This is a genomic window from Microbacterium enclense, from assembly GCA_038182865.1.
Classification (GTDB): Bacteria; Actinomycetota; Actinomycetes; order Actinomycetales; family Microbacteriaceae; genus Microbacterium; species Microbacterium enclense_B.
This window is the reverse complement of sequence record CP116226.1, coordinates 4,107,846-4,222,776: the sequence shown is the minus strand read 5'-3', so window position 1 is coordinate 4,222,776 and position 114,931 is coordinate 4,107,846. Positions and strand designations below refer to the sequence as shown.

The window sequence follows — 114,931 nt, the reverse complement described above, 5'->3', positions numbered from 1 at the left end:
GCTGGTCGTCGTGGGCCTGCCCGGCGACCGCGACGTCGACGACAAGCGCGTCGAGGTGGCGTTCGCCCCCGCCGAGGTCGAGGCCGCCACCGAGGCGGACTTCGCGAAGAACCCGCTGCTGGTCAAGGGCTACATCGGTCCCTGGTCGCCCACCGGACCCGTGCTGGGCGAAGAGTCGGCGACGAACATCCGCTACGTGCTCGACCCCCGCGTGGTCGACGGCACAGCGTGGATCACCGGAGCCAACATCGACCAGAAGCACGTGCACTCGCTCGTCGCCGGCCGTGACTTCGTCGGTGACGGCTTCGTCGAGGTCTCGACGGTGCGCGCCGGAGACCCGGCGCCCGACGGGTCCGGTCCCGTGGAACTCGCGCGCGGCATGGAGATCGGCCACGTCTTCCAGCTCGGCCGCAAGTACGCCGAGGCTCTGGGGCTGAAGGTGCTGGATGAGAACGGCAAGCTGGCAACCGTCACGATGGGCTCGTACGGCATCGGCGTCACGCGCATCCTCGCGATCATCGCCGAGCTCAACAACGACGACAAGGGGCTGATCTGGCCGACCTCGGTCGCGCCGTTCGATGTGCATGTCGTGGCGACGGGCCGTGACGCCGCGGCGTTCGAGCTCGCCGAGACCGTCTCCGCCGACCTCGAGGCCGCGGGGCTCGACGTGCTCTACGACGACCGCCCCAAAGTCTCGCCGGGTGTGAAGTTCGGCGACGCCGAGCTCGTCGGCATCCCGCGCATCCTCATCGTGGGCCGCGGCGCCGCCGAGGGGCAGGTCGAGCTGTGGGACCGCCGCACGGGCGAGCGCGAGACGCTGCCCGTGGCCGAGGCGGTGGCCGCGCTCACCCGCTGAACCCTGTCGAAACGGCACCCTCCGACACCGATCGAGGGGTGCCGTTTCGTCGTTCGAGGCTGTCGACGCCGGTAGCGTGGATGCCATGATCTCCGCTCCCCGCGTGTCGCTGTCCGACGGCTCCACCATCCCGCAGCTCGGTGTGGGGACGTACAAGGTCCCGGCCGGGGTCACCGCCGACCTCGTCGCCGGAGCGCTCTCCGCGGGCTACCGCCACGTCGACACCGCTGCCCTGTACGGCAACGAGAAGGAGGTCGGGGAGGGACTCCGGGCATCCGGTCTCGAGCGCGACGAGGTCTTCGTCACGACCAAGGTCTGGAACGACGACCAGGGGTTCGACGAGACGCTGCGCGCCTTCGATGCCAGCGCCGCGCGGCTGGGCGTGGACCGCGTCGACCTCTACCTCATCCACTGGCCGATCCCCAGCGCCGACCGGTACGTCGACACGTGGCGCGCGCTGGTTCGTCTGCAGCAGGAGGGGCGCGCGACCGCGATCGGAGTGAGCAACTTCGCGATCGCGCACCTTGAGCGCCTCCGCGCCGAGACGGGCGTGCTCCCCGCGGTGAACCAGGTCGAGCTGCACCCGCGGTTCCCGCAGAACGAGCTCGTCGACTGGGATGCCGCGAACGGCATCGTCACCGAGTCCTGGGCCCCGCTCGCCCGCGGCGGTCTGCTCGACGAGCCCGTCCTCATGCGGATCGCCGCGCGCTATGGCAAGACGCCGGCCCAGGTCGTCGTGCGCTGGCATCTCGACCGCGGACTCGTCGTCTTCCCGAAGTCCGTGTCGCTCGACCGTCTCCGGGAGAACGGCGACGTCTTCGACTTCACCCTCGACGCGGACGACCACGCCGCGATCGCGACGCTGGAGACGGGGGAGCGTACCGGTCGCGACCCCTCTCTCGACTGAGTCCGCGGGTCGCGCCGCCCCGGGCGCATCGCCGTCGTCACACGTCGAGACGGGCGTAACGGGCGCGGAAGATCGTGAACACGCCGTAGGCGAGGAAGCCGAGGCCGACCAGTGTCGCGAGCACGGGCCCCGCGGGCAGTGCCATGAGTGCCGACACCGCTCCGTCGAGGCCTCCCGCGGTGTCGGGCTCGACGCGGATCGCGGCGACGGTGAGCAGCACGCCGACCACGCCGAGGGCGATGCCCTTCGCGACGAACCCTACGGCGCCCAGGGCGCTGAGCGCGTGCCCCGCCGCGCCGTCGGGGATGCGCACCTTGTCGTGGAACGAACGCCGCACGCCCATCCAGGCGAAACCGACACCCACCCCGGCGACCACCAGCCCCGTCGTCCCGAGGACGAATCCGCCGATGGGCAGGGTGAGAACGCTTTCGCTGAGGTCTTCCGTCGTCTTCTCGGCGCGCGGTCGCGCCCCCAGCGCCACGGCGGCCGAGATCACTCCGATCACCACGAACACCAGGCCCTGCGGCGCCTCGGCGGCGATTCGCGCGATGCGCTTGCGCCCCGAGAGCCCGCGGGGCGCAACGGCCTGCAGCAGGTGCCAGCCGCCCAGGGCCACCAGCCCCGCGGCGAGAGCCCACAGCGCGACGGCGCCGAGCGGAAGGGCGGCCATCGCGCGGAACGCGCCCGTCTGATCCGTGTCTTCCGCGGCGCCGAAGCCGACGGCCAGCACGAGGCCGCCCACGAGCAGGTGCAGGATGCCGTTGGCCACATAGCCTCCTCGGGCGGCGAGGCGGAACGCGGGGTTCGCCTCGGCCTCACGGGCGGCGGAGCGAGCGGACGACGGCACCCCGGAACCGTATTCGTTCGCGAGTCCGGAAGACAGTCGGTTGCGCGCGGCGTCCGAGCGGGCAAGAGCCCGTCGCGAAGGGGCGCGCTGTCTATCATTGCCTGATGCCCGCCTCCCGACGCCCGCGCCCGCGTCGGTGGAACGCCCTCCCCGCGCTCACGCGCAACGCGCCCCCGCGGGTGCTTCTCATCGTCGGTGCGGTGGTGGTGCTGCTCGGAGCGCTGATCGTGTCGCGGCCGCTCACCTCGATCGTGCTGCTGGGCGTTTACGTCGGAGCGAGCGCGGTCGTCATGGGAGTGGTCGAACTCCTCGGCCGCACCGCGAGCTGGTGGGCCCGTTCGGTGGCCGCGGCCTGGATCGTCGCGGGGATCGCGGTTCTCGTCTGGCTCGGACGCAGCCTCGAGCTCTTGCCATCGGTCCTCGCCGTCCTCCTCGTGATCGGTGGCATCGCCTCGATCGGACGCGCCGTCGCGCGCGGCTCCGTGAGCACGCGCGTGTTGTCGCTGTCGTGGGGCGTCGCGCAGGTGGCGTTCGGTCTGCTGTCGTTCACGTGGCCCGATGTCACGGTGCTCGTGCTCGCGGTCGTGTTCGGTGTGCGCACGATCGTGTTCGGCGTCGGGGTCTTCGCACGTGGGGTGAGCGGCATCCGTCGTCCACGTCAGCACGCGACGCCGTTCGACCCGGAACGCGCCGTCCGTCGTCGGCGCCTGCGCGCTCGCTGGACCGCGGCCGGCCGCTTCGCGCTGTCGTTCGTGCTCGTGGCCACCGCCGCGGGCGGCTGGTGGGTCAACGACTGGCTGCACGAGGGTGCCCCGGTCGTCGACGCGTTCTACGACCCACCGGCCGAGGTGCCCAGCGGCCACGGTCGGCTCATCCGCTCGGACGCCTATCACGGGCGCCTCCCTCAGAACGGTGACGTCACGCGCATCCTGTACACGACACGGGATGCCGTGAGCCGTCCGGCCGTGGCCAGCGCGATGATCATCACGCCCAAGGATCCGCCGCCCGGTCCCCGCCCCGTCATCATCTGGAACCACGGCACCACCGGTGTCGCGCAGGGGTGCGCCCCGAGCTTGCGCGACGCGACCGCGACCCGTTGGGCGATCCCGGCTCTCGAGCAGGCGCTGAAGGCCGGCTGGGTGGTCGTCGCCAGCGACTTCTCCGGACAGGGTGCACCGGGCGCCTATCCGTATCTCATCGGCAAGGGCGAAGCCCGGTCGTCCCTGGACGCGGTGCTGGCCGCCGCCGAATTGCGTACCGACCTCGTCCTCTCGCCCGACACGGTCGTCTGGGGGCACTCGCAGGGAGGACACGCGGCACTGTGGACGACCGCGATCGCCGAGGACTACGCGCCGGGAATCGACGTGCTCGGAACCGCCGTGGTCGCCCCGGTGGCCGACCCTCCCGCCCTCGCGAGGGAGCTTCTGTCGGGACCGCCCAACGCCATGCTGTCGGTCATCACGTCATGGGTGCTCGTGCCGTACTCCGAGACGTACCCCGACGTGCACGTGAACGACTACATCGCCGAGGGATCGCGCTCGATCGTGCTCGAGATGACCCAGCGCTGCCCGACGGAGCCGGGCGTCGTCGTCTCCGTCCTCACCGCGCTCGGGGTGTCGGAGGACCGCCCGCTCTACAGCGCCGACCTCACCGACGGGGCGCTCGGTCGTCGACTCGCCGAGAACGCCATGACAGCTCCGTTGGGCACACCGATGCTCGTGGCCTGGGGCGCGGACGACGAGGTCATTCCGCCGAAACTGCAGCGCGACTACGTCCAGAAGCTCTGCGAAGAGGGGCAGCCGGTGCGGTGGGCGACGTACACGGGGTACGACCATCTCCGCCCGATCCTCCCCAAGTCGCGCTTCCTGCCCGTGCTGTACGACTGGACGAAGAACCTCATCGAGCGCAAGCCGCAGGTCGTCGACGGGTGCGGGCTGCGCTGAGCAGGCGGTATCCGGTCGCCGTGCGGCATCCAGGTGAAGATCGTGTGTCGTTCTCGGTCGGTCTTGGCGCGGCGCGGCGGTTCTGATTACGGTCGGAGGGTGCCCGAGAACAGCTCAAAGCTCCGCCCGACCCACCCGCTGGCCGTTGCCCCGGTCGTCGCTCCGGCGGCATCGGTCGATGGCTTCACGAAGCAGTTCCTGCAGAACCTGAACTTCGACCAGGGCGTGACGCTGTCGACGTCCGACGTCAACGATCAGTACCTCGCTCTCGCGTACACGGTGCGCGACTACCTGATGGCGCGCTGGTTCGACGACCGCGCGGCGCAGAAGACGCAGCAGGCCAAAACCGTCTGCTACCTGTCTGCCGAGTACCTCTTGGGTCGCCAGCTCGACAACAACCTCCTCGCCGCGCGCCTCACCGACATCGCCACCGAGGCGCTCGCGCAGTGCGGTATCGACATCGACGATCTCCGTGAGGTCGAGATCGAGCCCGGTCTCGGTAACGGCGGTCTCGGCCGCCTCGCGGCGTGCTTCATCGACTCGTTGGCCACCATGAGCGTGCCGACGATCGGCTACGGCATCCGATACGAGTACGGCATCTTCCGTCAGGCCTTCGCCGACGGGCAGCAGATCGAGCAACCCGACGCGTGGCTGCGGATGGGCTCGCCGTGGGACTTCGCCCACCCCGAGGCCGCGCAGACGATCTCGTTCGCCGGTAGCACCGAGACCTACGACGACGAGGGCGTCGAGCGCACGCGGTGGGTTCCCGAGTGGAACGTGCTCGCCGTGCCGTACAACATGATGGTCCCGGGCTACCACAACGGGCGCGTGAACACCCTGCGCCTGTGGCGCGCGGTGGCCACGAACGCCTTCGACCTGCACACCTTCAACTCCGGCGACTACGTCGAGTCGGTACGCGCACAGACCTTCGCCGAGAACATCTCCAAGGTGCTCTACCCCGAGGACTCCACACCGCAGGGCAAGGAGTTGCGCCTGCAGCAGCAGTACTTCTTCGTCGCGGCCTCCATCGCCGACTTCATCGAGAACGTCCTGCCCTCCGACTTCGACCTCGACAAGCTCCCCGAGCGCGTCATCTTCCAGCTGAACGACACCCACCCGGTCATCGGGGTGCCCGAGCTGATGCGCGTCCTCGTCGATGAGAAGAAGCTCGAGTGGGATGCCGCCTGGGCCATCACGCAGAAGTGCTTCGCCTACACCTGTCACACGCTGCTGCCCGAGGCGCTCGAGGTCTGGCCGGTCGACCTGCTGGGCCGCCTGCTCCCGCGGCACCTGGAGATCATCTACCGCATCAACGACGCCTTCCTGCTCGAGGTGCGCGAGCGCTTCGGCGACGACGAGATGCTCATCCGCAACATGTCGATCATCGGTGAGCATCCCTCCCGCTCGGTGCGGATGGCTTATCTCGCCACGGTCGCCGGCTCCAAGGTCAACGGCGTCGCCGAGCTGCACTCGCAGCTGCTGCGCGACAACGTGCTGAAGGACTTCGCCGCGATGTGGCCCGACAAGTTCACCAACGTCACCAACGGCGTCACGCCCCGCCGCTTCCTGCGCCTGGCGAACCCCGATCTCTCGGCCCTCATCACCGAGGCCCTCGGTGCCGGGTGGACCGTCGATCTCGAGCGCCTCCGCGGGCTCGAGGCCCTGGCCGACGACGCGGACTTCCGCGAGCGCTTCGCCGCGGTGAAGGCGTCGAACAAGCGCCGGCTGAGCCGCGTGCTCGAGGCACGCGGAGAGGACCCCCTCGACGACGGTCACATGCTCGATGTCATGATCAAGCGCCTCCACGAGTACAAGCGGCAGACGCTCAAGGTGCTGCACATCGTCAGCACGTACGAGGGCATCGTCTCGGGGCGCCTGCCCATCGAGAAGGTGCAGCCGCGCACGTTCCTTTTCGGTGCGAAGGCCGCACCCGGCTATGGCATGGCCAAGCGGATCATCCACCTGATCAACGCCGTCGGTGAGGTCGTGAGCGCGGACGAGCGGGTCGGGGGCAAGCTCAAGGTGCTCTACCCGGCCAACTACAACGTCACCCTCGCCGAGAGCATCATCCCCGCCGCCGACCTGTCGGAGCAGATCTCGCTCGCCGGAAAAGAAGCCTCGGGCACGGGCAACATGAAGCTCGCCCTCAACGGCGCACTCACGATCGGTACGGACGACGGTGCGAACGTCGAGATCCGCAGACTCGTCGGCGACGACAACTTCTTCCTGTTCGGCATGAGCGAGCCCGAGGTCGAGGCCCTGTGGGCCGAGGGCTACCGGCCCGCCGACTTCTACCAAGAGGACGACGAGCTCCGCCGCGCGATCGACCTCATCGCGTCCGGTGCGTTCTCCGGTGGCGACCGCACGGTGTTCGAGCCGCTCGTGTCGAACCTGCTGTACGACGACAGGTTCATGGCACTCGCTGACTTCCGGTCCTACCTCGACGCGCAGGACCGCGTCGACGCCGCGTACGCCGACCAGGACGGCTGGGTTCGCTCCGCGATCCTCAACGTCGCGCGCAGCGGGTACTTCTCCTCCGACCGTGCGATGCGGGACTACCTCGACCGCATCTGGCACGCGGCTCCCGTCATCTGAGCGGGTCCGGATGCCGCGCCCCGGCGTCGTGGCATCCGGTTCGCCGCAGCGAGGCCGAGGCCTGCGGTCTGCTCGTGCGGGCACAACGCGGGAGTGGCGTGCACGGTCGCGAGGCGAACGGTGCACCAGCGCTGCTGCGCGGGCCGATCTCCTGTGTCGTGCGCGGCTCTGGCAGGAAGACGTCGCCGGCTGACCGTCGTCCCCCTGCCGACGATCGAGCGGTCGCGGCAGAGTGAGGGTCCACCCGACACCGGAGGCCCCGTGCAGATCGCCGACATCCCCGTGCCCGACACTCTCGCCGCGCGCGGTGCCCTCGCCCTTGCCGAGCAGTACCAATCGCCCTCGATCACCGCCCACGCGCTGCGCTCGTGGTTGTGGGCGGAGGCGTTCGCCCGGGTCGACGGCATCGCCGATGTCGATCACGAGCTGCTGTACGTCTCCGCCGTGCTGCACGACATCGGCACCGTGCGCGAGTTCGACAACCACACGATCTCGTACGAGCACGCCGGAGGCCATGTCGGCGTCGCCCTCACCGCCGGAGCCGGGTGGGCCGCCGAGCGCCGACAGCGCGTGCTCGAGGTGATCGTCCGGCACAACTGGCCCCGCGTGGACCCGTCGATGGATACCGAGGGCCACCTGCTCGAGACGGCGACCGCCCTCGACATCTCGGGGGCACGGCCCGACGCCCTCCCGGGCGCGTTCGTGCGCGAGGTGCTCGCCGCCCACCCGCGCGGGTCGCTCGCGGCGGAGTTCGGGGCGTGCGTCGTCGACCAGGCCGCCCGCAAGCCCGACACCGCGGCGAGGCGCCTGGTGGACGGGGGAGTGGTCGCCGCGCTCGCGGCGAACCCGCTCGAGCGCGTGGCGGCTGGTCCGAACTCCTGAGAAATCGAGCGCGCGGGGTGGGGGACGGCCGCGATCCCGCGTCGCGCCCGCGGCGCGACGGCCGTTTCTCAGGAGTTTCGCACGGGGCGGCACACGATCCGGAGGCGCCGTGTCGTGCGCCCGGCGCCGCACCCGGGAAACGGCTGTGCGATGCCGGCCCCGTCTTCGCCCGGGTCGCCAGGGTCGCGGCATCCCGGGTATCGTAGGGGGGTTGTCGGCGCCGGTCGCGTCGACGAGAGCTGAATAACGGAGGGCCTTGTGGACATCGATCTCGCACTTCTGAAGACGATCGAACGCGAGAAGGAGATCCCCTTCGACGAACTCGCGCGCATCATCGAGCAGGCGATCCTCACCGCCTACGCCAAGCACATCTCGCCCAGCGGCGAGATCCCGGCCGGCGCGCGCGCCTCGCTCGACCGCAAGACCGGTCACGTGGGCATCTTCACCCCCGTCACCGACGACGAGGGCGCCGTCATCGGCGAAGAGGAGCAGGTGCCCGACGACTTCGGGCGCATCGCCGCCTTCGCCGCGAAGCAGGTCATCAGCCAGCGCCTGCGCGACATCGCCGACGACGCCGTGCTGGGGGAGTTCAAGGGCAAGGAGGGCGACATCGTCGCCGGTGTCGTGCAGCAGGGTCCGAACCCGCGCATGGTGCATGTCGACCTCGGCACCGTCGAGGCGATCCTCCCGCCCGAGGAGCAGGTGCCCGGCGAGACCTACGCGCACGGTTCGCGCCTGCGCGTGTACGTCACGAGCGTCTCGAAGGGCAACAAGGGCCCGCAGATCACCGTGTCGCGCACCCACCCCGGTCTCGTGCGCAAGCTCTTCGCCCTCGAGGTGCCCGAGATCGCTGCGGGCCTCGTCGAGATCGTCTCGCTGGCGCGTGAGGCCGGGCACCGCTCGAAGATCGCGGTCAAGGCGAACGACCCGACGGTCAACGCCAAGGGCGCGTGCATCGGCGAGCTGGGCCGTCGCGTCCGTGCCGTGACCGAGGAGCTCGCGGGCGAGAAGATCGACATCATCGACTACGACGCCGAGCTGCCGCGCTTCGTCGCGAACGCCCTGTCGCCGGCGAAGGTCACCTCGTCGTTCGTGCTCGATGCGTCGACCAAGGCTGTCCGTGCACTCGTCCCCGACTATCAGCTGTCGCTCGCGATCGGCAAGGAGGGCCAGAACGCCCGCCTGGCCGCCAAGCTCACCGGCGCGAAGATCGACATCCAGCCCGACAGCATCCTCGAAGACAACTGACCGTCCGTCGGTCGGGTGAGCACGAGGTGTAGGATGGATCCTGTACGAACGTGCGTCGGATGCCGCGCACGCGCCCCCCGATCTTCGCTTCTGCGTGTGGTCGCGGACGGGTCGGTCCTCGTCCGAGACGAGAGAGCGGTCCTGCCGGGCAGGGGAGCGTGGGTGCACGAGACGGACGCGTGCGTGGGAAAAGCTCTCGCGCGTCGCGCCTTCGTACGAGCATTGCGTGTGTCAGGCCCGCTTGACACGCAGACCTTCGAATCAACCCTCCAGCGAAAAGGCTGAACGGCTATGGACACGAAGTGAACGGCTCGAAATGAGACCCGTCCGCAACTAACGGTCTGCCCTGTCCGGGGTAGGCCCTCAGACAGGAGAATTGTGGCAAAACCACGCGTGCACGAGATCGCTTCCGAGCTCGGCGTCGACAGCAAGGTCGCGCTTGCGAAGCTGAAGGAGCTCGGCGAGTTCGTCAAGAGCCCCTCATCCACCATCGAGCCCCCCGTGGCTCGTAAGCTCCGCGCCGCCCTGGCGGCCGAGGGCTCTTCCGGTGCCTCGGAGACCAAGGCCGCCGCTCCTGCGGCGCGCCCGGGTTCCGGCGCGCGTCCGGGTCCCGCGCGTCCCGCGGCGACCCCCGGTTCGCGTCCCTCTGGTCCCACGCCCGGTCCCGCGAAGCCCGCTGCCCCGGCGGCGCCCGCGGCGACCCCCGCAGCGTCGGCCCCCGCGGCATCCACTCCCGCGCCGTCGGCGGCAAAGCCCGCCGCGACCCCGTCGTCGCCGCCGAGCCCCGGCTCCCAGGCCCCGACCCCCGGCGCCGGTGCCCCCAAGCCCGGCCCCAGCGCGCCCCCGCGCCCGGGTGGCGCTCGTCCGGGCAACAACCCCTTCGCGTCGTCGCAGGGCATGGGCCAGCGTCCCGCCGGCCCCCGTCCGGGCAACAACCCGTTCGCGTCGGCGCAGGGCATGGGCCAGCGCCCGACGCCCGGCAACATCCCGCGTCCGCAGGCTCCCCGTCCCGGTGCTCCGCGCCCCGGCGCCCCGCGTCCCGGCGGTGCCGGTCGTCCCGGTGGCGGTGGTCGTCCCGGCGCCCCGTTCCAGCAGCGTCCCGGCGGCCCCGGTCGTCCCGGCGGTGCCGGTGGCGGCTTCCAGCGCCCCGGTGGCGGTGCTCCGGCCGGTGGTTTCGCCGGTCGTCCCGGTGGTGGCGGCGGTCGCGGCCGTGGTCCCGGCGGTGGTACCGCCGGTGCCTTCGGTAAGGGCGGCGGCAAGTCGAAGCAGCGTAAGTCGCGTCGGGCGAAGCGGCAGGAATTCGAGATGCGGTCGGCGCCGGTCGTCGGCGGCGTCAACGTCTCGAAGGGCAATGGCGAGATCATCCGCCTGCGTCGCGGTGCCTCCATCGCCGACTTCGCGGACAAGCTCGAGGCTCTGCGCGGGTACACCGTGCAGCCCGGCACGCTCGTGACCATCCTGTTCAACCTGGGCGAGATGGCCACCGCGACCGAGTCGCTCGACGAGGCCACCTTCGAGGTGCTCGGCGAGGAGCTCGGCTACAAGATCCAGATGGTCTCGCCTGAGGACGAAGACAAGGAGCTCCTCGAGGGCTTCGGTCTCGACCTCGATGCCGAGCTCGAGGCCGAGAGCGAGGACGATCTCGAGATCCGTCCTCCTGTGGTCACCGTCATGGGCCACGTCGACCACGGTAAGACGCGACTGCTCGACGCCATCCGCCAGACCAACGTGGTCGCGGGCGAGGCCGGCGGCATCACGCAGCACATCGGTGCGTACCAGATCTGGACCGAGCACGAGGGCATCGAGCGCGCGATCACCTTCATCGACACCCCGGGTCACGAGGCGTTCACCGCCATGCGTGCCCGTGGTGCGCAGGTGACCGACATCGCCATCCTCGTGGTCGCCGCCGACGACGGCATCATGCCCCAGACGGTCGAGGCGCTGAACCACGCCCAGGCGGCGAACGTGCCGATCGTGGTCGCGGTCAACAAGGTCGACAAGCCCGACGCCAACCCGGCCAAGGTGCGCCAGCAGCTCACCGAGTACGGTCTGGTCGCCGAGGAGTACGGCGGCGACGTCATGTTCGTCGACGTGTCGGCTCGCGAGAACCTCAACATCCAGGCCCTCCTGGACGCGGTTCTGCTCACCGCCGACGCCGGTCTCGACCTCACGGCCAACCCGAACAAGGCAGCCCGCGGCGTCGCGATCGAAGCGAAGCTCGACAAGGGTCGCGGTTCGGTTGCCACGGTGCTCATCCAGTCGGGAACGCTCCGCGTCGGCGATGCGATCGTCGCCGGCACGGCGTACGGCCGCGTCCGCGCGATGATGGACGAGAACGGCGAGGCGGTCCTCGAGGCCTACCCGTCGCGTCCGGTCCAGGTGCAGGGTCTCAACTCCGTGCCGCGCGCCGGCGACGTCTTCATCGTCACCGAGGAAGACCGCACCGCGCGTCAGATCGCGGAGAAGCGTGAAGCGGCCGAGCGCAACGCTCAGCTGGCCAAGGCCCGCAAGCGCATCTCGCTCGAGGACTTCACCCGTGCTCTCGAAGAGGGCAAGGTCGAGTCGCTCAACCTCATCATCAAGGGCGACGTGTCCGGTGCCGTCGAGGCGCTCGAAGAGTCGCTGCTCAAGATCGAGGTCGACGACAGCGTCCAGCTGCGCATCATCCACCGCGGTGTGGGTGCGATCACCGAGTCGGACATCAACCTGGCCACGATCGACAACGCGATCGTGATCGGCTTCAACGTCCGTCCCGACACCAAGGCCCGCGAGCGTGCCGCCCGCGAGGGTGTCGACGTGCGGTTCTACTCGGTCATCTACAACGCGATCGACGACGTCGAGCAGTCGCTCAAGGGCCTGCTCAAGCCGGAGTTCGAAGAGGTGCAGTCGGGTGTCGCCGAGATCCGCGAGGTGTTCCGCTCCTCGAAGTTCGGCAACATCGCCGGTGTCATCGTGCGGTCGGGAACGATCACGCGCAACGCCAAGGCCCGCGTCATCCGCGACGGTGTCGTGCTGGCCGACGGCCTGCAGATCGAATCGCTGCGTCGCTTCAAGGACGACGTCACCGAGGTGCGTACGGACTTCGAGGCCGGTATCGGTCTCGGCAAGTTCAACGACATCCAGATCGGTGATGAGATCGAGACCACCGAAATGGTCGAGAAGCCGCGAGGCTGATCGTCGTGCGGGGGTCGTGCCTTCGGGTGCGGCCCCCGCTGCGGCCTGCGGGGTGTGTGCCTTCCCGAGCAGAGCGGGGCCCCTATCCCGATGCTCGGGAAGACACACATCCCTCCGGCCTCCGCTGGGTACGCTCTTTCGTCAGGACCGCCACTCGGCAATGAGCCACGGGGGCACTCGACTCGCGGCGGTATGAAAGAACGAGAAGGAGAAGGACGTGGCAGGGGAACGACAGGCCCGCGTGGCGGACCGAATTCGCGTGGTGCTCGCCGAACGGCTCGAGAAGGGGCTGCGCGACCCGCGGCTCGGTTTCGTGACCATCACCGACGTGCGCGTCACGGGTGACCTCCAGCACGCGTCGGTGTTCTACACCGTCATGGGCGACGAGGCCCACCGCAACGACACGGCGGCGGCGCTGAAATCGGCGACAGGAATGCTGCGCAGCGAGGTCGGCAAGAACCTCAACACGCGCCTCACGCCGACCCTCGAGTTCATCCTCGATGCGATCCCCGAGAACGCCGACCACATCTCGGCCCTCCTGCGCGAGGCACGCGAGCGCGACGAGTCGGTCGCCGGTCTCGCCGCGTCCGCCACCTACGCCGGTGAGGCCGACCCGTACGTCAAGCCGCGCGAGCACGATGACCTCGATGAGGACGACCTCGACGAGGATGCCGCCGAGGACGACGAACGCGCGGGTGACGCGCGCGCCTGAGCTCGCGAGACCATACGGCCGGATGCCGCCCCGAGAGGATGGCATCCGGCCGTCGCTCTCGGGCCGCGGTTCCACCCCAGGGGGGAGGCGCGGCGGCGGGGGACTTCATAGGTTCGAATCATGGATGTGCGCACTCGACCGGACTGGCCCGCCGTGGCCGTCTTCGCCGTGACGTCGCTGGGCCTCGCGTGGCTCGTGGCTCTGCCCCTCTGGCTGCGGGGGCACGGGATCACCGATCCCCTCCTGCCGCTGGTGGCGATGGCGATGATGCTCACCCCCGCCCTCGCGACGTTGGCGGCGTTACTCGTCCAGCGTCGGACGCGGGGGCGCCGGGGAGCACGGGTCGTGCTGCGGGAGGTCGGAATGTGGCCGCTGCGGCCCGCTGCGCGGACCGTGTGGACATGTGTCGCCGTGATCGTCGCGGCGCCGGTGCTGGTGGGGGTCGGCCTCCTCGTGTCGGGCCTGCTGGGCGTGGTGAGCTTCGACCTCGTCGGATTCTCCGGCTTCGCGCAGACGCTGCAGGAGGCGGTTTCGGAGGGCACGCCGCTGCCCCCGATGGGCATGCTGGTGGTGATGCAGCTGGCCACCATTCCTCTCGGTGCCCTGTTCAACGCCCCGCTGGCCTTCGGCGAAGAACTCGGTTGGCGTGGCTGGCTGCTCCCGGCTCTTCGCCCGCTCGGAACCTGGCCCGCGCTGATCGTTTCGGGGGCGTTCTGGGGGCTCTGGCATGCCCCGCTGATCCTTCTCGGCTATAACTTCGCGCAACCGAACGCCTTCGGTGTGCTGCTGATGATCGTCGGGTGCGTGCTGTTCGGCATCCTGCTCGGGTGGACGCGGCTGCGCACGGCGTCGGTCTGGCCTGCGGTGTTCGCGCACGGGGCGTTCAACGCCTCGGCGGGAATGATCGCGCTGTTCATCGCGGCCGGCTCACCGGAGCCGTCGCTCGTCCTCGTCGGTCCGCTCGGGGTCGTCATGTGGGTCGTCTTCGCCCTCGTCATCGGCGCGCTCGTGGTCGCCGGGCAGTTCCGGCCCTCGCGTCTGGCGGCGGAACTGGGTCCCGACCGCCGGCCGGTGGGCGCGGAGGTCCCGTCTGCGGCGTCCTGACTCCGTGGGGGAGCGACGAGCGCTCCGTCGCGCGGAGTCGGGGTGCGACACGCCGCGCCCCGGCCGCCGGGGCCGCGTGTCGGCCTCGGACTCCGCGGGAGGGCACGGTGTCATGCCGCGCACGCGGACGTCGCGGATCGTCGACGCGGCCATCGCCGCGGCGCGGGCCGTCAGCGGGGGAGGTGCAGCACGTCGTCCTCGGCCTCGACGAGTCCGTCGGCGATGAGCGAGTCGATCGCGCGGTCGCGCTGTGCGGCGTCCGGCCAGTCGGGCAGGACGGCGAAGAGGGGAACGGCCGCGGGCGCCGCGTCGCGCAGGGCCTTCAGGACGACCCCTCGCGCCTGGCGGTCGCTGCCCTCATAGGTCGCCTGGCGTCGCCGGCGGTCTTCCGACGCGGGGTAGCCGGCCGCACGCCACGCGCACGAGTCGGCGAGGGGACAGATCTCGCACTTCGGCGACCGGGCCGTGCACACGATCGCGCCGAGCTCCATGGCCGCGGCGTTCACGATCGTCGAGGCGACGATCTCGTCGGGCAGCTCGGCATCCATCCGCTCCAGGTCGCGCCGATGGGGAGGACCCGGCTGGGCGACTCCCTCCACGGCGCGCGCGAGCACGCGCCGGGTGTTCGTGTCGACGACAGGATGCCGATCCCCGTACGCGAAGACCGCGACGGCGCGCGCGGTGTAGTCGCCGATGCCGGTCAGCGCGAGAAGGGCGTCGACGTCGCGCGGGACGATGCCTTCGTGCCGGTCACGGATCTCGACCGCCGCCCGGTGCAGCCAGAGGGCGCGTCTCGGATACCCGAGGTTGGCCCACTGCGTCACGGCGTCTCCCGCGGGGGACGCCGCGAGATCGCTCGGCGTGGGCCAGCGCGCGAGCCACGCCTCGAGATGCGGGATCACGCGCGTCACCGGGGTCTGCTGCAGCATGAACTCGCTCACGAGTGTGCCCCAGGCGCCGAACCCCTCCCGCCGCCAGGGAAGGTCGCGCGCCGCATCGCGGTACCACGCGATGAGCGGGGCGGCGAGACCTGGCATCCGTCCAGCCTACGGTCGTCCGCGCGGGTGGTTCGCACGGGCGGGCGGGGTTCGGGCGGTCCGGTGCGACGGCGAAAGTAGGCTGGAGGCATGTCCCCCGAGAACACCGTCGAGACCCTGCACCGGAGCCTCCGCGACCTGATGCGGCAGAACGCCCGCGCGGGCCGGGTCGTGGTGGCCGTCGACGGGCTGGATGCCGAGAACACGCGGACTTTCGCCGACGGCTTCGCCGCGGTGCTCGCGGGCGACGGCACGGCGGTGCAGCGCGCGAGCGTCGCCGACGCCGGGACCGACGTGCGCGACAGCATCGTCGCGCCGTTCCGGGCGGGGGAAGGCGACGCGGTGCTCGTCGTCGACGGCCGGTTCCTGCACACCACCGAGCGACGCGGTCTGTGGAACTGGTCGGTCTGGCTCGAGAGCAACCCGCCGCTCGGTGCGCCTCGTCCCGAGCGTCCGGATGCCGAGAAGCACTACCTCGCCACGGCTCGGCCGAAAGCGGCCGCCTCCGTCATCGTCGAGAACTCCGACCCCGCCCACCCCGTGCAGGTGTTCGGGGACTTCTGCTGATGGTGCATGCCGGCATCCTCCTGGTCGACAAGCCCGGGGGCATCACCAGCCATGACGTCGTCTCGCGGGCGCGGCGCGCCCTCGGCACCCGCAAGATCGGGCACGCCGGCACCCTCGATCCCATGGCCACGGGTCTGCTCGTGCTCGGCGTCGAGGGGGCGACCCGGCTGCTGACCTACATCGTCGGTGCCGACAAGACCTACGAGGCCACGATCCTCCTCGGCGTCGCCACCGACAGCGACGACGCCGACGGGGTCGAGACCTCGAGGGCGGATGCCACCGCCGTCACCGACGACGCCATCGCCGCGGGCGTCGCCGACCTCACGGGCGAGATCGAGCAGGTGCCGAGCACGGTGTCGGCGATCAAGGTCGCCGGGCGGCGCGCGTACGATCTCGCCCGCGCGGGCGAAGAGGTCGAGTTGAAGGCGCGGCGCGTGACCGTGTCGCGTTTCGACATTCGCGACACGCGCCGCGGCGACGGAGTCGTCGAGCTCGACGTCGTCGTCGACTGCACCAGCGGAACCTACATCCGCGCGCTCGCGCGCGACCTCGGCCGGACCCTCGGCGTGGGCGGGCACCTGACCATGCTCCGCCGCACGCGGATCGGATCCTTCGACGTCGCCGCCGCGGCATCCGTCGACGACATCGCCGAGGAGCGCCTCGTGAACCCGGCGACCGCAGCCTCCGTCGTCGTGGGCGCTCTCGCCGTCGGCGAGGACGAAGCGCGCGACCTGCGTCACGGCAAGCGCATCGACGGCGGTGGGCGCTTGACCGGGGCCGTCGCCGCAGCGATCGATCCTGACGGCCGACTGGTCGGCATCGTCGAGAAGCGCGGAACGCAGCTGAAGAGCGTCATGAACATGCCGGAGGAGGGCGTCCGATGATCCTGTGGTTCACACTCGCGCAGGTGGGCCTCGCCGTGCTCGCAGGGCTCGTCGCCATCGTCGCGGGGCTCGTCGGTCGACGCCCCGGAGATGTGACGGTCGGTTCGCTGGCCCTCATCGAGCTGCTGCTCATCGTGCAGATCGTCGTCGCCGTCATCGCGCCCTTCGCGGGCAACCCGCCGTCGGGGAGCCTGCTGGAGTTCTGGACCTACCTCGTCTCCGCCGCTCTCGTGCCCGTCGCGGGAGTCGCCTGGGCGCTCATCGAGCGCAGCCGCTGGAGCACCGTCATCATGGGGGTCGCCGCCCTCGCCGTCGCCGTGATGGTGTGGCGCATGCACGTGATCTGGACGGTGCAGATCGCCTGACGACTCCGGATGCCGGGGCTCGGTCGGTGAGGAGAACAGGCGATGCGTCGAGAACAGGCCGATACGGCCCGTGACGCCCTGTTCTCGTCCCGCGGCCTGTTCCCGTGACGCACGGCGCTCGCGCGTCCCGGCCGTGCGAGCGAACGCCCCGCGGTGACGGCGCCGGCCAACTAGAATCGACAGGTCATGGCATCCACCACTCCCACCCGCACCCGGGGGATGACCGGCGTCGGCCGTGTCCTCGTCGTCGTCTACGGCATCATGGCGCTCGCCGCCACGGGCCGCTCCTTCGTGCAGATCGTCCGCGAGTTCGACGACGCCCCGCTGGCCTACTCGCTGTCGGCGCTCGCCGCGGTCGTGTACATCCTCGCGACCCTCGCCCTCGTCTTCTCGGCGCGACCGGCCTGGTACCGCATCGCGTGGATCGCGATCGGGTTCGAGCTCGTCGGGGTCCTCGTCGTCGGAACCCTGAGCCTCGTTGACCCCGCGCTGTTCCAGCACCCGACGGTCTGGTCGGTCTACGGCTACGGCTACCTCTTCATCCCGCTCGTCCTGCCCTTCCTCGGGCTCTGGTGGCTGGTGCGCCACCGCCGGGCGGCATCGTGATCGTCTTCCGCGACGCCGCGGAGGTGCCCGCGGGCTTCGGCCCGTCGGTCGTCGCGATCGGCAAGTTCGACGGTGTGCACACGGGGCACCGTGCGGTCATCGACCGCGCGCGCGTCGATGCCTCCGACGGTGCCAAGGTCGTCGCGGTGACCTTCGATCGCAACCCGCTCAGCGTGCTGCGGCCCGACCGGTGCCCGCCCGACGTCATCGGCCCGCACCAGAAACTCGAACTGCTCGAGCGCGCGGGAGTGGATGCCACCCTGCTGCTGACCTTCGACGAGGCCCTCGCCACGCTCCCGGCGGAGGAGTTCGTGCGCCGGTTCCTCGTCGACGCGCTGCACGCACGGACGGTGCTCGTGGGCAGCGACTTCCGGTTCGGAGCCGGGGGAGCCGGCGACCCCGCGCTGCTCCAGCGTCTGGGGGGTGAGCACGGTTTCCGCGTCGACGTCGTGGAGGATGTGCGCGCCGTGCACGCCGATCGCCGCGTGTCGTCGACGTGGATTCGCGAGGCACTGTCCGCGGGGGATGTGACCACCGCGGCACGCCTCCTGGGCCGGGCACCCTCCGTGTGGGGAGAGGTCGTGCACGGACTCAAGCGCGGACGCGAGCTCGGATACCCGACGGCGAACCTCTCGCACGACCTCGAAGGGTTCGTGCCTGCCGACGGTGTGTACGCCGGCTGGCTGGTCGACGTCGAGGGGGGCCGGCGCATCAGCTACCCCGCCGCGATCAGCGTCGGCACGAACCCGACGTTCGACGACGTCCATGCCCGTCAGGTCGAGGCCTACGTGCTGGACGAGACCGACCTCGACCTCTATGGGCACCACGTCGAGCTGCGCTTCGTCGAGCGGGTCCGCGAGATGACGGCATTCGACGGCATCGACGCCCTGCTCGTGCAGATGGCCGACGACGTCGAGCGCACGCGCGCGATCCTGCGCTGAGCCGCGTTCTGTTCGCGCCGGGTGCCCGGGTGCCGTCGCGCGTGAGCGTCAATCGCGACGCGACAGGTGGTTCCGGATGCCGAGGAACGACGCCGCGCCCCCGAGCACCATGAGCACCGCGGTGAACATCGCGGCCCGGTGGAAGCCGTCGAGGTCCAGCGATCCGTCCACCACCGCGGAGACGGCGGCGATGGCGAGGAGTCCGGCGACACGGGAGACCACGTTGTTGACCGCGGAGGCGATCCCCGATCGCTCGGTCTCGATCGCGCCGAGCACGGCCGCGGTGAGGGGTGAGACCGTCGCCGTGAGGCCCAGACCGAAGATGACGATGCCGGGGAGGACCTGCGTCCAGTAATCGAACGCGGGACTCACCCGCAGCAGCAGCAGCGCGCCGCCGGCCATGACGAGCGGGCCGAGGGTCATGAACAGCCGGGGACCCCACCGCCCGGCGAGGGCCCCCATGCGCGAACTCAGCAGGATCATGAGGACCGTGCTCGGCAGCGACGCGAGACCCGCGAGCGTCGCCGACAGCCCCGCGCCCTGCTGCAGGTAGACGCTCACGACGAACCCGTTGAGCGAGAGGGCCGCATAGACGAACACCGTCGCGAGATTTCCCGCCCAGAAGTTCCGTGAGCGAAACAGGCCCAGCGGCATCATCGGCTGCCGGGCGAGGCGCTGGCGCACGAGGAACCCCGCGAACGACAGGATGCCGAGCACGCCCGGCATCCAGATCACCGGCGAAGACCACCCGAGACCGGGCTGCTCGATGAGCGCGAAGACGATCCCGCCCAGCCCTGTGGCGCACAGCACGGCGCCGAGGATGTCGACCCGCGCCCCCGCGCGGCGGTGGTCGGCGTGGCCGAGGCGGAGCAACAACCACAGGGTCACCGCGATCGGGAGGACGTTCACGAGGAACACCAGGCGCCACGATAGGGTGTCGACGAAGAGACCGCCCACGAGCGGGCCGGCCAGCATCGCGATGGTCGTCGCTCCCGTCCAGATCCCGATCGCCCGCGCCTGAGCCGGGCCGCGGAACGTCGAGGTGATGAGGGCGAGCGAGCTGGGCACGAGGAGCGCCCCCGCGACACCCTGCAGAGCTCGCGCGACGATGAGGAACTCCGCCGTCGGCGCGGCGGCGATCGCGACGGAGGTCAGGCCGAAGCCGATCAGGCCGATCCGGAGGACGAGCACGCGGCCCAGGACGTCGCTGAAAGAACCCGCGACCAGGATGAAAGCGCCGAGTGTGACGAGGTAGGCGTCCACGACCCATTGCTGCGTGGTGAGGCCGCCTCCCAGATCCGCCGCGATCGCCGGGAGCGCGACGTTGACGACCGTCCCGTCGAGGAACGAGACGAAGGATGCCAGGACGGCGATCGTCAGGACCACGCGTTGTTCGCGGGTCATCGTGTCGCTCATTGCTCCAGCGTAGGGTCGCGCAGGGCGCGGTCGTCCGATTGCGTCCCCGTCTTCGGAATACCCCCAGGGGGTATGCTGTTCCTGTCGGGGAGAACCCGAGGAGGAGTCATGGACGAGACGAACAAGGCGGGCGCGCCGGGCGACGGTGTCGCCGAAGCGGTCCTCGACATCGAAGGCATGACCTGCGCGAGCTGCGTCGCCCGTGTCGAGAAGCGCCTCGGACGCGTCGAGGGCGTTGCCGCCGCGGTGAATCTCGCGACCGAGACGGCGCGCGTGCGTTACCCGGCGGGACTCGACACCGCGGCGCTCGTCGATGCGGTGCGCGCGGCGGGATACGACGCCACCGTGAGAGAGCGCGGGGGATCTCGCACGGCCCTCGCCGATGCGCCGACATCCGTCGCCTCTGCGGAGCCTGTCGTCGTCGCGGTCCCGGCGCCGGGCGGCGCGATCGACGCGACCACCGGCGGGGGACTCGACTCGCACCCCCAGACGTCCCACCCGGTCGCAGACGCCCCCGAGGCCGACACGCATGACCACGGTGGCCACGTCCACGACACCGCCGACGCGCCCGGGGCGACCTCGCTGCGGACGCGCCTGCTCGTCTCGGCTGCCCTCGCGATCCCGGTGGTCGCGCTCGGCATGGTGCCCGCGTGGCAGTTCCCCGGGTGGCAGTGGGCATCCCTCGTCCTCACGACGCCGGTGATCCTGTGGGGAGGCTGGCCGTTCCACCGCGCGACACTGCGGAACGCCCGCCACGGCGCTGCGACCATGGACACCCTCATCACGCTCGGCACGTTCGCCGCATATCTCTGGAGCGTGTGGGCGCTGTTCTTCGGAAACGCGGGGCGCATCGGCATCCGGCACGAGGTCATGCTCTTCGGCCCCGTCCACGACGCGAGCGCCGTGGTCTATTTCGAGGTCGCGGCCGCGGTGACGGTGCTCCTGCTGCTCGGCCGCTTCATCGAGCAGCGCTCCACTCGACGCGCAGGCGCCGCTCTGCGCTCTCTGCTCGATCTGGGCGCCCGCGACGCGGAACTGGCCGACGGGCGGCGGATCTCCATCGACGACCTCGCGGTGGGTGACGTGTTCGTCGTGCGCCCGGGCAGCGTCATCGCCACCGACGGGGTGGTCGTGGAGGGGCGGGCGTCCGTCGACGAGAGCATGCTCACCGGCGAGTCGGTACCCGTCGATGTGACGGAGGGCTCGGCGGTGACCGGCGGCACGATCGCCGCAGGCGGCCGCCTGACCGTCCGCGCGACCGGCGTCGGGGAGGAAACGCGCCTCGCCCGCATCGCGCGACTCGTCGAAGACGCCCAGCTGGGCAAGAGTCGCGTGCAACGGTTGGCGGACCGCATCTCGGGAGTGTTCGTACCCGTGGTGATCGTGCTCGCCCTGCTCACGCTCGTGGCCTGGATCGTCGCCGGTCAGCCCGTCGCTGCCGGATTCACCGCCGCCGTCGCGGTGCTCATCATCGCGTGCCCGTGTGCCCTGGGGCTCGCGACCCCCATCGCGATCCTCGTCGGCACCGGTCGCGGAGCGCAGCTCGGTGTCCTCGTCACGGGACCCGAAGCCCTCGAGTCCGCGGAGCGCATCGACACGATCGTTCTCGACAAGACCGGCACCCTCACCAGCGGCCGCATGAGCGTCGCGGATACCGTCGCCGCCGCGGGAGAGGATCCCGCGAGCGTGCTCGCTCGCGTCGCCGCGGTCGAGCGTGGCTCGGAGCACCCGGTGGCCGCGGCGATCGTCGCGGCAGCGGGGGAGGGACCGACCGCCTCCGAGGTGCAGGCGATCCCGGGGCGCGGGGTGATCGGTGTCGTGGACGGTGTCCGTGTGTTCGCGGGGCGCCCCGCGTGGATCGCCGACCTGGGCGCCGCGCTGCCGCCCGAGCTGGCCGTGGCCGTCGATGCGGGCGAGGAGCGCGGCACCGTCGTGGTGGCGGGGTGGGCCGACGCGCACGGCACCCCGCGCGCCCGCGCGGTGATCGAGATCGCCGACACCGTGCGACCCGAGAGCGCCGAAGCCGTCGCGCGGCTTCGCGAGATGGGTCTCGAGCCGGTCCTCCTGACCGGCGACAACCCGCGCATCGCGCGGTCCGTCGCGACGGAGCTCGGCATCGAGCGGGTGCGCGCGGGCGTCCTCCCCGAGGGCAAGGTCGACGAGATCGCGGCGCTGCGTGCCGAGGGTCGCACCGTCGCCATGGTCGGCGACGGGGTCAATGACGCCGCCGCTCTGGCATCCGCGGATCTCGGGATCGCCATGGGCGGAGGAACGGATGCCGCGCTTCACGCGAGCGACATCGCGCTGATGCGTGACGACCCCCGCGGGATCGTCACCGCCGTGGCGTTGAGCCGTCGGACGATGCGCATCATCCGCGGGAACCTGTTCTGGGCGTTCGCCTACAACGTCGCGGCGCTGCCGCTCGCGGCGCTGGGCCTGTTGAACCCGATGATCGCGGGGGCCGCGATGGCGTTCTCGAGCGTGTTCGTGGTGCTGAACAGCCTGCGCCTTCGGCGCGCGGCGTGACCCACTCATCGCCCCGGGGCTCGCGTTGAGCAACGGGGGCGGGCATTCCCCGCCCCCGTTGCTCAGCCCCCGAGGCGCCGGGAGCCGCGTTCCGCCCGGCTCGCGAGAAGAGTTCTCCCCACCTCGCACACGACGTCGCGCGGGGCGCTAGAATGGTGGCGATCCCGTCACCCGTTGTCTCGCGAGCCGTTCCGGCGTAGACGCGTCGCGGGTCGCCGGTACCGCCGCTCAGGCGGCGTGCCGAGCGATGTTCTCCGGGGTCACTGATCCACCGGCTTCGGCCGGATGTTCCGGACACCGTCCGGACGACACGCTCAGGAGGAGCATGCCGACCACGGCAACCGCGTCCCGAGGCTCGAGCCAGCGGCGCAGGAAGACCACGTCCTCGCGACGCGACGACGAAGCCCCCGTCATCCCGATCCTCGCCCGTAAGGTGCGCGAGGTCGAAGCCAAAGCCCAACGGGGCAAGCTCGGACCGACCAATCGCGTCAAGTTCCAGGTGATCGCGTTCCTCGTGCGCGAGGAGCGCGCGCGGGTCAAAGCAGACACCGAGATCACCGACGCCGCGCGGTCCGAGCTGCTCAAGAGGCTCGACGGGGTGGCGACGATCCTCGCCAAGACCGCCGCGCGCGACACCTCGCTGATCCAGCTGCTCGAGGTCGACCAGGCCACCTCGCCGGTCGCCCGGCGCATGCGCCGCGACTGGCTGCTCGAGTCCGGTGCCGAACTGCCGCCGGACGAGCTCATCATCACCGACACGGCCCCGCAGATCACCCCCGTCGTGTCGGCGGCGCTCGCAGAGAAGCAGGTCATCCCGCCGTCCATGGAGGCACGCCAGATGGCGAACCCCTTCCTCCCGCCCGACCTCACGCCGCGCACGACCGGCGACGCCCCGCGCCGCCGTCTCGACGGCTGGGAGCTCATGGGGCCGCTGTACAAGGCGTTCGAGACGGGCGCCGGCGGCTCGGCCGCCAGCATGGAGCTTCCGCCCGTCCCCGAGTTCGACCGGCTGTCGCCGCGCGGGCTCGAGGTCATGCCCCACCAGTCGCGTTTCCTCGAGGCCGTGCGCCAGGGGCATCGCTCGTTCCTCCTGGCCGATGAGCCGGGTCTCGGGAAGACGGCGGAGTCGGTGCTCGCCGCGAGCGTCGCCGACGCCTACCCCCTGCTGGTCGTCGTCCCCAACGTCGTCAAGATGAACTGGGCCCGTGAGGTCCAACGCTGGACGCCGCAGCGTCGCGCAACCGTGATCTCCGGCGGCGGCGCCGACATCGACGCGTTCGCCGACGTCTTCATCGTCAACTACGAGATCCTCGACCGGCACCTGTCGTGGCTCTCGTCGATCGGGCTCAAGGGCGTCGTCGTCGACGAGGCGCACTTCATCAAGAATCTGACGTCTCAGCGCTCGCAGAACGTGCTGGCGCTGGCATCCCGCGTCCGTCAGCAGACGCGCGACCCCCTCATGCTCGCGCTGACGGGTACCCCGCTGATCAACGACGTCGAGGACTTCGACGCGATCTGGCGGTTCCTCGGCTGGACCAACGGCGAGAAGCCCGGCCCCGAGTTGATGGAGAAACTGGATGCCACGGGCCTGACGCCCGCGGACAAGGCGTTCTACCCCGAGGCGCGCGAAGCGGTCATCTCGATGGGCATCGTGCGGCGCAAGAAGACGGACGTCGCCGCCGACCTTCCCGACAAGCTCGTGGCAGACCTTCCCGTCGAACTCGACGACGAGTACGGTCGCTCGATCCGCCAGGCCGAGCGTGAGCTCGGAGCGCGACTCGCGGCGAAGTACCGCCGCATCATCGAGGCGCGCGGCGACCGCGGTCTCGCCGCCGGAGAGATCGACGACGACATCGTGCGTCTCGTCGCCCACGGCGAGCTCGAGGAGTCGAAGGCCGCGGGTTCGGGCAGCGAGAACGTCTTCATGATGGTCCGCCGCATCGGCCAGGCCAAGGCTCATCTCGCCGCCGATTACGCCGTGCAGCTGCAGCGCTCGGTCGGCAAGGTGGTGTTCTTCGCCAAGCACATCGACGTGATGGATGCCGCAGAGGCGCACTTCAAGGCATCCGGGCTCAAGGCGGTCTCGGTGCGCGGAGAGCAGACGTCGATCGCGCGCCAGGCCGCGATCGATGCGTTCAACAGCGACCCCGACGTGGGCATCGCCGTGTGTTCGCTCACCGCCGCCGGTGTCGGCCTCAACATGCAGGCCGCCTCCAACGTCGTACTCGCGGAGCTGTCGTGGACGGCCGCGGAGCAGACGCAGGCGATCGACCGCGTGCACCGCATCGGTCAAGAGGAGCCCGTGACCGCGTGGCGCATCATCGCCGCGCACACGATCGACACGAAGATCGCGGAGCTCATCGACTCGAAGGAAGGGCTCGCCCAGCGCGCCCTCGACGGTCAGACGATCGAGCCCGGCTCCAGTGACTCCGTGCAGCTGTCCGCGCTCATGCACCTGCTGCGGCAGGCTCTCGGCGCGGCCTGAGCCATCGCTTCTCGAACGCCCCGGGGTCTCGGCTCCGGGGCGTTCTCGCATTGAGGGACACGTCGGGAAAGATCCCGGTGTGCGGGGGTCCGTACCGAGGTCTGCGAGGTCCTCGCGGCCCTGGCACCTCCGAGCGCGTCCGACGCCGACGCTAGGGTCGGGGCATGTCCCTCACCCCCGATGGCCTGCTCGCGGGGCCGCGCGGCCGCCGGTTGTGCCTCGAGATCCTGCTGCTGTCGACCGAGGACCCCGAGGTGCAGGACGCCGCGTGGGCGGTCTCGTGGGCTGCGCATGCCCTCGCGGAGAACCCCGGAACGGTGCTCACGTTCGGCGACGGCGCCGCCTCGTTCACCGAGCCGGATGTGTCGCCGGCCGACGCCGCTGCTGCGCTGTCACGCGTCGCGATCCCCGACCTGACCGAAGCGGTCCTCGACGAGACGCTCGCGATCGCCGTCGACCGCGCCGCCTACTGGCAGCCCCCGCACGGCGAAGACGTCCTGGCGGCGACCGCCGAGCTGCGGCCGGTGCTCGCGCCGGTGGCAGCCGCGATCGTCGACTCGCCGCACACCGGGTGGTGGGGGAGCCCGGTCGCCCGAGACGCGCAGGCGAGGGTGTTCTGGGAAGACGAGCGGGCGTCGACGGACGCTCCCGAGCGAATCGTCGCGCGATGGCGCGAGTCGCAAGTGGCGGAGGAACGCCGCTTCGCCCAGGAGAGCAGGGACTCTCGGTTGTCGGGCTCGTGGTGGTCGACACCCGCGGTCGGTCTCGCGCGCTCGACGCGCAGGCGCGGTGCCGCGGGACCGGTCGGCCTGAGGCTGGTCGAGGATTCCTTCGGATGGACCTCCGCCCGGGTTCAGCCTCTGACGGCGCCGGCGGGGGAGGTCATCGAGATCGACGGCCCTGAGGCGTGGGCGGCGCTGTGCCGGCGGCACCCGTTCCCCCTGACCGCCAGTCGCCGCACCGTATGGGGATGGACGACGGGGCGCGAGGGCGCGTGGGTGCAACCCGACTGGGCGGAGGTGGCACGCGAGGCGTCGGGGGTCCATCTGAGCGTCGCCGGATATCTCGCCACGGCGGGGCGGGTCATCGACCTCGGTGACCTCGGCGCGACCCTCGTGGCGGGGTGGGGTCCCGATGAGACGTTCTGGTTCTCCGACCCCGGCTCGACAGGACCGGAGCAGCGATGGGTGGTCGATGGTGCGGGTGGCGCGCGCCGGTGGCGTCGGGACTGAGGTCGACCGCCCGCTCGCGGAGGGTGCGCTCGCGGGGGCATCCGGGGCGCTCTCGTCGGGGCGTGTGCAGGGCGCCGGGTGCGTGGCATCCCGGGCTCGGCATCCGGGGACTGAGCCGGTCGTCGTGTGGCACCGCTCCCGCCCGCGGCGATAGGGTCGAAGACGGCAACGGCGCCGTCCCCTCCACCCGAATCACAGCACTTGAGGACTCTGCCCATGAAGATCGGCATCCTGACCAGCGGCGGCGACTGCCCCGGGCTGAACGCGGTCATCCGTGGCGTCGTGCTGAAGGGCACGACCAACTACGACATCGAGTTCGTCGGCATCCGTGACGGGTGGCGCGGCGTCGTCGACGGCGACTTCTTCCCCCTCACCCGCCACGAGGTGAAGGGTCTGTCCAAGGTCGGCGGCACGATCCTCGGCACCAGCCGCACCAACCCGTACGAGGGCGCACGCGGCGGTGCGGAGAACATCTCCAAGACCATGTACGGGCACCGGCTCGACGGCATCCTGGCCATCGGTGGCGAGGGGACCCTCGCCGCGGCGGACCGCCTGTCGAAAGACGGCATCAACGTCCTCGGCGTGCCCAAGACGATCGACAACGACCTGCGCGCCACCGATTACTCGTTCGGTTTCGACACCGCCGTGAACATCGCGACGGATGCCATGGACCGCCTGCGCACCACGGGCGACTCCCACCAGCGCTGCATGGTGGCCGAGGTCATGGGTCGTCACGTCGGCTGGATCGCACTGCACGCCGGTATCGCCGCCGGCGCCCACGTCATCTGCATCCCCGAGGTGCCAATGTCGATCGACGAGATCGTGGAGCAGGTGACCCGCGCCCACGATCGCGGCCGCGCGCCGCTCGTGGTCGTCTCGGAGGGCTTCAAGCTCACGGGCATGGACGAAGCGTTCAGCGACAAGGGCCTCGACGCCTTCAACCGTCCCCGCCTCGGCGGCATCGGTGAGCTGCTCGCCCCCGAGATCGAGCGTCTGACCGGTATCGAGACGCGCGCCACGGTCCTCGGCCACATCCAGCGCGGCGGTTCGCCCTCGGCCTTCGACCGCGTGCTGGCCACCCGCCTCGGCCTGCACGCCGCCGACGCCCTGTACGAGGGAGCCTGGGGCCAGATGGTCGCGATGCGCGGCACCGACATCGTGCGCGTCCCCTTCGCCGACGCGCTCGGCGAGCTGAACAGCGTCCCCTTGTACCGCTACGAGGAGGCCGCCGCGCTGTTCGGCTGAGCCGGTCCGCGGCGATCGAGAACAGGCGATCGTTCGAAAACAGGCTGCAGCCCGGGGGTCGCGTCCTGTCTCCGAACGATCGCCTGTTCCGAGTGCATGCCGGGTGTCTCAGCGGGCGGACGGGTCCAGGTGGAGACCCTGTGCCATGGCCGTGAGCACGCGATCGACGACCGTCTCGGGCTCGAGCATGATCTGTGCGTAGTCGAAGCGGAGCACCGTGTATCCGCGCAGCACGAGCCGCGCGTCCTGGGCGAGATCGCGTCGACGGTCGGCGGGAGCGCTGTGGAAAGCGAACCCGTCGAGCTGGACCACGAGCCACCTGCCGATCACACCATCCACGGGATGGCCGTCGATCCACACCTGCTGGCGCAGGGACACTCCGGCGGAAGCCATGAGCGCGACGAAGTGGCTCTCGAGGCCGGAATCCGACAGGGTGCCGGCGACACGAGCGAGCGTTGTCGCGCGGGGGGAGCGCCAGATCACGCGGGCGAGCACCTCGGCGTCGACCGCACCGCGTCGCAGCGCCGACTCCCAGACGGCCAGGGCATCCGCGGGGGAGAGACATGATGCCACGTGGAACAGCACGTTGAGGATGTGCTCCTGGGGCTCGATGCTGGCGAGGGAGACGGGGCCGGTCGCGCGGTGCAGCCGCACGCCAGTGGAATCCACTCGAGACGCCGTCGACGGCACCCAGATATGGGGGTCACCGATCGCCGGCACCCACAGATCGCGTTCCGCCGCGGCGCTGACGCACGTGAGGCGACCGCCACGCGCGGCCGCCTCACGGCGCGGCGGCGTGCAGTCCGGGTGGATCAGCCACGAGCGGCGGACCCGGTGGATTCTCCCGCTCTGCACGGCAGCGACCATCGCGTGCGGGGTGAAGCCGGCGGCTCGTGCGGCGCGCGTGTGCGCGGCACCGCCTCGACGTCGCACGAACTCGACCAGGGCATCGCTCATCCCCCGAGGATGACCGGTGGCCGGCGGACGCGGGGCGACCGCGCGGCAATCGGTGGACAGTCGGGACCATCGCCCCTCTGGGGAGGAACGACGTCCGCACACGCGAGAGCAGGGCATCGTTCCAGAACAGGACGCAGGCAGCCGCCGGGCCCCTGTTCTCGAACGATCGCCAGTCCTGGCTCAGTCGCCTGAAGCCTCCGCCAGGCCCAGCACGTCGAGCAGCCAGGCCAGCTCGAACGCGCGCTCGCGCCAGGCGTTGTAGCGGCCGCTGACGCCGCCGTGACCGGCGACCATCTCGCACTTCAGCAGCGCGTCTGCGCCGATCTCGCGCAGGCGCGCGACCCACTTGGCCGGCTCGACGTAGAGCACGCGTGTGTCGTTGAGCGAGGTCACCGCGAGGATGCGGGGGTACTCGACGCCCGCGCGCACGTTCTCGTACGGCGAGTACGACTTCATGTAGGCGTACACGTCGGCGTCGTGCAGCGGGTCGCCCCACTCGTCCCACTCGATGACCGTGAGGGGCAGCGACGGGTCGAGGATGGTCGTGAGCGCGTCGACGAACGGCACGTCGGCGAGGATTCCGGCGAACAGTTCGGGTGCGAGGTTCGCGACGGCGCCCATGAGCAGCCCGCCGGCGCTGCCGCCCTCCGCGACGATCCGGTCGGGCGTCGTGTAGCCCTCGGCCACGAGGTGGCGGCCGGCGGCGACGAAATCGGTGAAGGTGTTCCGTTTGGCCAGCAGCTTGCCGTCCTCGTACCACTGGCGCCCCATCTCCCCGCCGCCGCGCACGTGCGCGACAGCGAAGACGACGCCCCGGTCGAGGAGCGACAGGCGCGGGACCGAGAAACCGGGCTCGATCGAGTGCTCGTAGGAACCGTAGCCGTAGAGGTGGACCGGACGCGGGGACGTGCCGGGCTCGCCGAACGACCGCTTCCACACCAACGACACCGGCACCTGGGTGCCATCCTCCGCCGGAGCCCAGACGCGTGCCTGGCCGTAGTCCGCCGGGTCGAAATCGCCGAGCACGGGCTGGCGCTTGCGCAGAAGCAACTCGCCGGTCTCGATGACGTAGTCGTACACCGTGCCCGGAGTCACGAACGAGCCGTATCCGAGACGGAGCACTGGGGGAGCCCACTCGGGGTTGCCGCCCGTGCCGACGCTGTACAGCGGCTCGTCGAAGGTGACCTCCTCGACCGCGCCGTCGCCGTACGACAGCATGCCGAGGCGGGCGAGTCCTTCGCGCCGATAGGCCACGACGCCCCAGTCGCGGAAGGTGTCGACCCCGAGCAGACGCTCTCCCGCGCGGTGCGGCACGACGATCTCGCGCGGTCCTTGCGGAGCGGATGCCGAGACCCGCACGAGCTCGAAGTCGAGAGCGCCGTCGTTGTGGAGGATGTAGAGAACGTCCTCGCCGTCGACCACGGCGTGCGAGACGGAGTACTCGACACCTTCGCGGCGCGGCCACACCACGCGCGGCTCGGCGCGAAGGTCGTCGGCGTCGACGAGGAACTCCTCCGACGTGATCGACGAGCCGACCCCGATCGTGAGATAGCGGTCGCTGCGCGTGAAGTCGGCGCCGACCCAGTACCGGTCGTCGGGCTCGTGGAACAACGTCACGTCGGCTTCGACGGGGGTGCCGATCTCGTGCAACCACACGGTGTCGGGGCGCCACGCGTCGTCGACGGTCGTGTAGACGATGAAGCGTCCGTCGGGCGAGAACGTCGCGCCGGAGAAGGTGCCGGGGATCTCGTCGGGCAGGGTCTCCCCGGTGACGAGGTCGCGCACGCGCACGGTGTAGCGCTCGTCGCCCGCGGTGTCGATGCCGTAGAGCATGCGCGTCGCATCGTTCGAGATCTCGAAGCTGCCGAGCGAGAAGAAGTCGGTGCCCTCGGCTTCGACGTTGCCGTCGAACAGCACCTGCTCACCGGGCACGGGCTCGTCGGGGGAGAGGACCGGAGGGGTCCAGTCGTCGGGCGAGCCGAGCGGAGCGCGGCACTGGATGCCGTACTGCGCGCCCGCGACGGTGCGGCCGTAATACCACCAGTCTCCGCGGCGCGTCGGCACCGAGAGGTCGGTCTCGCGCGTGCGGCCCTTGATCTCGTCGAAGATGCGGTCGCGGACGGCGGAGAGGTGTGCGGTGCGCTCCTCGGTGTACGCGTTCTCGGCTTCGAGGTGCGCGATCACGTCGGCGTCGTCCTTCGCGCGCAACCACTCGTAGGGGTCGTCGAATGTGTCACCATGATGCGAGCGGGAGACGGGTCGACGGGCAGCGACGGGCGGAACGGGTGAGGCGTCGATATCGGTCACCCTCCCACGGTAGTCCGCCTCGCCGCGTGCGAGACCGACGCGGGAACACGGGGCCGTGCCGGATCGGTTTGACCACCGTGGCCGCCGATGACATGATTTCCACGCGACCTCGGTGAACGGGTGTCGAACTCCAGGTGAACTCTTCGTTCGTCGCGCCGATTCCGTCGGCATCCCTTCTTCCTTCTCACGGAAAGCGAACGGTGGAGAGCGCAGCCCTCGTCATCGTGCTGGTCATCGGCCTGGCACTGTTCTTCGATTTCACCAACGGATTCCACGACACCGCGAACGCGATGGCGACTCCCATCGCGACCGGCGCCCTGAAGCCCAAGGTGGCCGTTCTGCTCGCGGCCTGTCTGAACCTGGTCGGCGCGTTCCTGTCGACGGAGGTCGCCAAGACCATTTCGGGGGGCATGATCCGCGAGGATCAGCTGTCGCCCGAGATCTTCCCGCCCATCATCTTCGCCGGTCTCATCGGCGCGATCACCTGGAACATGCTCACCTGGCTCCTGGGCCTGCCGTCGAGCTCGTCGCACGCCCTGTTCGGCGGCCTGATCGGCGCGACCCTCGTGGGTGTCGGGGTGTCGGCGATCGACACCGGCGTCGTGCTGAGCAAGGTCATCCTGCCCGCGCTCATCGCGCCGCTGACGGCCGGGATCATCGCGTTCACCGTGACCAAGATCGCCTACGGCGTCACCCGTCGCTACGACACGAAGGCCGACGGCCGGGACGGGTTCCGGTGGGGCCAGATCTTCACGTCGTCGCTCGTCGCACTCGCGCACGGGACGAACGACGCGCAGAAGACGATGGGCGTCATCACCCTCGCCCTCATCACTGTCGGCTGGCAGTCGGCATCCGACCCCGATCCGCACATCTGGGTGGTGTTCGCGTGCGCGATCACGATCGCCCTCGGCACCTACATGGGCGGCTGGCGCATCATCCGCACCCTCGGTAAGGGCCTCACCGACGTCAAGCCCGCGCAGGGGTTCTCGGCCGAGACGTCGACGGCGGCGACGATCCTGGCCTCCAGCGCTCTCGGCTTCGCGCTCTCCACCACGCAGGTCGCCTCGGGCTCCGTCATCGGGTCGGGCCTGGGACGTCGTGGCTCCACGGTGCGCTGGAACACCGTCGGGCGCATCATGATCGGCTGGGTGCTGACCCTTCCCGCGGCCGGTGCCGTCGGGGCGGCCGCCGCCCTCATCGTCGTCTGGCTGGGCGGCTGGGGTGTCGCGGTCGACGCGGTCATCGCTCTCGCGATCATCCTCGGTCTGTTCCTGCGCTCGCGACGTGACTCCGTCACCTCGGCCAACGCGATGAGCGAGGTCGCCGACTCCGGCGCCGCGGTGAAGGTGCCCCGCAAGCCCGGACCCACCCGCCGCCAGCGTCGCCTGGAGAGCACCGGGAAGGACGACAAGTGACGATCAACTGGGAAGCCTTCCTGCACGTCTTCATCGCCGCGATCATCGGCGCCTCGACCGTCGTGACGTTCTACGCCCTGGGCCTGCGACTCCTGGTGCGCGGGGGGCGTCCGCCGTTGGTCGCGCCGGCGGAGTTCACGGATGCCATCACCGTGCTCACCGACAAGCAGCGACGCCGCGCCGAGAAGGCTGCCGCGAAGGCAGCCGCCCGCAACCCGCTGAGCGACGGCCAGAAGCGCCTCGCGCTCGTGGGCGCCTACGCGTGCTTCGCCGTGTGCGCCGCCGCCGTGATCGGCGCGCTCCTGCTCATCCTCTTCAATCACTGACGTCTCACGGCGGGTGTCGGAGCCCTCTTCTAGGCTGAGCCCATGGCATCGGTGCAGTTCGGTCAGCACGCTCCCGCGCGGCGCGTGATCCTTCATCTCAGCGACACCCACGTGCTGGCGGGTGATCGTCTGCTCGGCGAGCGGTACGACACCGCCGCGAACCTGCGACGGACCCTGGATGCCGCCGAGGCGACCGGCGTCCGGCCCGATGCGGTCGTCTTCACCGGCGATCTCACCGACCTCGGCGAACCCGAGGCCTATCGCGCCTTGCGTGCCGCGGTCGAGCCGTGGGCTGCGCGGCTGGGCGCTCCGGTGATCTGGGTCGCCGGCAACCACGACGAACGCCCGGCCCTGCGCGCCGGACTGCTCGACGAGAGCCCCTCGCTCGAACCGGTGACCGGCGTCTGGGACCTCGACGGACTGCGCGTCATCGCGGTGGACTCGACCGTCCCCGGCTGGCACCACGGCGACCTCGACGCCGCGCAGTTGCGCTGGCTGCGAGAGGAGCTCGCGACCCCTGCCCCGCTGGGCACGATCCTCGCGCTGCACCATCCGCCGCTTCCCACGCACATCCCGTTCTTCGACATCCTCGAGCTGCGCGATCAGCCGGGGCTGGCCGCCGCGATCGCGGGGAGCGACGTGCGCGCGATCCTGGCGGGCCACCTGCACTACTCGACGTCGGGCACGTTCGCCGGGGTCCCGGTCAGTGTGGCTGCGGCCTCCTGCTACACGATGGACCTCGCGCGTCCCGCAGACGAGGTCAACGGAATGGATGCCGGGCAGTCGTTCCACCTCGTGCACGTCTGGGACGACACGATCACCCACGCGGTCGTCCCGGTCGTCGACGCCGACACCTCCGGGTACTTCACCCCCGCGTGGGTCGAACAGATGGCCGCGCTCACACCCGAAGAGCGCCTCGAGGCCTTCTCGCGCAAGCGGTGACGGCCTCGGCCGCTGACGACACGCAAGCGACACGGCGGACGGTCCGAGCCTCGCGACAGGCCGCCGCGTCGAGGGGCACCGGTGGCCCCGGTGGTTAGGCTCGTGGCATCCCCTTTCACGTGACCCCACAAGGACGACACATGACTCTGGACGCAACGACGCGTACCCGCACCGAGACCGACTCTCTGGGATCCCTCGAGATCCCCGCCGACGCGTACTGGGGCATCCACACCGCCCGCGCGCTGGAGAACTTCCCGATCGCCAAGCGGCCGATCTCGGTCTACCCCGATCTCGTGCGGGCCCTGGCGATGGTGAAGCAGGCATCGGCCCGTGCGAACCGGGAGATCGGCGTCCTCGACCCCGCCAAGGCCGACCTCATCGACCGCGCCGCGCAGCGGGTCATCGACGGGGAGTTCCACGACGAGTTCGCCGTCGGCGTCATCCAGGGCGGGGCCGGCACCTCGACGAACATGAACGCGAACGAGGTCATCACCAACATCGCGCTCGAGATGGCGGGTCGTGAGAAGGGCGACTACGCCTTCCTGTCGCCCATCGACGACACCAACCGCAGCCAGTCGACGAACGACGTGTACCCCACGGCGATCAAGGTCGGTCTGGCTCTGACGTTGAAGAGCCTCCTCGAGGAGCTCGCGCTGTTGCGCCAGTCGTTCCTGGCGAAGGCCGACGAGTTCCACGACGTCCTGAAGGTCGGGCGCACCCAGCTGCAGGATGCCGTGCCGATGACGCTCGGGCAGGAGTTCCACGGGTTCGCCACGACCCTCGGCGAGGACTACAGCCGTCTCACCGAGAACGCCTACCTGCTCTACGAGATCAACATGGGAGCCACCGCGATCGGCACGGGCATCACGGCCCACGCCGGGTACGGCAAGGCCGTCCTCCGGCACCTCCGCGAGATCACAGGGCTCGATCTCGAGACGGCGACCGACCTCGTGGAGTCCACCAGCGACACCGGCGCGTTCATGTCGTTCTCGTCGTCGTTGAAGCGCAACGCGATCAAGCTGTCGAAGATCTGCAACGATCTGCGCCTTCTCTCCAGCGGTCCCCAGGCGGGGCTCGGCGAGATCAACCTCCCCGCGCGCCAAGCGGGATCGAGCATCATGCCCGGCAAGGTGAACCCCGTCATCCCGGAAGTCGTGAACCAGGTCGCGTTCTCGGTCGTCGGTGCCGACATGACGGTGACGATGGCTGTCGAGGCCGGCCAGCTGCAGCTCAACGCGTTCGAGCCCGTCATCGCCCACTCGATCTATCAGTCCATCACGTGGATGCGGCAGGCGATGTGGACCCTGCGCGTGAACTGCGTCGACGGCATCACCGCGAACCGCGAGCGGCTCGGCGCGATGGTGGGCTCGTCGGTCGGCGTCGTGACGGCCCTGACGCCGTTCATCGGCTACGCCGCGGCCGCGGCCCTCGCCAAGACGGCGCTGCTCACCCACCGCAACGTCGCCGATCTCGTCGTGGAGGCGGGGCTCATGTCGCGCGACGAGGTCACGAAGCAGATCTCGCCTGCACGCCTGTCGGGCCTGCATCCCATCACCCAGGCGATTCCCGTCCAGCGCGCCGCGGACAGCGTCGTCGAGGAGTGACCGACGCGGCGCCGGGGCCTGAGGGCCTCGGCGCCGTGCGCCTCATGGGGACGATCAGTCCAGGATCCGGCAGTGCGTCGTCAGCTCGCCGATGCCGTCGATGCCGACCGTGACGGTCGATCGATCGCGGAGGAAGATCTGCGGATCGCGCGAGTACCCGGCGCCCCCGGGGCTGCCGGTCGAGATGAGCGTGCCGGGCAGCAGGGTCGCCGACTCCGACAGCTTGTGGATGAGCGTGGCCACCGACCGCACCATCTGGCCCGTGCTGGCATCCTGCACCGTGTGGCCGTCGACGATGGTCCAGATGTGCAGGTCCTGCGGGTCGGGGATCTCATCGGCCGTCACCACGAACGGACCCGTCGGTGTGAAGCCGTCGAACGACTTGCACCGCGACCACTGCGCCTCCGAGAACTGGATGTTGCGCGCCGTGATGTCGTTGACGACGGTGTAGCCCCAGACGTGATCGAGGGCGTCCGCTTCGGGCACATCGCGTCCGGGGCGCCCGATGATGACGCCGAGCTCGGCCTCGTAGTCGACGGCCTCGCTGAGCGCGCGCGGCCACGACGTCGTCGCCTCGTGCGCGGTGAGCGAGTTCGGCCACAGCACGAAGACCGTCGGGCCGGCGTCCGTCTTCAGTCCCAGCTCGCCCGAGTGGGCGGCGTAGTTGAGCCCCACGGCGAGGATCGACGGGGGAGTGAGCAGCGCCGACGCGAACCGGACCCCGGCCAAGGGATGCCGTGCGGCCCCGGCCGCGGCCTCGCGGACGCGGTCCAACAGCTCGTCGCCGCCCTCGATGAGGCGTTCGAGGGTACGGGGCGCCCCGGGGAAGAACTCGTCGACGAAGGAGAACTCCTCACCGTGGACGCTGACCAGACGGGGGGACTCCGCTCCTTCCGGGGAACGGACGTGGGCGAAACGCATGCCTCCACGCTACCGGGCGGCTCGCGCTGACCGCCGCCACAACCCTCGAATCGTGCGACCCGACGGCCCTTAGGCTGTGCGCATGAGCTACCCGTCGCCGCTCTCGCAGCCCGCCCCGGGGCAACCGGCCCGAATCTCGACGACTCCTCCGGTCGCGGTCTCCGCCACCCCGCCGCGGGTGCGCGGCGGAGGTGTCGCCCTCTGGATCGTCGCCGCGCTGTTGGTGCCCGTCCTGGCGCTGCTGGTGCTCTACTTCACGCGGTTCCTCGGGCCCGCCGCCTCCTTCATCGGCCTCGTCCTGGCTGTCGTGCCCTTCGTGGTCGTGTGGTTCGTGGTGCGGTACATCGACCGGTGGGAGCCCGAGCCGCGGCGCCTGCTCGTCTTCGCCGCGGCGTGGGGCGCGGTGGCGGCGGTGGCGATCGCCCTCGGCGTCGACCTGGTCGTCTCCCTCGTCACGGGCGGGTTGCCCGATGCGCTGAGCGCTGTCGTGCAGGCGCCGATCGTCGAGGAGATCGCCAAGGGCCTCGGCATCCTGCTCCTCTACGCGTTCGCCCGGCGGTTCTTCGATGGGCCGGTCGACGGGATCGTCTACGGCGCGCTCATCGGCGCGGGCTTCGCGCTGACCGAGAACGTGCAGTACTTCGCGATCAGTTACCTCGAGGGCGGGCCGGGAGAGGTGGCGACGACGTTCTTCCTCCGCGCGGTGCTCTCCCCGTTCGCGCACGTGATGTTCACGAGCCTCACCGGTTTCGCGTTCGGCCTCGCGGCGCGACGATCGCTGCGCACCCGCGCCGCCTTGGGGTACGCCATCCCGGGTCTGATCGCCGCGATCGTGCTGCACGCGTTGTGGAACGGCTCCGCCACGTTCTTCAACTTCTTCGAGGTCTACGCCACCCTGCAGGTGCCCCTGTTCATGGCGTTCATCGTCGGCATCCTGCTGCTGCGTCGCGAGGAGTCACGGCTCACGCGCGCCCGCCTCGGCGAGTACGCCGCGGCCGGGTGGTTCACCCCGCAGGAGGTCGACATGCTGGCCACCGCGCCCGGACGGCGATCGGCGCTCGCCTGGGCACGCACGCTGCCGGGCAACCGTGGGGAGGTGATGAGGGGGTTCATCGTGGATGCCACGGCGCTCGCCGCCGCGCGCCAGCGGGCTCTCTCGGGTCGCGACCCGCACGCGGTCGCGACGGAGCGTCAGCTGCTGGAGCGCACGACGGCGGCGCGGGCCGCGTTGCTCGCGCCGTGACGGCTCGGGGCAGGGCCTTCGGTGGGCTCGGACGTCGGTGTCGATCCACACCTCGACGGAGGTCTTGACACCGCCGCGGGGCGGGGGGAACATCGATGTAGGCCAACTCAGCGCCCGGTAGACACGCAGGCATCGCCGCGGCACCGGGCGCTGAGTCTTTCTCCGGTCCGTGTCCAGGGGCAATTCCCGACGGCCCCGTCGTGCTTGGATGGACGTATGACTGATCGCACCAAGCCGGAGTTCGACGCTCCCAGCGGCCCCGCACCTTCCGACCTCGTCATCCGCGACATCATCGTCGGCGATGGCGACGAGGCCAAGCCCGGCGACACCGTCACCGTGCACTACGCCGGTGTCGAGTACGAATCCGGCGAGGAGTTCGACTCGTCGTGGGGCCGTGGCGAGAGCATCCAGTTCCCCCTCCGTGGCCTCATCCAGGGCTGGCAGGACGGCATCCCGGGCATGAAGGTCGGCGGTCGCCGCGAGCTCGTCATCCCGCCGCACCTGGCCTACGGTCCGGCCGGCGGCCACTTCCTCGGGGGCAAGACGCTCATCTTCATCATCGACCTGCTCAAGGTCGGCTGAGAAGAAACCTGATGTTCACGAACCCGAGGGAGCTGAGGCACCCTCGGGTTCGTCTTTTTCCACGATCGTGGAATACATTCGTGTGAATGGGAGTTTGACTCCCGCAGGACGCCGAATCGGCTCCCCAGACCTCTAGGAGTGACATGACCGACGCAACGACCCTCGACATCCCCGGCTACAAGGCGGGCACCTGGGTGCTCGACCCCTCGCACAGCGAGGTGACCTTCACCGTCCGTCACATGATGATCTCCAAGGTGCGCGGTACCTTCGGCATGAAGAGCGCGACCCTCGTCGCCCCCGAGAACCCGCTCGAGGCCACCGTCGAGGCATCCGTCGACGTCACCTCCGTCGACACCAAGGACGAGGGCCGCGACCAGCACCTCCGCTCGGCCGAGTTCTTCGACGTCGAGACCTACCCGACCATGGACTTCCGCTCGACCGGCGTCCGCGTCGAAGACGGTGACTTCCTCGTCGACGGCGAGCTCACCATCCGCGGCGTCAGCAAGCCCGCCACCTTCTCGATCGATTTCGGCGGCTTCGGCACCGACCCGTGGGGCAACTACAAGGGCGGCGCGACGGCCAAGACGGTCATCAACCGCGAAGACTTCGGCCTCACGTGGAACGCGGCGCTCGAGACCGGCGGCGTCCTCGTCGGCAAGGACGTCACCATCGAGCTCGACCTGCAGTTCGCCCTCCAGGCGTGAGCTTTCCGCAGCTGTCGCTGCGGTGATCTCACGAAGGCCCCGGATGCCACGGCATCCGGGGCCTTCTTTCGTGCTCCTCGCGGGTCCGGGACACGTCGGAATACGGGGGCGGCGTCGTCGCCGAGGGCCGAGGTCAGACGCGGGTGCGGTGCGGCAGACGCAGGCGTTGCTGGACGAGGAGGATCCCGAGGAACACCACGGCCGCGCCGACGGGCTCGTTCCACGAGATCTTCTCCCCGAGGACCAGGATGCCGAGGGCCACCCCCACGACGGGAGTGATGTACGTGACCGTCGACGCGCGGGTGGGGCCCCAGGCGCGCAGCGTGTTCTGGTTCCAGACGTAGGCGATGCCCGTGCCGAGCACACCGAGTGCGAGGATGCTCGCGACGACCGGGAGCGTGAGCTGCATGGGCTCGGCGAGGATCACGGGCGACAGCAGCACCATGAACGCCGCAGCCGGGCCGATGTAGCCGAACGCGAAGGCGATGCCCGAGAGACCGCTGTCGCCGAGGAACCTGCGCATGTACGCGAGGCTGAAGCCGTAGCAGGCCGTCGCACCGAGAAGCGCCACCTGCGCGACGGTGCTGTCGCCCACGTCGGACACGGCGCCGGGGGCGATGATCACGACGACGCCCGCGATGCCGATGACGATCCCGATGAGCTGGCCGACCTTGAGGCTCTCGACGCGGAACACCGCCCACGCCATGACCGCCGTCATGATCGGCGTGGTCGCGTTGAAGATGCTGGCCAGGCCTGACGACACGTGCTGCTCGGCCCACGCGAAGAGCAGGAACGGCACGACGCAGAAGGTCGCGGCGAGCACGCTCAGATGTCCCCAGACGCGCAGGCTGCGGGGGAGCCGCTCGCGGCGGATCGCGACGATGGCCGCGAGGGCGAGCGCACCGAACAGCAGACGCCCACCCGCCACCTGCGCCGGGGTCATGCCGGTCAGCGCGATCGCGATGAACAGGAAGCTCGAGCCCCACACGATGCCCGTGAGCACGAACTGCACGGCGATGGATGCGGAGGAGGGGGAAGGAGCGGATGCCACGATGCCGACGATAGGCCCGGGGTGCGACATCGCGCGCGCCAGGCGACTGCCACGGCGGAAATCCGCCGAGGGATGGCGGTCAGGACCTGCTGGTGGCGGGCCGATCGCGGCCGGCCGCCAACGGCGGCGGCTCGTAGGCGCGAACCGGCGGGAGCGGGCCGTCGTAGCGCGCGATCGAGACGGCCACGCGCGCGCCGCTGGAGGCCTGGGTCAGCGTCGACGTTCCGACGTCCTTCGTGAGCACGTTGACGTTGCCGTTCACGCAGTCGGCGATGTGCGGTGCGCTGGGATCGAACCACGATCCCGTGTGCATCTGGGCGACACCCGGGAGCAGGGCATCGGTGACGACCACCCCGGCGAGCAGGCTGCCCTGCGCGCTGCGGACGATCGCGACGTCACCGTCGCGCACCCCTCGAGCGGCGGCATCCACCGGGTTCAGGCGCACCGGTTCGCGGCCGGCGACTTTCGTGGACTGGCTGGGCGCCGCCATGTCGAGCTGGCTGTGCAGACGGTGGGAGGGCTGGTTGCAGAGGAGCTGCAGGTCGTAGGGGGAGTCCGGCTCCTCCGCGGGATCGATCCACAGGGCGTGTCCCGCCGTGTCGGGCAGGGCGAAGCCGTCGAGGGTCGCCGAGAACAGCTCGATCAGACCGCTGGGTGTGTCGAGCGGGTGCGTCACCGGGTCGGTGCGGAACGCGGAGAAGGCGCCGTCCCGGTACGGGCGCCGGGGGAGCGGCGTGCCGCCGTCGCGCCAGAACTCCGCGAACGGCGGGGTATCGGGGTGCCGCGTGCGCCACTGCTCGTAGATGCGCTCGAGCCACCCGCGGGAGTCGAGTCCCTCGGCGTAGTCCGCACCGAGACGGCTCGCGAGTCGGTCGTAGATCCAGAACTCTTCACGGGCTTCGCCCTCGGGCTCCACGACGCGAGGCATCGCGCGCAACCGCGTGTCCCCGGCTCCGGCGGCGAGGTCTTCGCGCTCGAGCGGTGTCGCCGCCGGCAGGACGATGTCGGCGTGTCGCGCGGTCGGCGTCCAGTGGAACTCGTGCACGACGAGCGTGTCGATCCGCGCGAGCCCGCGGCGCAGACGACGGAGGTCTTGGTGATGGTGAAACGGGTTGCCGCCCGCCCAGTAGACGAGCCGGATGTCGGGCAGGGGGAGCGTTCGACCGTCGTAGGGGATCTCCTCGTCCGGTCGCAGGAGCAGGTCGCCGATGCGCGCGCACGGGATGAAGTCGTCCACCGGGTTCCGGCCCTGGGGGAAGGTGGGGAGCGGCACCTGCTCCACGCCGATGCCGTGGTCGCCCATCGAGCCGTAACCGTGCGAGAACCCGCCGCCGGGAAGTCCGATCTGCCCGAGGAAGGCGGCGAAGGTCAAGGCCGCGAAAACGGCCTGCTCGCCGTGTTCGGCGCGCTGCAGGGAGTAGGTCACGTTGACCAGCGTGCGTCCGGCAGCCGCTCTCCGCGCGAGGTCGCGGATCGTCGTCGCGGGCAGTCCGACGATCTCGGCCGCCCACTCCGCCGTCTTGGGCACACCGTCGGATTCTCCCCGCAGGTAGGCGCGCACGCGATCGGCCCCGACGGTGCACGAGGACAGGAACTCGTCGTCGGCGAGTCCCTCGTCGACGAGAGTGTGCGTGAGGGCGAGCAGGAGCGCCGTGTCGGTGCCCGGCGGGATCCCGATCCATTCAGCGCCGAGGTCGGTGGCGATGTCGTCGCGCTGCGCGGAGACCGTCACGATGCGGGTGCTCCGGGCAGCCTCGCGGGAGAGCCCGCCGACCAGCTGACGGTTGTGGCCGCCGGGGACCACCGAGGTGTTCGACAGGCGGATCCCGCCGAAGCACAGCAGGAGGTCGGTGTGCTCGGCGATCTGGGGCCACGACGGCGGGCGCTTGCGCAGGTGCTCCATGCCGTTCGCGCCGATGAGGTGGGGAAGCAGGACGAGGCTCGCCCCGCGGCTGTAGTCGTTGACGGAGGAGGTGTAGCCGCCGATCACGTTCAGGAACCGGTGGAGCTGACCCTGCGCATGGTGCAGTCGGCCGGCGCTCCCCCATCCGTAGGAGCCGCCGAAGATCGCGCGGTTGCCGTGCGCCGTGCGAACCCGCTCCAGCTCGGCGGCCAGCAGGTCGAGCGCTTCGTCCCACTCGACCTCCACGTACTCGTCGTCGGTCGCGCCTCGCTGATCGTCAGGGCCGGGGCCGCGTTCGAGCCATCGCCGCCGTACCGCCGGACGGGTGACCCGGAGAGGGTGATGCTGCGCCTCCGCCACGCCGGCGATCGCCGGCGACGCATCCTGGTCGTCGTCGTAGGGGTGCGTCCGGAGCACCGTGCGACCGTCGTCCGACACGTCGACCTGGAACGTCCCCCAGTGCGCACTGCTCTCCCGTGTCCGCGTCATCCCCCCATGCTTTCCCGGCCGCCGCCCGTAGCGCTGTCGCCGCGCAACGCGACGTCACAATCGCCGGGGGCCGGGCGCCGTCAGGGGAGAGGATTCAGCGCGTCGTACTGGCGGAAGCGGGGCGAGAACCGGACGAGAGTTCCCACGAGCGCGAGGATCAGGATGCCGCCGAACAGCGGCGGCACCCAGAGCGCGGTCAGCGTGGCGAGCGCGCCCGCATACAGGGCGCCCACGCGGGGACCGCCGGCCACCACGACGACGAAGATGCCCTGCAGGCGCCCGCGCATGGCATCCGGAACCGCCGCCTGCATCATCGTCGACCGGTAGATCGCGCTGACGTTGTCGGCTGCGCCCGACACGGCGAGCACCACCGCCGCGAGGACGATGAGCGCGACCGCGGCGTGCGTCTCGTCGACCACCTCGGGGCGGAGCCACCCGAGCGTCGCCGCCAGCAGGACGAGGCCGAACAGGCCGATCGAGAGGCCGTAGACCTGGATCGCGCGCTCGATGCCGAGGCCCTGACGGCGCACCCGCCCGATCGGACCCGAGAAGAGGCTGGAGAAGAACGCGCCCGCCGCGACGGCCGCGGTGAGCACACCGGTCGTGATCGCGCCGCCGCCCAGCAGCACCGCGCCGATCGCGGGGAAGAGGGTGACGGGCTGCCCGAATGTCATCGCGGTGATGTCGAGGATGTACTGCAGGCGGATGTTGGGGGCTCGCCGGAGGAAGCGGGCGCCGTCGCGCAGCGACTCCAGCCCCGGGCGCACCACCTCGCCCTCGGGTCGCAGTCGCGGGAGCGACCAGAGGCCGAGGAACAGCGACGTCATGAGCAGGACGTCGAGAGAGTACGTCCAGGCGTATCCGGCGACGGCGACGAGGACTCCGGCCAGCGCAGGTCCGGCCATGACCATGATCCCCACGGTGACACCCTGCAACGCGGCGGCTGCCGGGAGCAGTTCTCGGGGGATGAGGCGAGGAGTGATCGCCGACTTCGTCGCCATGACGATCGAGTTCGCCGCGGAGTTCACGACGCTGAGCACGAAGAGCCACCCGACGGTCTCGAGGCCCGTCCAGGCGAGGAGGGCGAGGAGGGCCGTGGAGGCGAAGGTCACGAGCGCGGCGACGAGCGCGACCGTCCGCCGGTCGAAGGCGTCGGCCAGCATTCCGCCATAGAGGCCGGCGAGGACCATCGGCAGGAGCCCGGCGACCGCGATCATCGAGACCGCGAACGTGCTCTGCGTGAGCTCGAACACGTGCAGCATGACAGCCACCACCGTGAGCTGGCCGCCGAGGCCGGCCAGGGTCGACCCGATCCACAGCCGCGCGAAAGCGGGGGAGGTGGTGAGCGGCCGCAGATCGATGAACGCGCTCTGCCGGGTGCTCACGCCTCGACCTCGACGCGCTTGATCCGGGCCGTGTGCCCGCGCAGGATCTCGACATCGCGCGGTGCGACGCCGAAGTGCGCGGCGAGGGCTTTCTCGACCCCGGAATTGGCGCCACCGTCGATCGCGCGTTCGCGCACATGAACGACGAGACCGTCGGCGGTGTCTTCGACGAGGGGACCGCGCCGGCTCCTGGGCTTGACGCGGACCGTGAACTGCACGGATCGAGGCTACGCCAGGCGTCCGACACCGGCGCGCTCGCCGTGGCGGCGGGGGAGGGTCGGCGCGGAGCGGTGCGGTCACGGCATCCGGATGCTGGTAGACTCATGCGGTTGCCGTTCGATCGGCCGCGGATAAAGAGAGCTCGCACATCAGGTGCCGGGCGCCGCGCAATGAGAAGGAAGGGGATCCCATCTATGGCACTCGAAGCAGACGTCAAGAAGGCGATCATCGAAGAGTACGCGACGCACCCCGGTGACACCGGATCCCCCGAGGTGCAGGTCGCGATGATGACGCAGCGCATCAAGGACCTCACCGAGCACCTCAAGATCCACAAGCACGACCACCACTCGCGCCGTGGACTCTTCCTGCTCGTCGGTCAGCGCCGTCGCCTGCTGGGTTACCTGCAGGACGTCGACATCAACCGTTACCGCTCGCTCATCGAGCGTCTCGGTCTGCGTCGCTAATCGCACCAGCGTTCTATCGCGCAAAACATTCTTGGAAGGCCGCCCCACGGTGTGGGGCGGCCTTCGTCATTCCCGGATGCCGTGGGCTCGCGGCGACTGTTCCGCGCGGCCCGGTCGCCAGCGGGGTCCGCACGCATGAACGCCCTCTGAGCGCAGAAACGCGCTGTGCTCGCGTTTATGCGCGTAGAGGGCGTTTATGCGCGATCAGGGGCGGCGGCTCCGGCCTCGCGGGGCGACCGGCGTCGCGGGCTCAGGACGACGCGCGCGCGGCCAGCAGGTCGGCGTGCCAGCGCTCCGCGACATCGGGGTGCGCGCGCAGGCGCGACTTGAGGGCGTTCTCGCCGTAGGTCGCGTGGATCGGGTTCGTCGGGTCGTGGGTCACGCCCGGGACCTCGGATGCCAGCTCCTCGGGCAGCTCGATGATCGGCAGGCGTGCATCGAGGGCGGGGTTGAAGAAGAACGGCACCGAGATGCGCTCGTCGGGGAATCTCGGCGAGATCACGCGGTGGTTGGTCGCGGTGAGGTAGCCCTGGGTGGCGTACTCGAGCAGCTCGCCGATGTTGACGACGAAGGCGCCGGGCACCGGGGGCGCATCGACCCATTCACCGTCGCGCTCGACCTGCAGGCCGCCCTTGCCGGGCTCGACCCACAGCAGTGTGAGGACCCCGGAGTCCTTGTGCGCGCCGACGCCTTGCTGGGGGGTCGGGTCGTCCTTGCCGGGGTAGCGAACGATCTTGATGAGGGTCTGCGGGTCGCCGAAGTGGCGGTCGAAGTACTGTTCCTCGGCGCCGAGGGCGAGAGCCCAGGCGCGCAGCAGCTTGCGGGCCACGCCGGTCAGGTGGTCGTGCCACTCGGTGACGACGTCCTTCAGCTCGGGCTGCGCGGCCGGCCAGAGGTTCGGGCCGATGAGCCGGTTGTATCCCGGGCCGTCGGTGATCGCCTCGCGCTCGGGTCCGATGTCGATCTGCTCGCGCCAGTCGACCCGGCCCTGTGTGCGCTCGCCGCCGACGCGGGTGTACCCGCGGAAGTGCGGGCTCGTGACGTTCTCGATGGCGAGCTTGTCGGCCTCGGGAAGGGCGAAGAAGTCCTTCGCCGCCCGCAGGAGCTTCGCCTCGAGCTCGGGGCTGACGCCCGTTCCGGTCAGGTAGAAGAAGCCGACGTCGTGGGTCGCGGCGCGCAGCTCGTCGCGGAAGCGGGCGGCGGCATCCGGTCCCTGGTCGAGGAGCGAGAGGTCGAGCACGGGGAGGTTCAGGTCGGACATGCGACGAGGCTAGGTCGAACTTCCCGGCGGCGGGCGAATGTTGCCGATGGTTACCGTCGGCACGGATCATCTCCGCGTCAGGAGATCTCGGGATGCCGGGCACCGACACCGCATGCACCGTGCGACGTCTCACCGGCTAAACCCCGCCGATCGGCGGGGTGCGAACCGGCCGCACCGTTGCGTATCGTGGGCAGGTCAGGTGAGGCTGTCCTTACCTTCCCGCAGTGCCGCGGCGCCCACCCCGAAACCCGAAAGTCGGAAACCCGCCCGTGCTCGCCAGCTTCTTCGCCACCTTCCTCATCGGCCTCCGCGAAGGCCTCGAGGCGGCGCTCGTCGTCGGCATCCTCGTCGCCTACCTCACGCGCCTCGGGCGGCGAGACGCGCTCCCGCGTCTATGGGTCGGCGTGGGACTCGCGGTCGCGTTGGCTCTCACCGTGGGCGCGGTCTTCACCTTCGGCGCCTACATGCTCACCTTCGAGGCGCAGGAGCTCCTCGGCGGCGGGCTCTCGCTGCTCGCGGTGGCGATGGTCACCTGGATGATCTTCTGGATGCAGAAGGCCGGGCGCACGATGAAAGCGGGCCTGGAGGGCGGCGTCGACAAAGCTCTGCGCGGGGGAGTGTGGGCCCTCGTGGCGATCGGTTTCGTCTCGGTGGCCCGCGAGGGCGTCGAGACGACGCTGCTGCTGTGGTCGATGGTGCAGTCGTTCGGCGACACGCCCTTCGCCCTGCTCGGCGCGCTCCTGGGACTCGTCGCCGCCGTCGTGCTCGGCTGGCTCATCGCCCGCGGCATGCTCCGTCTCGACCTCGGCCGCTTCTTCACCTGGACCGGGGGCTTTCTCGTCGTGGTCGCGGCCGGTGTCCTCGCGTACGCGCTGCACGACCTGCAAGAGGCCGGCGCCCTCCCCGGCCCCTTCGGAGCGGGCGCTCCGATCGACCCCGCGACGGGGCTCGTCGCGATCGGCTGGGCCGGTCTCCCGTTCGGCTGGGCGTTCGACGTCTCGGGCGTCATCGCTCCCGGTGGCCCGCTCGCCGCTCTCTTGCAGGCCACGGTCGGCTTCATGCCCGCGATGACCTGGCTGCAGGTGATCGCGTGGGTCGTGTACGTCGCTGTCGTCGTGCCCCTCTTCGTCCGCGGCGTGCGAGCGAATCGCCGTCCGACGGCTGCCGCGCCCCCGCAGAGCAGCCCCACCGCTGACACCCCCGGGGCCGCCGCGGCCCCGCGAACCCCCGACGCCGCTCGCGTGCCCGACGCCGCGGCATCCGCCCCTCATCCGAACGGAGCATCATGACCCCGACTCGCCTCCTCGCGGCCACGGCCGTGGCCGGCGCGGCCGCCCTCATCCTCTCCGGCTGCGTCGCCAAGACCGACGCCGCCGCCTCCGGAGCCCTCACGGTCACCTCGACCGACGACGGCTGCGCGGTCTCCGCCGCCTCAGCGCCCAGCGGCACCGTCGCGTTCGACGTGAGCAACAAGAGCGACCAGGTCACCGAGTTCTATCTGCTGGCATCCGATGGTCTGCGGATCGTCGGTGAGGTCGAGAACATCGCCCCCGGCGCGTCGCGCAACCTCACCGTCGTGGCGCAGCCGGGCGACTACTTCACCCTCTGCAAGCCCGGCATGGTCGGCGACGGCGTGGGGAAGGCGAGCTTCTCGGTCACCGGCGACGCCGTCGCGGTCGAGGGGCCGGATGCCGAGCAGAAGCAGCAGGCGGTCGACCTCTACGCCGCGTTCGTGAAGGACCAGGTCGGTCAGCTGCTCCCCGCGGTGCAGACCTTCGCCGCCGCGTACGAGTCGGGCGACGACGCCGCGGCGCGCGAGCAGTTCCCCCGCGTCCGCGCGTACTACGAGCGCATCGAGCCGATCGCCGAGGCCCTCGGAGACCTCGACCCGCGCATCGACTACCGCGAGGTCGACGCCGTGGCCGAGGGCCTGGACTGGACCGGTTTCCACCGCATCGAGAAGGACCTCTGGGTTCCCGCGCAGGACGCGCTGAACGCCGACGGCGAGACCCCGGCGTGGAAGGACTGGGCCCCCTCGACCCCCGCCGAGCGCGCCACGTACGGTGACAAGCTGATCGCCGACACGCAGGAGCTGTACGACTACGTGCACGGCGACCAGTTCATCCAGGCGCTGGACGCCCAGGGCGTCGCGGGCATCTCCAACGGCGCGATCGCCCTGCTCGACGAGGTCGCCACCGGCAAGATCAGCGGCGAGGAGGACTGGTGGTCGGGGACCGACCTCAATGACTTCGCCGCCAACGTCGAGGGGTCGAAGATGGCGTTCTCGCTCGTGCGCGACTTCGCCGAGTCGAAGGGCGACAAGGGTGCCGAGCTCGTCACGCGTATCGACTCTGGCTACGCCGACCTCGAGGCGGCCCTCGCGACCTACGGCTCGCTCGATGCAGGTTTCGCTCCCTACAGCCAGATCACCGAGGCCGACAAGCGTCAGCTGACCGACCTCATCAACGCCCTGGCCGAACCGCTGTCGCAGCTGACGGTCACCGTCCTGGAGTGAGCGTGACGGACGAGCAGCAGACTCCCGGTGCCGCCGGACCCTCGGGTCCGGCGGTCGCCGCGTCTCCCTCCGCGACGGAGCCGACCGCGGGCGTGTCCCGACGCGGTCTCCTCGGCCTCGCGATCGGCGCGAGTGCCACGAGCCTCGTCGTCGGTGCGGGTGCCGGGATCGTCGGGGGAGCCGCCTACGGGCAGGAGCAGGCCCGACGGGTGATGGATGCCGTGGCCCCGGCGTCCGGCATCCATCAGCCGGGGATCACCACGCCGGTGCAGGAGCACCTGCACTTCGCGGCGTACGACATGATGGCGCGGACGACGCGGGACGACCTCGCGGAGTTGCTGTCGGACTGGACGTACGCCGCGACCCGCATGATGCAGGGTCTCGACGTCAGCGCCACGGGTGCCGTCGGCGGCTCTCCCGAGGCTCCGCCGGACGACACCGGCGAGGCCGTCGGGCTGCCGGCGAGCAATCTCACGATCACGTTCGGCTTCGGTCCCTCGCTCTTCGACGCGCGCTTCGGGCTCGAGGGGCAGCGGCCCTCGGGGCTGGAGCGCCTGCCGGCGTTCCTCAACGACGATCTCGACCCGCTGCGCTCGGACGGCGACCTGTGCATCCAGGCATGCGCCGACGACCCGCAGGTCGCGGTGCACGCGATCCGCAATCTCAGCCGCATCGCCTTCGGCCGCGCCACGATCCGGTGGTCGCAGCTCGGCTTCGGCCGGACGTCGAAGACCACCGCCGCTCAGACCACGCCGCGTAACCTCTTCGGCTTCAAGGACGGGACGGCGAACATCCTCGCCGATGACACGGCCGCGCTCGAGGAGAACGTGTGGGTCTCGGCATCCGAGGGTCCGGCGTGGCTCGCGGGTGGGTCGTACCTCGTCGCGCGCCGCATCGCGATGCTCATCGAGACGTGGGATCGCACGCGCCTCGCGGAGCAGGACCGTGTGGTCGGGCGCGACAAGGGCGCGGGCGCTCCGTTGTCGGGCGGAGACGAGTTCACCGCCCCCGATTTCGCCGCGACGGATGCCACCGGCACGCCCCGTATCGATCGGCGGAGCCACGTGAGCCTGGCGCACCCCGACAACAACGCGGGTATCCGGATCCTGCGCCGCGGGTACAACTTCGTCGACGGCACGACCGATCTCGGCCGACTGAACGCGGGGCTGTTCTTCCTGTCGTTCCAGAAGAGCCCCGACCGCTTCATCACACTTCAGAAGGCGCTGTCCACGGATGCCATGGGCGAATACATCCGTCACGTCGGCTCGGGGCTGTGGGCCGTGCCGCCCGCGCCGGCCGCGGGCACCTCGGTGGGGGCGGGTCTGCTCGGCGCGTCGTAGGGCGACGGGGGGTCCGACTCGTCGACGGGCCCAGGATCCTGGGGCACGGGGCGGCTGAGCCTGCCGAAGCCGCAGGCATCGGCGCGAGCCGCGGCTACCCGGACGCGCGACCTGCGCCGAGCTCCCGGTCGCGGAAGAGCCACGGCATCCGGGGCTCCACGAGCGGACGTGTGACGCGCCGTATCGGCCGGCTCGACAGGGCGAGGGCGATCAGGACGCTCGCGACGGCCACCGCCGGAATCCACAACCACATCGGCTCGAGGCCCCGCAGAACGCCCGACTGCCGGAACGGGTAGAGCACGAACGTGTGCAGCAGGTAGACGTACATGGTGTTCCGGCCGAGGTGCGTCCACGTCGTCTCGCGGCGAGGGATCAGCAGCAGGAACGCCGTCATCAGCACGAGCGCCAGGGCGATGATCGCCAGACGCACCCCGCCTGCCCACCACTGCGGGGCGTCGAGATCGGTGTACGCGTCGACGAAGAAGAACCACGTGCCGAGCCGGACGTCGCGCCAGACGTCGACGAACGCGTACGCGAGCACGCCCGCTCCGACCAGAATCGCCGCGGCGATCGCCCGGAGCCACACGGGCCGCGACGCCAGCAATCCGGCGCGGGTGACGACATCGTGCTCCCGCAGCCACCAGCCCAGGGTGAAGAACGGCAGGAGCCCGAGAAAGCGCGACATCGAGAACGTCGAATCGATGCTCGGCAGGTAGCCGGCCGCCACCGAGATCGCCACAGCCCACGCCACCGGTGCATGCAGGAGTGCCAGGTACGGCAGCACGAGCCGGAACAGCGCGAGAGCGAGGAGGAACCACAGCGTCCACGACGGCTGGGCCGGGTCGAGATCGGTCCGCCCCGTGACGAGGAACTGCGTGATCGTCCACAGCGTCTCGAAGATCAGGTACGGCGCGATCAGATCGGTGAACAGGCGCGCCATGCGACGGCGGGTCGGCTCCGCCGCCGACGAGAAGGAGCCGGCGATCAGGGCGAACAGGGGCATGTGGAACGCGTACACGAGCAGGTACAGCGCCTCGGCGGCATCCGAGTCGTAGGTCAATCGTTGGATCGCGTGACCGAACACGACCAGAACGATCGCGGCGAACCGGGCGTTGTCCCAGAACGGCACGCGGGTCTTCGGGGGCGGGGAGGTGGTGGCATCCGTCATCGTCAGCGAGGCTAGACGGACCGCGAGCGGGGGTCCACGGGGGTGGATCGCGGATGCCGATGAGGTACGGCGGAATAAACATCGGCGTCGCGCGTTCCACCATGTATATTCAGATGCATACAAACTAAGGGGCACTGATTCAGATGACCACGGCGAACGAGACCACCACCTGGCCCGGCATGCAGTTCGGTGTCATGACGGTGAGCGACATCACCCAGGACCCGACGACGGGGAAGACGCCGAGCGAAGCTCAGCGCATCAAGGACACCCTCACGATCGCCATGCACACCGAAGAGGTCGGTCTCGACGTCTTCGCTCTCGGCGAGCACCACAACCCGCCGTTCTGGTCGTCGTCGCCCACGACCACGCTGGCGTACATCGCCGCGCAGACCGAGCGCCTCATCCTGACCACCTCGACGACGCTCATCACCACGAACGACCCGGTGAAGATCGCCGAAGACTTCGCGATGCTCCAGCACGTGTCGGGCGGTCGCGCCGACCTCATGCTCGGTCGCGGCAACACCGGCCCCGTCTACCCCTGGTTCGGCAAGGACATCCGCCAGGGCCTGCCGCTGACGATCGAGAACTACGACCTGCTGCACAAGCTGTGGCGTGAGGACGTCGTCGACTGGGAGGGGAAGTTCCGCACGCCGCTGCAGGGCTTCACCTCGACCCCGCGTCCGCTCGACGGCGTGCCGCCGTTCGTCTGGCACGGCTCGATCCGTACGCCCGAGATCGCCGAGCAGGCCGCCTACTACGGCAACGGCTTCTTCGCGAACAACATCTTCTGGCCCAAGGAGCACTACCAGCGCCTCATCACGCTGTACCGCGAGCGCTTCGCTCACTACGGACACGGCACGCCCCAGCAGGCGATCGTCGGCCTCGGCGGGCAGGTCTTCATGCGCGCCAACTCGCAGGACGCGGTGCGGGAGTTCCGTCCGTACTTCGACAACGCGCCGGTGTACGGCCACGGTCCGAGCCTCGAGGACTTCAGCGAGATGACCCCGCTGACCGTCGGCTCGCCGCAGCAGATCATCGACCGGTACGCCTCGATGCGGGAGACCTACGGCGACTACCAGCGTCAGCTGTTCCTCATCGACCACGCGGGTCTTCCCACCAAGACGGTGCTCGAGCAGCTCGACATCCTCGGCTCCGAGGTCGTCCCTGTGCTGCGTAAAGAGCTGCAGAAGAACCGTCCGGCCGAGGTACCCGACGCGCCCACGCACGCGAACCTCGTCGAGAAGATCTACGCCGGCGCCGCCCCGCGCCAGGCGGTCCCCGGTGCGAACCGCGGGGACAACATGGTCGCGGGCAGCCCCTACCAGGATGCCGCTCCGCGTTCGGGCAGCGCCTTCGGTGCGGCGGCGACCAAGGTCGGTGCCTGAGATGGCCGCCCGGCGTATCGCGGTCATCACCGCGGGGCTGTCGACGCCCTCGTCGACCCGCATGCTCGGTGACCGTCTGGCTCACGCTGTGCTCGCAGAACTGCGCGAGCGCGGGATCGACGCCACCAGCGACGTCTTCGAGCTGCGTGATTACGCTCACGACCTGACCGACAACCTGCTCACGGGCTTCGCTCCTCCGGCGCTCGAGCAGATGATCAACGCGGTCGTCTCGGCCGACGGCATCATCGCCGTCACGCCGATCTTCTCGACGAGCTACTCGGGCCTGTTCAAGTCGTTCATCGACGTGCTCGACCCGCAGGCGCTGACAGGCACTCCGGTGCTCATCGGCGCGAACGCCGGGACGGCCCGGCACTCGCTCGCGATCGACTACGCGATCCGTCCGCTGTTCACCTACCTGCACGCCAATCCCGTGCCCACCGGGGTGTTCGCGGCCTCCAGCGACTGGGGTTCCGCGGCCGACGAGGTCGCGCCGCTCGGCTCGCGCGTCGATCGCGGTGCTCGCGAGTTCGCCGATGCGATCGCGGCGCGCGAACCTGTCCGCGACGCCGACCCGTTCGACCCGTCGTCGTACCTCGGCGAGGGCCGGTCCTTCGGTCACCTGCTCGGCGGTCTGTCGGGGGAGTGACCCCGGTCTCGACGCCCCGTCGCCCGTGAGGGTGGCCGGGCGTCGTCGTGTGCCGGAGAGCGCCCGGGCCGGCGCCGGGGTCGAGCGGGCGTGCGGGACGGTGCGGGCATGCATCGGATTCCGGGCTGTGCACCGGATCCGGAGAGATGCACCGGATCCGGACCGAGTCGGCGGAAATCTCCGAATCCGATGCCCATCTCCGGTTCTGCGGCGTCGCGCGCGGTCCTAGGGTGACAACGACGAGAGGGAATCCCATGGATGCCACACAGTGGGACGAGCGCTACCGGGCCTCCGCCGGAGGAGTCTGGGCTGCCGAGCCGCCCGCGGTGGTGCGGGAGATCGTCGCCGAGCTCACGCCGGGCACGGCGATCGACGTCGCGACCGGCGACGGGCGCACAGCGACCTGGCTCGCTGCACGCGGCTGGGCCACCACGGGAATCGACTTCTCCTCGGAGGGGCTCGCGCTCGCCGCGGCCCGTCCCGGTGCGGACGCCGTGACCTGGGTGCACGCAGATGTGCACGCCTGGGCTCCCGGGGAATCCATCGACCTCGTCGTGTCCTGCTATCTGCACCTGCGTGACAGCGCCGCCGCCGTCGCGCGGATCGCAGAGTGGGTCGCGCCCGGCGGAACGCTCGTGGTGATCGGTCACGACGTCGCCAACATCGCCGCGGGCGGTCACGGTCCGTCAGACCCCGCGGTCCTCTACACGCCGGAGCTGCTGCGCGTCGCTCTCGACGACCGGTTCCGCGTCGAGCGATGCGAACGGATCACACGGACGAACTTGGATGCCGAGCTGCGCGGCGGACACGCGGCGACAGCGATCGACACGCTGCTGCACGCGGTGCGGGTGCGCTGAGGCCCGCCGGCACCGGCGTTCGTGCCCGGGTGGTGCTGACGCTCCACAGGCCTCCGTCGCTGCCGCACGCCGTACGGCTGGGCGAAGGCCCGGCCGGCGCGCGTCGCTCGCTGCGCGCGGGGCGGGTGCGCTGAGAGCCGCCGACGTGGCCCCGCTCGGCGGCGAAGGGCGCTCACACGCGGCGAGTTCATCTGCCCCCCCCCCCCCCCCCCCCCCCCGCGCGCATCGCTCCGCAACGGAGTCGCTCACAGCACGATGTCGTCGACCTCCCGGAGCTCGCGGGCGGAGACCGGGCGCAGCCCGCGCCGCACGAACACGTCGGCGCTCGCGAGCGGCCCCACGTCGATGCCGGCCTCGGCCGCTATGTCGGCGATCGGCGCCTGAAAGGTGCGGAACGCTCCGAGCGGCGGCACCGTGAGCCGCTGCCGGGTGTCGACGAGGTCGGTCTGATCGAGGAGGAAGCCCGCCGCCGACAGGACATCGCCGCTGTGCCACGCCACGATCTTCCAGAACCGCAGGGGCACGCGGATGCCGCGGTACGGCGGATCGTCGTCGCCGAGGACGGGCGCAGTGAAGACGGCCAGGCGCTGGTCGGTCGACTCGGCGTAGGCGAGCACGTGATCCTCCAGCCCCAGCCACAGCTCCTTCGACTGGTTGAACCCCGCCGCCTGCGGCGCGGCATTCGTGTAGAAGAACGTCGCTTCGGTGGCATCCTGGGCCTCTTTCGCCGACCCCCACCCCGGATCGCGGCGGCGCACGAGATGCCCGCGGTCGAGATCGTTGCGGTTGTAGACCTCGGGACCGGCCTGAGACGCGGCGGGCACGCGCGGGTCGAGCCGCCATTCGCCGGTCCGGGGCAGATCGCGCAGCGTCGCCCCGTCGATGACGACGGCCGTGACCGCCGCGAACCTCCGCTCCTCATCGAGCAGCACCGAGAACCGCGGGTAGTCGAGTCGCGTCGTCGGCGCAGCGGGGGAGGGAAGGGGGAGGGGGATGCCGAGGAAGTCCGGGTCGTAGCCGTCGCTCATTCCCCCATGCTGCCCCGGACCTCCGACATCGCGACAGACTGGGCCGATGGAACAGCACGTGAAGACCCGCGCCGACGCCCCCGCCGGCTTCTTCGCCGCGGAAGCGGCGGGGCTGCGCTGGCTCGCGGAGGCCGGCGGGGTTCGCGTCGCCCGAGTGATCGACATGTCAGAAGGGCGGATCGCGATCGAGCGCGTCGACGAGGTGCGACCGGCGGTCGAGGCCGCCGAGGCGTTCGGCGCCGCGCTCGCTGCCACGCACTCTGCCGGGGCGGCGGCCTTCGGCGCCGCCCCTCCGGGCTGGACGGGAGACATCTTCATCGGCCGGCGCTCGCAGCCCGCGATCCCGCGCGCGACGTGGGGCGCGTTCTACGCCGCACAGCGTGTGGAGCCGTTCGTGCCGATCGCGGTCACGGCGGGGAACCTTTCGGCATCCGGAGCCGAGGTGGTGGGCCGCGCGTGCGCCCTCGTCGCGGAAGGCGCTTTCGACGACGACGAGCCGCCCGCCCGCCTGCACGGCGACCTCTGGGCCGGCAACGTGCTGTGGTCGTCCGAGGGTGTCGTGCTGATCGATCCCGCGGCTCACGGCGGGCACAGGGAGACCGATCTGGCGATGCTCGCGCTGTTCGGCTGCCCGTTCCTCGAACAGATCCTCTCGACATATGACCAGGCCCGGCCGCTCCGCGCGGGATGGCGCGACCGCGTTCCCCTGCACCAGTTGCACCCGCTGGCCGTCCATGCCGCGGGACACGGCCCCTCGTACGGCCGCGCGCTGGTCGATGCCGCGGAGCAGACGCTCGCGCTGGTGTGAGCGCCGGGTCTCGGCATCCGGGACCTCGGAGAACGGCCCGATTCCCGGTGGGATCGCCCTGAGAGCTCCGAGACGCGCAGCGTTCTGCGAGTTGCGCTCGCGGGGAACGCGCCCCGCCGGTCGGCCGCGCCGTGTCCGCGATTCAGCTTCGCGCCGCCGCCCGTCGCTTCGCACGCCGGGCCAGCACGAGGTCGATCCCGACGCCGATTCCCACCGCCACGGCGATCGACACGACCACAGCCACCACCGGCCCACCCGGCACCACTGCCGCGACGACCGCGCCGATCACGGCTTGGTAGGCCGCCCACGCGAGGGCAGCGAGAGCGGCCACCCCGAGATATCGCACCGGGTTCACCCGCGCCGCCCCCGCCGCGAGATTCACCGCGAGGCGCGCGAACGGCACGAACCGTGCCGTGAACAGCACCACCGCGGCGTTGCGTTCGAGGCGCGCCCCGGCCCAGTCGAGGGCGCCGCGCACGCGCGGCCCGCGCATCCACGCCCACCGCTCCACGCCGACGGTCCGGCCCACGAGGTAGCAGCACGCATCACCCGCGAAGGCGGCGACCGCCGCGACGAGAATGACGGACGCCAACGGGAACGTGCCGTGCGACACCGCCAGTGCCCCGAACGCGGTCACGGCCGCTTCACCCGGGATGACGACGAGGAAGGCATCCGCGAACACCAGGGCCGCCATCCCGAGGAGGGCCCACGGGCTCGCCGCGATCACCTGCAGCCAGGCGTCGATCCCGTCCATTCGGTCACTCTCCGCCTCCGATCGAGACGCCCCGCCCACGCGGCGGTGACGCCCAGCGGAGCATCCGGTGAACATCGCGAACGTCGACCCGAAAGTGCCCCCGTCACGCCTCGCTGCGCCCCACCCTGGTCTCGTGAGAGTCGCGCTGCTGGCCGAATCCTTCCTCCCGCACATGAACGGGGTCACCGGTTCCGTTCTCCACGTGCTGCGCCATCTCGCCGAGGCGGGGCACGAGACATTGGTGATCGCCCCCAAGTCCGGCGACGTCACGGCCGACCTGCACGGAGCCCGCACGGAGCTCCTGCGCTCCGTTCCGTTGCCGTCCTACCCCGAGGTCCGGGTCGTCTTCGCCCGCGCGGCCCGCCTGGGTGCACTGCTGCGCGACTTCGACCCCGACGTGGTGCACCTGGCATCCCCGTTCGTCCTCGGGTGGCAGGGACTCGCGGCCGCCGACGCCCTGCGGATCCCGACGGTCGCCGTCTACCAGACGGACGTCGTCGCCTACGCGCAGAAGTACGGCCTGCCGCATGCCACAGCCCTCGTCGAGGGGCACGTCACGCGCCTGCATCGTCGTGCCACCCTCACCCTCGCGCCTTCCTCCGCCTCGATGCGCCAGCTCGAGAGCCTCGGCGTCGATCGCCTTCGGCGGTGGGGGCGGGGAGTGGATGCCGTGCGCTTCGCGCCCGCTCACCGCGATGACGCGTGGCGTGCCGAGATCGCACCCTCCGGCGAACGCATCGTCGGGTACGTCGGTCGGCTCGCGCCGGAGAAGCAGGTCGACGACCTGCGCGCGATCGCCGGTGTGCCGAACACCCGCCTGGTGATCGTCGGCGACGGCCCCTCACGGGCCGCTCTGCGTGAGGCGATCCCGGATGCCGTCTTCACCGGACATCTCTCGGGAGACGCGCTCGCGCGGGTGATGGCGGGCTTCGACGTGTTCGTGCACCCGGGCGAGAGCGAGACCTTCGGACAGACGATCCAAGAAGCGCTCGCGAGCGGCGTGCCGGTCGTGGCGACGGGGGTCGGCGGCCCGCTCGATCTCGTCCGCTCCAGCGTGGACGGGTGGCTGTACCGGCCCGGCGACCTGGACGATCTCCGCGCCCGCGTGTCGGACCTGGTGGGCGACGAGGCGAAGCGGCAGGCCTTCTCGCGGGCGGCGCGCGAGGCGGTCGCCGGCCGAACCTGGGGCGCGCTCACCGCCGACCTCGTGGGGCACTATCGCGAAGCGCGCGAGCTTCGCACCATCGACGACAACCTGCTCGTCCGCGGGGCGCGCCGTCCGGCCGCGCGTGTGGCATCCCGGACCCGCGGGCAATGGACACGCTTCGTCGCCCTCGGGGACTCGCTCACCGAGGGACTGTGCGATCAGTCGCGGATGCCGTCGGGGGAGTACCGCGGCTGGGCCGATCGTCTCGCCGAACTGCTCGCCGGCACGACCGACGAGGGGCCGTTCCGGTACGCGAACCTCGCGGTGCGCAGTCGGCGTGTGCGCCACCTCATCGACGAGCAGGTGCCCGCGGCCCTCGACCTCGCGCCCGATCTGGTGTCGATCCTCATCGGGGCGAACGACCTCGTCGGTCCGCATCCTGTGATCCCCGCGATCGTCGCCGAGGTCGAGTCCGCGGTGCGCGCGGTGCGGCGGACCGGCGCCGACGTGCTCCTGGTCACCACGTTCCTGCCTCACCGGGCCGCGGCGCGCCTGTTCGCGAGGCGCTTCTCGGCGTACAACGTCGAACTGCGCCGGATCGCGTCCGAGCAGGGGGCGATCCTGCTCGACCTCGAGGCCGTGGCCGAACTCGGCGAGCTCCCGCTGTGGGCCGACGATCTGGTGCACCTGCGTTCAGCCGGGCACCGCCTCGTGGCCTATCGGGCCGCGGAGGCACTCGGCGTGCCCGACGCCCGGGCCCTGCTCGGCCTCGACGAGGCACTGCACGCCGACGACGAGACGCCGCGCGGCGGATGGGTCACCCGCGACGCCCTGCCGTGGCTCTGGCGCCGAGTGCGCGGACGCACGGCGGGCGACGGGCTCTCGGCCAAGCATTCCGGGTATATCGAGCTGCCGACCCGGGGCGACCGGGAGCGTCTGCACACGTCTTAGCCCGGTCCGGAGGCTCCGACCGGCTCAGCGCCTGGGCAGGAGGTCGCTGAGCCTGTCGACGGGTCGACTCAGTACCAACCGGTCTGCTCGGAGTGCGCCCAGGCGCCGCAGGGCGTGCCGTAGCGCGCGCTGATGTACGACAGCCCCCAGGCGATCTGGGTCGCCGCGTTCGTGCGCCAGTCGGGACCGGCGGATGCCATCTTCTCGCCAGGGAGCGCCTGCGGGATGCCGTACGCACCGCTCCAGGGATTGAGAGCGTCGGCGCGCCATCCCGATTCGCGGTTCCACAGCGACACGAGGCAGGAGAACTGATCGCCGCCCCATCCGTAGCCGCCGATCGCGCCGCGTGCGTAGTCGCGCGCTTCGCCCGGGCTCATGATCGGACCCGCGGGCGCTGTGGGGGGAGGAGTCGTGCCGCCGCCGCCTCCGCCGCCGTTCCCGCCGCCGCCGCCGTTTCCGCCGCCGCCGTTTCCGCCGCCGCCGTTGTTGCCGCCGCCGTTGTTGCCGCCGCCGTTATTGCCGCCGCCGTTATTGCTGCCGCCGTTGTTGCCGCCGCCGTTGTTACCGGCCCCGCCGTTGTCGCCGCCGCCGCCGTTGCCGGCTCCGCCGTTGTCGCCGGCGCCGCCGTTGTTGCCGGCACCGCCGTCGTCGCCACCGGTTCCGCCGTTCCCGCCCGGTTGCTGTGCCTCGCGTTCGGCTTGCTCCCGCAAGTGCTTCTCACGTTCCTGCTGAGCGGTGGTCTCGCGCAGGGCCGCCAGTCGCGCGAACAGTGTGTCGAGCTCGGCCTGCGTCGAGCGGACGGCGTCCGCTTCCGCGTCGGCCTGGGTTCGTGCGTTCGCCGCGGTCGCCGCGGCCTCGGTCGAGAGGCGGTCGGCTTCGGCGCGAGCCGCTTCTGCCTGCACGCGCAGCGAGGTCGCGACATCGGCAGCACTGCGCGCGTCGCCCGCGGCCCGCGTGGTCGTGGCGGCGACACGGTCGAGGATTCCCAGTCTCTCCAGCAGTGAGTCGGGGTCGGCGCTCGACAGCAGCTGCGCGACGAGCGGACCGTTCGTCGTGGTGCGATACAGGCGGGCGGCGCTCGCCCCGGCGCGTGCCTGGGTGAGGGTCATGGTCGTGTCCGCCGCGGAGCTCTGGGCCGTCAATGCGGCCGCTCGAGCGGCCGTCGCCTCCGCGTGCACGCGCGTGCGCTCGGCCTCCGCCGACGCGTCGAGAGCGCGCCGGGATGCCGCAGCCGCCGATGCCTCCGCGGTGTCGAGCGCCTTCTTCACCTCGACCACGGCGGGATCGTCGTCGTCCGCCGCGGCGGCGACGATGCGCACGGGAGCGGACGATGCGACCGATGCCGCCGAGGCGGGGGAAGGGGCGAACGCCGCACCGATCAATGCGCACGCGAGAAGCGTGTGACTGGTGCGACGAATGAGGCCCATGAGGCCACTGTATTCGCCGCGCCGTGTCGGAACCACCCTCGCGGGCACCGCGCTGCTAGGCTCTGTCGGGGTGCCGTCTTGGCATCCGCTCAATTCCATATGAGCACACGGAGCAGGCCGGCAGACGCTGGTCCCCTGTGGTGGACTCCCCGTCGCTTCGCCGGGTGGTCGTCTACTGGTGGCCAGTCGCCGGGAATTCCGGGCCGACACGTCGGCGCGCCCTTTCTGCCTGTTCCTGCTCCTTCGCATGTCAGCTCGTCGCCCACACGGGGCGGCGAGCCTAAACAAAGAAGGAGGGACCTCTTGGAAGGTCCAGAAATCACCGCCGCCGAAGCCGTTCTCGACAACGGCCGGTTCGGCACCCGCACCATTCGCTTCGAGACCGGTCGCCTCGCTCAGCAGGCCCAGGGCGCTGTCGCCGCCTACCTCGACGAAGAGACCATGCTTCTGTCGGCCACCAGCGCCGGCAAGCACCCGCGTGAAGGATTCGACTTCTTCCCGCTGACCGTCGACGTCGAAGAGCGCTCGTACGCCGCCGGCAAGATCCCCGGCTCGTTCTTCCGTCGCGAGGGTCGCCCCTCGACCGAGGCCATCCTCGTGTGCCGCCTCATCGACCGCCCGCTGCGCCCGTCGTTCGTCGACGGCCTGCGCAACGAGGTCCAGATCGTCGTCACCGTCCTCTCGATCGCGCCCGGCGAGTTCTATGACGCCCTCGCCATCAACGCGGCCTCGATGTCGACCCAGATCTCGGGTCTGCCGTTCTCCGGCCCCATCGCCGGTGTGCGCCTCGCGCTCATCCCCGGCCACGGCGAGCACGCCGACCAGTGGGTCGCGTTCCCGACCGTCACGCAGCTCGAAGAGGCCGTCTTCGATCTCATCGTCGCGGGCCGCGTGCTCGACGACGGTGACGTCGCCATCATGATGGTGGAGGCCGAGGCCACCGAGGGCAGCTGGAACATGATCAAGGGCGGCGCGACCAAGCCCAACGAGCAGGTCGTCGCCGAGGGCCTCGAGGCCGCCAAGCCCTTCCTGCGTCAGCTCGTCGACGCGCAGAACGAGGTCGCTCGTACCGCGTCGAAGGAGATCCAGTCGTACCCGGTCTTCCCGGCGTACAGCCAGGAGACCTACGACTTCGTCGCCGGCCGTGCCTACGACCGTCTGGTGCCCGTCTACCAGATCGCCGACAAGCAGGAGCGTCAGAACGCCGACGACGAGGTGAAGTCCTCGGTCAAGGAGCAGCTCGTCGCCGCTGTCGAGTCGGGCGAACTGCCCGCCGTCGCGACGCTCGAATTCGCCGCCGCCTACAAGTCGGTCACCAAGACGATCGTCCGCGGTCGCATCCTCGCTGAGGGTGTCCGTATGGACGGTCGCGGCCTCGCCGACATCCGTCCGCTCGACGCCGAGGTGCAGGTCATCCCGCGCGTCCACGGCTCGGCGATCTTCCAGCGCGGCGAGACCCAGATCCTGGGCGTCACCACGCTGAACATGCTCAAGATGGAGCAGCAGATCGATTCGCTCTCGCCCATCACGAGCAAGCGTTACCTGCACCACTACAACTTCCCGCCGTACTCGACCGGTGAGACCGGCCGCGTGGGCAGCCCGAAGCGTCGCGAGATCGGCCACGGCTTCCTGGCCGAGCGTGCCCTCGTTCCGGTGCTCCCCAGCCGCGAGGAGTTCCCCTACGCGATCCGTCAGGTGTCCGAGGCCCTCGGGTCCAACGGGTCCACCTCGATGGGCTCGGTCTGCGCCTCGACCCTGTCGCTGCTGAACGCGGGTGTGCCCCTTCGCGCCCCCGTCGCCGGTATCGCCATGGGCCTGGTCACCGACGAGGTCGACGGCCAGACGCGCTACGCCGCGCTGACCGACATCCTCGGCGCCGAGGACGCCCTCGGCGACATGGACTTCAAGGTCGCAGGCACCTCGGAGTTCATCACCGCGATCCAGCTCGACACGAAGCTCGACGGCATCCCGTCGTCGGTGCTGGCCGCAGCCCTCACCCAGGCGAAGGAGGCTCGTCTGACGATCCTCAACGTCCTGAACGCCGCGATCGACGCGCCCGACGAGATGGCGCCGACCGCGCCCCGCGTCATCAGCGTGCAGATCCCGGTCGACAAGATCGGTGAGCTCATCGGCCCCAAGGGCAAGACGATCAACTCCATCCAGGACGAGACCGGCGCCCAGATCTCGATCGAGGACGACGGCACCGTGTACATCGGCGCGACCGACGGCCCTTCGGCCGAGGCCGCCCGCGCCCAGGTGAACGCGATCGCCAACCCCACCAACCCCGAGGTCGGCGAGCAGTTCCTCGGAACCGTCGTCAAGATCGCGACCTTCGGCGCGTTCGTCTCGCTCCTCCCCGGCAAGGACGGCCTGCTGCACGTCAGCGAGGTCCGCAAGCTCGCCGGCGGCAAGCGCGTCGAGAACGTCGAGGACGTGCTCTCGGTCGGTCGCAAGATCCTCGTGCGCATCACGAAGATCGACGACCGCGGCAAGCTGTCGCTCGAGCCCGTGCTCGACGAGGAAGCGACCACGCCGGAGCCCGCCGACACGCAGAGCTCGGCCGCCGCGAGCGAGGGCCCGGAGGCTCCCGCCGAGGGCTGATCCTCGCCCCACCGGATGCCCGTCCCGCTTCGTGCGGGGCGGGCATCCGTCGTGTGATCGAAGCGTTACGCAATGTTTATCGCGAGGGCGGGTGAATCCGCGGAGTGCTCCTGGTGAGGCTTTACCCTCGAAGTACGCGTCGGGGGGCGTGGACGTCGGGTGTTGCCGGGCGATCCCCCGACGCTTCGAGGGAGATCCCATGAGCGGCTCGGGCGTCGAGAACGTCGCCTCGTCGCGCCGTCGCCGCGACCGTCCGCCGCACCCCTCCGCCCCGGTGACACTCCAGGGGCCGGGCCTCGGCTCGCACGTGCGCGTTCCCCTCGGAGAGACCGGTTTCACGGTGTTCCCGCTCTTCCTCGGCGGGGGAGAGTTCGGCTGGAACGTCGACGCGAAAACCAGCCACGAGATCCTCGACGCGTACGCCGAGCTCGGTGGCAACGCCCTCCACACCGCCGACAGCTACGCCGCCGGCCGCAGCGAGTTCATCATCGGCGAGTGGATGCGCACGCGGCGTGCTCGCGACGAGATGGTACTCACCGTCCGCGTCGGGCGTCACCCCGACAACCCCGGACTCGATTCCGTGAACCTCGTGCGTGCCGTCGAGGCATCGCTCCAGCGTCTGGGGACGGACCGGATCGACGTCTTGTCGCTCGACGCCGCTCGCGGCGACACCGCCCTGCTCGAAGACACCCTCGCCACCAGCGAATGGCTCGTCGAGTCCGGCAAGGTGCGTGCCGTCGGCGCTCACGGATACACCGCCGCTCAGCTCGTCGAGGCGAGAATCCTGTCGTCGGCCGGATACCCGCGCATCACCGTCCTCGACGTCCCGTACAACGTGCTGCGTCGCGACGAGTTCGACGGGGACCTTCGTCTCATCGCGGCGGCCCAGGGCATCGCCGTCACGCCCTCGCACCCGCTCGCCCATGGCTTCCTCGCCGGAGAGACGCGGACGCGCGATCAGCAGTCGAGGTCGGTGCGCGGCTCGCAACTCGCCGCCCACCTGAACCGGCGGGGCTCGAGGGTCTTGCGCGCCCTGGACACGGTCGGCACCGAGCTGGGCATCCCCGATGCCGCCGTCGCGGTCGCCTGGCTCCTCGCGCAGAAGATCGTCGTCGCGCCCATCGTCAACGCGTTCGCGCCCCGTCACGTCGTCGAGTGCATGCGCGCCGTGGGCGTGCGCCTCAGCCGCGCCCAGCTGTCCGACATCGCCCGCGCCGCCGAGTGACCGTCCCCTCCGGGCAGTGACCGACCCCCTTGTGGGGTCGTGACGTAGGGTGGGAGATGTGCGGCGGGGGGCCGTAGGACTGACGATGAGGTGAGCTGACGTGACGCACTACATCTACCTGGTGCGCCATGGCGAGCATCAGGATGCCGAGCATGGCCTCGCCGACGGACCTCTGTCTCCTCGCGGTCAGCGCCAGGCGGCACTGCTCGCCGACCGCCTGTCGGGACTCCCTCTCGATGCGGTCTGGCATTCGCCGCTCGAGCGCGCGGCGCAGACCGCCCGTGCCGTCGCCGAACGTCTGCCCTCGGTCTCTCCCGAACCGTCGGCGTTGCTGTTCGACTGCGTGCCGACCGGTATGACGCCGGAGACGCCCGCCGCGTACGAGCCGTTCTTCGGCTCGGTCACCGAGGCGGAGGTCGACGCGGGTCGCGCCCAGATGGCGGATGCCACGGCCGAGTTCCTCGCCCGCAAGGCCGGTGAGGTGCACGAGCTGCTCATCACGCACAACTTCGTCATCTCGTGGTTCGTCCGCGAGGTTCTGCAGGCTCCGGAGTGGCGCTGGATGACGATCAACCAGGCGTACTGCGGCCTGACCGTCATCGCCCAGAAGAAGGGGCGTCCCTGGACCCTGTTGTCGCACAACGACCTGGCGCATCTGCCGGTCGAACTGCGCACAGGGCTGGTCGACCCGCTCCCCGTCTGACCGTCGCCCCCGCGACGAGCCGGGATGCTCAGCGGCGGCGAACTGGGCGATCACACCGAGGTCGAGCGGCGCCTCCGCGCGTGTGTCCGGCACAACTGCGGCAGAGGAATCGGCGACGGTGTCGGAGAAGCGCCGGGTGGCGTCTGTCTCGCTCACCCTGTCATGATGCCGCGTGAGCACAGGACCGGTCCTTCGGTAGAGTCACCGGCATGTCGGCATCCCTCCGTATCCGGGTGGCGGGCGACGCGGACACCGCGGACGTCTGCTCTTTCGGTGAGCGTCATGTGGTGGCGCACTACACCCCCCTTCTCGGCGTTGCGGCCGCGACGGCGCAGGTCGAGCGCTGGTGGAGCGACGCCGAGATGCGCCCGGCGGTGCGAGACGGTCGGGTGATCATCGCACTTCACGGCGACGAGGTCGTGGGAGTGGCGCAGTTCGATCCCGGAATGACCCCGCCGATGATCTGGAAGCTGTATGTGGACCCCGCGCTGCGCGGCCAGGGGGTGGGACTCCGCTTGCTCGACGCGGTGTATGCGCGTTTACCCGGCGCCGACCGTGTCGGGATCGAGCACTTCACGGTCAACGACGGAGCGGGGCGTTTCTACGAGCGCGAGGGTTTCGTCGTCGACCGGATCGAGGAGTCGGAGTCGGGGGATCCTCGACAGAACGTCACCTGGCGCGTGAAGACCCTGCGCTGACGGTCGGTGTTGCTCCCCGACGGGGCCGGGACACGACAGCCGGAAGCGGGGTCGGCTCCGAGCGCGACGACCGCGTCCCTGCCGCCTAGGCTGGAGGCATGACGACGCGTGTGGCCATCGTGGGCGGGACCGGCAAGCTCGGGGGAGTGATCCGTGAGGTCGTCGAGGCCGAAGAGGGCTTCGAGGTGTCGGCTGTGCTCACCTCGAAGTCCGCGATGAGCGAACTCGACGGTGCCGATCTGGTCGTCGACGCGTCGACACCCGCCGTGTCCATCGACATCGTGCGCGCCGCCATCGACCGTGGCATCAACGTGCTCGTCGGAACCTCCGGCTGGTCGAACGAGCGCATCGCCCTCGTTCGCCCGCTCGTGGATGCCAGCGGCACCGGCGCCGTGTTCATCCCCAACTTCTCACTCGGATCCGTCATCGGCAGTGCACTCGCGGCCGCGGCGGCACCCTTCTTCCGCTCGATCGAGATCATCGAGGCCCACCGCGAGACGAAGGTCGATTCACCGAGCGGCACGGCCGTGCGCACGGCCGAGCTCATCGCCGCGGCGCGCGTCGAGGTCGGCCCCGTCGATTCTCCGCACGTGGATCAGCGCGCGCGCGGCCAGCGCGTGGCATCCGTCCCCATCCACTCGCTGCGCCGTCCTGGCGTCGTCGCCCGGCAGGAGACGGTTCTCTCGGGTGCGGGCGAGTCGTTGACGATCGTGCACGACACCGTGGATCCTGCCACGGCGTACGCCCCGGGCATCCGGATCGCCCTGGCCGCAGCCAGGGAAGCGACGGGTGTGGTCATCGGCCTCGATAGTTTCATCGATATCGGTGTCCGTACGCGACCCGTCCGGGCGGAAGCACCGATCGCCGACGGTGATGTGTCGGGCCAGGTGGCCGGCGCAACCAGCGCATGAGGGTCCGCCTCGCCGTCGCCCTGATGACGGTGTTGCTGCTTCTCTACGTCTTCCTCGCCGGGCAGAGGGCGGTCGTCTTGCTGGCCAGCGGTGAGACGGTCGGCGTCGTCATGGGCATCGCGCTCCTCGTGCTGCCGCTCTTGGCCCTGTGGGCGATCGGTCGTGAACTCTGGTTCGGCGTGCGCGCCCAGCGTCTGGGGGAGCGGCTCGACGCCGAAGGCGGGCTCCCCGACGAAGATCTGCCCGTGCGACCCAGTGGCCGCATCGAGCGCGAGGACGGAGACGCCCTGTTTCCCCCGTACCGCGCCGACGTCGAAGCACATCCCGATGACTGGCGTGCGCGCTACCGTCTCGCCCTCGCGTATGACGCCGCCGGCGACAGGCGTCGCGCTCGCGAGGCCGTGCGGACGGCCATCCGGCTCGAGGGCGTGGAGCGACGCGCCGGCTGACCCCGCGCCGGCTGCGTCCGCGCGGCTGACCCGCGTGCCTGAGTCCATGCGGCTGAGCCCACGCACCTGACCCGCGTGCCTGGGTCCGCGAGCCGGCTGCGTCCGCCGGCCGACCGTCAGTCGTTGTCGTGCGCCGGAACGGCGGAGGCGACAGCCTCCTCGACCGTGCGGTGCGTGAACGCGAAGCCGCTTTCCTCGAGCGCGCGCGGCCGCACATCGGCATCTGCGACGAGGAGCGCGTCGGTTGCGTCAGACCCCAGCGCGAGCTTCATGCCCCACACGGGGGCCCTCAGCGCGTACGGCCTGTTCATCCGTCGCGCGAGTGCGAAACCGAGGTCGTTGGCGGTGGCTCGTGTCGGCCCCGTGAGGTTGACCGGGCCCTCGAGATCGGAATCGATGACGTGACGGATCGCGCGGACCTCGTCCTCCAGGGTGATCCACGGCCAGACCTGCGTGCCGCGACCGATCGGGCCGGACACCCCCAGCTTGGTGAGCAGGAGAAGGGGCTTCAACACGCCCTTCTCGTGAACGATCGGCGCGGTGCGCAGCAGCGCCACGCGAGCGCGATCACCGGCACTGCGGGCGGCGTTCTCCCACTCGACGCACACATCGACGAGGAAGCCGCGTCCCCGAGCGGAATCCTCGGTGAGAAGAGCGCCGGGCTGCGAACCGTAGTAGCCGGTGGCGCTCGCGTTGACGAGCGCGGGGGCCTCGTCGCCGAGCGTCCGGATGGCGGTGGCAAGCGTGCGTGTGGGCGTCAATCGTGACCACAGCAGGGTGCTCTTGTACGACGGCGTCCAGGGGAACCGCCCGATCGAGGCGCCGTTGAGGCACACGACCGCATCGGCACCGGCGAGGACGTCGGGGTCGAGAGGGGTGGCATCCTGAAGCCATCGCACCTCGTGTGCCCCGGCCGGGTCGTGCCGGACGAGCGAGGTCACCTCGACGCCGTCGGCCCGGAGGGACTCCGCGAGAGCGGAGCCGATGAGGCCCGACGTGCCGGCGAGGACGACGCGTCGGGCCGGAGTCTCAGGCAAGCGTCGCCTCGAGGGTGATGTCGATGCCCGCGAGCGCCTGCGACACCGGGCAGTTGGCCTTGGCGTCGTTGGCGATTTTCTCGAACGTCGCGGCATCGAGGCCGGGGACCACGGCGTTGACGTTCAGGTGGCTGCCGGTGATGCCGGTGCCGGGCTTGAAGGTGACCGAGGCGGTGGCGTCCACCGACTCCGGCGGGGTGCCGTTCTCGGCGAGGGCGTTCGACAGCGCCATGCTGAAGCACGCGGAGTGGGCGCCGGCGAGGAGCTCTTCGGGCGTGGTGACCGAGTTGGACCCTTCGCTGCGGGCCTTCCAGTTGACGTCGAACGTGCCGATACCGGACGAGGTGAAGGTGACCTCACCCGATCCCTCGAACAGGCTGCCCTTCCAGGCGGTGGCGGCTTCGCTCGTGACGGCCATGGGAACCTCCGTGATGTCTGCGCGGTCCGGGTGACCGCGACATGATGACGACGGTCAGGACGACCGCGACGCGGCCAGCCTAACGAGGCACGTCGACACCGCTCGGGTCTTGACAGCCTCTCCAGATGGTTCGATCAGGCGGACGCCGGACCTCGACCGATGATGCCCGCCCGCTGCAGGACGAGGTAGAGCTGGCATCCGAGGCACAGCCCGAAGACGGCGTTGAGGAACGCCGCCACGAACGCCATCGCGGCCGCGATGGGAAGCGCCCACGGCACACCGACGAGGTGCAGCACGAGCCCGACGCCGGTGACGAACAGGCCCACGCCCTGGGCGAAACGCGGCGGTCGCGGGTCTTCGAACTCGGTGGGCGGGGCGAGACGCGGTTGGACCACTCGGCGATACAGGGCGCTCCACGGGGCGGTGCGCGGAGAAGTGACGCCCCACACGAAGAGCAGGGCGATCACGAGCAGCAGCAGGAAGCCCGGATCGGACGCGCGCACCGCCAGGGACGTCTGCGGAAGGATCCAGCCCCCGCCGGGGGCGAACGTCTCTCCGGAGAGGGGCTGGTAGGCGAACCACCCGACGCTCCCCGCCCGCCAGGTCGACACCCCGACGAGGCTCAGAAACGTCGCGACCAGGAGGAGCACGGCGGTGATGGATGCCGCGAAGCGCGGGCCGCGGGCATCGATGCGGGTGGCCTCAGCCATGGGCGTGCTCCTTCGTGAGGCGGTCGAGTTCGCGCTCGACGTCGGCGCGGGTCGGAGGTCCGCCGAAGCGTCCGCGGGTGGTTCCCGTGGGGTCGACGAGCAATGTCGTGGGGGTCTGGAGGACGCGGAACGTCTTGGCGAGATCCGGGCGGTGCGTGAGATCGACGTCGAGGTGACTCACGCCCGGTCGTTCGTCGGCGACGGCAGCGAGCATGCGGTGCACGCCGGGGCACCGCGAGCACATCTCGGTGCTGAACTGGACCAGGGTGGCCGTCGCGCCGAGAGGGCCCGCGCCGAGCACGCGCGGGTCGACCCGCTCGTCCGAGTCCACCGCGCGCACGCGCCCCTGCCCGCGCTTCCAGAGCACGCCCGCCACCACGGTCACCGCGAGCAACGCGGTGACGATCACGAGCGCGAGAGCAAGGTCCACGGGGCACTACGGTAGCCGCCCCGTCCGACACCGGGGCGGATGAGTCGTCCCGTGACGACACCCCGCTCCTCCCCAGACCCGACGGGCGGGAAATCCTGCACGGCACGGTGCGCGGACGGGCCAGGGTCGGCACACCGCGGGTATCGTGAGGGCCGTGACCGCCGACATACCCACTCCGTACGAGGACCTGCTGCGCGACGTGCTCGAGACGGGCACGCACAAGTCCGACCGCACCGGTACGGGCACCACGAGTGTCTTCGGCCGGCAGATCCGCTTCGACCTCGCGGAGGGCTTCCCCCTCATCACCACCAAACGCGTGCACCTGAAGTCGATCGTGTACGAACTGCTGTGGTTCCTGCGGGGCGAGTCGAACGTCGGTTGGTTGAAAGACAACGGCGTCACGATCTGGGACGAGTGGGCCGACGCCGACGGTGAGCTCGGTCCCGTCTACGGGGTGCAGTGGCGGTCATGGCCCACTTCCGATGGCGGCACGATCGATCAGATCGCCCAGGTCATCGAGCAGATCCGCCGTGACCCCGACTCGCGCCGTCTCATCGTCTCGGCGTGGAACCCCGCCGACATCCCCGACATGGCGCTCGCCCCGTGCCACGCGCTGTTCCAGTTCTACGTCGCCGACGGCAAGCTCTCGTGCCAGCTCTACCAGCGCAGCGCCGACATGTTCCTCGGCGTCCCGTTCAACATCGCCTCCTACGCGCTGCTGACCCTCATGGTCGCCCAGCAGACGGGCCTCGAGCCGGGCGAGTTCGTCTGGACGGGCGGCGACTGCCACATCTACGACAATCACCGCGAGCAGGTCGCTGAGCAGCTGACGCGCGAGCCGTACCCCTCCCCGACGTTGCGCTTCGCCCGCACCCCCGCGTCGATCCTCGATTACACGTTCGACGACATCATCGTCGAGGACTATCGGCACCACCCCGCCATCCGCGGAGCCGTCGCGGTATGACCGCGATCGGGCTCGTCTGGGCCGAGGCGCATGGCGGCGTCATCGGCGCCGACGGAGGGATGCCGTGGCACGTGCCGGAAGACATGGAGCACTTCCGCACCGTGACCGGGTCGTCCGACGTCGTGATGGGCCGACGTACGTGGGAGTCGCTTCCCGCGCGATTCCGACCGTTGCCCGGCCGTCGCAACATCGTGGTGACCCGCTCCGAGGAATGGACGGCGGAGGGGGCCGAGCGCGCCTCCTCGCTCGACGATGCCCTGGCGCGCGCTCGTGGCGACGAGGTCTGGGTGATCGGCGGCGGCCGTCTGTACGCCGACGCCATCCACCGCGCCGACGTCCTCGAGGTGACTCGTCTGGACGTGGCCGTCGACGGAGACACCTTCGCCCCATCCGTGGAGGGGTGGCGGCGGGATGCCGTCGATCCCGCCGAGGGCTGGCACGTCTCACGCTCGGGCATCGGGTATCGCTTCGAGACGTACCGACGAGAGTCCTGACGTGGCCGTCGCCCTCATCACGGGAGCCAGTTCGGGCCTCGGGGCCGAGTTCGCGCGACAGCTCGCCGCGCGCGGTGCCGACCTCGTGGTCGTCGCTCGAGACCGGGCGGCCCTCGAGGCGCTCGCCATCGAGGTGCGTGCCCGACACGGTGTGCAGGTCGACGTGCTCCCTGCCGACCTCCTCGACGAGGCGGCGCTCGCGGTGGTCGAAGCCCGCCTCGCCGACGGCGTCGATGTGCTCGTGAACAACGCGGGGTTCGGCCTCGACCTCGCTTTCGAGAAGAACGCGGTCGACGACGAGGTGCGCCATCTGCGCCTGCACGTCGAGGCGGCGCTGCGCCTGACGCGGGCGGTGCTTCCCCCCATGCTGGAGCGGGGGAGCGGCCGCGTCGTCAACGTCGCCTCCGTCGCCGGGTTCGTTCCTCGCGGGACGTACGGAGCCGCCAAAGGCTGGCTCATCTCCTTCAGCCGCTGGGCGAACGTCGTCTACCGGCCGCACGGCGTGAGCGTCACGGCCGTCTGCCCGGGGTTCGTCCACACGAACTTCCACGAGCGCCTCGGTCTCCCGCCCGGACAGGAGGGCGTCGCGCCGGGGCTTTGGCTCGACGCGGAGACCGTCGTCCGCGAGGGCCTCCGCGATGCCGCTCGCGGTCGCGCGGTATCGGTGCCGTCGTGGCGGTACAAGATCCTCGTCGGCGTCTCGCGACTGCTCCCCGACGGCGTCGTCGTCCGCGCGGCCGCGCGCGGACGCTGAGCGTCGCCCTACCGGAACCGCCCCAGCCGGATGCCGGCGAACGCCAGGGCCGCGATGGTCTCTCCGTCGGTGATCTCGCCGTCGGCCACGAGCCGGACCGCATCGGCGAACGGCACCCACCGTACGGCGTCGATGCCCTCCTCGTGCTGAGAGGCCGTGGCATCCGTCGTCGACAGCCCTCGAGCGAGATACACGTGCTCGGGAGCGTCGGCGATGCCGTTGAGGGCGTTCATCCGCCCCAGGTACTGCCACTCGGACGCGGTGACCCCCGTCTCCTCGACCAGTTCGCGTTGCGCGGCCGCGAGCGGGTCCTCGCCGTCCGAGCCTCCGGCCGGCACCTCGAGCGAGCGTCCGGTCGTGTACCGCTCCAGCTCGACGAAGCACACACGCTCGCGCTCGTCCAACGCGATCACGAACACCGCGGGGTGCTGCATCCGCACGACCCCGTAGATCCCGTCGCCGTGGGGGCCGGTGACCTCGTCCTCGCGGACATGGATCCAGCGATTCTCGTAGACGGTGCGCGACGCGCGAGTGGTCCAGCTCATCCCGCCACCCTAGGCCGAGGCGCGGTCACGCATTGTTCACCCGCGGCCTTCGCGTGTGGTGGCCGTCCCGCCGGGAGAGCGGCCCGTCGAACCGATACCCTGTGACTATGACGCACTCCGGCAATCCCTTCGGTCAGGTGCTCGTCGCGCTCATCACCCCGATGACCGCCGACGGCGAAGTCGATTGGCCCGCCGTCGAGAAGCACATCGACGACGTCATCACCGCGGGCGCCGACGGCATCGTCGTCACCGGCACCACGGGGGAGACCTCGACCCTCACCGACCCCGAGAAGCTGCGCCTCGTCGAGGTCGGCAAGAGCGTCTCAGCGGGTCGCGCCAAGATCATCACGGGCGGTGGTTCCAACGAGACCGCGCACGCCATCGAGCTCTACAAGGCGAGTGAGAAGGCGGGCGCCGACGGCATCATGATCGTCACGCCGTACTACAACAAGCCCACGCAGGCCGGCATCCTGACGCACTTCCGTCTCGTCGCCGACGCGACCGACCTGCCGGTGATCCTCTACGACATCCCCGGTCGCACAGGTGTGCCCATCAAGTACGAGACGATCCTGCGCCTCGCCAAGCATCCGAACATCCTCGCGATCAAAGACGCCAAGGGCGACTTCAGCGAGGTCAGCCGCGTGCTCAATCAGACCGACCTGATGTACTTCTCCGGTGACGACGCCAACGTGCTGCCGCACCTGTCGATCGGGGCCGCCGGTCTCATCGGCGTGACGGCGAACATCGCGGCCGCTCCGTACCGCACGATCGTGGATGCCGTGAACGCGGGCGACCTCGCCTCGGCCACCGCCGCGCACAAGAGCCTCGAACCGCTCGTTCGCGCGGTCATGACGCACGTGCCCGGCACCGTCGCGGCGAAGTACATCCTGCACGGTCTCGGCCGCATCGGCAGTCCGCGCGTGCGTCTGCCGCTGGTCGGCCCGGAAGAGTGGGAGGCCGCCGTGATCGAAGACGAGCTCGCCCTCGTCACGGGCGTCGCCGGCGCCGACTTCTCCAACTTCCGCCCCGACCGCAACGCGGCCGCCGGCGGTGCCCTGCCGAAGGTGCACGGCACCACGAGATAGACATCGGCGTCCGCCGGTCCGCGGCTCGGGACGTGACAAGAAGGATGCCGCCAGACGGCATCCGAAACGAAGAAGGATGCCACGCGGTGGCGTCCGAGGAGGCACATATGCCCACGACTGTTTTCGATCCGCCCGAGCTCGCGCCCGGCACTCTCCGCGTCATCCCCCTCGGCGGCCTCGGCGAGGTCGGCCGCAACATGACCGTCTTCGAGTACGAGGGCAAGCTCCTCGTCGTCGACTGCGGCGTGCTGTTCCCCGAGGAGCACCAGCCCGGTGTCGACCTGATCCTGCCCGACTTCGAGCCGATCAAGCACCGTCTCGACGACATCGTCGGCGTCGTGCTCACCCACGGTCACGAAGACCACATCGGCGCGGTGCCCTATCTGCTGAAGCTCAAGGGCGACATCCCCCTCATCGGCTCGGGCCTGACGCTGGCACTCATCGAGGCGAAGCTCAAAGAACACCGCATCCGTCCGTACACGCTGACGGTGAAAGAGGATCAGCGCGAGCAGGTCGGTCCCTTCGACCTCGAGTTCATCGCGGTGAACCACTCGATTCCGGATGCCTTGGCCGTCGCGATCCGTACGCCCGCGGGCATGGTGCTCGCCACCGGCGACTTCAAGATGGATCAGCTGCCCCTGGATGGTCGGATTACCGACCTCCGCGCCTTCGCCCGCCTGGGTGAGGAGGGGGTCGACCTCTTCCTGGTGGACTCCACGAACGCCGACGTCCCGGGCTTCACGCCCACCGAGCGAGGTATCGGTCCGGTTCTCGACCAGGTCATCGCCAAGGCGCCGCGTCGCGTCGTCGTCGCCAGCTTCTCGAGCCACGTGCACCGCGTGCAGCAGGTGCTCGACGCCGCGCACGCCAACGGGCGTCGCGTGGCCCTGCTCGGTCGCAGCATGGTGCGCAACATGGGTATCGCCGCCGACCTCGGCTACCTCAACGTTCCCGACGGCGTCTTGATCGACTACAAGAAGGCGCGCGACCTCCCCGACGACAAGATCGTCTACATGTCGACGGGGTCACAGGGCGAGCCGATGGCGGTGCTCAGCCGCATGGCGAACCTCGACCACGCGATCGAGCCGGGCGAGGGTGACACGATCATCCTGGCATCGAGCCAGATCCCCGGAAACGAGAACGCGATCTACCGCGTCATCGACGGGCTGACGAAGTTGGGCGCGACCGTCGTGCACAAAGGCAACGCGAAGGTGCACGTCTCCGGCCATGCGGCCGCGGGCGAGCTGCTCTACTGCTACAACATCCTGAAGCCGAAGAACGTCCTGCCCGTGCACGGCGAGTACCGCCATCTGATGGCGAACGCCAAGCTGGCCCAGGAGACCGGGATCCCCGAGCAGAACACGATCCTGGGGGAGAACGGCACGGTCGTCGACTTGCGGGACGGCGTGGCCCGGGTCGTCGGTCAGAAGGACATCGGCTTCGTCTACGTCGACGGCTCGTCGGTGGGCGCCATCACGGACGCCGACCTCAAGGACCGCCGCATCCTCGGCGAAGAGGGCTTCATCTCGGTCATCGTCGTCGTCGACTCGGCGACGGGAAAGATCGTCTCCGGCCCCGATATCCATGCTCGCGGTGTTGCCGAGAACGACTCGGTGTTCGAGAGCGTGAAGCCCAAGATCGCGGCCGCGCTCGCCGAAGCCGCGCAGTCCGGTGTGCGCGACAACCATGCCCTTTCCCAGGTGGTGCGTCGAACCATCGGGCGGTGGGTGAACCAGTCGCTGCGTCGTCGTCCGATGATCGTGCCGCTGATCATCGAGGCGTGATCCGCATCTGAAGAGCCGCGGGTCCGCCCGCGGCGCTTCGTCGTTCCCCCGCGGGGGACGTGTCGTCGCTATCATGCGGGCATGCCCGCTCTCCCGATCCGCGCGGCACTCCCGTCAGACGGCGCGTTCCTCGCCGATATGACGGTCGAGGCCGCCACCTGGCGTGCCGGCGCGGCCCGTCCGCGCCACGAGATCCTCAGCAGTCCGGAACATCGGCGGTACATCGCGGGGTGGTTGCGCCCCGGCGATGCGGGATTCGTGGCCGAGGCGCCGAGCGGCGAACCCGTGGGAGCCGCGTGGTATCGCATGCTGCCGCGCGACGAGCCGGGGTTCGGGTGGGTGGGTACCGGCGTTCCCGAACTCATCATCGGGGTGCGACCGGTGTGGCGCGCACACGGTGTCGGACGGGCGCTGCTGCAACGTCTGGCGGAGCACGCCGCCGCCCAGGGGTTCGCCCGCATCAGCCTGAGCGTCGAACGCGACAACTACGCCGTCTCGCTCTACCGTTCGGAGGGTTTCGCGGTGGTGCGGCGGGGGATCGGACGCGATGTGATGGTGAAGCGACTGCGCTGAAGCCCCGCGTGGGTACGGCCGAATGTCGGTGGTGCCGCCTACCGTGGAGGAATGGCTCGTACCTCGTCCCCCTCCGGCGGTCGCGCCCCCGCGAAGGGGGCGTCGCGATCGAAAGCTGCGGCTCCGGCGCCCAAGCGCTACGTCGACGAGCCCGACAAGCCGTCGATCGCTGCGCGCGCGTGGATGGCTGTCGCCCACGGCGTGGGCGGCATGTTCCGCGCGTTCGGTCTCGAGAACCTCGAACGTGACCAGCGGCGCGACGGCTTCCCGTTCTTCCTCGTCGTCCTCGCCGTCATCGGTGCCGTCGTCGAGTGGTTTTTCGTCGGCAACGACGTCGCGGCCCTGATCAGCGCGTACAGCTTCGGCGCACTCGTGGGCCGGGTGGCGTTCGTCTTGCCCGTGCTCCTCCTCCTGTTGGCGGGATGGCTCTTCCGCCACCCGGCGTCCGTCCATGACAACGGTCGGGTCGGGATCGGGTGGGCGCTCTTCATCATCACGGTCGCGGGCTTCTGCCACGTGGCCGGGGGCGGACCCGCACCGAGCGAGGGACTCCCTGTGCTCAGCCTCGCCGGAGGTCTCGCCGGCTGGATTCTGGGCGAGCCCCTCTCCCTGCTGACGGATGTGGGCGCCTACATCGCCCTGTCGTTGCTGGCGGTGCTCAGCATCCTCATCCTCACCAAGACACCCCCCAATCGCATCGGGCGCCGACTGGGCGACCTGTACGCCTGGATGTTCGGTGTGGAGCGGACGGAGCAGTCCGACGCGACGACCAAGGTGCTGCCCGCCGCCGACGATGACGACGAGGAGCCGGCGGAGAAGTCGCTGCCGTGGTGGCGGCGGAACAAGTCCGGTCGCGAGGAAGACGTCGACGGTGCGCTCGGGTCCGACGATCTGACCGCGCTTCTCACTCCGGGCACGGCCCAAGGGGGCTTCGAGTCCGCTGTCGTGGCGCCGGAGCCGGTGGCCGCTCCCGTGCGCCCTCCGGTGCCCGCCGCGCCCGCGCCCGATGCCCTCACCGAGGTGTTCGATGCCGGCACTCTCGCCGGAGCGGCGAACGGTCGGGGCTTGCTCGACGACTCTCCCGTCGACGATGCGACCACCGACGACCTGCCGGGGATCTCGGGTCTCGGGGGCGACCACGCCGGCGCCCCGCCTGCCGCCACCTACCGGCTTCCCGCGGTCACCGCTCTGGCCACCGGCACGCCGCCCAAGGCTCGGTCCGCGGCGAACGACGCGGTGGTGAAGGCCATCGAGAGCGTCATGGAGCAGTTCAAGGTCGACGCTCGCGTCACCGGTTTCTCGCGCGGCCCCACGGTCACGCAGTACGAGATCGAGGTCGGCCCAGGCGTCAAGGTCGAGCGGATCACCGCGCTCACGAACAACATCGCGTACGCGGTGGCGTCGAACGAAGTGCGCATCCTCGCGCCCATCCCGGGCAAGAGTGCGATCGGTGTCGAGATCCCCAACGCCGACCGTGAGATCGTCACGCTCGGCGACATCCTTCGCTCCGACGCGGCGACCTCATCGACGCACCCCATGACCATCGGTGTGGGCAAAGACGTGGGCGGAGGTTTCGTCGTGGCGAACCTCGCCAAGATGCCCCACCTGCTCGTGGCCGGCTCGACCGGTTCGGGCAAGTCGAGCTTCGTCAACTCGATGATCACGAGCCTGCTCATGCGTGCGAAGCCCTCCGACGTACGCATGGTGCTCATCGACCCGAAGCGTGTGGAACTCACGTCGTACGCGGGGGTCCCCCACCTCATCACGCCCATCATCACGAACCCCAAGAAGGCGGCCGAGGCGCTGCAGTGGGTCGTGAAGGAGATGGACATGAGGTACGACGACCTCGCGTCCTTCGGATTCCGCCACATCGACGACTTCAACCGCGCGGTCGTGAACAACGAGATCACCCTGCCGGCGGGCAGCGAACGGGTCCTGAAGCCGTACCCGTACCTGCTCGTGGTCGTCGACGAGCTCGCCGACCTCATGATGGTCGCGCCGCGCGATGTCGAAGACTCGATCGTCCGTATCACCCAGCTCGCTCGCGCGAGCGGTATCCACCTCGTGCTGGCCACGCAGCGCCCCTCGGTCGACGTCGTGACCGGCCTCATCAAGGCCAACGTCCCGTCGCGACTCGCCTTCGCGGTGACGAGCGTCACCGACTCCCGCGTCATTCTCGACCAGCCGGGCGCCGATCGTCTGATCGGGCAGGGTGACGGTCTGTTCCTGCCCATGGGGGCGTCCAAGGCGCTCCGCGTGCAGGGGGCCTGGGTGAGCGAGCAGGAGATCGAGAAGGTCGTCGCCCACGTCACGCAGCAGGCGCGACCCGAGTATCGCTCCGACGTGCAGGCCGCGGCCGAGAAGAAGGAGATCGACGCCGACATCGGTGACGACCTCGAGCTTCTGCTCGCTGCCGCCGAGCTCGTCGTCTCGACGCAGTTCGGCTCGACCTCGATGCTGCAACGCAAACTGCGTGTCGGCTTCGCCAAGGCCGGACGTCTGATGGACCTTCTCGAGTCCCGAGAGATCGTCGGTCCGTCCGAAGGGTCGAAGGCTCGCGACGTGTTGGTGACGAACGAGCAGTTGCCGGCTGTGATCGCCCGCCTCCGCGGTGACGACGCGCCCGCTGCGCCCACGGGAGACGACCGCTACGGCGCCGATCCGATCGAGGCGCAGTTCGAGGGCCTCCCGGTCGTGAACGACGACGAGGACGGCTCCGAAGACGCCTGGCAGCTGACGGGGCGCGACTGATGGCCGTTCACCCCCAGCTTCCCAACGCGATCACGATCGCGCGCATCCTGTGCGCTCCTGTCTTCCTCTGGATGCTGCTCGCCGACGGCGGTGCGGGCGGAGCGCTGCGATGGGCGGCGGGGATCGTCTTCATCGTCGCCATCGCGACCGATGGCATCGACGGGTTCATCGCGCGCAAGTACGACATCGTCAGCGACCTCGGCAAGCTCCTCGACCCGATCGCCGACAAGGCCCTCACGGGCGTCGCGTTCGTCGGGATGTCGATCCTCGGCGAGTTGGACTGGTGGGTGACGATCATCGTCCTGGTCCGTGAGATCGGCATCACCATCTATCGGTTCATCGTGGTCAGCGACCACGTCCTCGCCGCCGCGTGGATGGGCAAACTCAAGACGGTCGCCCAAGCCGTCGCCCTGTCGATCGCTCTGCTGCCGTTCGCGAGTCTTTCGGATGCCGCTGCCTGGCAGTCCACGGTCTGGTGGGTCGGAGTGGTGACGATGACCATCGCGGTCGTCCTCACCATCGCCTCGGGGCTCGACTATGTCGTGACGGAGGTGCGGGCAGCACGCACGGCACGGAGGGCACGGTGACGCACGGGATTCCCGAGGATTTCGACGAGACGCTGGTTCGTGACCCCCGCGAGAGCGCCGCTCTGCTGCTCGATCGCCTCGCCGAGCTCGGCTGGACCGTCGCGGTCGCCGAGTCGCTGACCGGAGGTCTCGTCGTCTCGTCGTTGGTCGACGTCCCCGGGGCCTCGCGCGTCGTGCGCGGGGGAGTCGTGGCCTACGCCACCGACGTGAAGCAGAGCGTCCTCGGCGTCGACGCGGCGCTGCTCGAGGCGCATGGCGCGGTCCATCCGCGCGTCGCTCGTCAGATGGCGCGCGGCGTGCGCGACGTGCTCGGGCGCGACGGCGTTCCGGCAGACGTCGGGGTGGCGACGACGGGAGTGGCCGGCCCCGAGACACAGGACGGGCACCTCGTGGGGACGGTTCACATCGGCGTTTCGACGCCACTGGGGACGAGCGTGGACTCCCTGGTCATCACCGGCGACCGTGATCGGATCCGGCGGGAAGCCGCTCGGATCGCGGTTCGACGCACGCTTGCCGCCCTGTGACAGCGGCCCGAACGGGAACGGCATCCGGATGCGGGAACAAATGATGACACATAGGGGTTTCGGATAGAGATTCCCATCCACTGCCCAGCGCGCGGCATTAGGGTGACCACATGGTGTTGTACCGTTGTCCACTCGGACAGCGACGGAATCAGCAGTGAGGAGGGGCCCGAAATGATCCTGGTTCGTCAAGAGATCGGCGAAGTCCTGCGTGACCTCCGCCAGCAGAAGGGGCGTACCCTCCGTCAGGTCGCCAGCCGCGCGAGCGTGGCCCTCGGCTACCTCAGTGAGGTGGAGCGCGGTCAAAAGGAGGCATCGAGCGAGATCCTCGCATCGGTCGCAGAGGCACTCGATGTGCCCATCTCCTCGATCATGCGCGAGGTCGGTGACCGTTTGTCGGTGCTCGAGGGCCTGCAGACCTTCCCTGACGTCGTTCCCGACGACCTGGTCGCCGAGGTCGAGCCCGAGCTGTCGCTGCGCTGATCCCTCGCGTCGTGCTGCATGCGTCGTAGTGAGTTCGAGCGCGCCGTCGCCGACGAGTTCGGCGCGCGCGGCGGCTCTCTGATGTCCGATCTCGTCCTCTCATCGGTGGGAGGGCGGACTCCGGCCGAGGCGTTGTCTGCCGGCGTCGATCCTCGCGAGATCTGGCTCGCTCTGTGCGAAGAGACCGATGTGCCGCGCGAACGGCGGTACGGCGTGGGCCGGTTGGACCCGCGTCGGCGCTGACCTCACCCGACCTGTCGCTCGGCGACGCGGTTTCGGTTCTCGCGGGCGGTTCTTCGGCGTGTCATCGAATCTTCGTTCGAGAAAAGCGTAGGCTCCTGCACATCGGAGTTTCGACCGATTCATCCCCAGATGGCGGGATCTGCGACATCAATGTCGGAGGCCCTCCCTACCGTGGATGACGTCGAACGACACTCTGAACGCCTTGTCGGGCATCCTCACCGTCGGTGAGGAGCGCGACAGCCTATAGGCGACGGAACGCGAGCAGAAAGAAGACGTCATGCCCTCACCCGCAGAGCGCGAAAAAGCCCTCGAGTCGGCCCTTGCGCAGATCGACCGGCAGTTCGGAAAGGGCTCGGTCATGCGACTGGGCAGCGACGACCGCGCCCCCATCGAAACCATCCCCACCGGATCCGTTGCCCTCGACGTGGCCCTCGGTATCGGCGGTCTGCCTCGCGGCCGCATCATCGAGATCTACGGGCCCGAGTCGTCGGGTAAGACCACGCTCACCCTCCACGCGATCGCCAACGCCCAGCGGGCCGGCGGAATCGCCGCGTTCATCGACGCCGAGCACGCCCTCGACCCCGAGTACGCGAAGAAGCTCGGCGTCGACATCGACGCTCTGCTCGTGTCGCAGCCCGACACCGGTGAGCAGGCTCTCGAGATCGCCGACATGCTGATCCGCTCCGGCGCGATCGACCTGGTCGTGATCGACTCCGTCGCCGCTCTCGTCCCCGAGGCCGAGATCAAGGGCGAGATGGGAGACTCCCACGTCGGTCTGCAGGCACGTCTGATGTCTCAGGCGCTCCGCAAGCTCACGGGTGGGCTGAACACCACCAAGACCACGGCGATCTTCATCAACCAGCTGCGCGAGAAGATCGGTGTCTTCTTCGGTTCCCCCGAGACGACCGCGGGCGGCAAGGCGCTGAAGTTCTATGCTTCGGTGCGACTCGACATCCGCCGAATCGAGACGCTGAAAGACGGCACCGAGGCTGTCGGTAACCGAACTCGCGTCAAGGTCGTCAAGAACAAGATGGCCCCGCCCTTCAAGCAGGCGGAGTTCGACATCCTCTATGGCGTCGGCATCTCGCGAGAGGGCAGCCTGATCGACTTCGGCGTCGAGCACGGCATCGTGAAGAAGTCGGGTGCGTGGTACACGTACGAGGGTGAGCAGCTCGGTCAGGGCAAGGAGAACGCCCGCAACTTCCTCATCAAGAACGCCGACGTGGCAGCCGAGATCGAGTCGAAGATCAAGAACAAGCTCGGCATCGGTGCTCCGGTGGCCGCCGCCGAGCCCGCCGCAGACGAGCTCGCGGCCCGTCGTCCGGCCTGATGACCGATGGTGAGCGTCGGGGGCGCCGTGGCGGACTTTCGTCCGTGAACGGCGCCCTCGGCTCGGGGTCGGCGCCCGACGATGAGCTGGCGCCGGTGATTCCCCTCTTCGGCGGCGACCGTGCGCCTGCGCCAGGTGCTTCCGGTCGTCGCGGGTTCTCTGATTCCCGTCCTGTGGCAGAAGCAGACAGGACGGGAGAGGGCCGCCCCGCGGAAGGCCGAGCGACCTCCCGTGCGAGAGAAGACAACGCAGAAGAAGACGACGTGCGCGAGCGCGCCGAGGCCCTGCTCCTGCGCAAGCTCCGCTCCCGTTCTTTGTCGGTCTCGGAGGCCCGTTCCGCCCTGCGCGCCGTGCCCGGTGCCGGCGAGGTCGTGATCACGGATCTCATCGACCGGTTCCTCGACCTCGGCTATCTCAACGACGCGGCGTTCGCGGAGCAATTGGTCCTCTCCGCCGTCGAGAAGCGGGGTGAAGGGCGTCGGGCGGTGGCGCAGACCCTTCTCAAACACGGCATCCCGCGTGACGTCGCAGACGCTGCTCTCGCCGAGATGCCCGACGACGACGCCGAGCGTGCGCTCGAGTACGCGCGCAGCAAGGCCCGCAGCGTCGGGGGCAAAGACGACGACGCCGCCCTTCGCCGTCTCGCCGGACAGCTGGCTCGTCGAGGGTACCCTTCGTCGGTCGCGCTCCATGCCGCGCGTCAGGCGCTGCGCGAGGTCGGAGGAGGGCCCTCGCGCCCGTCCCGCTCGCTGTCGGGGGTTCGCTTCACGCCCGACGACTGAACAAACGTCTTTCCTCAGCGATCACGGTCGTGGACCGCGAGTTCGCTCGCCTCTCGACGGCCAGCCCGGTTTCTCCGCACACACTCACGCTCACGGTTACGCCCGGGACTGCTGGTTCTCCCATTGGGCCACCAGTCGGCCCAGCTCAGAACGCGACGCGGCGTCGACCTTGGCGCGCGCCTGGTAGACGTGCGACTCCACCGTCCGCACCGACAGGTAGAGCCGGGCAGCGATCTCGCGATTGGTGTGGCCCTGCTCGACCAGGAGGGCGATCTCCCGCTCCCGCCGGGTCAGGTCGCGCAGGGGTGACGCCGTCGCGCTGGAGGACGCCGGGAGGCGGGAGATGCGGCCGATCCGGGTTCCGTCGCTACCGCCGTCGGAGGTCCACATCGCGTGCAATCGGAGGTTCTCCGAGATGTCGTCCACCTCTCCCGCCTCCCACGCCTCGAGTCGGCGTGCGAGGTCGCCCGCGAGGGGGAGGTCGGCACTGTCCAGCAGGCCCCGCAGCTCGGTCCTTTCCTCACTCTCGAGGACACCGAGGACGAGAAGGCGGAAGAGGTCTCGCGCCCGCACGGGTGGAACCTCGCGTCCGAACGTCAGCTCTGCGGCAGCGCGTGCGGTCGCACGGGCCTCATCGGCACGTCCTTCCGCCATCAGCACCGTGGTCTCCACCGACAGCCGTGCGTGACGCACGTGCAGACCGTCGCCGATCTCGATTCGCGACAGCACGGCGCGCGCGTGCGGCACCCGTCCGCTCGAGGCAAGGGCTTCGGCGATACCCAGCTCCACCAGGTCGGCGTCGGGCCCCGAGAGAGCCCTCCCCGACTTCTCGCGGACCGCCTCCCACTCGAGGAGTGCGTGCTCGGGTCTGTCGAGGTTCGTCTCGGCGATGGACGCGGCGACGCCCGCGATCACCAGCGCGACGTCGTCGTGCTCGCGGGCTGCGCGCGTCCGCTCCGGCGCGAGCCGTGCGTGGACCGGACCTCCGTCCGCTCCGGCGAGGTGGTGACTGGCGAACATCACCAGGAGCGCGCTCAACCGGTGCGTCGCCCCGATGTCGATCGGCCGTTGGCGTGCATCGAGAAGACGCTCGACTTCGTCGAAGTGCCTCCGTGCCCGCGTCCAGCGTCCCCGGAAGGTCTCGGCCAGGCCGGCGCTCAGCCGCGCGCGCAGGTGCGTGGCGTTCCGCTCGGTCGACAGCGCCAGTGCGTGGTCGGCGGCGTCCGCCGCGCGCGTCCAGTCGTACGTCTCGCCCGCCCGTGCGGACTCGGCGAGGTGCTGTTCGATCTCGGTGTCGGCATCGCCCCGCGTCGCGGCGTACAGCGGGACCGTCAGGCTGCGGTCCTCGAGGACGACACGGAGTCGCGCCAGACGGCCTCGCCCGTCGTCGTCCAGGTCCTCCGGGTCGATGGCGTCGATGGTCGCCGTCTCGGCAGAGCCCGTTCCGAGCGTAGCGAGGGCGTACGCGGCCTCGAGCCGCAGCTCCGGCGCCTCCTGCGACCGCAATCCGCGGGCGGCATGGGCGGCCGCGTGAGCGGCATCCCCCCGATCATTCGCGACGCGAGCGGCGTCGAGAGCGACGCGCGCGCGCAGGCCCGGCGATCGCGTCGTGTCGGTGTGGGTCGGCGCGGTCCCTCGGTGCCAGCGCTCGGCGATCGACACCGCGAGGGGAACGCACCACCACTCTCCGTCGTCATCGAGCATTCGCATGCCTGCGGCATCGATGAGAGCCTCGATACGTGCCGTGCCGAGTTGCCGTTCGGCTTCGCGCGCGAGCGCCTCGTTGGCGGTCAGACGGCGCGCCGGACTTTCGTCCGAGTGGACGAGCCCCGCCGTGATCATCCCCTCGAGCCGTGCTGCGGAGACGAAGCGGGTCGCGACCGAGAACTCAACGTGCGGAACACGGTTGAGAAACGCCAGACACTCCTGGTCTGCTTCGGCCAGGTCTGCTGTGTGCAGTTTCAACGCGACGGAGAGTCGGCTGTGCGGCGACGTGTCGCGGATGGCGGCGAAGGGGTCTCGCCCGGCGGACACAGCGACCACCGCCTCGGCGACGAGCTCGCGAAGGAGGGTGCGCGATCCGTCGGCTCGCCAGAGGATGGCGCCGCAGGTCGCGGCATCCAGGGTCGACGACCCGGGAAGGACCGCCAGCAGCTCTTCCCCGTCCGCCGACGTGAGTTCGGACAGGTCGATGCGTTCCGCAAGACCGTCCAGCCACAGGCTGAGCATCGTCTGACCGACCCCGCGGGCATCGAGGTCCGCCCGGCGGGCCCGTGCCCGGGGCATCAGCAGGGAAGCGAGCAGCGTGACGCGCCCGTCCGCGACGGCGCGGGCGAGCAGGAGCGCGGAATCGACGTCGAGGGCGTGCACCTCGTCGACGACGACCACGAATCCTTCGTCGGCGGATCGCCCTCGACGCAGGTCGACCATGCGGGGGTCGCCGGCGGCATCCAGCGCGCCGAACGGAACCTCCGACAGGACGGTGGAGGGGCGGATCACGGCGGGCGCGACGCAGTGGGGAGCCAGTTCGCGCACGACCGCCCGCAGGAGATGACTGCGGCCGCTGCCGCGCGTTCCCGCCACGATCACGGAGGTCCCGGCGAGGAGCGATCCGGCCAGGCCTGCGGCGTCACGGTCGGCGCCGATGAGCGGCTCGGACCACGTCCACGGACGACCTTCCCTCACGGACCTCTCCTTCGCGGTGCGTGTGCGCACGCCGACAGACGCGAGGGCGCCGCGTCGGTGCCACGCTATCGAGACGCAGGGGCGGGAGTCCGGCCGACGAACGCACAATCGCGCCCGATTCGCGAGGCCCGCGCGTCACCGGACCGACACGGAGGCGACCCACACCTCGCCCCCGGGATGCCGCGGCCGGCGGCGCTTAGACTGGCTCCCATCATGACCACCCCCGTTTCCTCCCCGACGCTGATCGCCCCTTCGTCTGCGGCCGTCACGGTCGACGGTCGCGCACGCACGTACGAGGTCCGCACGTTCGGCTGTCAGATGAACGTCCACGACTCGGAGCGTCTGTCCGGTTCGCTCGAGAGCGCCGGTTACGTCCGTGCAGACGCGGGCACCGAAGCCGACGTCGTGGTGATCAACACCTGTGCGGTGCGCGACAACGCCGCCGGCAAGCTCTACGGCACCCTGGGACACCTCAAGTCCCGGAAAGACGCCCGCGCGGGCATGCAGATCGCCGTCGGCGGGTGCCTCGCGCAGATGGACAAGGACGCCGTCCAGCAGAAGGCCCCCTGGGTGGACGTCGTCTTCGGCACGCACAACATGGGCTCGCTGCCCGGCATGCTCGAGCGGGCTCGCCACAACGGTGAGGCTGAGCTCGAGATCCTCGAGTCGCTGGAGATCTTCCCCTCCACGCTTCCGACCAAACGCGATTCCGTGCACAGCGGCTGGGTGTCGATCTCGGTCGGTTGCAACAACACCTGCACGTTCTGCATCGTGCCGAGCCTGCGCGGCAAGGAGAAGGACCGCCGCCCCGGCGACATCCTGAACGAGATCCGCCTGCTCGTCGACGACGGAGCGATCGAGGTCACGCTGCTCGGTCAGAACGTCAACTCGTACGGCGTGGAGTTCGGCGACCGCCTCGCGTTCGGCAAACTGCTGCGTGCGGCTGGCGAGATCGAGGGCCTCGAGCGCATCCGGTTCACCAGCCCGCACCCCGCCGCCTTCACCGACGACGTCATCGCCGCCATGGCCGAGACGCCCGCCGTCATGCCGCAGCTGCACATGCCGCTGCAGTCGGGCTCCGACCGCATCCTCAAGGCGATGCGCCGCTCGTACCGGAGCGAGAAGTTCCTCGGCATCCTGGACCGTGTGCGCGAGCGCATCCCGAACGCGGCCATCACCACCGACATCATCGTGGGCTTCCCCGGTGAGACCGAGGAAGACTTCCAGGAGACCCTGCGGGTGGTCGAGGCCGCGCGGTTCTCGAGCGCCTTCACGTTCCAGTATTCGATCCGCGAGGGCACTCCCGCAGCCACGATGGCCGACCAGGTACCGAAGGCCGTGGTGCAGGAGCGTTACGAGCGCCTTCTCGCGCTCCAGGACCGCATCGCTGCCGAGGAGAACCAGAAGCAGCTCGGCCGTACGCTCGAGGTGCTGGTCTCGGCGGGCGAGGGCAAGAAGGACGCGTCGACCCACCGTCTCACCGGCCGCGCCGAAGACAACCGCCTCGTGCACTTCGAGCTGCCCGTGGGGTCGCCGGTCCCGCGTCCGGGCGATGTCGTATCGGTCACGGTGACCCACGCGGCGCCCTTCCACCTGCTCGCGGATGCCCCCGAGGGCGCACCGCTCCGCATCCGCCGGACACGTGCCGGCGACGCGTGGGACCGCTCGCAGGCAGAGTCGTGCGGCATCCCCGCCGGCGACGGCGGCGCCCCGCGCGCGGTGTCGCTCGGACTTCCCTCGCTGCGCGTCGGCGTGTGACCGCGCCCGGCCTGTGGGCCGTGGTCGGCGCCACCGGGACCGGTAAGACGGGGCTCTCGCTCGACCTCGCTGAGGCGCTCGCCGCGCGCGGCCGTCCCGCAGAGATCGTCAACGCCGATGCGATGCAGCTGTATCGCGGAATGGACATCGGGACGGCCAAGTTGGCGGTGATCGAACGCCGTGGCATCCCTCATCATCTCTTCGACGCCCTCGCGGTGACCGACGAGGCGGCGGTGGCCTGGTATCAGGATGCCGCCCGCTCGGTCGTCCGTGAGATCCACGGTCGGGGGGCGGACGCCATTCTCGTGGGTGGATCGGGGCTGTACATCTCGGGGGTGCTGTGGGACTTCCGCTTCCCTCCCCGAGACGAGGCCCTGCGCGCCCAGCTGGAGGACGAGCTCGAGCGTCTCGGAGCGGGTGCGCTCTTCGCACGCTTGCGCGACGCCGATCCGGCTGCGGCCGAACGCATCGATCCGCGCAACGGGCGCCGTGTCGTCCGGGCCCTCGAGATCCTCGCCCAGGGCAGCGAGACACACGGGGGTGCGCTCCCGGAGGCGCCGGAATTCTGGCATCCCCGCACGCGCATCGTGGCGACCGCGATCGATCGAGACGACCTCGTGCCGCTGCTGGATGCGCGGGTCGAGAGGATGTGGGCCTCGGGGCTTCTCGATGAGGTCGAGGCTCTCCGCGCTGAGGGTCTGGAGCGGGGCGTCACCGCGGGGCGGGCGATCGGGTACGCCCAGGCTCTCGCGCAGCTGCGCGGCGACCTCACGCGCGACGAAGCCGTCGCCGAGACACAGGCCCTGACCCGCCGGTATGCCCGCCGCCAGGTGTCGTGGTTCCGTCGGTATGCGCAGGCCCGGTGGGTCGACGCCCGGACCGTGGATGCCGCGGAGATCGTCGACGAAAGGACCGACCACCCGTGACCGTGGAGATACGCCCCTTCACCCTCGCCGACGAGGACGCCGTGGTGGCGCTCTGGGAGGAGGCGGGTCTGACGCGCCCGTGGAACGATCCCCGCGCCGACATCCGGCGCAAGCTCACGGTGCAGCCCGAGCTGTTCCTCGTCGCGGTCGACGACGAGGTCGTCGTGGGCTCGGTCATGGCCGGGTACGACGGGCATCGGGGGTGGCTGTACTACCTCGCCGCGGCGGCGTCGCGTCGGGGGAGTGGCGTCGGCCGCGCGCTGGTCGCCGAGGCCGAACGTCTCCTCGAAGACCTGGGGTGCCCGAAGGTGCAGTTGATGGTGCGTCCGGACAACGTCGGCGCTCGCGGCTTCTACGACGCCCTCGGATACGAACCGTTCGAGACCTGGGCGACCGGAAAGCGCCTCGTCGTCGACGGCCCGGGCGGCCCGGCGGCTCCGTCCGCGTGACGCCGCCGGGTGCTCCCGCGCGCCGGGCTGCTCCCTAGACTGGGGACATGTCGAGCATCGCGTTCACCAAGGGCCACGGTACGGGGAACGACTTCGTCGTCATCTCCGACCCTGACGGCGAGCTCGACCTGAGCGACGACCAGGTCGCGGTCCTCTGCGACCGTCACTTCGGTATCGGTGCCGACGGGCTGCTGCGTGTCGTGCGATCGGCCGCGATCGACGAGGGTGCCCAGGCTCTGGCATCCGGTGCCGAGTGGTTCATGGACTACCGCAACGCCGACGGCTCGAAGGCGGAGATGTGCGGCAACGGCACGCGGGTGTTCGCGCGCTACCTGAGCGACACCGGCCTCGCGACCCTCGACGGGGGCCTGCGCATCGGAACGCGCGCCGGGGTGAAGACCCTCACCCGGAGCGACCGCGGGTACGAGGTCGATCTCGGGGCGTTCGAGATCGAGGCGACCGACACACTCGTGCGTGCGAAGGGCCTGCCCGTCGCACGTCCGGGCGTCGGCATCGACGTCGGCAACCCCCACGTGGTGGTGGCGGTGGCCTCGGATGCCGAGCTCGAGGCGCTCGACCTCACCTACCAGCCCGTGCTCGACCCCGCGCCGCGGAACGGGGCGAACGTCGAGTTCGTCGTCCCCGCCGACCCCCTCGTCCAGGAGGGTGTGGGGGCCATTCGGCTCCGTGTCTTCGAGCGGGGCGTCGGCGAGACCCTGAGCTGCGGGACGGGAGTCGCCGCCGCGGCGCTCGCCGTGCGGCATTGGGCCGGAGCCGCGGCCCCCGACGTGTGGACCGTGGACACCCCGGGTGGCACGCTCGGCGTCCGGGTGGCCGACGGCCACGTCTTCCTGTCGGGACCGGCGTCGCTGGTCTTCACGGGCGAGGTCGCGCTGGCCTGACGAGGGAGCCCCGTCGGCGTCAGGAGACGACGTCGATGGGTTCGCTGGGCGGCGAGCCGTGGCGGCGCACACGCAGCACGCGGAAACCGCGACCCGTGGCTGCGCGGTGGACGCTGTAGCCGGGGGTGAACGACGCCGCGAGCCAGCGCTGCAGCGAATCCGACCCGAGATTCCGCTGCACGACGAACCAGCCGTCCGAGCGCTCCGACAGGCGGGGGATCCACTGCTCGAGCATGCTGTGCAGTTCGCTCTTACCCACGCGGATGGGCGGGTTGGAGCGGATCGTCCGGAACGAGATGTCGTCGGGAACATCCTCGGGCCGGACGGCGTTCACATTGGTGAGGCCGAGTGACTCAGCGTTGCGACGCACGAGATCCAGCGCCCGTTCGTTCACGTCGATCGCCCACACGGTGGCATGCGGTGATGCCAGCGCGAGAGACAGCGAGATCGGGCCCCACCCGCACCCCAGGTCGAGGAAGTGCCCGCCGGCGGGAGGGGGCGGGGTGTTGGCGAGCAGCACCGACGTCCCGGCATCCACATGGTCGGGACTGAAAACGCCGCCTGCCGTCACGACCTCGAGGTCGCGACCGGCAAGCGTCACACGGATGCGGCGGAGCTGTTCGGGACTCGATGGCGACGCGCTGAAGTAGTGCTCGCTGCCCATTCCGACAGAGTAACGGACCCAGGCCTCCGACGTCGGGGCGGCTAAAGTGCGAGAGCAAGAGCAGGAAACCGCGGGAACGCCCGCGACGAAAGGAACACATGACCGAACAGACCACACCCCCGAACACGGACGCGGCGCCGGTGGACCCGGTGGACCGCGTGCTGTCGCGCGCCGATGCGCACCGCGGGGTCCGGGTCTTCGGTGCAGCGCAGGCGCTTCAGGACGATGCGACGGCGTACGGCGGCAGCACGGACGGCGACCAGTGGGATCGCGAGGAGCGCGCCGCGCTGCGGCGTGTTCCCGGGCTCTCGACCGAGCTCGAGGACGTCACCGAGGTCGAGTACCGCCAGCTGCGCCTCGAGAACGTCGTGCTCGTCGGCGTGCACCCCCAGGGCTACCAGTCGGATGCCGAGAACTCGCTCCGCGAACTCGCGGCTCTGGCCGAAACGGCCGGCGCCGTCGTTCTCGACGGCGTCCTCCAGCGTCGGCCTCACCCCGACCCGGCGACGTACGTCGGGCGCGGCAAAGCCGAAGAACTGCGGGACATCGTCGCCGCGGTCGGAGCCGACACCGTCATCGCCGATACCGAGCTGGCCCCCAGCCAGAGACGCGCGCTCGAGGACGTCGTGAAGGTGAAGGTGATCGACCGCACCACGGTCATTCTCGACATCTTCAGCCAGCACGCCAAGAGTCGCGAGGGCAAGGCGCAGGTCGAACTCGCGCAGCTCGAGTACCTGCTCCCGCGCCTGCGCGGATGGGGTGACTCGATGTCGCGGCAGGCCGGTGGACAGGTCGGTGCCGGCGGCGCCGGTATGGGATCCCGCGGCCCCGGTGAGACGAAGATCGAACTCGATCGTCGTCGCATCCGCACGAAGATGGCGTTGCTTCGCAAGCAGTTGCGCGACTTCGCGCCGGCCCGCGCTGCCAAACGCGCCGAGCGCAAGCGGCACACCATCCCCTCCGTCGCCATCGCCGGGTACACCAATGCCGGCAAGTCGAGTCTGCTCAACCGCCTGACGAGTGCCGGCGTCCTCGTCGAGAACGCGCTGTTCGCGACGCTGGATGCCACCGTCCGCCGCGCGGAGACGACCGACGGTCGCGTCTACACGCTGACCGACACGGTCGGGTTCGTGCGCAACCTCCCGCACCAGCTTGTCGAGGCGTTCCGCTCGACGCTCGAGGAGGTCGGCGACGCCGACGTCATCCTCCACGTCGTCGACGCGTCGCACCCGGACCCGGCCGCTCAGCTGGCGACGGTGCGCGACGTGATGGGCGATGTGAACGCCGATTTCGGCCACGAGATCGTCGTGTTCAACAAGGCCGACCTGGTGACAGCCGACGACCGCCTTGTCCTGCGGGGCCTCGCCCCACAGGCGCACTTCGTGTCGTCGCGCACCGGTGAGGGGATCGACGAGCTCCGCGCCGCGATCGAGGAGGCCCTGCCGCTTCCCGCCGTCGAGGTGCAGGCCGTCGTCCCGTACGATCGCGGAGACCTCGTCTCGGCGGTGCACGAGAGCGGCCTGATCGTCGCTCAGGAACACCGGGAGTCCGGGACGTTCCTGCACGCGCACGTCGGCGCGCGCCTCGCTGCCGAGCTGGAGCCGTTCGCCGCCTGACGCGCCACGCGAAAGACCCCGCCGGGTGGTGCTCGGCGGGGTCTTTCGCGTCAGTCGAGCTCGAGAGGCTCGATGCCCGGCGTCGCGAAGCCGAACACCGCGCCGAGGAAACCGAGCTCGCGGCGAAGCGAGTCGACCACGGTCTCGGCACGCCGGAAGCCATGGCCCTCGCCCTCGTAGAGCACGTAGGCGTGGGGGACACCGTGTGCGGAGAGGGCGTCGCGGATGGCCTCGGCCTGGGAGGGAGGCACGACGCGGTCCTCGCTGCCCTGGAGGATGAGCAGCGGCACGCGGAAACGCTCCGGGTGGCTGAGAGGCGATCGCTCGACGTACACCGCCTCGGCGTCGGGGAGAGGGCCGATGAGTCCGTCGAGGTAGCGTGCCTCGAAGTCGTGGGTGTCTTCGGCCAACGCGCGCGCGTCGCCGACGCCGTAGCGCGAGATGCCGGCGGAGAACACGTCGGTGTTCGTGACGGCGGCCAGCACCGTCCACCCGCCTGCCGATCCGCCCGTGATGGCCACGCGCTCGGGATCGGCGAGTCCCGCCTCGGCGAGCGCGGATGCCGCAGCGGCCACGTCGTCGACGTCGACCACGCCCCACTGCCCCTTCAGGCGCTCGCGGTATGCGCGACCGTAGCCGGTCGAACCGCCGTAGTTGACGTCGAGCACGCCGATGCCGCGGCTGGTGAAGAACGCCGTCTTGGCCGAGGGGGAGGGCCCGACGTGCGAGGTCGGGCCGCCGTGGACGAGCACGACGTACGGCGGACGCTCGCCGTCGGGAGCTGCGATGTCGGGGTTGGTGGGAGCGTAGGCGAAGGCGTGGACCGGCCCGTGCGGACCCTCGGTCGCGAGGGCACGAGCCGTCGGCATCCACTCGTCGCTCCACGAGCCGGAGCCGCCCGTGACGAGGTCGACAGCGCCGGAATCGAGGTCGACGAGCCAGAGGCCTGAACGCCCACCGGCGTCGGCACCGGACACGAGAACCCGTGATCCACGCGCGTCGTCGACCGCCGTGCCCGCGACCGCGGGGACCTCGAGCGGCCGGACACCGGACGGAGCGATCTCGACGATCTCGTCGTCGCCGTTGGTCCGCACCGCGACGATACGGCCGTCGTCGGTCGCGCCGAACCACCGTGTGCCGAGTACCCAGAGACCGCCGCCCGTGTCGGCGTCGGCTGGGGCCACTGGCTGCGCCTCGCCGTCGAGCGGGTGGCGGACGAGGTTCCAGCGTCCGTCAGGGTCGTCGGTGTACAGGAGCTCGTCGTCGCCGAGCCACACGGGCTGCAGGGGCGCGCGACCCGGGGCGGCGGCGAGGTCACGCACCTCGCCGGTCGCGAGGTCGGTGACGCGGATGGTCGTGGCGTCCCACGGCATGTCGGGGTGGTTCCAGGCCACCCAGGCCAGACGTCGACCATCGGGTGAGAGCGCGGGTTGAGCGAGGAAATCGCTGCCGTCGGCGAGGATCTCTCCGGGCCTCTCCGCATCGGTCCCGATACGCACGATCGCCCGCGCGGGAACGCGTTCGGAGCCATGGGTCTCGCGGACGGCGAGGAGGACACCGTGCTCGAACCGGAGCCCGCCGTGACGGACCGTGTCGTCAGCGGGAGTCAGCGCGCGCGCCCGTCCACCCGGACGCAGTGCGTAGACGCGCTGGTCGGCCTTCTCGACGTAGAACAGCTCGCCGTCGCCGGAGGCGGTCCACGCGCCGCCCCCGTACTCGTGGACCGCGGAGCGCGCATTCGCGGGCGCCGGGAGCACCGTCTCGACACCGCCGTCGGCGCGACGACGCTTGACCGCGACGCGCCCCGCCTCCGCGGGAACGGACTCGCCCCACCACACCTCATCGCCCACGAGGAGGGCACCGTCGATGCGCGGCGACGACTGCGCGACCGACTCGGGCGTGATCGGTGAGGGCCAGGAACCGTAGGGGAGGGTGTCAGCCATCACCCCAGCCTAGGGAGGGCTTCCGACACCCGCTCCCGCGGGTGACGATCGGACGCTGCCACCGGCGACGCGCGAGACTCGCGCGGCGGTGCTGCGCCCACGGCATCCTGGGCTCGGGTCCGCGATCAGACCGCGCGCAGCACCGCGACGACGCGGCCGAGGACGACGGCCTCATCGCCGAGGATCGGCTCGAAGGCGCTGTTGCGGGGGAGCAGCCACGTGTGACCGTCGCGGCGGCGGAAGGTCTTCACCGTGGCCTCACCATCGAGCATCGCGGCGACGATCTCCCCGTTCTCGGCGTTCGCCTGCGACCGCACGACGACCCAGTCGCCGTCGCAGATGGCCGCGTCGATCATGGACTCACCGGAGACCTTGAGCATGAAGAGCTCGCCCTTGCCGACGAGCTGGCGGGGGAGGGGGAAGATCTCCTCGACCTGCTGGTCGGCTGTGATGGGAACACCGGCGGCGATCCGCCCGACCAGGGGCACGAGGGCGGCGTCGCCCAGCGCCGGTGCCGTATCGGCCGGGTTCTCGGCGGCGGCGCCGGGAAGGTCGATGAGCACCTCCATGGCGCGCGTCTTGCCGGGGTCGCGTCGCAGATATCCGCTGAGCTCGAGCTGGTTGAGCTGGTGCGTCACGCTCGAGAGCGACTTCAGGCCGACGGCGTCGCCGATCTCGCGCATGCTCGGCGGGTAGCCGTGACGCGCGATCGAACGCTGGATGACCTCGAGGATCGCGAGCTGCTTGTCGCTGAGGTTCTTGCGCCGCCGCGTCTGCGGTCGTTCCCGGCCGGCGGCGGCCATCGCGTCGGTCATCTGAGCTCCCCTCGCGCCGCGGATTCTGCGGCGGAAATTCGAATGTCGGAGGTTGGTGATGAGGTCTCCGTGTCGAAACCGTATCCGGTGGACGACCCGAATGACACGGAGCCTCACGCGTGTCGCGTTCGATTCGTCTCCGATCGCCGTCGGTGTTGACACTCGAAAGTATCGAAGATAGATTCGGAATACAGATTCGCACCACCGCCCTCCCGGCCGAGGGTGGGGTGCGAATCTCTCCCCACCAAGGAGCACATCATGAGCAGCATCACCCTCACCGCACCCACCACTCGTCTGCGCCTCACGGCACGCGGTCGCCGCGTCGTCGCGTTCCTCGTCGCGCTCCCGGTGATCGTGGCGCTGGGCCTCGCCGTCATCGGCGGCGGCGCGGCTCTGGCCTCGGGCACCGCGAGCGCCCCCGGGCACTCCTTCGCCGAGATCACCGTCATGAGCGGCGAGACACTGTGGTCGATCGCCGAAGACATCGCTCCCGAGGCAGACCCCCGCGATGTCGTGGCGCAGATTTCACGCCTGAACGCCCTCGAGGGCGGCTCGGTCGCTGCCGGCCAGCGCATCGCCATCCCGACGGAGTACCTCGCCGCTCCCTGAGCCCCGCGCGTCACGACCTCGCGTGTCTCTGCGGCGGCTCGCGGCGACGGCATCCGCCTACGATGGGTGAGGTGACTGTGCGCCTAGATGACCTGCCTCTTCGCGACGACCTCCGGGGGATGACCCCGTACGGCGCCCCTCAAGCGGCCCTGCCCGTCGCGCTCAACGTGAATGAGAACACTCATCCCGTTCCGCCCGAGGTCGCCGACGACATCCTGGATGCCGTGGCCCGGGCCCTCCGCGACGTCAACCGGTACCCCGACCGTGAGTTCACCGGTCTCCGGGAGGCCTTCGCCGGGTACCTCGGCAACGGTCTGACGCCGGAGCAGATCTGGGCCGCGAACGGCTCGAACGAAGTGCTCCAGCACATCCTTCAGGCGTTCGGTGGGCCGGGTCGTACAGCGATGGGGTTCGCTCCGACGTACTCGATGTACCCGATCCTCACGCGTGCGACCGGCGCGCGCTGGGTCGCGGGCACGCGTGCGCACGACTTCTCGCTGAGCGCTGAGGCGGCCGCCGCACAAGTGCGCGAGCAGCGCCCCGACATCGTCTTCCTGTGTGCTCCGAACAACCCCACGGGCACGCCCCTCCGACTCGATGTCGTCGAAGCGGTCTACGACGCCACCGACGGCATCGTGATCGTCGACGAGGCATACGAGGAGTTCGCGCCGCGCGACGAGGCCTCTGCGGTCTCGCTCCTGCCGGATCGCCCGCGTCTGGTCGTCTCGCGCACGATGAGCAAGGCGTTCGCCTTCGCCGGTGCTCGCGTGGGGTACCTCGCGGCGGACCCCGCTCTCGTCGACGCCCTGCGTCTGGTTCGGCTGCCGTACCACCTGAGTGCGCTCACGCAGGCGGCGGCGACGGCAGCGCTCCGTCACGCCGACACCATGTTGTCGATGGTCGACGAGATCGTCGCCCAGCGCGACCGTATCTCGGCCACCGTCTCGGCGCTCGGGTACACCGCGCACGAGACGTGGACGAACTTCGTGCTCTTCGGTGGGGTCGACGACCCGCAGGCGACGTGGAAGGCGCTGTACGACCGGGGTGTCCTCATCCGCGACGTCGGAATCCCCCACCACCTGCGGGTGACGGCGGGCACGGCCGACGAGACCACCGCGTTCCTCGACGCCCTCGCCTCGGTAGGATCGCGGTCATGACCGGCCCCGCCACGCCCCGTACCGCGTCGATCGCCCGCGAGACGAGCGAGTCGCGCATCGAGCTCGAACTCGACCTCGACGGCCGCGGCGCGAGCGACATCCAGACGACGGTGCCCTTCTTCGACCACATGCTCACGGCCTTCGCGAAGCACTCGCTGACCGACCTGCGCGTGCGAGCGACCGGCGATACCCACATCGACGCCCACCACACGGTCGAGGACACGTCGATCGTCCTCGGTCAGGCCATTCGCGAGGCCCTCGGCGACAAGTCGGGCATCGCCCGCTACGGCGACGCGCTCGTCCCCCTCGACGAGGCCCTCGCGCAGGCGGTGGTCGACATCAGCGGCCGGCCGTACCTCGTTCACGCCGGTGAGCCCGCGGGCTTCGAGCACCACCTCATCGGGGGGCACTTCACGGGTTCTCTCGTCCGTCACTCCTTCGAGGCCATCTCGATCCACGCCGGCCTGACCGTGCACGTGCGCGTCCTGGGTGGCCGCGACCCGCATCACATCGCGGAGGCCGAGTACAAGGCGCTCGCGCGCGCCTTCCGTCAGGCGAAGGCCCTCGACCCATTGGTCGACGGCATCCCGAGCACCAAGGGGGCGCTGTGACGGCCAAGCCCATCGTCGCCGTCCTCGACTACGGTTCCGGGAACGTCCACTCCGCCGTCAAGGCGCTGATCGAGGCCGGCGCCGACGCGCGGCTGACCTCCGACCGGTCCCTCCTCCTCGACGCCGACGGGCTGCTCGTGCCCGGGGTGGGCGCTTTCAGCGCGGTCATGGACGCGCTCAACGGCAGCCGCGGAGGCGAGATCATCGACCGGCGGCTCGCCGGCGGACGTCCGGTGCTGGGCATCTGCGTCGGCATGCAGGTCATGTTCGAGCGGGGCATCGAACGCGGGGTCGACACGGCTGGTCTGGGGGAGTGGCCGGGGACGGTCGCCGAGCTGGAGGCCCCGGTACTCCCGCACATGGGCTGGAACACCGTGGCATCCGGAGACGGCTCGCGCCTGTTCGACGGGATCGAGAAGGAGCGCTTCTACTTCGTGCACTCCTACGCGGCACAGCAGTGGTCGCTCGAGGTCACGGCTCCGTTCCCCGAGCCCGTCCTGACGTGGTGCACGTACGGGGCGCCGTTCCTCGCGGCGGTGGAGAACGGCCCGCTCGCGGCGACGCAGTTCCATCCCGAGAAGTCGGGCGAAGCCGGCATCCGGCTCCTGGCCAATTGGATCGACGGGCTGCGCACGACTACTGTGTGACCTCGTGCCCAGGCTCGGCGAGATGCGCCGGGGGGTGCGAGGAGCCATGAACGATTTCGCGTCCACGCCCGAACTTGTGCTGCTTCCGGCGGTCGATGTCGCCGACGGCAAGGCCGTCCGACTCACCCAGGGAGAGGCCGGCACCGAGACCAGCTACGGCGATCCCGTCGACGCCGCGGCCGACTTCGCGCGTCAGGGTGCGCAGTGGATCCACCTCGTCGACCTCGACGCCGCCTTCGGTCGCGGGAGCAACGCGAACGTGATGCGCAAGGTCATCAAGCAGGTCAAGGGCGTGCAGGTCGAGCTGTCGGGCGGCATCCGTGACGACCGTTCGCTCGAGGCGGCGCTCGAGAGCGGAGCGAGCCGCATCAACCTCGGCACCGCGGCTCTCGAGAACCCCGAGTGGGCCGCGGACGTCATCAACCGCTACGGCGAGGCCATCGCCGTCGGACTCGACGTGCGTGGTACGACGCTGGCCGCTCGCGGCTGGACCCGTGACGGCGGCGACCTGTGGACGGTCCTCGAGCGCCTCGAAGACGCCGGCTGCAGCCGCTACGTCGTCACCGACGTGACCAAGGACGGCACGCTCCGGGGCCCGAACATCGACCTGCTGCGCGAGATGACGCAGCGCACGCCGAAGCCGATCGTCGCCTCCGGCGGCGTCTCGAGCCTCGACGACATCGCCGCGCTCCGCGAGCTCGTGCCCCTCGGCGTCGAGGGTGCGATCGTCGGCAAAGCGCTCTACGCGGGCCAGTTCACGCTCGCTGAGGCACTGGATGTCGCCGGACACTGACGACCCGCACGTCCACGACCCGCACGGCGACGACCCGCACGGGAACGGCTCCCCGGGAGCCGGGGGCCACGCGGACTCGGCCGGTGTCCCCTGGGAAGGGCGCAGCTTCCAGGCGAATCCGCACTCCGGTGACGACGGATCGGCCGATCCCGCCCTCCTGGCGGCGCTCCTGGCGTTCCGCTCCGGCGAGGGCGATGCACGCGCGATCGTGGACGCCTATCGCGACGCGCGCCTGCTGATCCCGCTGGTCGCCGAGAAAGGCGATCACGGCATCGGCGCGCACGGCCTCGAGGTCGACAAGACCCAGGAGCTGTCGATCGTGACGGTCGCGGCACCCGACGGCCGCAAGGTGCTCCCGGTGTTCACGTCCGTCACGGCGTTGCAGACGTGGGATGCCACGGCCCGCCCCGTCCCCGCGGACGGGAGGCGCACGGCTCTCGCCGCAGCGTCGGAGGACACCGACCTCGTCGTCATCGACCCCGCCTCCGAGACGGAGTTCGTCCTCCGGCGTCCCGCGGTCTGGGCCATCGCTCAGGGTGAGGCGTGGGAACCCGCGCACACGTCGCCGACGATCTTCACGGGCCTGCAGGAGAGCATCTCGGGTGAGCTCGCCGTGCTCGACCTCGCTGTCGAGTCGGGCGATCCCACCGGCCGCCTGCGCGGACCGGAGCTCGTCGTGCACCTCCAGTTGATGTCGGGCCTGGAGCAGGAGGAATTGGACGCCGTGCTCGCGCGGATCGCCCGCCGTTGGTCGGCCGACGACCGCATCGCCGTCCTGGTCGACTCCCTGACGGTCAAGCTGCACCGCAGCGCCGACGCCTGAGCGCTGCTCCCTCGTTCGAGGTCACCAGAACAGGGGATGCCACGGCAACAGGCCGTTTCCGGCTCGATCGCCCTGTTCTCGGGGGATGCCCTGTTCTCATGACGGACCCTGTCCCGGCGGCGCCGTGAGGCGCCGCGTGCGGCCCCGGGTGAGGGGTGTCTTTCATACCCCCGCGGGTGTCACGGAGGAGCCGTCCTGCGGCACGGGGCGCAGTGATGCCTCTTTCATATCCCGCGGGTGTCTCGGAGGAGTTGTCCTGCGGCACAGGCGAAGGGGTGCCCCTCTTCCCAGGCAATCGGGGTAGGGGCCCTGCTCTTGCCTGGGAAGAGGGGCACCCCGTAGCCGGTACCCCCAGAACGAACGACCTACGTGACGGGACCCGTCCACTTCTCGCCCGGCCCCTTACCGATCGGGTCTTGAATGGTCGACGCCTCGCGGAATGCCAGCTGCAGCGATCGCAGTCCGTCGCGGAGCGATCGGGCGTGCATGTCGCTGATCTCGGGGGCGCCGGCGGTGATGAGTCCGGCGAGGGCGTTGATGAGCTTGCGGGCTTCGTCGAGATCGAGCTGCTGGGCGGGATCGTCGGCCAGACCGGTCTTGACGGCGGCGGCGCTCATGAGGTGCACGGCGGCCGTGGTGATGACCTCGACGGCGGGCACGTCCGCGATGTCGCGGGTCGCGGACGACGCCGCGCGCTCCTGCTCCTCCCAGCGGGCGAGACGCTCGTCGTCGGCTCCGTGGCGGTGCGCGGTGTGGTCGTCGGCGGGCTGGTCGGAGGGGATCGTGTCCACGTGAATCTCTCTGCTAGACTATGGCGGGCTTCGGAGTGTCTCACTCCGTACGAAAGAGGATCACATCCCACCCGCGCTTGCCGCTCCAGGCTACCGGGTTCCCGCACTCCGCTCCGTTTCGCACGGGGTTGCTCGGGTGCAGAAGCCGGTGCCGAAAGCACCGTGCCGGGTGGCGTGTCTCTCCTCTTCGCCCGCGATTCCGATGGATCGCGGCGGCCACCACCCGTATGAAAGAGGAGTTCCGCATCAGCGATCCCCGCACCAACGAGCGCATCCGAGTCCCGGAGGTCCGTCTCGTCGGACCCAACGGCGAGCAGGTCGGCATCGTCCGAATCGAAGCTGCGCTGCGCCTGGCCCAGGAAGCGGACCTCGACTTGGTCGAGGTTGCGCCGAGCTCGAAGCCGCCCGTGGTCAAGATCATGGATTACGGCAAGTTCAAGTACGAGGCCGCCCAGAAGGCCAAGGAGACGCGCCGCAACCAGGCGAACACCGTCCTCAAAGAGGTGCGGTTCCGCCTGAAGATCGAGGCCCACGACTACATCACCAAGCTCAAGCGCGCCGAGGGATTCCTTCAGGCGGGCGACAAGGTGAAGGCCATGATCCTGTTCCGCGGTCGCGAGCAGTCGCGTCCCGAGCAGGGTGTGCGTCTGCTGCGCAAGTTCGCGGAAGACGTGGCCGAGTTCGGCACCGTCGAGTCGAACCCCACGATCGACGGCCGCAACATGGTCATGGTGGTCGCTCCTCACAAGAACAAGTCCGAGGTCAAGACCGAGCAGAACGCGCAGCGCGCGGCGAACCGCGAGGCAGCGCGCAGCGCCGCCCGCGGCGACTCGGCCTCGGAAGAAACGCCCGACTCGGCCCCCGCCGAGTAAAGCTCCCCAGACTCCCGCTCCGGCGGGAACACCAACGAAGGAAGACAGATGCCGAAGCAGAAGACCCACTCGGGTGCCAAGAAGCGCTTCAAGCTCACCGGTAGCGGCAAGCTCATGAAGCAGCAGGCCGGCATGCGCCACAACCTCGAAGGCAAGGCGTCGAAGCGCACCCGTCGCCTGAACCAGGAGCAGGTCCTGGCCAAGGGCGACTCGAAGGTCGCCAAGAAGCTCCTCGGTCTCTGAGCGCCGACGCACGTTAGGAAGAAACAGAAATGGCTAGAGTCAAGCGGGCAGTAAACGCCCACAAGAAGCGTCGCGTCATCCTCGAGCGCGCATCCGGTTACCGCGGTCAGCGTTCGCGCCTGTACCGCAAGGCCAAGGAGCAGGTCACCCACTCCCTGGTCTACGCGTACCGTGACCGTCGCAAGCGCAAGGGCGACTTCCGTCGTCTGTGGATCCAGCGCATCAACGCCGCGTCGCGTCAGAACGGCCTCACGTACAACCGCTTCATCCAGGGCCTCGGCCTTGCGGGTGTGCAGGTCGACCGTCGTATGCTCGCCGAGCTCGCCGTGAACGAGCCCGCCGTGTTCGCCTCGCTGGTTCAGACCGCGAAGGCGGCGCTGCCCAGCGACGTCAACGCTCCGAAGTCCGCGTAATACGCGACCTCGTCCGAACGGGCGTCCTCTGCGGAGGGCGCCCGTTCGTCGTTTCTGCGCGGCATCCCGGGGTGCATGCCGCTGACGCCATACACTGAGGACGTGCTCGAGAACCCCCGTTCGCCGCGGGTGCGCGCCGTGGCGAAGCTCAGCAAGCGCGCCGCCCGTCACGAGACCGGCCTGTTCCTCTTGGAGGGCCCTCAAGCGGCGCGAGAGGCGCTGGCCTGGGCGCCCGAGACGGTGGTCGAGCTGTACGCGACCCCGACCGCCCTCGAGAAGCACACCGACGTGCGCGACGCGGCCGAGCAGGCGGGGATCGATCTGCAGTACACGACCGAAGCCGTCCTGGATGCCATGGCCGACACGGTCACACCGCAGGGCATCGTCGCCGTGGCGCGGCAGGCGCCGACCGCGCTGAAGGACGTGCTGTCCGGCCAGCCTCGGTTGATCGCGATCTGCGAGGAGGTGCGCGACCCCGGCAACCTCGGCACGATCATCCGCGCCGCCGACGCCGCAGGCGCCGATGCGGTGGTGCTGACGGGGCGCACCGTCGACCCCTACAACCCGAAGGTCGTGCGCTCGACGACCGGATCGCTATTCCACCTCCCCGTGGCCGTCGACCTCGAGCTCGCCGATGTGGTCGCGCGGGTGCACGAAGCCGGCATGCGCGTGGTCGCCGCCGATGTCGATGGCGACGATTTCCTGGCATCCCGTGATCTGCTCGCCGAACCCACGGCGTGGTTGTTCGGCAACGAGGCCCGGGGTCTCGACGAGACGGCCCTCGCCCATGCCGACCTGTCCCTGCGTCTTCCGATCTACGGCCGTGCGGAGTCTCTGAACCTCGCCACGGCGGCGAGCGTGTGCCTGTACGAGACCGCTTTCGCGCAGCGCGCGGGCTGATCGGGCTGTTACAGAACGGTTAAGGCGTGCGTTCCGGTGTGGTCGCCGGAGCGTCGCTCTCATAGGGTGAACGCATGGCATCCGTTCCCCCGGCGGGCTCCGAGCCCCTCGTCGTCGTCTCCGATGTGCAGAAGCACTACGGCCAGTTCCAGGCGCTGAAAGACATCAACCTCACCGTCGACCGCGGCGAGGTCGTCGTCGTGATCGGTCCCTCCGGATCCGGCAAGTCGACCCTGTGCCGCACGATCAACCGGCTCGAGACGATCACGAGCGGTTCGATCACGATCGACGGCGCCCCCCTTCCCGAGGAAGGCAAGGGGCTGGCGAAGCTGCGTGCCGATGTCGGCATGGTCTTCCAGTCGTTCAATCTCTTCGCGCACCTGACGATCCTCGAGAACGTCACGCTCGGGCCCCTGAAGGTTCGCAAGCTCAAGAAGGCGGATGCCGAGAAAGAGGCGCGGGCGCTCCTGGACCGCGTCGGTGTCGGTCACCAGGCCGACAAGCTTCCTGCGCAGCTCTCCGGCGGTCAGCAGCAGCGCGTCGCGATCGCGCGCGCGCTGGCCATGAAGCCGAAGGTCATGCTCTTCGACGAGCCGACCTCGGCGCTCGATCCCGAGATGATCAACGAGGTCCTCGACGTCATGGTGGGACTCGCGAAGGACGGCATGACCATGATCGTCGTCACCCACGAGATGGGCTTCGCGCGCAAGGCTGCGAACCGTGTGGTCTTCATGGCCGACGGGCAGATCGTGGAGCAGGCCGCTCCCGAGCAGTTCTTCACCAACCCGCAGTCCGACCGCGCCAAAGACTTCCTGTCGAAGCTCATCACGCACTGACCTGAAACGGCGACGGACAAGGAGGTTCTCTCGCCCACTCGCGTCACCCCCCCCGGCCGACCCGAACGCGCCGTCATCGACCCTTATCCGCACAGCACACGTAACCAAGGAGACATCACATGCGTAAGACACGTACTCTCACGGGCCTCGGCGTCCTCGCCGCGAGCCTGCTGGCCCTGACGGCTTGCAACAGCGGCACCCCCGGCTCGCCCGACGCCGGTTCCGACGGCGGCAGCAGCAGCGACGCCCCCGTCTACGGCGCGGTGGCCACCGACGTCACGATCGACGGCAGCCCCACCTTCGAGAAGATCACCTCGGCCGGCAAGGTCGTCATCGGCGTCAAGGAAGACCAGCCCGGCCTCGGCTACCTCGACCCGGTCACGGGCGAGCGCAAGGGCTTCGACGTCGACGTCGCCCGCTGGATCGCCGCCTCGCTCGGCTACGACCCCGCCGACACTTCGAAGGTCGAGTACAAGGCCATCGCCTCGGCGAACCGCGAGCAGGCCATCATCAACGGTGACATCGACTACTACGTCGGTACCTATTCGATCACCGACAAGCGCAAGGAGCAGATCGCGTTCGCGGGTCCGTACTTCCTGACCGGTCAGGGCCTGCTCGTCGCGGCCGACAACGACACCATCACGGGCAAGGACTCGCTGACCGCCGAGACCACCGTCTGCTCGGTCACCGGTTCGACGCCGATCCAGCGCATCCGCGAAGAGACACCCGCCAAGGTCGTCGAGTTCGACACGTACTCGCAGTGCGTCGAGAAGCTGAAGAACGGCGAGGTCGACGCGGTCACCACCGACGAGGCCATCCTCCTCGGCTACGCCGCTCAGGACCCCGACAATCTCAAGATCGCGGGTGAGCCGTTCAGCGAGGAGCGCTACGGCGTCGGCCTCGCCAAGGGCGACACCGCTTTCCAGGAGTTCGTGAACACCATGTTCACCGACGGCGGATCCACCTGGGAGGCCATCTTCGAGAAGAACCTCGGCGCCTCGGGCGTCAAGGGCGAGCAGCCGGCGGTCGACCCCGTCAGCTGAGCCCGTTGTGCGGGCGGCGACGAATCGCCGCCCGCACGCACCCCGCTCGACAGACGGACGCTCGACCGGCGCCCGACAGAACAGAACGGACACCATGCGGTGAATCAGATCTTCGACTACCCCGACCTGTGGGCACAGGCGCTGTGGGGGACCGTCGTGCTCTTCCTGGGCGGCGGTCTGATCGCGCTCGTGCTGGGGTTCATCGTCGCGGCGATGCGCGTGTCGCCCGTCCCGATCGCGCGTGCGGTCGGCGCGGTGTACGTGAACTGGATCCGCAACACCCCGCTGACGCTCGTCCTCTTCTTCTTCGCGTTCTGCGTGCCGCTGCTCATCGACGTCCCGCGCGGCAGCTTCCTCGTCCTCGCCGTCTGCGGTCTCGGCATCTACACCGCGACCTACGTGGCCGAGACGATCCGTTCCGGCATCAACACCGTCCCCGTGGGCCAGGCCGAAGCCGCCCGCGCCCTGGGGCTCGGCTTCGGCCAGGTGATGACGCTCGTCGTGCTCCCGCAGGCGACGCGCTCGGTGATCCCGCCGATGATGAGCGTCTTCATCGCTCTGCTGAAGAACACCACCGTGGCCTCGGGCTTCTCCGTGGTCAATCTCGGCAACATCCGCGCCGTCATGAGCGAGAACGGCGAGAACCAGCTGATGACGATCGTCCTGGTCATGGCCGTGTTCGTTCTGCTGGTGCTCGTGCTGTCGGCCCTGCAGCGCGGCGCTGAGAAGAAGTGGAAGGTGGCCCGATGAGTTCCTCCGTTCTCTACGACCTCCCCGGTCCCCGCGCGCGGCTGCGCAACCGCCTCCTCGGCGCCGCCACGCTCGTGCTCGTCGCCGCCGTCATCGGTTTCGTCGTCTGGCGCTTCGTCGACACGGGGCAGTTCTCTGCGGCCAAGTGGAACGTCTTCACCTACAGCGCGATCTGGGTGCGCTTCGGCGAGGCGACGCTCGCTACCCTGGCCGCCTTCGCGGCCGCCGCGGTCGGCGCGGTCGTCCTGGGGTTCATCCTCGCGATCGGGCGTATGTCGGATCACGTCTGGGTCCGGATGCCGGTCGGCTGGATCGTCGAGCTGCTCCGTGCGGTCCCGGTGCTCATCTTCATGCTGCTGCTGTACTACGGCCTACCCGTCGTCGGCATCAAGATGTCGTCGTACTGGGCCGTGGTGATCGCCCTCATCGCCTACAACGGCTCGGTGCTCTCCGAGGTCATTCGCGCCGGCGTCGAGTCGCTGCCGCGTGGGCAGAGCGAGGCCGGCTACGCGATCGGTCTGCGCAAGTCGGGCGTCATGCGGTTGATCCTGCTGCCGCAGGCGATCCGCGCCATGCTCCCCGTGATCATCGCGCAGCTGGTGGTGACCCTGAAGGACACCGCGCTCGGCTTCATCATCACCTACCCCGAGCTCCTGTACTTCGCGCGCCTTCTCGGCTCGAACGGCGAGTACGGCTCGCCGCTCATCCCCGCCGCGATGATCGCGAGTGTCATCTACGTCGCGATGTGCCTCGCGCTGTCGTACATCGCCCACCGCGTCGAGATCGGTCTGCGGCGTTCGCCGAAAGCCACCCGCGTCGCCGGGGCGGAGCCTCCGGGACAGACCGCGACCGACACCGAGCTGATCGTCGCGCAACGCGGCCTCGGCAAGTACGACGCGTCCGGGCTCTGAAACCGCAGCGCCCGAGTACCGACGGGCGGGGGAGTGTCCCCGCCCGTCGGTAGACTCTCATCTCGTGTCCGACGCTCCCGAGATCACCCCCGAGGCCGTCGCCTCCGCCGTCGAAGCCGCTCTCGCGGCCATCGCCGCGGCCGCGACCACGGCCGACCTGAAAGCCGCCCGCGCAGCTCACACCGGTGAGCAGTCCGCCCTCGCGCGACTGAACGCCCAGATGCGCCACGTCGCCCCCGACCAGAAGGCGGCGTTCGGCAAACTGGTGGGCCAGGCCCGCGGACAGGTCAACCAGGCCCTCGCCGCGCGGGAAGCCGAACTGGCCGAGGCGGAGATCGCCGCGCAGCTGGAGGCCGAGCGCATCGACGTCACGGCTCTGCCGCAGCGCGCCCGCGTGGGAGCGCGGCATCCCATCTCCCTCCTTCAGGAGCAGGTGTCCGACATCTTCGTCGGCATGGGATGGGAGATCGCGGAGGGCCCCGAGCTCGAGCACGAGTGGTTCAACTTCGACGCGCTGAACTTCGACGTCGACCACCCGGCGCGGCAGATGCAGGACACGTTCTTCGTCGACCCCGTCGCCCGCCACCTCGTCATGCGCACGCACACGAGCCCGGTGCAGGTGAGGTCGATGCTCGAGCGCGACCTGCCCATCTACGTGCTCTGCCCCGGCCGGGTGTACCGCACCGACGAGTTCGACGCGACGCATCTTCCGGTGTTCACGCAGTTCGAGGGGCTCGTGATCGACAAGGGCATCACCATGGCGCACCTCAAGGGCACGCTCGACCACGCCGCGCGGGTGCTGTTCGGACCCGAGGCGAAGACGCGCTTCCGCGCCAACTTCTTCCCGTTCACCGAGCCGAGCGCCGAGCTCGACCTGTGGCATCCCACCTTCAAGGGCGGGGCGCGATGGATCGAGTGGGGCGGGTGCGGCATGGTGAACCCCAACGTCCTGCGGGCCGCCGGCATCGACCCCGAGGAGTATTCGGGCTTCGCCTTCGGCATGGGCATCGAGCGCACGCTCATGTTCCGCAGCGACGTGCAAGACATGCGCGACATGGCCGAGGGCGATGTCCGCTTCAGCGAGCAGTTCGGAATGGTGGTCTGATGCGCGTCCCGCTCTCCTGGTTGCGCGAGTACGTCGATGTGCCCGCGGATGCCACGCCCGACGACGTCCTCGCGGCGCTGGTGTCCGTCGGCTTCGAAGAAGAAGACGTGCACCGCTTCGAGCTGTCCGGCCCCATCGTCGTCGGCGAGGTGACCGAGTTCACCCCGGAGCCGCAGTCCAACGGCAAGACCATCCGCTGGTGCCAGGTCGACGTCGGCGAGGAGCACGGGGGCGTGCGCGGCATCGTCTGCGGAGCCTCGAACTTCTTCCCGGGTGACAAGGTCGTCGTGACCCTGCCCGGTTCCGTGCTGCCCGGGCCCTTCCCGATCGCCGCCCGGAAGACCTACGGTCACGTGTCCGACGGCATGATCGCCTCGGCGAAGGAGCTGGGACTCGGCAGCGAGCACTCCGGCATCCTGCGCCTGGTCGACCTCGGTATCGATGCGCCGGTGGGAACGGATGCCATCGCGCTGCTGGGCCTGGATGACATCGCCGTCGAGATCAACGTGACCCCCGACCGCGGCTACGCCCTGTCGCTGCGTGGCGTGGCCCGCGAGTACTCGCACGCCACGGGGGCCGCGTTCCGCGACCCCGGGGCGGGCCACGACGACGCGGTGGCGCGCACGCCCGCCGGCTTCCCGATCACCGTCGACGACCAGGCACCGATCCGCGGACGCCAGGGCGCGAGCGAGTTCGTCGCGCGGATCGTGCGCGACGTCGACCCGTCTCGCCCGACGCCGCCGTGGATGATCACGCGCCTGTCGCTGGCCGGCATCCGGTCGCTCGGTGTGCTGATCGACATCACGAACTACGTCATGCTCGAGCTCGGCCAGCCGATCCATGGCTACGACCTCGACCGTCTTCAGGGCGGCATCGTCGTCCGCCGCGCCGAGCAGGGGGAGAAGCTCGAGACGCTCGACGGCCAGGTGCGCACGCTCCACGCGGAAGACCTTCTCATCACCGACGAGTCCGGCCCCATCGGCCTGGCCGGCGTGATGGGCGGCGGCCCGACCGAGATGAGCGATGCCACGCGCAACGTCCTCATCGAGGCGGCGACCTTCGACCAGGTGTCGATCGCTCGCACGGCCCGTCGTCACAAGTTGCCCTCCGAGGCGTCGCGCCGTTTCGAGCGGGGCGTCGACCCCCTCGTTCCCTACGTCGCCGCGGAGCGCGTGGCGTCGTTGATGGTCGAGCTCGCGGGAGGCACCCTCGACACCGAGCTCGGCGGGTCGCTGGGCTCGTCGTACCGCCGCGACCCGATCGTCCTTCCCTCGGGCTTCGTGTCGGGCCTGATCGGCGTGCAGTACACCGACGACGAGACCGTGTCGGCCCTCCGCCTGATCGGCTGCCGGGTCGAGGAACGCGAGGGCGGATGGTCCGTCACCGCCCCGTCGTGGCGCCACGACCTCAGCGACAAGTGGACCCTCGCCGAAGAAGTGGCTCGCATCGAGGGCTACGACCGCATCCCGTCGGTGTTGCCGACCCCGCCCTCGGGTCGTGGACTGACGGGTCCCCAGCAGGGGCGTCGCCGTGTCGCGAACGCGCTGGCCGCCGCGGGGTTCGTCGAGACGCCGTCGTTCCCCTTCACCACCGAGGAGCAGAACGCGCTGCACGGATCGCCGTCGGGCGAGAAGCTGCCGAGCGTCAAGCTGGCGAACCCGCTCGACGGGCTCGCGCCGTTCTTGCGCCGCTCGCTCGTGCCCGCGTTGCTGCAGGTCGCACACCGCAACGTCTCGCGGGGGATCGTCGATCTCGCGCTCTTCGAGGTCGGCACCGTCTTCCTTCCGAAGCCGGGTGTGCAGTACGGCACCGCGTCGGTCCCGCCGCTGGCGGTGCGCCCGGATGCCGCGACCCTCACGGCTCTGGATGCCTCGATCCCGCCGCAGCGTCGTCACATCGCCGTGCTGCTCACCGGACACTCCGTGCCGAAGCAGCCCGGACAGGCAGCCGTGGCCGCCGATCTGGCCGACGCGGTGGACGCCGTCCGCGTGCTGACCGCGGCAGCGGGTCTCGACATCGAGCTCGTGCAGGCGCAGCGTGCCGCCCTGCACCCGGGGCGCACCGCTCGTGTGCTCGTCGGGGGACAGGACATCGGGTACGTCGGCGAGGTGCTGCCGACCGTGTCTGCCGCCGCCGACCTCCCGGGCCGTGTGCTGGTGGCCGAACTCGACCTCGACGCGATGCTCGACCTCGCGCAGGCGCGCGTCGTCGCGGCATCCCTCTCCGGATTCCCCGCTGCGACGCAGGACGTGTCGCTCGTCGTCCCCGCCGAGGTGGCCGCCGGCGCCGTGCGCGCGGCACTGCTCGAGGGCGGTGCGCCGCTGCTCGAGGGTGCTCGTCTCGTCGACGACTACCGCGGCTCCGGGCTCACGGAGGGCACGAAGAGCCTGACGTTCGCGTTGCGTTTCCGGGCCGAAGACCGCACCCTGACCGCAGCCGAAGCGACCGAGGCGAAGCTCGCCGGTGTCGCCGTGGCGGCTGAGCGCTTCGGAGCGGCGATCCGCGACTGAGAGAGCTCGAGACGTCACAGGGCGGGGTGTCCGCGGCGGAAGCCGTGGCATCCCGCCCTCGCTTTTCTCGACCGTCGCGACGGGTGGTCCGCGCGTTCGCCGAGGCCGCTTCGCGCACCTAGGCTGAGAGGCGCGCGGTTCACTGCGCTGTGGGCCTGCCCTCACCGCCGGTAAGGGGGCAGTCGGAAGCAACCAGCGATGAGGGCAGGACTCACAGCATAGGGCATCCTTGTCCCCCAAATGGGGGACAAGAGGGGGATTGCATGTCGTTCTCCCAGGCAGGGGACCTTTTGCGCGCCGCGCGCGCGAATTTGCCCTCGCCCTCGACGGGCGGATACTCTCGCCACATGTCGTCGATCGCCGCCACCCGCGAGGAGCTCTCCGTGAGCACCGCTGCGCTGCGCCGACGTCGGGTTGCACGCCGAGCTTCGGCGACCTCGTAGTCCGCCACCAGTCGGGCTTGCGGGCGTCGCCGCCCCGGTACGCGCTGAGTTTCAGCACCAGCCCCGACTCCTAAGGTAGATACATGACCCTCTCGGTCGCCGTTTCCGGCGCTTCCGGCTACGCGGGCGGCGAGATCCTCCGCCTCCTCGCCGACCATCCCGATGTCGAGATCCGCACGGTCACCGCGCACTCCAGCGCGGGCCAACCGCTTCTCGCCCACCAACCGCACCTCCGCTCGCTCGCGCATCTCGAGCTGCAGGCGACGACCCCCGAGATCCTGGCGGGCCACGACGTCGTCTTCCTCGCGCTGCCGCACGGGCAGTCAGCGCAGTACACCGATGCCCTGGCCGGCACCCCTCTCGTCATCGACGCCGGCGCCGACCACCGCCTCACCTCTTCTGACGACTGGGCCGCGTTCTACAGCGGCCCGCACGCGGAACCGTGGGCGTACGGCGTGCCCGAGCTGCCCACCACCGCGGGCAAGCAGCGGGAGAACCTCCAGGGCGCCACGCGGATCGCCGCTCCCGGCTGCAACGCCTCCACCGTCGCGCTCTCGCTCGCGCCGGGTGTGGCCGCGGGCGTCATCGACCCCGCAGACATCGTCTCGGTGCTGGCGGTGGGACCGAGCGGTGCCGGCAAGGCCGCGAAGACCAATCTCCTCGCGAGCGAGATCCTCGGCACCGCGAACCCCTACGCGGTCGGCGGGACGCACCGGCACATCCCCGAGATCCGCCAGGCGCTCGTCGCGGCCGGAGCGCCGGTCGACGGCATCCGGCTCTCGTTCACTCCCGTTCTCGTGCCCATGGCCCGGGGCATCCTCGCGACGTCGTCGGCACCGATCCGCGAGGGCGCCACGGATGCCGAGATCCGCGGCGCGTGGGAGGAGGCGTACGCCGACGAGCCGTTCGTAGAGCTCCTCCCGGCGGGAGTCTTCCCCCGCACGGCGGACGTCCTCGGGGCCAACGTCGCCTCGATCGGTCTCGCCATCGACCGGGCGGCGAACCGCGTCGTCGCGGTCGCTGCGGTCGACAACCTCGTCAAGGGCACGGCCGGTGCGGCCGTGCAGTCCCTCAACATCGCGCTCGGCCTCGCCGAGACCACCGCCCTTCCCCTGAACGGAGTCGCCCCGTGAGCGTGACCGCCCCCGCCGGATTCGACGCGGCAGGAGTCGCCGTCGGCTTGAAGTCCACCGGCGCGCGCGACGTCGCCGTCGTGGTCAACCGCGGTCCCCTCAAAGTAGGTGCCGCCGTCTTCACCTCGAACCGTGCGAAGGCCAACCCGATCCTGTGGTCGGAGCAGGTCGTGAAGGACGGGGTCGTGGAAGCGATCGTGCTGAACTCCGGTGGAGCCAACTGCTTCACCGGTTCGTTCGGGTTCCAGACCACGCATCAGACCGCGGAGCGCGCGGCCGAACTGCTCGGGATCGGTGCGGGAGACGTTCTCGTGTGCTCGACGGGTCTCATCGGCACCGGCGACGAGGTCTTCCGCGCGAAGGTCCTCCAGGGCGTCGAGCAGGGAGTCGCATCGCTGTCGACCGACGGGGGCGAGAACGCGTCGCTCGCGATCATGACCACCGACTCGAAGCCGAAGCGCGCCGTCCACGTCGGCGACGGCTGGTCGATCGGCGCGATGGCGAAGGGCGCCGGAATGCTGGCTCCCGGCCTGGCGACCATGCTCGTGGTCGTCACGACCGATGCGGTCCTCGATTCCGCCGAGGCCGACGCGGCTCTGCGCGCCGCGACGCGGGTCAGCTTCGACCGGCTGGACTCCGACGGGTGCATGTCGACCAACGACCAGGTGACGCTGATGGTCAGTGGGGCCAGTGGCATCCGGGTTCCGGACGACGAGTTCGCCACCGCGCTCACGGCCGTGTGCGACGACCTCGCCGCGCAGCTGCAGGGCGACGCCGAAGGGGCGAGCCACGACATCACCATCCGGGTCGTGAACGCCGAGAGCGAGACCGACGCCGTCGAGGTGGGGCGCTCGATCGCCCGCAACAATCTCTTCAAGGCCGCCATCTTCGGCAACGACCCCAACTGGGGCCGCGTGCTCGCCGCGATCGGCACGACCGAGGCCGCCTTCGACCCGTACGACGTCGACGTCTGGATGAACGGCGTGCGGGTGTGCACGGCGGGCGGCCCCGATCGCCCCCGCGAGGACGTCGATCTGACGCCCCGCGCGACCGATCTCGTCGTGGACCTCCGCGTCGGCGACGCGACGGCCACGATCCGCACCAACGACCTCACGCACGAGTACGTCCACGAGAACAGCGCCTACGCCTCATGACCCACGTCGATCTCCAAGACACCGATCCCGCCGAGGCCAGCGAGCGGGCGGTCACGCTCGTCGAGTCGCTGCCCTGGGTGCGCAAGTACCGCGACCAGGTGGTGGTGGTGAAGTACGGCGGCAACGCCATGGTCAGCGACGAGCTGCAAGACGCTTTCGCCGCCGACATCGCCTACCTGCGCTACGTGGGTGTGAAGCCCGTCGTGGTGCACGGCGGCGGCCCCCAGATCTCGTCGATGCTCGACCGCCTCGACATCCCCAGCGAGTTCCGCGGCGGCTACCGCGTCACCTCGACCGAGGCGATCAGCGTCGTGCGCATGGTCCTCACGGGGCAGATCAACCCGCAGCTCGTCGCGAAGGTGAACGCGCACGGGCCCCTCGCGACGGGACTCAGCGGTGAGGATGCCGGCCTGTTCGGCGGCCGCCGCCGCGGGGTCGTCGTGGACGGCGTCGAGCACGACCTCGGTCGCGTCGGCGACGTCGTCACCGTCGACCCGCAGCCCGTGCTCGACCACCTCGCCGCCGGTCGCGTGCCGATCGTGTCGAGCATCGCCCCCGACCTCGACAACCCCGGCACCTCGTTGAACGTCAACGCGGATGCCGCGGCCGCCGCGCTCGCGGTCGCCCTCAACGCCAAGAAGCTCGTCGTCCTGACCGACGTGCCGGGCCTGTACGCCGACTGGCCGAACCGCGACTCGCTCGTCTCGCATCTGACCTCGACCGAGCTGCGCGCGATGGTGCCGTCGCTGGAGTCGGGCATGATCCCGAAGATGCAGGCGTGCCTCGACGCCGTCGACGGGGGAGTGCCCAGCGCCGCGATCATCGACGGACGCGTGCCGCACTCGGTGCTCGTCGAACTGTTCACCAGCAAGGGAATCGGAACGGAGGTGGTCGCATGACCGCGGACACGACTCAAGAACCCACGGCGCAGCGCGCCGCCTGGCAGGACGACGCCGGACGCGACCTCGTCCGCAGCTTCGGGGATCGCCTGGCGATGTTCGTGCGCGGCGAGGGAGCCTACGTCTGGGACGTCGACGACAAGAAGTACCTCGACTTCCTGGCCGGCATCGCCGTCAACGCCCTGGGCCACGCGCACCCCGTCTTCGTGGAGGCGATCACCGCGCAGGCGTCGACGCTCGCACACGTGTCGAACTACTTCGCCACGCCCCCGCAGCTCGCGATGGCCGCACGCCTGAAGCGGCTCGCGGGAACGGGGGAGTCGGGCCGGGTGTACTTCGGCAACTCGGGAGCCGAGGCCAACGAGGCGGCGTTCAAGCTCGCGCGTCTGCACGGTCGCGGCACCGACCGCACGCGCATCCTGACGCTCACGGGCGGCTTCCACGGCCGCACGATGGGATCGCTGGCGCTCACCGGCAAGCCGGCTCTGCAAGCCGACTTCCTCCCGATGGTCCCGGGCGTCGAGCACATCGACGCCACGATCGAGGCCCTCGAGGCGGCGGTCGACGAGCGGGTCGCCGCGCTCCTCGTCGAGCCGATCCAGGGCGAGGCAGGCGTCGTCGAACTGCCCGAGGGCTACCTGCAGGCCGCGCGGGAGATCACCGCGCGTCACGGCGCGCTGCTCATCATCGACGAGATCCAGACCGGCGCCGGCCGTACCGGCGCCTGGTTCGGCTTCCAGCACGCCGGCATCGTGCCCGACGCCATCACGGTGGCCAAGGGCATCGGCGGGGGTTTCCCCATCGGTGCGCTCATCACTTTCGGCGCCGCGAGCGAGCTGTTCTTCCCCGGCACGCACGGCTCGACCTTCGGGGGCAACGCCCTCGGGACGGCGGTCGGTGGCGCCGTGCTGGAGGAGATCGAGGCATCCGGTCTCGTCGAGAACGCCGCACGTCGCGAGACCGAGCTGCGCGAGGGGATCGCCGCGCTCGGCTCGCCCCTGGTGGCCGGCGTCCGCGGGCGGGGGCTGCTCCTCGGGATCGGTCTCACGAGCCCCGTCGCGAAGGCCGTGGTGGCCGCGGCTCAGCAGCACGGCCTGATCGTCAACGCCGCGAACGACGACACGATCCGCATCGCCCCGCCGCTCACGATCGGGGATGCCGAGATCGCGGCGTTCCTCGACCTGTTCGGCGCCGCCCTCAGCACCGTTTCCGATGCCCTCATCCTCGAAGGAGCCCCCGCGTGACCCGCCACCTGCTGCGCGATGACGACCTGACCCCGGCCGAGCAGGCCGAGATCCTCGACCTCGCGATCGAGCTGAAGAAGGACCGTTGGGCGCAGAAGCCGCTCGAGGGTCCTCAGACGGTCGCGGTGATCTTCGACAAGTCGTCGACCCGCACGCGCGTGTCGTTCGCGGTCGGTATCGCCGACCTCGGTGGGTCGCCGCTGATCATCTCGACCGCGAACAGCCAGCTCGGCGGCAAGGAGACCCCCTCCGACACCGCGCGCGTGCTCGAGCGGCAGGTCGCCGCGATCGTGTGGCGCACCTATGCGCAGGCGGGCCTGGAGGAGATGGCGCGCGGAACGCGTGTGCCCGTCGTCAACGCGCTGAGCGACGACTTCCACCCCTGCCAGCTCCTCGCCGACCTGCTCACGATCCGCGAGCACAAGGGCGAGCTGAAAGGCCTGACGCTGTCGTTCTTCGGCGACGGGCAGAGCAACATGGCCCACTCGTACGTGCTGGCGGGCGTGACGGCCGGTATGCACGTGCGCGTCGCCGCTCCCGCCGATTACGCCCCGCGTGCCGACGTGATCGCCGACGCCGAGCGCATCGCCGCGGAGACCGGCGGATCGATCACGCTCAGCGACGACCCCGAGGCCGCGGCATCCGGAGCCGACGTCGTCGTCACCGACACGTGGGTGTCGATGGGCAAGGAAGAGGAGAAGCTCGCGCGCATCCGGGATCTCGGCGGGTTCAAGGTCACGAGCGAGCTCATGACCCGCGCCGACGACGACGCGATCTTCATCCACTGCCTCCCCGCCGACCGCGGCTACGAGGTCGACGCCGAGGTCATCGACGGCCCGCAGAGCGTGGTGTGGGACGAGGCGGAGAACCGCCTGCACGCGCAGAAGGCGCTGTTGGTGTGGCTCCTGCGCCAGGACTGACCTCCCGGTTCAGCCGGCTCTGGGCGCGCTTCGACGGCCCGGGCCGGCTGGCCGGTGTCGACCTGGCCCGGGGCCTCGCGGTCCTGGGGATGCTGGCGGCGCACCTGCTCGACATCGACGACTTCGTTCCCAGCGAGCCGTCGTCGTGGGTCGACATCGTCAACGGGCGCTCGTCGATCCTGTTCGCCGTGCTCGCGGGCGTGTCGATCTCACTCGTCACCGGCGGAACGCGACCGGTCGAAGGGCCGCGGCGCGCCCGAGCGGCGGCCCGACTGGCTCTGCGCGGAGCGTTTCTGTGGGTGATCGGCATGCTGCTCGTGCTCACCGGGGTGCCGGTCTACGTGATCCTCCCCGCATATGCGCTGTTGTTCGCGCTGTCGCTGCCGTTCCTCGGGATGCGCCCCCGCGGGCTGTTCGTGACGGCCGGCGGGATCGCACTCGTGATGCCGTGGGTGCAACCCGTGCTCGACGCGGCCCCCATCTGGTCGGGGCGTGCGGGGGAAGAGATCGCCGCCGCGCTCGGGTGGCACTACCCGTTCCCCGTGTGGATCGCCTTCCTCCTGGCCGGAATGGGGATCGGTCGCCTCGATCTGCGGCTCCTGCCCGAGCAGGTGCTGATCCTGCTCGCCGGTGCCGCGCTCGCGCTCGCCGGGTACGGGCTCGCGCTCGTCGCGGCTCCCGCGGTTTCGGGGGATCGCTACCTCGCGGTCGTGTTGAGCGCCGAAGACCACTCGGCGGGACTCGGCGAGGTCATCGGCTCGGGCGGCTTCGCGATCGCCGCGATCGGCCTGTGCCTGCTGCTGTGCCGGACGCCGCTGCGCTGGGTGGCGGTGCCCCTGCGCGCCGTGGGCTCGATGCCGCTGACGGCGTACGTCCTGCAGCTGGTGGTGTGGGCGGTCGTGGCGCTGGTGCTGCTG

The 114,931-nt window shown here is 70.2% G+C and carries 106 protein-coding genes (2 of these 106 only partly in view); 81 read left to right on the top strand and 25 right to left on the bottom strand.

Annotated features, from left to right (window positions below; genetic code table 11):
• Window positions 1-856, top strand: partial view of a proline--tRNA ligase gene (locus PIR02_20080; GenBank protein ID WZH39054.1) — the end only. It extends 941 nt beyond the left edge of the window; the window shows 856 of its 1,797 coding nt (coding positions 942-1,797); its start codon lies beyond the left edge, outside the window; the stop codon is at window positions 854-856.
• An 85-nt stretch (window positions 857-941) separates the two neighbouring features.
• The gene (locus tag PIR02_20075; GenBank protein WZH37018.1) at window positions 942-1,763 is read left to right on the top strand and encodes an aldo/keto reductase; all 822 of its coding nucleotides are present in this window, start codon (window positions 942-944) and stop codon (window positions 1,761-1,763) included.
• 37 nt (window positions 1,764-1,800) lie between these two features.
• Here the strand turns inward: PIR02_20075 and PIR02_20070 are convergent, their stop codons facing one another.
• Window positions 1,801-2,610 carry a DUF1206 domain-containing protein gene (locus PIR02_20070; protein WZH37017.1) on the bottom strand — a complete coding sequence of 270 codons (810 nt, stop codon included), beginning with the start codon at window positions 2,608-2,610 and terminating at the stop codon, window positions 1,801-1,803.
• A gap of 104 nt (window positions 2,611-2,714) precedes the next feature.
• Between PIR02_20070 and PIR02_20065 the strand changes: the two genes are divergently transcribed.
• The 8 genes from PIR02_20065 to PIR02_20030 all read left to right on the top strand — a co-directional run bounded on the left by PIR02_20065 (window position 2,715) and on the right by PIR02_20030 (window position 14,268).
• The gene (locus PIR02_20065) at window positions 2,715-4,553 is read left to right on the top strand and encodes a lipase family protein (GenBank protein ID WZH37016.1); all 1,839 of its coding nucleotides are present in this window, start codon (window positions 2,715-2,717) and stop codon (window positions 4,551-4,553) included.
• Between the two features lie 99 nt (window positions 4,554-4,652).
• Window positions 4,653-7,148 carry a glycogen/starch/alpha-glucan phosphorylase gene (locus tag PIR02_20060; GenBank protein ID WZH37015.1) on the top strand — a complete coding sequence of 832 codons (2,496 nt, stop codon included), beginning with the start codon at window positions 4,653-4,655 and terminating at the stop codon, window positions 7,146-7,148.
• A 261-nt stretch (window positions 7,149-7,409) separates the two neighbouring features.
• Window positions 7,410-8,030, top strand: coding sequence for a cyanamide hydratase (locus tag PIR02_20055; protein ID WZH37014.1), 621 nt, complete (start codon window positions 7,410-7,412; stop codon window positions 8,028-8,030).
• A gap of 258 nt (window positions 8,031-8,288) precedes the next feature.
• Window positions 8,289-9,278: a transcription termination factor NusA gene (gene nusA / locus PIR02_20050; protein ID WZH37013.1), complete on the top strand. Its 990-nt coding sequence runs from the start codon at window positions 8,289-8,291 to the stop codon at window positions 9,276-9,278.
• Between the two features lie 33 nt (window positions 9,279-9,311).
• Entirely contained in the window at window positions 9,312-9,563 is a 252-nt protein-coding gene (locus tag PIR02_20045) for a YlxR family protein (GenBank protein ID WZH37012.1), read from the top strand.
• Between the two features lie 93 nt (window positions 9,564-9,656).
• Window positions 9,657-12,452, top strand: coding sequence for a translation initiation factor IF-2 (gene infB / locus PIR02_20040; GenBank protein WZH37011.1), 2,796 nt, complete (start codon window positions 9,657-9,659; stop codon window positions 12,450-12,452).
• A 217-nt stretch (window positions 12,453-12,669) separates the two neighbouring features.
• Window positions 12,670-13,164: a 30S ribosome-binding factor RbfA gene (gene rbfA, locus PIR02_20035; protein ID WZH37010.1), complete on the top strand. Its 495-nt coding sequence runs from the start codon at window positions 12,670-12,672 to the stop codon at window positions 13,162-13,164.
• 120 nt (window positions 13,165-13,284) lie between these two features.
• Window positions 13,285-14,268, top strand: coding sequence for a CPBP family intramembrane metalloprotease (locus PIR02_20030; protein WZH37009.1), 984 nt, complete (start codon window positions 13,285-13,287; stop codon window positions 14,266-14,268).
• A 170-nt stretch (window positions 14,269-14,438) separates the two neighbouring features.
• Here the strand turns inward: PIR02_20030 and PIR02_20025 are convergent, their stop codons facing one another.
• Window positions 14,439-15,305, bottom strand: coding sequence for an A/G-specific adenine glycosylase (locus tag PIR02_20025; protein WZH37008.1), 867 nt, complete (start codon window positions 15,303-15,305; stop codon window positions 14,439-14,441).
• 90 nt (window positions 15,306-15,395) lie between these two features.
• On the opposite strand from PIR02_20025, the gene PIR02_20020 reads away from it, so the two are divergent.
• The 5 genes from PIR02_20020 (at window position 15,396) to PIR02_20000 (ending at window position 18,668) form a co-directional block, all read left to right on the top strand.
• On the top strand, window positions 15,396-15,872 hold the full coding sequence (locus tag PIR02_20020) for a hypothetical protein (protein WZH37007.1): 477 nt from the start codon (window positions 15,396-15,398) through the stop codon (window positions 15,870-15,872).
• A complete protein-coding gene (gene truB / locus PIR02_20015) occupies window positions 15,872-16,756 on the top strand; it encodes a tRNA pseudouridine(55) synthase TruB (GenBank protein WZH37006.1) in 885 nt (294 codons plus the stop codon). The genes PIR02_20020 and truB overlap by 1 nt, the downstream gene beginning before the upstream one ends.
• Window positions 16,753-17,121: a hypothetical protein gene (locus PIR02_20010; GenBank protein WZH37005.1), complete on the top strand. Its 369-nt coding sequence runs from the start codon at window positions 16,753-16,755 to the stop codon at window positions 17,119-17,121. Before truB ends, PIR02_20010 begins: the two co-directional genes overlap by 4 nt.
• Window positions 17,122-17,307: 186 nt before the next feature.
• Entirely contained in the window at window positions 17,308-17,727 is a 420-nt protein-coding gene (locus tag PIR02_20005) for a hypothetical protein (protein WZH37004.1), read from the top strand.
• A complete protein-coding gene (locus tag PIR02_20000) occupies window positions 17,724-18,668 on the top strand; it encodes a bifunctional riboflavin kinase/FAD synthetase (protein WZH39053.1) in 945 nt (314 codons plus the stop codon). The genes PIR02_20005 and PIR02_20000 overlap by 4 nt, the downstream gene beginning before the upstream one ends.
• 48 nt (window positions 18,669-18,716) lie before the next feature.
• On the opposite strand, the gene PIR02_19995 is transcribed toward PIR02_20000, so the two are convergent.
• The gene (locus PIR02_19995; protein ID WZH37003.1) at window positions 18,717-20,084 is read right to left on the bottom strand and encodes an MFS transporter; all 1,368 of its coding nucleotides are present in this window, start codon (window positions 20,082-20,084) and stop codon (window positions 18,717-18,719) included.
• Between the two features lie 108 nt (window positions 20,085-20,192).
• On the opposite strand from PIR02_19995, the gene PIR02_19990 reads away from it, so the two are divergent.
• From PIR02_19990 to PIR02_19975, 4 genes are all read left to right on the top strand, one after another.
• Window positions 20,193-22,610 carry a heavy metal translocating P-type ATPase gene (locus PIR02_19990; protein WZH37002.1) on the top strand — a complete coding sequence of 806 codons (2,418 nt, stop codon included), beginning with the start codon at window positions 20,193-20,195 and terminating at the stop codon, window positions 22,608-22,610.
• Window positions 22,611-22,935: 325 nt separating this feature from the next.
• Window positions 22,936-25,095, top strand: a complete 2,160-nt coding sequence (locus tag PIR02_19985; protein ID WZH37001.1) for a DEAD/DEAH box helicase — start codon at window positions 22,936-22,938, stop codon at window positions 25,093-25,095.
• Window positions 25,096-25,259: 164 nt separating this feature from the next.
• On the top strand, window positions 25,260-26,327 hold the full coding sequence (locus tag PIR02_19980) for a hypothetical protein (GenBank protein WZH37000.1): 1,068 nt from the start codon (window positions 25,260-25,262) through the stop codon (window positions 26,325-26,327).
• Window positions 26,328-26,543: 216 nt separating this feature from the next.
• Window positions 26,544-27,572 carry a 6-phosphofructokinase gene (locus PIR02_19975; GenBank protein ID WZH36999.1) on the top strand — a complete coding sequence of 343 codons (1,029 nt, stop codon included), beginning with the start codon at window positions 26,544-26,546 and terminating at the stop codon, window positions 27,570-27,572.
• Between the two features lie 108 nt (window positions 27,573-27,680).
• Here PIR02_19975 and PIR02_19970 read toward each other — a convergent pair whose 3' ends face one another.
• Both PIR02_19970 and PIR02_19965 read right to left on the bottom strand, forming a co-directional pair.
• The gene (locus tag PIR02_19970; protein ID WZH36998.1) at window positions 27,681-28,529 is read right to left on the bottom strand and encodes a DUF559 domain-containing protein; all 849 of its coding nucleotides are present in this window, start codon (window positions 28,527-28,529) and stop codon (window positions 27,681-27,683) included.
• Between the two features lie 180 nt (window positions 28,530-28,709).
• Window positions 28,710-30,836, bottom strand: a complete 2,127-nt coding sequence (locus PIR02_19965; protein ID WZH36997.1) for a S9 family peptidase — start codon at window positions 30,834-30,836, stop codon at window positions 28,710-28,712.
• A gap of 200 nt (window positions 30,837-31,036) precedes the next feature.
• On the opposite strand from PIR02_19965, the gene PIR02_19960 reads away from it, so the two are divergent.
• The 4 genes from PIR02_19960 (at window position 31,037) to PIR02_19945 (ending at window position 35,123) form a co-directional block, all read left to right on the top strand.
• Complete coding sequence (locus PIR02_19960; protein ID WZH36996.1) at window positions 31,037-32,251, top strand: inorganic phosphate transporter; 1,215 nt, start codon at window positions 31,037-31,039, stop codon at window positions 32,249-32,251.
• Entirely contained in the window at window positions 32,248-32,577 is a 330-nt protein-coding gene (locus PIR02_19955; GenBank protein WZH36995.1) for a peptidase, read from the top strand. Before PIR02_19960 ends, PIR02_19955 begins: the two co-directional genes overlap by 4 nt.
• A gap of 42 nt (window positions 32,578-32,619) precedes the next feature.
• Window positions 32,620-33,519, top strand: a complete 900-nt coding sequence (locus tag PIR02_19950; GenBank protein ID WZH36994.1) for a phosphodiesterase — start codon at window positions 32,620-32,622, stop codon at window positions 33,517-33,519.
• Between the two features lie 140 nt (window positions 33,520-33,659).
• The gene (locus PIR02_19945; protein ID WZH36993.1) at window positions 33,660-35,123 is read left to right on the top strand and encodes an aspartate ammonia-lyase; all 1,464 of its coding nucleotides are present in this window, start codon (window positions 33,660-33,662) and stop codon (window positions 35,121-35,123) included.
• 54 nt (window positions 35,124-35,177) lie between these two features.
• Here the strand turns inward: PIR02_19945 and PIR02_19940 are convergent, their stop codons facing one another.
• On the bottom strand, window positions 35,178-36,044 hold the full coding sequence (locus PIR02_19940; GenBank protein WZH36992.1) for a fumarylacetoacetate hydrolase family protein: 867 nt from the start codon (window positions 36,042-36,044) through the stop codon (window positions 35,178-35,180).
• 82 nt (window positions 36,045-36,126) lie between these two features.
• Here PIR02_19940 and PIR02_19935 point away from each other — a divergent pair, with 82 nt between their 5' ends.
• The 3 genes from PIR02_19935 to PIR02_19925 all read left to right on the top strand — a co-directional run bounded on the left by PIR02_19935 (window position 36,127) and on the right by PIR02_19925 (window position 38,573).
• Window positions 36,127-37,287: a PrsW family intramembrane metalloprotease gene (locus PIR02_19935; protein WZH36991.1), complete on the top strand. Its 1,161-nt coding sequence runs from the start codon at window positions 36,127-36,129 to the stop codon at window positions 37,285-37,287.
• A gap of 216 nt (window positions 37,288-37,503) precedes the next feature.
• Window positions 37,504-37,869 carry an FKBP-type peptidyl-prolyl cis-trans isomerase gene (locus PIR02_19930; GenBank protein ID WZH36990.1) on the top strand — a complete coding sequence of 122 codons (366 nt, stop codon included), beginning with the start codon at window positions 37,504-37,506 and terminating at the stop codon, window positions 37,867-37,869.
• A gap of 143 nt (window positions 37,870-38,012) precedes the next feature.
• Window positions 38,013-38,573, top strand: coding sequence for a YceI family protein (locus PIR02_19925; protein ID WZH36989.1), 561 nt, complete (start codon window positions 38,013-38,015; stop codon window positions 38,571-38,573).
• A gap of 133 nt (window positions 38,574-38,706) precedes the next feature.
• Here the strand turns inward: PIR02_19925 and PIR02_19920 are convergent, their stop codons facing one another.
• The 4 genes from PIR02_19920 to PIR02_19905 all read right to left on the bottom strand — a co-directional run bounded on the left by PIR02_19920 (window position 38,707) and on the right by PIR02_19905 (window position 43,619).
• Window positions 38,707-39,624 carry a DMT family transporter gene (locus PIR02_19920; protein WZH36988.1) on the bottom strand — a complete coding sequence of 306 codons (918 nt, stop codon included), beginning with the start codon at window positions 39,622-39,624 and terminating at the stop codon, window positions 38,707-38,709.
• Between the two features lie 79 nt (window positions 39,625-39,703).
• Window positions 39,704-42,016, bottom strand: a complete 2,313-nt coding sequence (locus PIR02_19915) for a molybdopterin-dependent oxidoreductase (protein ID WZH36987.1) — start codon at window positions 42,014-42,016, stop codon at window positions 39,704-39,706.
• Between the two features lie 80 nt (window positions 42,017-42,096).
• Entirely contained in the window at window positions 42,097-43,401 is a 1,305-nt protein-coding gene (locus tag PIR02_19910) for an MFS transporter (GenBank protein WZH36986.1), read from the bottom strand.
• Window positions 43,398-43,619: a DUF167 domain-containing protein gene (locus PIR02_19905; GenBank protein ID WZH36985.1), complete on the bottom strand. Its 222-nt coding sequence runs from the start codon at window positions 43,617-43,619 to the stop codon at window positions 43,398-43,400. The genes PIR02_19910 and PIR02_19905 overlap by 4 nt, the downstream gene beginning before the upstream one ends.
• Before the next feature lie 195 nt (window positions 43,620-43,814).
• On the opposite strand from PIR02_19905, the gene rpsO reads away from it, so the two are divergent.
• Window positions 43,815-44,084, top strand: a complete 270-nt coding sequence (gene rpsO, locus PIR02_19900; protein ID WZH36984.1) for a 30S ribosomal protein S15 — start codon at window positions 43,815-43,817, stop codon at window positions 44,082-44,084.
• 250 nt (window positions 44,085-44,334) lie between these two features.
• Here the strand turns inward: rpsO and PIR02_19895 are convergent, their stop codons facing one another.
• Window positions 44,335-45,345 carry a 2-oxoglutarate and iron-dependent oxygenase domain-containing protein gene (locus PIR02_19895; GenBank protein WZH36983.1) on the bottom strand — a complete coding sequence of 337 codons (1,011 nt, stop codon included), beginning with the start codon at window positions 45,343-45,345 and terminating at the stop codon, window positions 44,335-44,337.
• A gap of 269 nt (window positions 45,346-45,614) precedes the next feature.
• Between PIR02_19895 and PIR02_19890 the strand changes: the two genes are divergently transcribed.
• The 3 genes from PIR02_19890 to efeB are packed head-to-tail and all read left to right on the top strand — an operon-like array spanning window position 45,615 to window position 49,200.
• Window positions 45,615-46,634, top strand: a complete 1,020-nt coding sequence (locus tag PIR02_19890; protein WZH36982.1) for an FTR1 family protein — start codon at window positions 45,615-45,617, stop codon at window positions 46,632-46,634.
• The gene (locus PIR02_19885) at window positions 46,631-47,860 is read left to right on the top strand and encodes a peptidase M75 family protein (protein WZH36981.1); all 1,230 of its coding nucleotides are present in this window, start codon (window positions 46,631-46,633) and stop codon (window positions 47,858-47,860) included. Before PIR02_19890 ends, PIR02_19885 begins: the two co-directional genes overlap by 4 nt.
• A 2-nt stretch (window positions 47,861-47,862) precedes the next feature.
• Window positions 47,863-49,200 (top strand): iron uptake transporter deferrochelatase/peroxidase subunit, encoded by a 1,338-nt coding sequence (efeB, locus tag PIR02_19880; protein ID WZH39052.1) that lies wholly within the window; start codon window positions 47,863-47,865, stop codon window positions 49,198-49,200.
• Between the two features lie 94 nt (window positions 49,201-49,294).
• Here the strand turns inward: efeB and PIR02_19875 are convergent, their stop codons facing one another.
• Window positions 49,295-50,368, bottom strand: coding sequence for an acyltransferase family protein (locus tag PIR02_19875; protein ID WZH36980.1), 1,074 nt, complete (start codon window positions 50,366-50,368; stop codon window positions 49,295-49,297).
• Window positions 50,369-50,547: 179 nt separating this feature from the next.
• On the opposite strand from PIR02_19875, the gene PIR02_19870 reads away from it, so the two are divergent.
• The 3 genes from PIR02_19870 to PIR02_19860 all read left to right on the top strand — a co-directional run bounded on the left by PIR02_19870 (window position 50,548) and on the right by PIR02_19860 (window position 53,256).
• Window positions 50,548-51,753: an LLM class flavin-dependent oxidoreductase gene (locus PIR02_19870; protein ID WZH39051.1), complete on the top strand. Its 1,206-nt coding sequence runs from the start codon at window positions 50,548-50,550 to the stop codon at window positions 51,751-51,753.
• A 1-nt stretch (window position 51,754) separates the two neighbouring features.
• A complete protein-coding gene (locus tag PIR02_19865; protein ID WZH36979.1) occupies window positions 51,755-52,399 on the top strand; it encodes an FMN reductase in 645 nt (214 codons plus the stop codon).
• 254 nt (window positions 52,400-52,653) lie between these two features.
• A complete protein-coding gene (locus PIR02_19860) occupies window positions 52,654-53,256 on the top strand; it encodes a class I SAM-dependent methyltransferase (protein WZH36978.1) in 603 nt (200 codons plus the stop codon).
• 245 nt (window positions 53,257-53,501) lie between these two features.
• Here PIR02_19860 and PIR02_19855 read toward each other — a convergent pair whose 3' ends face one another.
• A complete protein-coding gene (locus tag PIR02_19855) occupies window positions 53,502-54,284 on the bottom strand; it encodes a DNA/RNA non-specific endonuclease (protein WZH36977.1) in 783 nt (260 codons plus the stop codon).
• Between the two features lie 46 nt (window positions 54,285-54,330).
• On the opposite strand from PIR02_19855, the gene PIR02_19850 reads away from it, so the two are divergent.
• Window positions 54,331-55,092 (top strand): fructosamine kinase family protein, encoded by a 762-nt coding sequence (locus PIR02_19850; protein WZH36976.1) that lies wholly within the window; start codon window positions 54,331-54,333, stop codon window positions 55,090-55,092.
• 142 nt (window positions 55,093-55,234) lie between these two features.
• Here PIR02_19850 and PIR02_19845 read toward each other — a convergent pair whose 3' ends face one another.
• Window positions 55,235-55,846, bottom strand: coding sequence for a VTT domain-containing protein (locus tag PIR02_19845; protein ID WZH36975.1), 612 nt, complete (start codon window positions 55,844-55,846; stop codon window positions 55,235-55,237).
• A gap of 133 nt (window positions 55,847-55,979) precedes the next feature.
• On the opposite strand from PIR02_19845, the gene PIR02_19840 reads away from it, so the two are divergent.
• A complete protein-coding gene (locus PIR02_19840) occupies window positions 55,980-57,944 on the top strand; it encodes a glycosyltransferase (GenBank protein ID WZH36974.1) in 1,965 nt (654 codons plus the stop codon).
• A 68-nt stretch (window positions 57,945-58,012) separates the two neighbouring features.
• On the opposite strand, the gene PIR02_19835 is transcribed toward PIR02_19840, so the two are convergent.
• Window positions 58,013-59,371 (bottom strand): hypothetical protein, encoded by a 1,359-nt coding sequence (locus PIR02_19835; GenBank protein ID WZH36973.1) that lies wholly within the window; start codon window positions 59,369-59,371, stop codon window positions 58,013-58,015.
• A 303-nt stretch (window positions 59,372-59,674) separates the two neighbouring features.
• Between PIR02_19835 and PIR02_19830 the strand changes: the two genes are divergently transcribed.
• From PIR02_19830 to PIR02_19805, 6 genes are all read left to right on the top strand, one after another.
• Window positions 59,675-61,972, top strand: a complete 2,298-nt coding sequence (locus PIR02_19830; GenBank protein ID WZH36972.1) for a polyribonucleotide nucleotidyltransferase — start codon at window positions 59,675-59,677, stop codon at window positions 61,970-61,972.
• 199 nt (window positions 61,973-62,171) lie between these two features.
• Window positions 62,172-63,197: an aldo/keto reductase gene (locus PIR02_19825; protein ID WZH36971.1), complete on the top strand. Its 1,026-nt coding sequence runs from the start codon at window positions 62,172-62,174 to the stop codon at window positions 63,195-63,197.
• 100 nt (window positions 63,198-63,297) lie between these two features.
• Window positions 63,298-63,900 (top strand): histidine phosphatase family protein, encoded by a 603-nt coding sequence (locus PIR02_19820; protein WZH36970.1) that lies wholly within the window; start codon window positions 63,298-63,300, stop codon window positions 63,898-63,900.
• A 209-nt stretch (window positions 63,901-64,109) separates the two neighbouring features.
• The gene (locus PIR02_19815) at window positions 64,110-64,598 is read left to right on the top strand and encodes a GNAT family N-acetyltransferase (protein ID WZH36969.1); all 489 of its coding nucleotides are present in this window, start codon (window positions 64,110-64,112) and stop codon (window positions 64,596-64,598) included.
• 98 nt (window positions 64,599-64,696) lie between these two features.
• A complete protein-coding gene (dapB, locus tag PIR02_19810) occupies window positions 64,697-65,509 on the top strand; it encodes a 4-hydroxy-tetrahydrodipicolinate reductase (GenBank protein WZH36968.1) in 813 nt (270 codons plus the stop codon).
• Entirely contained in the window at window positions 65,506-65,958 is a 453-nt protein-coding gene (locus PIR02_19805; GenBank protein ID WZH36967.1) for a hypothetical protein, read from the top strand. The genes dapB and PIR02_19805 overlap by 4 nt, the downstream gene beginning before the upstream one ends.
• A 116-nt stretch (window positions 65,959-66,074) precedes the next feature.
• Here PIR02_19805 and PIR02_19800 read toward each other — a convergent pair whose 3' ends face one another.
• From PIR02_19800 to PIR02_19785, 4 genes are all read right to left on the bottom strand, one after another.
• Window positions 66,075-66,995, bottom strand: coding sequence for a TIGR01777 family oxidoreductase (locus PIR02_19800; protein WZH36966.1), 921 nt, complete (start codon window positions 66,993-66,995; stop codon window positions 66,075-66,077).
• Entirely contained in the window at window positions 66,988-67,413 is a 426-nt protein-coding gene (locus PIR02_19795) for an OsmC family peroxiredoxin (GenBank protein ID WZH36965.1), read from the bottom strand. The genes PIR02_19800 and PIR02_19795 overlap by 8 nt, the downstream gene beginning before the upstream one ends.
• 134 nt (window positions 67,414-67,547) lie before the next feature.
• On the bottom strand, window positions 67,548-68,123 hold the full coding sequence (locus tag PIR02_19790; protein WZH36964.1) for a DUF4395 domain-containing protein: 576 nt from the start codon (window positions 68,121-68,123) through the stop codon (window positions 67,548-67,550).
• The gene (locus PIR02_19785; protein ID WZH36963.1) at window positions 68,116-68,553 is read right to left on the bottom strand and encodes a thioredoxin family protein; all 438 of its coding nucleotides are present in this window, start codon (window positions 68,551-68,553) and stop codon (window positions 68,116-68,118) included. Before PIR02_19785 ends, PIR02_19790 begins: the two co-directional genes overlap by 8 nt.
• A 154-nt stretch (window positions 68,554-68,707) precedes the next feature.
• Between PIR02_19785 and PIR02_19780 the strand changes: the two genes are divergently transcribed.
• From PIR02_19780 to PIR02_19770, 3 genes are read left to right on the top strand one after another with little or no spacing between them, the layout of a single operon-like run.
• Window positions 68,708-69,517 (top strand): thymidylate synthase, encoded by an 810-nt coding sequence (locus tag PIR02_19780; GenBank protein ID WZH36962.1) that lies wholly within the window; start codon window positions 68,708-68,710, stop codon window positions 69,515-69,517.
• The gene (locus tag PIR02_19775; GenBank protein ID WZH36961.1) at window positions 69,514-70,011 is read left to right on the top strand and encodes a dihydrofolate reductase; all 498 of its coding nucleotides are present in this window, start codon (window positions 69,514-69,516) and stop codon (window positions 70,009-70,011) included. Before PIR02_19780 ends, PIR02_19775 begins: the two co-directional genes overlap by 4 nt.
• Before the next feature lies 1 nt (window position 70,012).
• On the top strand, window positions 70,013-70,765 hold the full coding sequence (locus tag PIR02_19770) for an SDR family NAD(P)-dependent oxidoreductase (GenBank protein WZH36960.1): 753 nt from the start codon (window positions 70,013-70,015) through the stop codon (window positions 70,763-70,765).
• Between the two features lie 8 nt (window positions 70,766-70,773).
• On the opposite strand, the gene PIR02_19765 is transcribed toward PIR02_19770, so the two are convergent.
• Window positions 70,774-71,310 (bottom strand): NUDIX hydrolase, encoded by a 537-nt coding sequence (locus tag PIR02_19765; protein WZH36959.1) that lies wholly within the window; start codon window positions 71,308-71,310, stop codon window positions 70,774-70,776.
• A gap of 107 nt (window positions 71,311-71,417) precedes the next feature.
• Here PIR02_19765 and dapA point away from each other — a divergent pair, with 107 nt between their 5' ends.
• The 10 genes from dapA to PIR02_19715 all read left to right on the top strand — a co-directional run bounded on the left by dapA (window position 71,418) and on the right by PIR02_19715 (window position 81,449).
• Entirely contained in the window at window positions 71,418-72,395 is a 978-nt protein-coding gene (gene dapA / locus PIR02_19760) for a 4-hydroxy-tetrahydrodipicolinate synthase (protein ID WZH36958.1), read from the top strand.
• Between the two features lie 107 nt (window positions 72,396-72,502).
• Window positions 72,503-74,179: a ribonuclease J gene (locus tag PIR02_19755; protein ID WZH36957.1), complete on the top strand. Its 1,677-nt coding sequence runs from the start codon at window positions 72,503-72,505 to the stop codon at window positions 74,177-74,179.
• A gap of 81 nt (window positions 74,180-74,260) precedes the next feature.
• A complete protein-coding gene (locus PIR02_19750; GenBank protein WZH36956.1) occupies window positions 74,261-74,752 on the top strand; it encodes a GNAT family N-acetyltransferase in 492 nt (163 codons plus the stop codon).
• Window positions 74,753-74,803: 51 nt separating this feature from the next.
• Window positions 74,804-77,503: a DNA translocase FtsK gene (locus PIR02_19745; protein WZH36955.1), complete on the top strand. Its 2,700-nt coding sequence runs from the start codon at window positions 74,804-74,806 to the stop codon at window positions 77,501-77,503.
• Complete coding sequence (gene pgsA, locus PIR02_19740) at window positions 77,503-78,090, top strand: CDP-diacylglycerol--glycerol-3-phosphate 3-phosphatidyltransferase (GenBank protein WZH36954.1); 588 nt, start codon at window positions 77,503-77,505, stop codon at window positions 78,088-78,090. The genes PIR02_19745 and pgsA overlap by 1 nt, the downstream gene beginning before the upstream one ends.
• Entirely contained in the window at window positions 78,087-78,614 is a 528-nt protein-coding gene (locus PIR02_19735) for a CinA family protein (protein WZH36953.1), read from the top strand. The genes pgsA and PIR02_19735 overlap by 4 nt, the downstream gene beginning before the upstream one ends.
• 171 nt (window positions 78,615-78,785) lie before the next feature.
• Window positions 78,786-79,094 (top strand): helix-turn-helix transcriptional regulator, encoded by a 309-nt coding sequence (locus PIR02_19730; GenBank protein WZH36952.1) that lies wholly within the window; start codon window positions 78,786-78,788, stop codon window positions 79,092-79,094.
• Between the two features lie 18 nt (window positions 79,095-79,112).
• The gene (locus PIR02_19725) at window positions 79,113-79,337 is read left to right on the top strand and encodes a DUF3046 domain-containing protein (protein ID WZH36951.1); all 225 of its coding nucleotides are present in this window, start codon (window positions 79,113-79,115) and stop codon (window positions 79,335-79,337) included.
• 277 nt (window positions 79,338-79,614) lie between these two features.
• On the top strand, window positions 79,615-80,667 hold the full coding sequence (gene recA / locus PIR02_19720) for a recombinase RecA (GenBank protein WZH36950.1): 1,053 nt from the start codon (window positions 79,615-79,617) through the stop codon (window positions 80,665-80,667).
• A 263-nt stretch (window positions 80,668-80,930) separates the two neighbouring features.
• On the top strand, window positions 80,931-81,449 hold the full coding sequence (locus PIR02_19715) for a regulatory protein RecX (GenBank protein WZH36949.1): 519 nt from the start codon (window positions 80,931-80,933) through the stop codon (window positions 81,447-81,449).
• Window positions 81,450-81,545: 96 nt separating this feature from the next.
• On the opposite strand, the gene PIR02_19710 is transcribed toward PIR02_19715, so the two are convergent.
• Window positions 81,546-84,134, bottom strand: a complete 2,589-nt coding sequence (locus tag PIR02_19710; protein ID WZH36948.1) for a LuxR C-terminal-related transcriptional regulator — start codon at window positions 84,132-84,134, stop codon at window positions 81,546-81,548.
• A gap of 213 nt (window positions 84,135-84,347) precedes the next feature.
• Between PIR02_19710 and miaB the strand changes: the two genes are divergently transcribed.
• The 4 genes from miaB to dapF are packed head-to-tail and all read left to right on the top strand — an operon-like array spanning window position 84,348 to window position 88,169.
• Window positions 84,348-85,892 (top strand): tRNA (N6-isopentenyl adenosine(37)-C2)-methylthiotransferase MiaB, encoded by a 1,545-nt coding sequence (miaB, locus tag PIR02_19705; protein WZH36947.1) that lies wholly within the window; start codon window positions 84,348-84,350, stop codon window positions 85,890-85,892.
• Window positions 85,889-86,818, top strand: a complete 930-nt coding sequence (gene miaA, locus PIR02_19700; protein ID WZH36946.1) for a tRNA (adenosine(37)-N6)-dimethylallyltransferase MiaA — start codon at window positions 85,889-85,891, stop codon at window positions 86,816-86,818. The genes miaB and miaA overlap by 4 nt, the downstream gene beginning before the upstream one ends.
• Window positions 86,815-87,267, top strand: coding sequence for a GNAT family acetyltransferase (locus PIR02_19695; protein WZH36945.1), 453 nt, complete (start codon window positions 86,815-86,817; stop codon window positions 87,265-87,267). Before miaA ends, PIR02_19695 begins: the two co-directional genes overlap by 4 nt.
• Window positions 87,268-87,314: 47 nt before the next feature.
• The gene (dapF, locus tag PIR02_19690; GenBank protein WZH36944.1) at window positions 87,315-88,169 is read left to right on the top strand and encodes a diaminopimelate epimerase; all 855 of its coding nucleotides are present in this window, start codon (window positions 87,315-87,317) and stop codon (window positions 88,167-88,169) included.
• A 19-nt stretch (window positions 88,170-88,188) separates the two neighbouring features.
• On the opposite strand, the gene PIR02_19685 is transcribed toward dapF, so the two are convergent.
• Window positions 88,189-88,833 carry a methyltransferase gene (locus PIR02_19685; GenBank protein ID WZH36943.1) on the bottom strand — a complete coding sequence of 215 codons (645 nt, stop codon included), beginning with the start codon at window positions 88,831-88,833 and terminating at the stop codon, window positions 88,189-88,191.
• A gap of 98 nt (window positions 88,834-88,931) precedes the next feature.
• Between PIR02_19685 and hflX the strand changes: the two genes are divergently transcribed.
• A complete protein-coding gene (gene hflX / locus PIR02_19680) occupies window positions 88,932-90,449 on the top strand; it encodes a GTPase HflX (protein ID WZH36942.1) in 1,518 nt (505 codons plus the stop codon).
• Between the two features lie 50 nt (window positions 90,450-90,499).
• On the opposite strand, the gene PIR02_19675 is transcribed toward hflX, so the two are convergent.
• Both PIR02_19675 and lexA read right to left on the bottom strand, forming a co-directional pair.
• On the bottom strand, window positions 90,500-92,392 hold the full coding sequence (locus tag PIR02_19675) for a prolyl oligopeptidase family serine peptidase (protein WZH36941.1): 1,893 nt from the start codon (window positions 92,390-92,392) through the stop codon (window positions 90,500-90,502).
• A 125-nt stretch (window positions 92,393-92,517) separates the two neighbouring features.
• On the bottom strand, window positions 92,518-93,207 hold the full coding sequence (lexA, locus tag PIR02_19670) for a transcriptional repressor LexA (protein ID WZH36940.1): 690 nt from the start codon (window positions 93,205-93,207) through the stop codon (window positions 92,518-92,520).
• Between the two features lie 258 nt (window positions 93,208-93,465).
• Between lexA and PIR02_19665 the strand changes: the two genes are divergently transcribed.
• From PIR02_19665 to PIR02_19640, 6 genes are all read left to right on the top strand, one after another.
• Window positions 93,466-93,816, top strand: a complete 351-nt coding sequence (locus PIR02_19665; GenBank protein ID WZH36939.1) for a LysM peptidoglycan-binding domain-containing protein — start codon at window positions 93,466-93,468, stop codon at window positions 93,814-93,816.
• 62 nt (window positions 93,817-93,878) lie between these two features.
• The gene (locus PIR02_19660; protein WZH36938.1) at window positions 93,879-94,973 is read left to right on the top strand and encodes a histidinol-phosphate transaminase; all 1,095 of its coding nucleotides are present in this window, start codon (window positions 93,879-93,881) and stop codon (window positions 94,971-94,973) included.
• On the top strand, window positions 94,970-95,584 hold the full coding sequence (gene hisB / locus PIR02_19655) for an imidazoleglycerol-phosphate dehydratase HisB (protein WZH36937.1): 615 nt from the start codon (window positions 94,970-94,972) through the stop codon (window positions 95,582-95,584). Before PIR02_19660 ends, hisB begins: the two co-directional genes overlap by 4 nt.
• Window positions 95,581-96,231 (top strand): imidazole glycerol phosphate synthase subunit HisH, encoded by a 651-nt coding sequence (gene hisH / locus PIR02_19650; protein WZH36936.1) that lies wholly within the window; start codon window positions 95,581-95,583, stop codon window positions 96,229-96,231. The genes hisB and hisH overlap by 4 nt, the downstream gene beginning before the upstream one ends.
• A 46-nt stretch (window positions 96,232-96,277) precedes the next feature.
• Window positions 96,278-97,024 (top strand): bifunctional 1-(5-phosphoribosyl)-5-((5-phosphoribosylamino)methylideneamino)imidazole-4-carboxamide isomerase/phosphoribosylanthranilate isomerase PriA, encoded by a 747-nt coding sequence (gene priA, locus PIR02_19645; GenBank protein WZH36935.1) that lies wholly within the window; start codon window positions 96,278-96,280, stop codon window positions 97,022-97,024.
• Entirely contained in the window at window positions 97,008-97,847 is an 840-nt protein-coding gene (locus PIR02_19640; GenBank protein ID WZH36934.1) for an SseB family protein, read from the top strand. Before priA ends, PIR02_19640 begins: the two co-directional genes overlap by 17 nt.
• Window positions 97,848-98,212: 365 nt before the next feature.
• Here PIR02_19640 and PIR02_19635 read toward each other — a convergent pair whose 3' ends face one another.
• Entirely contained in the window at window positions 98,213-98,629 is a 417-nt protein-coding gene (locus tag PIR02_19635) for a DUF1844 domain-containing protein (GenBank protein WZH39050.1), read from the bottom strand.
• Window positions 98,630-98,865: 236 nt separating this feature from the next.
• Between PIR02_19635 and infC the strand changes: the two genes are divergently transcribed.
• From infC to PIR02_19555, 16 genes are all read left to right on the top strand, one after another.
• Window positions 98,866-99,510, top strand: coding sequence for a translation initiation factor IF-3 (gene infC, locus PIR02_19630; protein WZH36933.1), 645 nt, complete (start codon window positions 98,866-98,868; stop codon window positions 99,508-99,510).
• Window positions 99,511-99,558: 48 nt separating this feature from the next.
• Window positions 99,559-99,753: a 50S ribosomal protein L35 gene (gene rpmI, locus PIR02_19625; protein WZH36932.1), complete on the top strand. Its 195-nt coding sequence runs from the start codon at window positions 99,559-99,561 to the stop codon at window positions 99,751-99,753.
• Window positions 99,754-99,782: 29 nt separating this feature from the next.
• Window positions 99,783-100,166, top strand: coding sequence for a 50S ribosomal protein L20 (gene rplT / locus PIR02_19620; GenBank protein WZH36931.1), 384 nt, complete (start codon window positions 99,783-99,785; stop codon window positions 100,164-100,166).
• Between the two features lie 102 nt (window positions 100,167-100,268).
• Window positions 100,269-101,066: an RNA methyltransferase gene (locus tag PIR02_19615; protein ID WZH36930.1), complete on the top strand. Its 798-nt coding sequence runs from the start codon at window positions 100,269-100,271 to the stop codon at window positions 101,064-101,066.
• Between the two features lie 74 nt (window positions 101,067-101,140).
• Window positions 101,141-101,902: an amino acid ABC transporter ATP-binding protein gene (locus PIR02_19610; GenBank protein ID WZH36929.1), complete on the top strand. Its 762-nt coding sequence runs from the start codon at window positions 101,141-101,143 to the stop codon at window positions 101,900-101,902.
• 119 nt (window positions 101,903-102,021) lie between these two features.
• Window positions 102,022-102,945 carry a glutamate ABC transporter substrate-binding protein gene (locus PIR02_19605; GenBank protein WZH36928.1) on the top strand — a complete coding sequence of 308 codons (924 nt, stop codon included), beginning with the start codon at window positions 102,022-102,024 and terminating at the stop codon, window positions 102,943-102,945.
• A gap of 99 nt (window positions 102,946-103,044) precedes the next feature.
• The gene (locus tag PIR02_19600; GenBank protein WZH36927.1) at window positions 103,045-103,695 is read left to right on the top strand and encodes an amino acid ABC transporter permease; all 651 of its coding nucleotides are present in this window, start codon (window positions 103,045-103,047) and stop codon (window positions 103,693-103,695) included.
• Window positions 103,692-104,606: an amino acid ABC transporter permease gene (locus tag PIR02_19595; protein ID WZH36926.1), complete on the top strand. Its 915-nt coding sequence runs from the start codon at window positions 103,692-103,694 to the stop codon at window positions 104,604-104,606. Before PIR02_19600 ends, PIR02_19595 begins: the two co-directional genes overlap by 4 nt.
• 64 nt (window positions 104,607-104,670) lie before the next feature.
• Entirely contained in the window at window positions 104,671-105,711 is a 1,041-nt protein-coding gene (gene pheS / locus PIR02_19590) for a phenylalanine--tRNA ligase subunit alpha (GenBank protein WZH36925.1), read from the top strand.
• Entirely contained in the window at window positions 105,711-108,221 is a 2,511-nt protein-coding gene (gene pheT, locus PIR02_19585) for a phenylalanine--tRNA ligase subunit beta (protein ID WZH36924.1), read from the top strand. The genes pheS and pheT overlap by 1 nt, the downstream gene beginning before the upstream one ends.
• Before the next feature lie 526 nt (window positions 108,222-108,747).
• Window positions 108,748-109,797, top strand: coding sequence for an N-acetyl-gamma-glutamyl-phosphate reductase (argC, locus tag PIR02_19580; protein WZH36923.1), 1,050 nt, complete (start codon window positions 108,748-108,750; stop codon window positions 109,795-109,797).
• Window positions 109,794-110,951 carry a bifunctional glutamate N-acetyltransferase/amino-acid acetyltransferase ArgJ gene (gene argJ / locus PIR02_19575; GenBank protein ID WZH36922.1) on the top strand — a complete coding sequence of 386 codons (1,158 nt, stop codon included), beginning with the start codon at window positions 109,794-109,796 and terminating at the stop codon, window positions 110,949-110,951. The genes argC and argJ overlap by 4 nt, the downstream gene beginning before the upstream one ends.
• The gene (argB, locus tag PIR02_19570; protein ID WZH36921.1) at window positions 110,948-111,850 is read left to right on the top strand and encodes an acetylglutamate kinase; all 903 of its coding nucleotides are present in this window, start codon (window positions 110,948-110,950) and stop codon (window positions 111,848-111,850) included. Before argJ ends, argB begins: the two co-directional genes overlap by 4 nt.
• Complete coding sequence (locus PIR02_19565) at window positions 111,847-113,094, top strand: acetylornithine transaminase (GenBank protein WZH36920.1); 1,248 nt, start codon at window positions 111,847-111,849, stop codon at window positions 113,092-113,094. The genes argB and PIR02_19565 overlap by 4 nt, the downstream gene beginning before the upstream one ends.
• Window positions 113,091-114,014, top strand: a complete 924-nt coding sequence (argF, locus tag PIR02_19560; GenBank protein WZH36919.1) for an ornithine carbamoyltransferase — start codon at window positions 113,091-113,093, stop codon at window positions 114,012-114,014. Before PIR02_19565 ends, argF begins: the two co-directional genes overlap by 4 nt.
• Window positions 113,993-114,931, top strand: the 5' portion of a protein-coding gene (locus PIR02_19555; GenBank protein ID WZH36918.1) for a heparan-alpha-glucosaminide N-acetyltransferase domain-containing protein. It continues 183 nt past the right edge of the window; the window shows 939 of its 1,122 coding nt (coding positions 1-939); it begins with the start codon at window positions 113,993-113,995; its stop codon lies off the right edge, out of view. Before argF ends, PIR02_19555 begins: the two co-directional genes overlap by 22 nt.

Excerpts from the sequence above, each read along its gene's own strand:
- PIR02_20075 (WZH37018.1), top strand. The coding sequence starts at position 942 with ATGATCTCCGCTCCCCGCGTGTCGCTGTCCGACGGCTCCACCATCCCG.
- PIR02_20065 (WZH37016.1), top strand. The coding sequence starts at position 2,715 with ATGCCCGCCTCCCGACGCCCGCGCCCGCGTCGGTGGAACGCCCTCCCC.
- PIR02_20045 (WZH37012.1), top strand. The coding sequence starts at position 9,312 with ATGGATCCTGTACGAACGTGCGTCGGATGCCGCGCACGCGCCCCCCGA.
- PIR02_20030 (WZH37009.1), top strand. The coding sequence starts at position 13,285 with ATGGATGTGCGCACTCGACCGGACTGGCCCGCCGTGGCCGTCTTCGCC.
- PIR02_20025 (WZH37008.1), bottom strand. The coding sequence starts at position 15,305 with ATGCCAGGTCTCGCCGCCCCGCTCATCGCGTGGTACCGCGATGCGGCG.
- PIR02_20020 (WZH37007.1), top strand. The coding sequence starts at position 15,396 with ATGTCCCCCGAGAACACCGTCGAGACCCTGCACCGGAGCCTCCGCGAC.
- truB (WZH37006.1), top strand. The coding sequence starts at position 15,872 with ATGGTGCATGCCGGCATCCTCCTGGTCGACAAGCCCGGGGGCATCACC.
- PIR02_20010 (WZH37005.1), top strand. The coding sequence starts at position 16,753 with ATGATCCTGTGGTTCACACTCGCGCAGGTGGGCCTCGCCGTGCTCGCA.
- PIR02_20005 (WZH37004.1), top strand. The coding sequence starts at position 17,308 with ATGGCATCCACCACTCCCACCCGCACCCGGGGGATGACCGGCGTCGGC.
- PIR02_19995 (WZH37003.1), bottom strand. The coding sequence starts at position 20,084 with ATGAGCGACACGATGACCCGCGAACAACGCGTGGTCCTGACGATCGCC.
- PIR02_19990 (WZH37002.1), top strand. The coding sequence starts at position 20,193 with ATGGACGAGACGAACAAGGCGGGCGCGCCGGGCGACGGTGTCGCCGAA.
- PIR02_19985 (WZH37001.1), top strand. The coding sequence starts at position 22,936 with ATGCCGACCACGGCAACCGCGTCCCGAGGCTCGAGCCAGCGGCGCAGG.
- PIR02_19980 (WZH37000.1), top strand. The coding sequence starts at position 25,260 with ATGTCCCTCACCCCCGATGGCCTGCTCGCGGGGCCGCGCGGCCGCCGG.
- PIR02_19975 (WZH36999.1), top strand. The coding sequence starts at position 26,544 with ATGAAGATCGGCATCCTGACCAGCGGCGGCGACTGCCCCGGGCTGAAC.
- PIR02_19970 (WZH36998.1), bottom strand. The coding sequence starts at position 28,529 with ATGAGCGATGCCCTGGTCGAGTTCGTGCGACGTCGAGGCGGTGCCGCG.
- PIR02_19950 (WZH36994.1), top strand. The coding sequence starts at position 32,620 with ATGGCATCGGTGCAGTTCGGTCAGCACGCTCCCGCGCGGCGCGTGATC.
- PIR02_19945 (WZH36993.1), top strand. The coding sequence starts at position 33,660 with ATGACTCTGGACGCAACGACGCGTACCCGCACCGAGACCGACTCTCTG.
- PIR02_19940 (WZH36992.1), bottom strand. The coding sequence starts at position 36,044 with ATGCGTTTCGCCCACGTCCGTTCCCCGGAAGGAGCGGAGTCCCCCCGT.
- PIR02_19935 (WZH36991.1), top strand. The coding sequence starts at position 36,127 with ATGAGCTACCCGTCGCCGCTCTCGCAGCCCGCCCCGGGGCAACCGGCC.
- PIR02_19930 (WZH36990.1), top strand. The coding sequence starts at position 37,504 with ATGACTGATCGCACCAAGCCGGAGTTCGACGCTCCCAGCGGCCCCGCA.
- PIR02_19925 (WZH36989.1), top strand. The coding sequence starts at position 38,013 with ATGACCGACGCAACGACCCTCGACATCCCCGGCTACAAGGCGGGCACC.
- PIR02_19915 (WZH36987.1), bottom strand. The coding sequence starts at position 42,016 with ATGACGCGGACACGGGAGAGCAGTGCGCACTGGGGGACGTTCCAGGTC.
- rpsO (WZH36984.1), top strand. The coding sequence starts at position 43,815 with ATGGCACTCGAAGCAGACGTCAAGAAGGCGATCATCGAAGAGTACGCG.
- PIR02_19895 (WZH36983.1), bottom strand. The coding sequence starts at position 45,345 with ATGTCCGACCTGAACCTCCCCGTGCTCGACCTCTCGCTCCTCGACCAG.
- PIR02_19885 (WZH36981.1), top strand. The coding sequence starts at position 46,631 with ATGACCCCGACTCGCCTCCTCGCGGCCACGGCCGTGGCCGGCGCGGCC.
- PIR02_19875 (WZH36980.1), bottom strand. The coding sequence starts at position 50,368 with ATGACGGATGCCACCACCTCCCCGCCCCCGAAGACCCGCGTGCCGTTC.
- PIR02_19870 (WZH39051.1), top strand. The coding sequence starts at position 50,548 with ATGCAGTTCGGTGTCATGACGGTGAGCGACATCACCCAGGACCCGACG.
- PIR02_19865 (WZH36979.1), top strand. The coding sequence starts at position 51,755 with ATGGCCGCCCGGCGTATCGCGGTCATCACCGCGGGGCTGTCGACGCCC.
- PIR02_19860 (WZH36978.1), top strand. The coding sequence starts at position 52,654 with ATGGATGCCACACAGTGGGACGAGCGCTACCGGGCCTCCGCCGGAGGA.
- PIR02_19855 (WZH36977.1), bottom strand. The coding sequence starts at position 54,284 with ATGAGCGACGGCTACGACCCGGACTTCCTCGGCATCCCCCTCCCCCTT.
- PIR02_19850 (WZH36976.1), top strand. The coding sequence starts at position 54,331 with ATGGAACAGCACGTGAAGACCCGCGCCGACGCCCCCGCCGGCTTCTTC.
- PIR02_19845 (WZH36975.1), bottom strand. The coding sequence starts at position 55,846 with ATGGACGGGATCGACGCCTGGCTGCAGGTGATCGCGGCGAGCCCGTGG.
- PIR02_19835 (WZH36973.1), bottom strand. The coding sequence starts at position 59,371 with ATGGGCCTCATTCGTCGCACCAGTCACACGCTTCTCGCGTGCGCATTG.
- PIR02_19825 (WZH36971.1), top strand. The coding sequence starts at position 62,172 with ATGAGCGGCTCGGGCGTCGAGAACGTCGCCTCGTCGCGCCGTCGCCGC.
- PIR02_19815 (WZH36969.1), top strand. The coding sequence starts at position 64,110 with ATGTCGGCATCCCTCCGTATCCGGGTGGCGGGCGACGCGGACACCGCG.
- dapB (WZH36968.1), top strand. The coding sequence starts at position 64,697 with ATGACGACGCGTGTGGCCATCGTGGGCGGGACCGGCAAGCTCGGGGGA.
- PIR02_19805 (WZH36967.1), top strand. The coding sequence starts at position 65,506 with ATGAGGGTCCGCCTCGCCGTCGCCCTGATGACGGTGTTGCTGCTTCTC.
- PIR02_19795 (WZH36965.1), bottom strand. The coding sequence starts at position 67,413 with ATGGCCGTCACGAGCGAAGCCGCCACCGCCTGGAAGGGCAGCCTGTTC.
- PIR02_19790 (WZH36964.1), bottom strand. The coding sequence starts at position 68,123 with ATGGCTGAGGCCACCCGCATCGATGCCCGCGGCCCGCGCTTCGCGGCA.
- PIR02_19775 (WZH36961.1), top strand. The coding sequence starts at position 69,514 with ATGACCGCGATCGGGCTCGTCTGGGCCGAGGCGCATGGCGGCGTCATC.
- PIR02_19765 (WZH36959.1), bottom strand. The coding sequence starts at position 71,310 with ATGAGCTGGACCACTCGCGCGTCGCGCACCGTCTACGAGAATCGCTGG.
- dapA (WZH36958.1), top strand. The coding sequence starts at position 71,418 with ATGACGCACTCCGGCAATCCCTTCGGTCAGGTGCTCGTCGCGCTCATC.
- PIR02_19755 (WZH36957.1), top strand. The coding sequence starts at position 72,503 with ATGCCCACGACTGTTTTCGATCCGCCCGAGCTCGCGCCCGGCACTCTC.
- PIR02_19750 (WZH36956.1), top strand. The coding sequence starts at position 74,261 with ATGCCCGCTCTCCCGATCCGCGCGGCACTCCCGTCAGACGGCGCGTTC.
- PIR02_19745 (WZH36955.1), top strand. The coding sequence starts at position 74,804 with ATGGCTCGTACCTCGTCCCCCTCCGGCGGTCGCGCCCCCGCGAAGGGG.
- pgsA (WZH36954.1), top strand. The coding sequence starts at position 77,503 with ATGGCCGTTCACCCCCAGCTTCCCAACGCGATCACGATCGCGCGCATC.
- PIR02_19730 (WZH36952.1), top strand. The coding sequence starts at position 78,786 with ATGATCCTGGTTCGTCAAGAGATCGGCGAAGTCCTGCGTGACCTCCGC.
- PIR02_19725 (WZH36951.1), top strand. The coding sequence starts at position 79,113 with ATGCGTCGTAGTGAGTTCGAGCGCGCCGTCGCCGACGAGTTCGGCGCG.
- recA (WZH36950.1), top strand. The coding sequence starts at position 79,615 with ATGCCCTCACCCGCAGAGCGCGAAAAAGCCCTCGAGTCGGCCCTTGCG.
- miaB (WZH36947.1), top strand. The coding sequence starts at position 84,348 with ATGACCACCCCCGTTTCCTCCCCGACGCTGATCGCCCCTTCGTCTGCG.
- dapF (WZH36944.1), top strand. The coding sequence starts at position 87,315 with ATGTCGAGCATCGCGTTCACCAAGGGCCACGGTACGGGGAACGACTTC.
- PIR02_19685 (WZH36943.1), bottom strand. The coding sequence starts at position 88,833 with ATGGGCAGCGAGCACTACTTCAGCGCGTCGCCATCGAGTCCCGAACAG.
- hflX (WZH36942.1), top strand. The coding sequence starts at position 88,932 with ATGACCGAACAGACCACACCCCCGAACACGGACGCGGCGCCGGTGGAC.
- PIR02_19675 (WZH36941.1), bottom strand. The coding sequence starts at position 92,392 with ATGGCTGACACCCTCCCCTACGGTTCCTGGCCCTCACCGATCACGCCC.
- lexA (WZH36940.1), bottom strand. The coding sequence starts at position 93,207 with ATGACCGACGCGATGGCCGCCGCCGGCCGGGAACGACCGCAGACGCGG.
- PIR02_19665 (WZH36939.1), top strand. The coding sequence starts at position 93,466 with ATGAGCAGCATCACCCTCACCGCACCCACCACTCGTCTGCGCCTCACG.
- PIR02_19660 (WZH36938.1), top strand. The coding sequence starts at position 93,879 with ATGGGTGAGGTGACTGTGCGCCTAGATGACCTGCCTCTTCGCGACGAC.
- hisB (WZH36937.1), top strand. The coding sequence starts at position 94,970 with ATGACCGGCCCCGCCACGCCCCGTACCGCGTCGATCGCCCGCGAGACG.
- priA (WZH36935.1), top strand. The coding sequence starts at position 96,278 with ATGAACGATTTCGCGTCCACGCCCGAACTTGTGCTGCTTCCGGCGGTC.
- PIR02_19640 (WZH36934.1), top strand. The coding sequence starts at position 97,008 with ATGTCGCCGGACACTGACGACCCGCACGTCCACGACCCGCACGGCGAC.
- infC (WZH36933.1), top strand. The coding sequence starts at position 98,866 with ATGAAAGAGGAGTTCCGCATCAGCGATCCCCGCACCAACGAGCGCATC.
- rpmI (WZH36932.1), top strand. The coding sequence starts at position 99,559 with ATGCCGAAGCAGAAGACCCACTCGGGTGCCAAGAAGCGCTTCAAGCTC.
- rplT (WZH36931.1), top strand. The coding sequence starts at position 99,783 with ATGGCTAGAGTCAAGCGGGCAGTAAACGCCCACAAGAAGCGTCGCGTC.
- PIR02_19610 (WZH36929.1), top strand. The coding sequence starts at position 101,141 with ATGGCATCCGTTCCCCCGGCGGGCTCCGAGCCCCTCGTCGTCGTCTCC.
- PIR02_19605 (WZH36928.1), top strand. The coding sequence starts at position 102,022 with ATGCGTAAGACACGTACTCTCACGGGCCTCGGCGTCCTCGCCGCGAGC.
- PIR02_19595 (WZH36926.1), top strand. The coding sequence starts at position 103,692 with ATGAGTTCCTCCGTTCTCTACGACCTCCCCGGTCCCCGCGCGCGGCTG.
- pheT (WZH36924.1), top strand. The coding sequence starts at position 105,711 with ATGCGCGTCCCGCTCTCCTGGTTGCGCGAGTACGTCGATGTGCCCGCG.
- argC (WZH36923.1), top strand. The coding sequence starts at position 108,748 with ATGACCCTCTCGGTCGCCGTTTCCGGCGCTTCCGGCTACGCGGGCGGC.
- argB (WZH36921.1), top strand. The coding sequence starts at position 110,948 with ATGACCCACGTCGATCTCCAAGACACCGATCCCGCCGAGGCCAGCGAG.
- PIR02_19565 (WZH36920.1), top strand. The coding sequence starts at position 111,847 with ATGACCGCGGACACGACTCAAGAACCCACGGCGCAGCGCGCCGCCTGG.